The following is a 111,719-nucleotide window of genomic DNA, read 5'->3' as shown; positions in this document are numbered from 1 at the left end:
TGTTCAATGGCGTCTTCCATGCCATAGAACTCGGCAAATGCGGGGTAGCGCTTGATGACCTTGTTGGCAAACAGGCGCGATAGCCGAGGGTCGTTGCGTGTATCCACCAACTCCGGCTCGCCGATGGCGGTGAGCATGCGCTCGGAGGCTGTGGCATAGGCCAGCGGATTGCGTTTGCACTCCGCCAGGTATTCGTCAATCGAGAGTTCTTCCTCGCGGCTACGCGCATAGCGGGCGACGAAGTTGCCAATTGCATCCATAGGGCCTCCTGTTTCAGTCAGCCCAAACTGGAAGGAGCATGGGCTTGAACGTTAGGTACAGACAACAAGCTATTAGTTCACATCTTCGATAGTTTCATTTGAGCACTACCACGCAAAAAACACCAGCAAATTTGATGCCTAAGCACCGTGCATTTATCCGCACTGCAACAACCGTGGGGGTAGGCGCTTGCCCTGCAAGTAGCCGAGCCCCGCACCTTCATCTCAACGCGCGAAGGGCTGCACCCGGCTACTACTGTAGAGCCAAACCCAAAGCCGCGCTGCCCTTACGCGAACCAGGGTTGTGTTAGCAGCGGCGTTGCACCGCTGCCAAAGTTTCACATGGCGTTTTGAAACTGGTTCAAATAGGCTTGCAAACTGGCATGTTGTGCGTCGCGGTAGTGCGCGCAGATGCGCATTGACTCCAAAGACTGCGCCAAGGTCTTGGTCATGCCGGTGTAGGTCTTGGTCAGTGGCGTAAAGAAGGCCTCCACCTGGTCTGCCTCTTTGGCACTGCAGGCACCGTCAAACATTTGCGGGAAGCGGGCCGCAGCATCTTTGGACAACTTGGCGGTGATGGCCTCGAAGCGGCTGGTCACGAAGCTCAGCATACCTTCGCGCAGCGCCTCGGTGCGGCCGCGCACACGGGCGGCGGCCATCAGCTCGCGGATGTCATGCTGGGGAGACAGCCACAGGTCGCGCGCGGCCTGGGCCAGTTCGGGCGCGCGGAAAGCGGCCAACGCGGCGTAGATGTCGGCACGCTCCCTGCGGTCGGGGTTGCCGACCACGGCCGCCACCAGGGCATCGAAGTAGGCGCGGTCACCATGGTAGGCCGCAGCACGCAAGACCAGCGCACGGTTGGTGGGCGGCAAACTGGTCTTGTCTTTGAGCCACTGCTGCGCCAGCGTGTTGGCCTGCACGGTCAGCTCACGGTCGGCACTCAAGGCAACATAGCGCGACACCCATTTAGCCCGCATCGCACGGTCATCAGCACTGTCTTGCACTTGGTCCAGCAAGCCCAATTGGCGGGCCCGTTTGCCAAAGGCGGATTGCCACAGCTGCGCATAGGCTTCACGCTGCGAGGGCTCCAGCACCAGTTCCACGCTGCTGATCACGCTCAATGCGGATTCCGCAACTTCATGCTGCGCATGACCGGCGTACTGCGCGGCGATGGCCAGCGATTCGGCAATCGCCAGGTCACCGGACTCGGCCAGGGCCTTCACGTCGTTCAGATTGGCCAACAATTCGGGCGTCGTCAAATCGCCCTTGGCCATCAGCTCGCTCATCTTGCCAGGGGCGTAGACGGCGCGGTAGTAACCCGATCCCTGCGCATTGGCCTGCACCCAGGCGGGGCAGCTGGTGTCGGCCAGCTTCAACTCGCCAACCTTGTCCTTCAGCAGCATCTGCGCCGTGCCAGCGGGGGTGCGCACCGTCACAGGCACCCACCACTGCGAGTCCTTGGGCGCCTTCACACCAGCGGGCAAGAAACGCGACTGGGTCAGCTCCAGCCGGGGCTGGCCATCGCACTTCAAGGCCACCGCCACGCGTGGGATGCCGGGCTGGTGGGTGAAGGTGCGGAATGCGGCCGTCAACTGCTTGTCGCCCTGCGCCATGGCGGCCACAAAGTCTTCACCGGTGGCATTGCGCCAAGCGTGCTTGGCCATGTAGCGGCGCACACCGGCTTGGAATTTGTCTTCCCCCATCCAGGTTTCAAACATGGCCAGAGTGGCTTGGCCCTTGCCGTACACAATGGCCGCGCTTTGACCACCCAAGGGGTCGCTCTGCGAGAAGGTCTTGGTGACGGGTTGGTAGATCTGCGAGGTCGACAACAGACGGTCGGTCTGCATGGCCCATGCGCGTGCGCTTTGGGTGGCGTTCTCGCCGTGCAACTCGGGGCCCATTTGCACGGTGATCTTCTCGGCCATCCACGAGGCAAAGGATTCGTTGAGCCAGAGGTCGTCCCACCAGGCCATGGTGACCAGGTCGCCGAACCACATATGGGCCAGTTCGTGGGCCTGGGTTTCGACAAACATGCGTTTGAAGTCCACCGTCTCTTCGCCCGGCTTGGACAGCATGCGCAGCGAGTTGAACGTGACCAGGCCCGGGTTCTCCATGGCGCCGAAGTTCAGCGTCAGTGGCAGCACCATGACGTCGAGCTTTTCATAGGGGTAGGCCATGCCGAAGTAGGCCTCCAGCTTGGCCAGGATGCGGGGCGTGACGCTGGCGGCAAACGTGGCCTCCTTGGCGCGACCGCGTGGCGTGATGAAGCGCACAGGCGTCTTGCCGGCCATGCCGCCGTCCAGGATGTCGAATGGGCCCACGCCAAAAGCCAGCAGGTAGCTGGGCAGGGGTTTGGTGGTCTGGAACTCGACGCGCTTCTGGCCGCCTTCCATCGGCACTTCGCGCGCCATGGGCGAGCTGGCCACCGCGGTCATGGCTTGCGGGATGGTCAGCGACAGCGTCCATGGCACTTTCCAGCCCGGCTCGTCAAAGGCGGGGAAGGCCTGGCGGGCGCTGATGGATTCGAACTGGGTGAAGGCATACCACTCGCCGCCCTCCTTCTGGCGGAACAGGCCTTGGCTGTCCTTGTCTTCAATATGGCCGGTGAAGGCGATGCGCAACTGGCCCTTGCCCTTGGGGAAGGCCTTGGCAAAGTTCAGGTCCAGCACCTCCGTCGTGCGCTGTTTGGCACTGGCGGTGTAGTTTTTGCCATTGACCGTCAACACGGCAGAGGCCACCGCAATGTCGACCGCATGCATGCGCACGAGCTTGCCGGGCTGTTTGACGTCGACCGCGATGGTGACCTCACCGCTGTGCTTGGGCTGGTTGGGGTCCACCTGCAGGGCCAGGCGGTAGGCCGTGGGTGCGATGGTGGTGGGCAGGCGCAGCGGTATCTCGTCGCCAGCGGCCCAGCTGGTCAGCGCATGTGCCGCCAGCAGTACAAATCCAAATACGCTCTTCATCCGCATATCTCCCTTCATGCAACCCGGGTCGGGTTGGTGCTTGTTACTATTTTTATAGCAACACGTTGAGTATTTACGAGGGCTTGTGGCCTTTTTTACTAACACATTGGCCGAAACAGCGCTGAAAACCCCATAACGGGTAGGTTGCTACCCACGGGTGGACGCCGCTCACGCAAAGCGAAAGCGGTCTACCGCATAGGGCTTCAGGTCAATGGGACTGGTGTTGGTCTGCATGAACTCCGCCATCACAGCGGCGGTCACACCGGCCAAGGTCAGCCCCAAGTGCTGGTGGCCAAACGCGAAGAATACATGCTTATGGCGGGGTGCGCTGCCCAGCACCGGCAAATGGTCGGGTAAAGACGGCCTGAAGCCCATCCAGGTGCGCATATCGGCAGTGTCCGCCCCCGGTAGCAGGGCCTGCAATTGGCGCTTGAGCAAGTCGAAGCGGCGCGGGTCGGGCGGCAGGCGCAGGCCGCCCAACTCCACGGTGCCGGTCATGCGCAAGCCCGTGGACATGGAGGTCATGATGACCTTGCGCTCGCACGATGCCACAGGCCGCTGCAGCGTCTGCGGCCCCGCCTGTGCGCCGCCGGCCATACCCCTGATGGCGATGTGGTAACCCCGCTCAGTATCCAGCGGCACGCGGTAGCCCATACTGGCGGCCAGCGGCTTGGACCAGGCCCCGGCGCACACCAGCACCTGGTCGGCGTGCAGCGTGCGTCCATCCTCCAACACCACGGATGCACCCGCTTCTGAGCCGCCCTCCAGCCGCAGCGCCCTGCCGTGGCGGATCTGGCCACCGCTGCGCAGCAAGGCCTCGCGCAGCCCCAGGCACACGGCCCAGGGGTCGTCCACATGGCCGCTACCCAGGTATTGCACCCCACCCTGCACCCCGGTATTGAGCCCCGGCACCTGGGCCCGTACTTCGGCCACCGATAGCGGCACCGACTCCACACCGTAGGCCATCAAACGCTGCGCGTGGGCCTGCGCCGTCTGCCCAGCGGCCTGGGTCTCAAACACCTCCAGGTGACCATTGCGGTGCAGCAGATGGCCCACGCCAGCGTCGGCCAGCAGATCTGTCATATCGGCCAGCGCGCTGTGTTGCAGGGCCACCAATGCGGCCACGCCGCGCACATAGGCATGGTCGCGCGCGGCCCACGCAAAGCGGGCCAGCCAGGGCATCAGCGGCAACAGGTAACAGGCGCGCAGGCGCAGCGGGCTTTCGGCGTCCACCAGGTAGCGCCATGCGTCGCGCAGCACCGCCTTGCTGGCCAGCGGGAACAGCTGCTCGGTGGCAATATGGCCGGCGTTGCCGTAGCTAGCCGCGGATTCGGGGGCACCGGGCGCGTCGGCGTGCAGCAGCAATACGTCTTGCCCGGCCAGCGCCAGGCGAAAGGCGCAGGCCGAGCCTATGACCCCGCCGCCGATGACGATGACCTGGGCATCGCGCGTGCGCGTGGCAACGGACATATCAGACTGCGGGCAGCGTGGGCTTGGTGATCAGGGCCTGCTTGATGACGGCATTGGCCTGGGCCAGCTCTTCGCCCTCCAGCACCAGGCGCGGTGCGCGCACGGCCTGGCTGCCCATCTCCACATGGGACTGCACCAGCTTGATCAGTTGCACGAACTTGGGCACCACGTCCATGCGCAGCAGCGGCAGGAACCAGTGGTACAGCGGCTCGGCCTCGGCCCAGCGGCCGGCGCGCGCCAGCTTGAACAGTGCGATCGATTCCTTGGGAAAGGCGTTGACCAACCCCGCCACCCAGCCAGTGGCTCCTGCGGCAATGCCTTCGACGATCAGATCGTCCACGCCCACCAGGATATGCAGGCGCGTGCCCAGCGCGGCCTTGATGGCCGCAATGCGGCGCACATCGGCGCTGGACTCCTTGACCGCCTCCAGATTGGGGTGGGCGGCGGCCAGCTCTTGCATCTGCGTGGCGCTGAAGTCGGTGCGGTAGGCGATGGGGTTGTTGTACAGCATGCAGGGCAATGCTGTGGCGGCAATGACGGCGCTCACGTGGGCCTTCATCTCGCGCCAGTCGGTGGAGTACACATAGGGCGGCAGCACCATCAGGCCACTGCAACGCTCCTCTGCCGCCATCTGTGCAAAGCGCACTGCATCGCCCGTGGCCAGGGCCGCCACGCCCGGCACCACGGCGCCGCGGCCGGCCACGGCATTGACCACGGTGCGCAGGATGGCACGCTTTTCGTCAAAGCTCAACGTAGCGGTTTCGCCCAATGAGCCCAAGGGCACGATGCCGGTGCTGCCGGCTTGCATCATCAGGTCCACATGGTGGGCCAGGAAGGCATGGTCGACCTCGCCATTGGGCAGGAAAGGGGTGGTGATGGCGGGCAAAACGCCTTGCCAGAATGTGTTCATGGTTGTGTCTCCTAGGGTTGTTGTAAAGAAATCGTGGAAGCGCTGGCAGCTATTCAAGGCCCCAGCAGAAGGGGTCGCGGCGGTCCAGCAGCAAGGTGGTCTCTGCGACGACGTGGGCTTGGCCGCGGATGCTGGGCAGCAGTTGCTCGCCCACCAGGCGGTAGCGGCCTTCAAACACGCTGCCCACCACACTCTCTTGCAGCCAGCGGTCGCCCTCAGCCAGCTTGCCGTCGGCCGCCAGGCAGGCGATCTTGGCGCTGGTGCCGGTGCCGCAGGGTGAGCGGTCGTAGGCGCCACCCGGGCACAGCACGAAATTGCGGCCGCTGTTGCCGTGGGTCAGGGCCGGGCCCATCAGTTCGATGTGGTCAATCTCGGCACCACCGCTGCCGGTGATGCGGTGCTTGCGTAGCGCGCGGCGCACGGCCAGCGCAAAGGCGGTCAGGTCTTGCACGCCACCAAGGGTCAGCGGCAGTTCGCGCGCATCGGTCAGGAAGAACCAGTTGCCGCCCCAGGCCACGTCGCCCACCACCTGACCGTAGCCGGGCACATCCAGCACCACGCCGGCCAAATGCCGGTGGGCCGGCACGTTGTCCACCTCCACCCAACCCTTGCCGTGCAAATGGGCTTGCACCGTGCCCACCGGCGTGTCGATAGCATAGGTTCCCGGTGTAACGCGGCCCATATGCTGCAACGTGGCCAGCAGACCAATCGTGCCGTGGCCGCACATACCCAGGTAGCCCACGTTGTTGAAGAAGATGACCGAGGCCAAGGAGCCTGCGTTGACGGCGGGCAATAGCAGCGCGCCCACCACCACGTCATTGCCGCGCGGCTCGCAGACCGTGGCTTTTCGGTAGGCGTCGTGCTCGCTGCGCAGCCGCTCCACGGCCTCGGGCAGCGGCAGCCCTGCCAGTTCGGGAAAGCCGGATACCACGACCCGGGTGGGTTCACCCCCGGTGTGGGAATCGATGCAGATGATTTTTTCCATGCCCAGATTGTTGCCAGCCGGACCGCGCCGGTCTAGATCAAAGTCCGGCACCGGCATGCAGAATTCGGCACAATGCGGCCATGGATATCCTCAGCGCCCACCACGCCCTGTTTGACCGCTTGCCCGATGTCGTCTACTTCAGCAAAGACGCCGAAGGCCGCTACACCCATGCCAACCAGACGCTGCTGCAGCGCCTGGGTCTGCCCGATTTGAAAGCGCTCAAGGGCAAGACAGCAGCGGAGGTGTTTCCGGCACAACTGGGCGAGCACTACTGGCAACAGGATCTGCAGGTCATCCGCAGTGGCGTCAGCATGGGCGACATGCTGGAGCGCCATCTGTTTCCCAACGGTGAATCCGGTTGGTGCCTGTCGGTCAAACACGCGATCCGCGAGGACGGCCAGGTACGCGGCATCGTCGGCATCTCGCGTGACCTCCGGGGCCCGTCCACGCAGAACCCGGTCTACCAGCGCCTGGCCAGCAGCCTGGCCTGGGCGCGCCAGCATTGCACCGACCCCATCACCGTGGCGGATTGGGCACAGCATGCCAAGCTGTCGGTAGCGCAACTGGAGCGCCATGTGCTGGCCCTGCTGCAGCTCACGCCCAGCCGCTGGTTGCTGTCTCTGCGGCTGGAGTTTGCGCTGGGCCAACTGGCCACGGACCGCACCGTGGCGCAGATTGGCCTGGACAGCGGCTTCACCGACCACAGCGCGTTCTCGCGTGCGTTTCGCCGCCATGTCGGCATTTCGCCCAGCGACTACCGTTTGCTGAAAGCCAACTCAGGCTAGCTGTCGCCCATTCGCCTGCGGATGTGAAGATGCACCGCATTTGGCTGCCATTTGCGGGCACTGTGCCCCAGGTCTTCTCGCTATGCTGCGAATGAAAAGAGCAATTGGGGAGAGGTACAGACCATGGCCATCCGATCCATCACCGACGGCAGCGCATCCGCCAACGGCCTAACCGGTAACAACAACAGCAGCAATTCGTCCAGCACGGCATCTGCGCGGGCCCTGTCCAGCGCCAACCCGGTGGTGCGCGCCATGGGCCAAGCCGTGGCACGCCTGCAGTCGCAGTTGGACACGACCAGTGCCCAACTGTCCTCCTTCGGCAAGCTGAAATCGTCGCTATCCGACGTACAACTTGCGGCCAAATCCCTGGGTGGGCTCACCACGGCCAGCAGCGCGGCAGATACCAAGACCGCATTGAGCCGCTTCATGGCTGGGTTGAACACCGCCATCACAACCGCCAAGACGACAGCAGCCGTGCCCGGCAGCTCGCCGACGGAGGTAGGTAGCGCCAACCGCACCAGCCGCGACCTGAGCCGCGCCATCACCGGCAACACAGCCATGCTGGACGCGCTGAAGAAGCTGGGCATCAAGCCTCAAACGGACGGCAGCTTCACCTGGGACAGTGCCAAGTTGGACGCAGCCCTGCAGACCGACCCCGCCACGGCACGCGCCACGCTGGCCAAGCTAGGCCACATCGTAGATACCGTGGCTAACCAGGAACTGGCCACCGACGCCAGCGTCAGCGGCTCCATGGCCAGCCTGAACCAGCGCGCCACCGCACTGAAAGCCCAGCAGACCTCCATGCTGGCCGTGGTGCAAAAACTCAATGCGGCCCAAAACAACAATCACAGCAACAGCGGCAACACCGGCTACGTAAACTATGGGATCTCGGCCTACCAATCGTCGTAGGCTTTTTTACTCCCTTGTTCGCGCCGCCGCCCATGCCCTTGCACGCCCGCATCGCTCTTGTCTTCGCCCTCCTCCTATTGCAGCCCTACCTGCCCTCGGTGGCCCACGCAGAGCCCGGCCGGGCGCTGACCGCAGCCGCCTGGCTGCGGCCAGTGACCGTCTACAGCTTTGCGCTGTACTTCGACAGCAAGCGCGGTGATGCGCCCGAAAAGCTGGCGCGCAAGCTGGCGGCCGATCCGCAATTTGGCTTTCAGATTGTCAACAAGCCCGATCTGATGGCCAAGGACAAGCGCACGCTGACACTGACCTCCATCATTGGCAATGTGGAAACGGCCTACAAGCCGCCGTCGCTGGAGTCGCTGAAATACTACGGCCGGGGCTTGAGCCAGGCGCAGGCCCAGGCGCTGCAGACCTCGCCCCAGGTGCTGACCATGGTGTTTGCCTACCCCACGCGTGACGCCCTGCCCAATTTGCTGAAGGCCAACACCTATGCCCTGCGCCTGGCCACCGAGATGCAGGCTCTGCTGTGGGACGAGGAAACCCGCGAGGTATTCACCCCCGATGCGTGGAAGCAGGCCCGTATTGCCACATGGGATGGCACGCTGCCCGACGCCAGCCGCCATATTACGATCCATGCCTACAACGACAAGGGCCGGGTGCGATCCATCACGCTGGGCATGAGCAAGTTTGCGCTGCCCGATCTGGTCATCAACGACACCGTCTGGACGCTGAACGAATCGCTGGGTAACACGCTGAGCGCAGTGGCGCAGCGGCTGGTAGAGGGCGACCGCCCCAACAACGCCGGCCTCTATGCACTGAACATCACCGCCATCCAGCACCCGGCCCTGCGCCAACGTATCAACAACACAGTAGTCGGCAAGACCAACAGAATTGGTCGCGTGCTGCTGATAGAGTCCAAGCTGGAGGACGGCGATGCGGACAACACGCTACTGGAGCTGCGCTTCAACCCCGACAGTGGCAGCGATGCCACCAGCCGCCAGACGGCCTTTATCACGGAGGTGTTTGGTGCCCAGCCGGACGACGTGGTGCGCGTCAAGCACGATGCGGCCTTGCGCGCGGCCAGCGAGCGGGCGCGCAGCAAGCTGCCCGTGCTGAAGGCCGCCTTCGTAGCGGGCCTGCGGCCCGGCGAGTCCATCTCTTTCAAAGCCCCCTTTGCCACCAGCGCTGGCGGCAAAGAGTGGATGTGGGTGGAAGTGACCCAGTGGTCCGGCAAGCAGATCAACGGCATGCTGCACAACCAGCCACGCGACGTGCCGTCGCTGAAGGCGGGGCAGATGGTCACCATCCAGCAAGACGAAATCTTTGACTACATACGCCGCACGCCGGACGGCAAGCAAGAAGGAAATGAGACGGGCGAGATATTGCGCAAGACTCCAAAAGGCTAGAGCAAACAGCATCCTCCCGCTGGGGCAACCGGCGTAAAAAAACGGGCTCAGGGCCCGTTTTTTTTAATGACGTGGTGCGAAGACTTATTTCTTCTTTTCTTCCATCATCTTCTTGCACTCTTCCTTCATCTTGTCGTCGGCTTTGGCTGCATCCATCTTCTTGCATGCCTCCATTTTTTCAGCTTTCTCTTTGTCAGACATGGCGCCACCATGGGCAGCGGCAAATGCCCCCACAGAAGCGGTAGCAAAGACTGCAGCAACTAAGGCGGAAAGTAACTTGCTCATAAATTGTCTCCTGGAGTTTAATGAAAGGGCTGGTTGGCGGTAAGGGCCAAAGAACAATGTACTTTAAATATGAATTTCCCACAATTGGGCGACTGCCCCCACCCACTGGGGCGCTGGGGGGCGCTGCTTCTGCTTGTGAGCGCTTTGCTTGGCACCGCCGTGCAGGCCGCACCCCATACTCCGACAAACGACAACGAAGTCATAGAACGCCTGCCCTTCAGGCCGGGCGATACCGTGGCCCGCGAGCTATCGGCATTGCGCGCCACTGTAGCCAAGGCCCCCACGAACCCCGAACTCGCCCTGGCACTGGCACAGCGCTACTTCGACCTGGCCGCTGCCCGTGGCGACCCGCGCTATGTGGGCTATGCCGATGCCCTGGTGGGCCAGTTTGCAAACCATATGTCCGCCCCGCTGCTGGTGATGCGGGGCATGGTGCGCCAGTACCGCCACGACTTTACCGATGCGCTCAGTGACTTCGCGGCCGCGCTGAAGCAAGACCCCGATCTGGCCGGTGCCCACGCCTGGCGCGGCGCCATCTACCTGGTGCAAGCCAACTATGCCGCGGCCGCCCAGGAGTGCGAGGCCCTGCAGCGCCTGCAGCGCCCGGTGCTGCGCGGCGGCTGTGCCGGCCTGACACAGGCCTACACCGGCCAATTGGCCACCGCCTACAAGACACTGCAACAGGCCCTGGCCCTGACCCACGACGACGACCAACGCCTGTGGCTGAACACGCGGCTGGCAGAGGTGGCTGCCTGGCAGGGCCAGCCAGCCATGGCCGAGCAGCACTTCCGCCGCGCCCTGGACCTTGGTATAGACGACGGCTACTTGCTGGCGGCCTGGAGCGACTTTCTGCTGGACCAGGGCCATGCCGACCAGTTAGTGCAACAACTGGCCAAATGGGATGCGGTCGACGGCCTATTGCTGCGCCTGACCGAGGCCGAAACCCTGCTCAAACTGCCGGCCGCCAAGGGCCATGTGCTGACGCTGGGCGACCGCTTTGCGGCCGCCAGGCTGCGCGGTGACACCACCCACCAGGCCGAGGAAGCGCGCTTCTACCTGCATCTGCGCCATGATGCCAAAGAGGCCTTGCGCCTGGCCACGGAAAACTTCCTAGTGCAAAAGGAGCCACGGGATGCCCGCATCGTGCTCGAATCGGCACTGGCCAGCCGCGACCCCACCGCGGCGCGCCCGGTGCTGGACTGGTTGCACAGCAGCGGATTTGAAGGCCAGCCCCTGCGCGCACTCGCCCAACAGGTGCAGGCCTTGCCAGGCGCCGCCGCCGGAGGTGCCAAATGATGCAGCGCTATCTGCTGCTCTTGCCCCTGCTGCTGTGCATGCACCTGAGCGCGTGGGCCCACAAAGCCAGTGACAGCTACCTGGTCGTCACCGCCCAGGGCACTGCCATCACCGCGCAGTGGGACATTGCCGTGCGGGACATCGATTTCGCCCTTGGACTGGACAACGATGGCAATGGTGACATCACCTGGGGTGAGTTGCGCACGCGCCAAGCCGACATTGCGGCCTGGGCGCTGAGCCGCCTGGAGATCAAACGCGGCGGCCTGTGCCCGTTGCAACTGGACGCCCTGCAGGTCGATGAACACACCGATGGTGCCTACGCCGTGCTGAAACTCAACGCCACCTGCCCCGAAAGCACCGGCGCCTTGGGTCTGCGCTACAGGCTGCTGTTTGACTTGGACAGCCTGCACCGCGGCTTGCTGCGCGCGTCCGTAGACGGCACCACACACACCACCGTGCTATCGCCCACCAGCGGCGAAATGCAGTTTGGTGCTGAGGCCGTGTCGCGCCTGCAGCAGTTCAAGCAATATCTGGTGGAGGGCATCTGGCATATCTGGATTGGGTTCGACCACATCCTGTTTCTGCTGTCCCTGCTATTGCCGGCCGTTCTGGTGCTCGACGGAAAAACCTGGCGCGGCGCCGAGCGGTTTGGCCAAGCGTGGAAAGAAGTGCTTTGGGTGGTGACGTCGTTCACGGTGGCCCACTCCATCACGCTGTCGCTGGCTGCGCTGGGCCTGGTGTCCCTGCCCTCGCGCCTGGTGGAATCCGCCATAGCGCTGTCCGTGGTGCTGGCCGCCGCCAACAATGTATGGCCCATGGTGGCGCACAAGCGCTGGGTGGTGGCGTTCTGCTTCGGCCTGATCCACGGCTTTGGCTTCGCCAGTGTGCTGGCCGAACTGGGTCTGCCAGCGGACGCCTTGGCGCTGTCGCTGTTGGGCTTCAACCTGGGCGTGGAGACCGGCCAATTGGCCATCGTGGCCGGCTTCTTGCCAGCGGCTTTTTTGCTGCGCCACACGGTGTTTTATCGCCGGGGCGTGTTTATTGGGGGCTCGCTGCTGACCATGCTGGTGGCCGGGTTGTGGTTGGTAGAGCGGGTATTTGACCTTCGACTGATCACCACCGCCGGAACCTAAGGGGAGCACGGCCCCTCGGAGGGTGGTGAGCGACCGTGGAAGCCACATTGGCCGCATAAGCCACAATGGGGGCATGACCGATGACGCCACCCCCCACCAACGACGGGTGCGCTATGCGGGCACCCACCCCAAACGCTTCGAAGAAAAATACAAAGAGCTGGACCCCACCCGTAACGCCGACGCGATTCAGAAGGTGCTGGATCGGGGCCAAACGCCAGCGGGCATGCACCGTTCGATCTGCGTCAATGAAATCCTGGACATTCTGAAACCCCAGCCCGGCGAGACAGGCCTGGATGCCACGCTGGGCTTTGGCGGCCACACGCAGGAGATCATGCCCATGCTGCTGCCCGGCGGCCGCCTGTTCAGTGTGGACGTGGACCCCATCGAACTGCCCCGCACCGAGGCCCGCTTGCGCAAGCTGGGCTTCACGCCCGCCGAGCTGGTCATACGCCGCATCAACTTCTCTGAGCTGGCCACGCTGTTGCCCGAAGCCGGTGGCGGCTTTGATGTGGTGCTGGCCGACCTGGGTGTGTCGTCCATGCAGATCGACAACCCGGCACGGGGCTTCAGCTTCAAGGCCGACGGCCCACTGGACCTGCGGCTGGACCCCAGCAGTGGCCAGTCGGCGTCCGAACTCTTGCAGTCCGTGACGCGCCAACGCCTGCGCGACCTGCTGATCGAAAACTCCGACGAGCCCTTTGCCATCCCGCTGGCCGCCGCCTTGCAAGGCCAATACCTGGAGACCACGACGCAGCTAGCCGACCTGGTGCGCCTGACGCTGGCAGTGGCCTTCAAGCGCAGCATGCCCGAGGAAGAACGCCTGGCCGAGACCAAGAAGGCGCTGCAACGCACCTTCCAGGCGCTGCGCATCGAGGTCAACGACGAGTTTGGCGTGCTGGACCGGTTCCTGGCGCTACTGCCAGCCTGCATGAACCCCGGCGGCCGGGTGGCGATCCTGAGCTTCCACTCGGGCGAAGACAGGCGGGTCAAGAAGGCGTTCCAGACCGGCGAACGCAGCGGTGTGTACGCCAGCGTGGCCAGCGACCCGATTCGCGCCTCGTTTGACGAACGCCGGGCCAACCCACGTTCCACCTCGGCCAAGTTGCGATGGGCGGTCATGGCTTGATCAGGCCACATTTGCTATATTTTCAATAGCTACATACTATTATTTGACGAGGGCTACAGCCTACTTTCACCTGCAGACAAGGGAGATTGGCTTCAATAAACCCTATTTGGGTTATTTGGAGGCTTTTCGGGTACCCGGCCAGTGGGCGGTCAGCAGGTGGTGGGATATGGACACATTGGGCGGGGCCTCGGGCTGCACGTCCTGCGGGCCGAACCAGCGGGCCTCGGCAATCTCGCTTGGGTCGGCCACAATCTCGCCACCAGCATATTCGGCGGTGAAGGCAATCATCAGCGAATGCGGGAAGGGCCAGGACTGGCTGCCGAAGTACTGCAGGTTCTTCACCTTCAGGCCCACCTCTTCCATGACTTCGCGGTGAATTGCCTCTTCAATGGACTCGCCAGCCTCCAGAAAGCCCGCCAGCGCGCTGAAGCGGCCGGTGGGCGACTGCACGTGGCGGGCCAGCAAAATCTCTTCGCCCTTCTTGATCAGCACCATCATGGCCGGTGAGATGCGGGGGTAGGCAATCATGCCGCAGGCCGGGCACTTGAAGGCCCGCTCTCCCGTGGCCAACTGCATAGGGCTGGCGCAGTGGCCGCAGAAGCGGTGCGTGCGGGCCCATTCGGCCAATTGCGCGGCGCGGCTGGCCAGGCCCAAGAGCGGCTCGTCCATGCTGCCAAACAGCGAGCGCAGCGGCATGAAGGCAAAGCCCGGTTGGGCCTCTGTGCTGGCATCCACCCAGGTGGTGCAGCAGTAGCGGTCTTGCCACAGGCCAATAGGGTGGAATTGCTCGGCCTGCAGGCCATGCAGCGGCAAACCCAGGCGCGCGTCGGGCAGCGTCAGGTCGTCTTCACGGACCAGCAGCCGGCCGTTCTGGAAGACAAACGCCAATGGATCGGGATGCGCTTGCGCGGTCATCAGCAAGACGAATTCAGCAGGTGTCTGGAGCATGGTTTTGAGAGTGAAAACGACGTTGGCTTGCAGTATCGCAGCTTATGACATCGCTGACTTCCTGCGTTGTAGCTTATGCAGTACCGCCAATGGCGAACAAAGGGTTACATTTCAAACTACACGTGTTTTGGAAGGGTTGTGGGCATGAAAGTCATCGTCTTGGGCAGTGGTGTGATCGGTACGTCCGTGGCCTATTACCTGGCCAAATCCGGGCACCAGGTCGAGGTGATTGACCGCCAGGCCGGCCCTGCGCTGGAGACCAGTTTTGCCAATGCGGGCGAAGTGTCGCCCGGCTACTCTTCCCCCTGGGCCGGACCCGGTGTGCCGGTCAAGGCCATCAAGTGGCTGCTGATGCGCCACAGCCCGCTGGTGATCTGGCCGGTGCTGGATCCGAACATGTGGCGCTGGGGCCTGTCCATGCTGGCCAACTGCACCGAGAAGGCCTACGCCATCAACAAGAGCCGCATGGTGCCTATTGCCGAGTACAGCCGCGATTGCCTCAAGGAGCTGCGCGCCGAGACCGGCATCGCCTACGACGACCGCGCGCAGGGCACGCTGCAGTTGTTCCGCACCCAGGCGCAACTGGACGGCATCGCCAAGGACGTGGAAGTGCTCAAGGACTACAAGGTGCCGTTCGAGGTGCTGGATCGCGAAGGCTTTGTCAAAGTGGAGCCTGCACTCAAGCTCACACAAGACAAGTTTGTTGGCGCGCTGCGCCTGCCCGGTGACGAGACCGGCGACTGCTTCAAGTTCACCAACCGACTGGCCGAGATGGCTCAGGCCTTGGGCGTCAAGTTCCACTACAACACCAGCATCGATGGCATTGAGGCGGCCGGCGGCAAGATCACCGGTGTGCGCACCAGTGCTGGCACACTGACGGCCGACCACTATGTCACCGCGCTGGGCAGCTACACGCCCAAGCTGGTGAAACCACTGGGCATCCACATCCCGGTCTACCCGGTCAAGGGCTACTCCATCACCGTACCCATCACCGATGCCAATTGCGCGCCCGAATCCACCATCATGGATGAGACGCACAAGGTGGCCGTCACCCGCCTGGGTGACCGCATCCGCGTGGGTGGCACGGCCGAGCTGGCCGGCTTTGACATGACGCTGCGCGAATCGCGCCGCGACACGCTGAACCATGTGCTGACCGATCTGTTCCCCAAGGGCGGCGATTTGTCCAAGGCCACCTTCTGGTGCGGCCTGCGCCCCATGACGCCGGATGGCACACCCATCGTCGGCCGCACGCCCTACGCCAACATGCTGCTGGCCACTGGCCATGGCACGCTGGGCTGGACGATGGCGGCCGGTACGGCCCGGGTCATTGACGATTTGGTATCGGGGCGCACTCCGCAGATCCCGCTGGATGGTTTGGGGATGGACCGGTATCCGCGGGCTTGGCGCGGCTAGCGCGGGCAACCGCGTCCGGGCCACAAAGGCCCCGGAGCCAGCGTTGATATGTAAATGTTTTTATTGACATATCGGGCGCCAAAGCGATATATTTGTAAGCATAAAAGTTTACAAAATAGTCCATGCAATCCGCCCTGCTCATAGCCGCCGCCTGCCTGGTGGCCTTCCTCTCCACAGTGGGCGCCGCCCTACCCTACCCCATCTTGCCGCCGCTGTTTGCCGCGGACGCCGCCAACAGCCTGAACCATTTTCTGGGGCTGCCTCCCAAGCTACTGTTTGGCATAGCGCTGGCCATCAACCCGGTGGGCCTGCTGATTGGGTCTTCACTGCTAGGGCCGCTGTCTGACCGCTATGGCCGGCGGCCCATGCTGCTGATCACCGCGCTGGGTGCCGCTGCAGGCCATGCTGTCACGGCCATCAGCCTGCTGAACCAGTCATACCCGCTGTTCATCGTGGCCCGGTTTGCCACCGGGCTGATGGAGGGCAATGCCAGCGTGGCTCGCGCGCTGCTGGCCGATGAGCTAGAAGGCCCGCTGCGGGTGCGGGCCTTTTCGTGGCTCAATGGCGCGCTCTATATGGGTTGGCTCGCCGGCCCCCTGCTGGCTGGTTTGACATTGCACTGGGGCGTGACCGTGCCTTTTTGGGTGGCGGTGGTGGCCTTGGTGGTAACGGCTGCCGTCAGTTGGGTGGCCATACCACGCAAGCACACCAGCAACGCCAGCACCAGCTGGTGGCAGGTGGTGCAGCATGAGCATGCGCTGAAGCTGCTGAAGCATACCGAGCTGCGCACTCTGTTGGCCGTGCAACTGGCACTGACCTGTGGCGTGACGGCCTTCTACGAGTTCTACCCCCTATGGCTGGTGGAGGTGACCCACTTCGATGCGCAGGGCATTGCCTGGGCCACGGCCGCGCTGTGCGCGACGATGACGACTGCGTCCATCTTTGCCGGCCGCGTAGTACGCAGCCAGCCGCTACAACAGGCCAGCCGCTTCGCGCTGATGATTGCGCTGTGTATTGCGGCCGTGGGCCTGGGCGGCCCCACGCTGGGTCTGCTGGCCATTGTGGTATTTGGCGTGCCCAATGCCTATTACAACGCGGTGATGCCGGCCTGGTGCGCCGAGCGTTATGGCCACCTGGGCCAGGGCGCCGTCATGGGCCTGCTGTCAACTATCTTCTGCCTGGCCAATATCCTGATGGCCGTGCTGGGATCGGTGCTGACACTGATCGACACACGGCTGATTCTGCTGTTGGGTGCGGGCCTGACAGCTTGGGCCGCATGGCGCATCAGCCAGTGGAGCCAGGCACCGGACTTGGCCCCACCAGCAGCCGAGGGTGCGCGTCCATGAACACCGGTGACCACATTCTCTTCCTGCTGAAGACCCGCGGCCCCAGCACGGCGCAGCAACTGGCCGAGCAATTGGAGCTGACTTCCATGGGTGTGCGCCGCCATCTGGAACAAGGTCAGGAGAAGGGCCTGCTGCTCACCGAAGACCGCGCCGACAAGGTGGGCCGCCCGGCTCGCTATTGGCTGCTCAGCGATGCAGGCCACGCCCGCTTTCCAGATCGGCACAGCGAACTTACCGTCCAACTCATCGATCAGGTACGCATGCTGTTCGGTGAGGCCGGCCTGGACAAGCTGATCACCGCGCGCGAACAGCAAAGCGAAGCCAGTTACCAGGCCCGCATGGCCGACAGCAAAACCCTGTCGCAAAAGGTCGCCAAGCTGGTGGCTGCACGGGATGCCGAGGGCTATATGGCGGAAATGGAAAGACGAACCGACGGGAGTTTTCTATTGATTGAAAACCATTGCCCGATTTGCGCTGCCGCCACGACCTGCCAGGGCTTTTGCCGCTCAGAGCTGGATGTGTTTCGCCGCACGCTGGGGGCTGGCAGCCAGGTGGAGCGTGTGGAGCACGCGCTGGCCGGCGCACGCCGCTGCGTCTACCGCATCACACCTGTGTAGACACTGCTGCGGGCTGTATATCGGGGGCCAAGGGTGCCGTCACGGGCAGCAGCAGCGTGAAGCAGGTACCCTTCCCCTGGGTGCTCATCACCTGCACGTTGCCGCCCAGGCGGTCATGCACCAGGTTGTAGGTAATGTTGAGCCCCAGGCCACTACCGCCCTGGCCCAGCTTGGTGGTGAAGAACGGGTCGAATACCCGCCCCAGGTGGGCCGGTGGAATGCCAACACCATCGTCGGCCACCGTCATTTGCACGCGGTCTTTATCCAGGCGCTGGGCGGTGATGGTCACGGTGCCGTTTTCGCGGCCCTCAAAGCCATGGAACAGGGCGTTGTTGATCATATTGGTCAACACCTGGCCCAGGGGCCCGGGATAGCTTTCCATCATGAGGCCATCGGGTATGTCGGTCAGCACCCGGTGCGTGGTCTTGCGGATGCTCGGACCTACCGTCAGCATGATTTCGTCCACGGTATGGCGCAGGTCAAACCGGCGGCGGTTGGTGCTGGTCTGGTCCACCGCCACCTGCTTGAAGCTGGTCACCAACTCTGCGGCGCGGCGCAGGCTGCGCATCAGGATGTCGGTACCCTCGCGTGCGCTGGTGACAAAGGTCTCCAGTGCGCTGCGTGTCAGGCCCTTGGCGACATCGGTCTCAAACCCTTTCACATAGTTTTCCATCGTGCTGGCCACGGTCAGGCTATTGCCAATCGGTGTGTTGAGCTCGTGGGCCACACCAGCCACCAAGGCGCCTAGCGATGCCAGCTTGTCCGCCTGCACTAGGCTGGCCTGGGTTTGCTTGAGGCGGTCTATCGTGGCCACCAGTTCCGCGGTGCGCTCGGTCACGCGGGTTTCCAAGGTTTCGTTCATCTGGCGCAATTGTTCTTCCTGTTCGCGCCTTGCCGTGATGTCGGCGTGCGTGCAGACCATGCGCACCGGTTTGCCGGTAGCGTCACGGCTGACCACGCGGCCGCGGTCCACCACCCACATCCAGCTACCGTCTTTACACAGGGCCCGGTGTTCCGTGGTGAAAACGTCAGTCTTGCCCGCGAAGTAATCTAATAGTTGCGCCTTGACCAAGGGCACATCGTCGGGGTGCACGCGCTGCTCCCAGCCATCCACTCGGTCCGGCACGTCTTCACGGCTGAAGCCGTGCATGGCCCGCCAACGCTCGGAGTACAACACGGTGCCGCTGGGAATGTCCCAGTCCCAGACGCCGTATCCCGCGCCCTCCAGTGCGAACTTCAGTCGTTCTTCGCTCGCCTGTATGCGGGCCTGCGCCAACCCGCGCTCCCTGGCCAGGCGCTGCAAGTGCACCCACCACGCCGCTGCAACCAAGACCGCAACCGCCGCCAACCCCCAGTACAGCCAGCGCAGATCGGGCCGCGGATCGGGGTCGTATATGAATCCCTGCAAGGAGACATTCTTGGGCAGCATGCCCAGATCCGAGTAGACGCTGCCAATATGCTGCCAGCGACCGGGGTTCATGTAGCCGATCTCCACCAGCACCGGCTGCACCAGCGCATTCATCTGCCGCGCCTCGTACAACAAGTGCTCACGGGTGTTGCGCTTGGAATACTTGGAGAGGATCAGGTCGACAATCTCCTCCTGGTGCGACATCGCATACTGCCAGCCGCGCAGACTGGCCTGCCGGAAGGCCTTGACGCGCTCGGGGTGGGCAGCGATCTCCCGTTCGCTGGTGAACAGGTTGTCGCCATAAAAGTCAATGCCGGCCGAACGCGGTGTGTAGGCCTGGTAGGCAAAACCTTTCTTGTCCAGGTAATCCGTCTCATTGGTTGCATAGGCCGAAAAGCCGTAAACCTTGCCGTTGATCAGGTCATCGGGGTTGAAGCTGTGTTCGACCTTGGTGAAATCGCTAACCGAGATGCCTTCTTTCTTCAGGTAGGCCACCAAGTCTTCGGACTGTGCGGCGAGCATCACGCGCTTGCCCTTGATGTCGTGTATGCCCTGGGTAGGACCGGTTTGCGGGGCCAGCAACACGTAAGGAGAATGCTGGAAGATAACGCCCAAAACCACCACCGGCTTGCCGGCTTGGCGGGCCAGTAACAGGCCGCTACTGCCTACCCCAAACTGGCTGGCGCCGGAGAGCACGTTGTCCAGCGGCTCATCTCCAGTATGGCCTTCGGCAATGCTGACGGCCAGACCCGCATCACGGTAGTAGCCCTTTTCCAGCGCAGCGTAGTAGCCTGCAAATTGGAACTGGTGCAGGTACTTCAGTTGCAGATTGATAGAGTCCAGCGCATAGGCGACGGGACTACCCAAGCCGGCAAGCACCAAACCCAGGATCGCAATGGCCCGGCAAGCAATGCGCGCAAGCCGTGGAGTAAATAGGTCCAATTGAACGCCTCCCGCACAAGGACAAATTACCTACGTTTCCGGCCGCAGTATGCGCCAATTGGCAGCACAGAGATAGCCCCCGCCCCACCCACTCCGTCGGCTGTTACATCTTGCGGGGCAAGCCTTCCGCCGTGATGGACTCCCCCAAGAAGTCCAGAAAGGCTCGCACCGCCGGCACCATACCGCGCCGCGTGGGATACACCGCATGGAAGATGCCGGGTGTGGGGCTCCAACCGGGCAAGACTTCCACCATGCGGCCCGTTCGCAGGTCTTCCTCGCACATGTATTCGGGCATGAAGCACATACCGACGCCCCCTGCGACGGCAAAGTGCAATGTGGCCAGATCGTCTGCGCAGTAGCGCGGCTGGTGCACCAGGGTGTGGGTCTGGCCTGCGGGACCTCGCAGCACCATCGTGGCTTTGCCGTCTACGGCCGACATGGCCACGGTGTCCAGGCCAGCCAGTTGCTCCGGGTTGGTTGGCCGCCATTGGCGTTGCAGTTGCAGGGGGCTGGCGACCAGCAGTGTGCGGCTTCGGCCAAAATTCTTGATAACCAGGCTAGCGCTGTCTTCCAAACTGGTGCGCACGCGCAGCGCCACGTCGAAGCCCTCTTCGACCAGATCCACCACACGGTTGCTGACGCGCATGTCGATGCGCACCTGGGGGTAGCGTGCCATGAATGGGGCAATCAAGGGCCCTATGGTGCCCAACGCCAACGTCAGCGGACAGGCCACGCGGATGGTGCCGCGCGGCTCGGTCTGCACGTAGTCCACTGCCTCTTGCGCCGCCTGCGCTTCGTCGCGCATGGCGCTGCAATGGCGCAGGTACAGATTGCCCACCTCGGTCACCGACAACTTGCGCGTGGTGCGCTGCAGCAGCCGCACCCCCAGGCGGCTTTCGAGCTGGGCCACACGGCGCGAGAGCTTGGATTTGGGCAAACCAAGGCGGCGTGCGGCGGCGGCGAAGCCCCCGCAATCCACCACTTCGGCGAAGTACAGCATGTCGTTCAGGTCTTGCATATTGGCTCAATTGTTCTATTGATAGAACAATTTAATGCATTTATGCCGACTTATCAAACACTGGCGCAAATATGACAATTATCCCCACAGCACAACCCTTTAAGGACAGACCATGAAACTCTTGCACATTGACTCCAGCATCACCGGCGCCCAATCCGTATCCCGCCAATTGACGCGCGATATCGTGAACACCTGGACGACCGGCCACCCCAACACCACCGTGGAGTACCTGGACCTGGTTGAAAACACGCCCAACCACCTATCGGCAGAGTCCCTGGGCTTTCGCCTGCCCGCAACCAGCGCCGATTTGACCGAAGGCCAGCGCCGTGAGAACGCCGTATCGGAAGCTCTGGTATCGCAGTTTCTGGCGGCAGATGTGGTCGTCATAGGTGCCCCGCTGTACAACTTCAGCGTGCCCAGCCAGCTGAAGTCGTGGATCGACCGTGTGGCGCAAGCCGGTCGCACCTTCACTTACACGGCCAACGGTCCCAAGGGCCTGGCCGGTGGCAAAACGGTCATCGTGGCGTCCACCCGCGGTGGTGTGTATTCCACCAGCGAAGGTGGCCGAGCCATGGAACACCAAGAGAGCTATCTGCAAACCGTGTTTGGCTTCCTCGGTATCACCGATGTGCGCTTTGTGCGCGCAGAGGGTGTAGCCATGGGCGAGGCCAAGAAGGCCGAAGCCCTGACGCTGGCCGCCGCACACATCAAGGCGACTACACAAGGCGCCGCCAACGAAGACCTGCGGGTGCAGGCAGCCTGAAGCAGCAGCCCTAGCCGAAGCGGGCGCGGTACTCGGTAGGCACCACGCCCAATTTGCTGGCAAAGGCACGGCGCAGGTTGTACTCGGACCCGAAGCCAGTTTGCCGCACCACCTGCTTGATAGACAGGTCGGCGCGCTCCAGCAAGGCGCAAGCCGTGTCCAGGCGCATGCGGGTCAAAAACTGAGCGGGAGTCGTGCCAGTTTCCTCCAGTAGTTTGCGGTGCAGCGTACGCACCGACAGGGCCATACCGTCGGCCATTTGCTCCACACCCAAACTTTGCTTCAGGCGGGGTTTGAGCCACTGGGTTAACTCGGCGGCAATGCCTTGCTCCGGCGCTTGCGCCAGCAGTTCCGAACTGAACTGGCGCTGTCCACCGGGGCGCTTCAGGAACACGACCAGGCGCTTCGCTACCCGCTGCGCGGCTTGGCGGCCCAGGTCTTCCTCGATGAGACTCAATGACAGATCGATCCCAGCCGTGATACCAGCCGAGGTGTAGACGCTGCCGTCTTTGACATAGATAGCGTCGTCCTGCACCTGCACGGTAGGGTAACGTTGCTGAAGCAGCTCGGCATCCTGCCAGTGCGTCACTGCACGTCTGTGCTCCAGCAAACCCGCTTGGGCCAGCACGAAGGCTCCGGTACACACAGCGCAGCAACGGGCAAGGCTTTGGTAGGCCTTGTCCACCCAGCGGATGCTCTGCGCATCCAGTAGCACTTGCTCACAACCGCGCCCCCCTGCAACCAGCAGTGTGGCACCGGGCATGGCGCCACGCGGCAGTCTTTGGGTCAGCACGCTCACGCCAGAGCAGGACCGGACCGCCCCTCCGCCCCTGGAAATCAGTGCAATGCGGTAAGGCTCGGGCAAGCCCGCGTCGCGCGCATCGTCGTTGGCGGTCGAAAAAACCTGCACGGGGCCGGTGGCATCCAGTAACAGGAAGTCGGGGTAGACCAATACCCAGATGTTGATGGGCTTGTGTTGGAGCATATTGGCAGATATTCAACCATGAATGTCATAACTGTCAATTGCACTGAATACATCATGGTGACTTCTACAGCCACTTTTTGCTTTTTTTTAAGGAGTCTGCATGACTACAACCCGCACGATTGGTATTTTTGGTTTTGACGACGTCGAACTGCTGGACCTGGCAGGTCCTTACGAGGTCTTTACCTGCGCATCCCGCGTCAGCGCTCGCATGCATCCCGGCACACCGACGCCATTCAAGGTTGTGACGATCGGCCAATCGATGGCGCCTATGCGCGCGCGCGCCAGGCTGGGCTTGCTGCCAGACACAGACTTCGCCAACCATCCCGCTTTGGATGTGCTGATCGTCCCCGGCGGCGTGGTCACTGCGGAGCTGGCCAAACCCGCCGTCATTGCCTGGATTGCCCAGACGGCCGCACACTGCGAGCTAACGGCATCCGTTTGCACTGGAGCCTTTCTGCTGGCGCAGGCTGGCCTATTAACGGACAAGCGCGCCACCACGCATTGGGAAGACATGGGGGATCTCAATGCCATGTTTCCGCAGGTTCAGGTTCAACCCCAGCGCCGCTGGGTGCGAGATGGCAATACGGTCACATCCGGTGGCATATCGGCCGGCATCGATATGTCACTGCACTTGGTGGAGAGCCTAGTGAGCCGAGAACTGGCCGTGCAGACTGCACGGCAGATGGAGTACACATGGAACGAAAGCGCCTAGCGCTGAGACTGTGGTCTTTGGCCGTTACGGCGCGTCGATCACAATGGCCCGGAAGTCGTTGACATTGGTCAATGTGGGTCCTGTGACCACGGCATCACCCAGCTTGCCAAAGAAGCCATGGCCGTCGTTGTCATTGAGGCTGTCGTTGGGTTTGAGACCCAGGGCGCGGGCACGCGTCAGGGTGTCGGGGCTGATGCAGGCGCCGGCGATTTCGGCTACCCCATCGACACCATCGGTATCGCCCGCCAGCGCATGAATGCGGGGATGCCCGCCCAATGCGATGCCCATGGACAGCAGGCACTCGACATTGCGGCCACCACTGCCCTGGCCGCGCAGTGTGACTGTGGTCTCGCCGCCCGACAACAGCACGCAAGGCGCTTGCACCGGCTGGCCGCGCGCAGCCACCTGCAGCGCAATGCCGGCCAGCACCTTGCCGACATCGCGCGCCTCGCCTTCCAGAGCATCACCCAGGATGTAGGCGCTATAGCCCGCATCGCGCGCAACTTTGGCGGCGGCTTCCAAGGCCATTTGCGGGGCAGCCACCATGTGGACTTCGTTGCGTGCCAGCCGTGGGTCGCCAGGCTTGATGGACTCGCCGCGGCTCGACTCCAACACAGCCCGCACTTCGGCCGGCAGTTCAATGCCGTAGCGTTTGACAATGGCGAGCGCATCCGCGCAATGGGTGGGATCGGCGACGGTGGGGCCGGAGGCGATGTTGATCGGGTCGTCGCCCGGCACATCGGATATCAGCAGCGTGATGACGCGGGCCGGATGGCAAGCCGCTGCCAGACGGCCACCCTTGATACCCGAGAGATGCCGTCGCACACAGTTCATCTCGCTTATGGTGGCGCCGGATTTCAGCAGAGCGCGGTTGACGGCCTGCTTGTACTCCAGCGTCAGCCCGGGCAGCGGCAAGGGCAACAAGGAAGATCCACCGCCCGAGATCAAACACAGGACCACATCGTCCGCTTTGAGGCCTTTCACCACACCCAAGATACGTTGGGCAGCAGCCAAGCCCGCCGCATCCGGAACCGGATGCGCGGCCTCCACAATCTCAATGCGTTGGCACGGTACGCTATATCCATAACGAGTGACCACCAGACCCGAAAGCGGCCCAGTCCAATGGTCCTCCACCGCACGCGCCATCGCAGCTGAGGCCTTGCCGGCACCAATGACAATCAGACGGCCAGTACCCAGGGATTCGGGTGATGGCAAATGGGGCGGCACACACAGGGCCGGCTGGGCACTGGCGATGGCGGCGTCAAACATGCGGCGCAGCAGCTCCCGCGCGGGTGATCCAGTTTGGGAAGAGTCAGCGGGCATGCGTGAAGGTTTCGGTTGGTTTGAACGGCTTCAGGCCACGGCTTGGCCTACCTCGAAGTTTGCCATCTTCTCCAAAGCCCGCACCATGGCCGAATGGTCCCAGGCCTTGCCGCCATGCGCAACGCAGGAGTTGAACAATTCCTGTGCCGTGGCCGTGTTGGGCAATGACACGCCCAGTGCCCGTGCACTGCTCAAGGCCAGGTTCAAATCCTTCTGGTGCAGCTCAATGCGAAAGCCCGGATCAAACGTGCGCTTGACCATGCGCTCTCCATGCACTTCCAGAATCTTGGAGGACGCAAAGCCCCCCATCAACGCCTGGCGCACGCGCGCGGGATCGGCCCCGGCGCGGGACGCAAACAACAGCGCTTCGGCCACGGCTTCGATATTCAATGCCACAATGATTTGGTTGGCCACTTTGGCGGTTTGGCCGTCACCATTGCCGCCCACCAAAGTGATGTTCTTGCCCATCAATTGGAACAAGGGTTTGATCCGCTCGAACACGGCTTCGGGCCCACCGACCATGATGGACAACGTGGCGTTCTTGGCGCCGACTTCGCCGCCGGACACCGGCGCGTCCAGGTAGTCGCAGCCCAAGGCGTTGATCTTTTGCGCAAAGGTCTTGGTGGCGATCGGTGAGATAGAGCTCATATCAACCACGACCTTGCCCACGCGCCCATCGGGGCCGGCGGCGGAATTTTTCAGGCCCGCGGCAATGCAGTTCTCGGCAAACAGCGCTGCCTCCACGTCGGGTGTATCCGGCACCATGATGAAGATGATGTCTGCCCGTTCGGCCACGCCACGCGAAGTCACGCACTGTGTTGCGTTGCTGTTGGCAATAGCTTCCGGCATCTTGCCGTGGGTGGACACAAAGAGTTGGTGCCCGGCGTTGATCAAGTGGCCGGCCATGGGCGCGCCCATGATGCCCAGGCCTACGAAGCCGATATTGAGAGGTTTGAATGTCATAACAGTGGATTTGCAATGCAGGTTTATTGGAGGAAGTGCTTGGCCCAGCCCAGGCCGGCCGCGGTTGTGGTCGCGGGCTTGTATTCGCAACCGATCCAGCCGGTGTAGCCCACGCGGTCCAGATGCTGGAAGAGAAACGGATAGTTGATCTCACCGGTGCCCGGCTCATGCCGGCCCGGGTTGTCGGCCAGTTGGATATGGCCGATGCGCGGCAGGTGCTGGGTGATGGTGGCCGCCAGCTCGCCCTCCATCCGCTGGGCATGGTAGATGTCGTATTGCACGAAGGCGTTGTCCGCACCCACCTCGTCCAGCAGGGACAAGGCCTGCGCTGTGCGGCTCACGTAAAAGCCCGGAATATCAAACGTGTTGATGGGCTCCACCAGCAGCCGCAGGCCCGCCTCCTGGAAGGCCTGCGCGGCGAACTTCAGATTGGCAACCAGCGTTTGGCGCAGCACATCGCCGTACACGCCTGCCGGCGCCTTGCCCGCCAGGCAATTGAGCTGCCCCACCCCCAGCACCTTGGCATAGCGAATGCCGGTGGCAACGCCCGTGCGAAACTCTTCGATGCGGTCAGGGTGGCAGGCAATGCCGCGTTCACCGGCATCCCAATCGCCGGCCGGCAGGTTGTGCAGGACCAAGGTCAGGCCATTGGCGTCCAGCCGCTGGCGAATGTCTTCCGCTGCAAAGGCATACGGGAACATGAACTCCACCGCCTGGAAGCCGGCCCGGGCGGCCAGCTCAAAACGGTCAAGAAAAGGCACCTCGTTGAATAGCATCGAGAGGTTGGCGGCAAAGCGTGGCATAGGTTTCTCCGGTGTCCAGTTATTTGTGCGTGAGGGCTTCAGTCGAACAAGCCGATGGCAGTGGGCGCATCTGCGGCGGTCAAGGCCAGTTCTTCGAATTCATTGATGGCGTCGATTTCAACACCCATTGCGATATTAGTCACCCGCTCCAGCATGACTTCAACCACCACAGGCACCTGGAACTCCGCCATCCAGTTGTTGGCTTGGCGGATTGCGGGGCCTATCTCTTCCTGCCGGTACACCCGCACAAACTTGCAGCCCAGCCCTTCGACCACGGCCTTGTGGTCCACACCATAGCCCTCCATCTGCGGGGCATTGATGTTGTCAAAGCCCAGTTGCACGCAGTAGTCCATGCTGAAGCCGCGCTGCGCCTGGCGGATCAGTCCCAGGTAGCTGTTGTTGACCACCATGTGCACGTAGGGCAGCTTGAATTGGGCGCCCACGGCCAGCTCCTCAATCATGAACTGGAAGTCGTAGTCGCCTGACAAGGCCACAATGGTGCGGCTGGGGTCGGCGGCGCGCACGCCAAGGGCCGCCGGTATGGTCCAGCCCAAGGGGCCGGCCTGGCCACAGTTGATCCACCGACGCGGGCCAAACACATGCAGGAACTGGGCTCCGGCAATTTGCGACAGGCCGATGGTGCTGACATAGGTGGTGTCGCGCGGAAAGTGGTTGTTCATGCACTGGTAGACGCGCTGCGGCTTCATGGGCATGGACTCGTAGTTGGTCTTGCGCAGCATCGTGCGCTTGCGCTCGCGGCACTCTTGCGCCCAGGCGCTGCGATCCCTGAGCTGACCATTGGCCTGCAGCTCTTTCGCAACCGCAATGAATTGCTGCAAGGCCGCCTTGGCATCGCTGACGATACCCAGGTCTGGGTTGAAGACGCGCCCGATCTGTGTGGGTTCGATGTCCACATGCACAAAGCAGCGGCCCTTGCAATACACCTCGGGCGAGCCCGTATGGCGGTTGGCCCAACGGTTGCCTATGCCCAATACGAAGTCACTGGCCAGCATCGTCGCATTGCCGTAGCGGTGGCTGGTTTGCAGGCCGCACATACCGGCCATCAGCGGATGGTCATCGGGGATGCCGCCCCAGCCCATCAGTGTGGGTATCACTGGCACCCCCACCAATTCGGCAAACTCCACCAGCAGATCCGAAGCGTCGGCATTGATGATGCCGCCACCCGCCACGATCAGTGGCCGCTCGGCGGCCTGCAGCATGGTGATTGCTTTGACGGCCTGTTGACGCGTAGCCGCCGGTTTGCTAACTACCATTGGTTCATACGAATCAATGTCAAACTCGATCTCGGCCATTTGCACGTCGAACGGCAAGTCGATCAGCACGGGGCCTGGCCGGCCTGAACGCATCAGGTAGAAAGCCTGCTGAAAGGCCCGCGGCACCTGTCCAGGCTCGCGCACGGTCACACTCCATTTGGTGACCGGCTTGGAGATCGATTCAATATCCACCGCCTGAAAGTCCTCCTTGTACAAGCGGGCGCGCGGCGCCTGGCCGGTTATGCACAGGATGGGAATGCTGTCGGCGATGGCCGAATACAGGCCGGTGATCATGTCCGTGCCAGCCGGGCCACTGGTGCCAATGCAGACTCCGATGTTGCCGGCCTTGGCCCGCGTATAACCCTCAGCCATGTGGGATGCGCCCTCGACGTGGCGCGCCAGGATGTGGGCAATGGACTGGCGCTCGCGCAGCGCCGCGTACAGCGGGTTGATGGCCGCGCCCGGCACACCAAAGGCCTGCGTGACCCCTTCCTTTTCCATGACCAACACCGCGGCCAATGCGGCCTTCATCTTTGCCATTACGTGCTCCTGTATTGCTTGCGACTGACACGCATGTTCGGTGCTGGCGGCTTTTGGCGGAAGCCATTGCCGGCGCATTATGTTTATTCCAAATTGGAATAGCACAGTGGTAAGGCTGTGGTTTACTCACCCATATGGACCGTATTCAAGCTCTGCAACTCTTTGTTCGCGTCGTGGATCTGGGCTCGTTCAGCAAGGCCGCAGCGGATCTGGGTATTGGCCAGCCGTCTGCAACCAAGATGGTGGCCTCGCTGGAAAAGCAGCTGGGTTCGCGCCTGCTGCACCGCACAACCCGTGGCGTGACACCCACGGAGATTGGCGCGCTGTATTACGACAAATGCAAACTGATTGCCCACCATCTGGAGGAAGCCGACTCAGTGGCCACCCTGTTGCAATCGCAGGTGCAGGGCGGCCTGCGCATCAGCACCTCGGTGGCATTTGGTCGGCGCGTGCTGGTGCCCCTGGTGATGCGCTTCATGCAGATGCACCCCAAACTGCAGATCGAGCTCAATTTTGAAGACCGCGTGGTCAACCTGGTCGAGCAGGGAATCGACGTGGCCGTACGCATGGGGCCGCTGGTGGACTCCACGCTGGGCGCGCGCTATCTGGGCGTCAACCCCTGGGTGATAGTCGCATCGCAGGCCTATCTCGACCGACGCGGGGTTCCTGCACAACCCACAGACCTGCTGCAGCACGATGCCCTGGTGTACAGCACGGTCCAGGGCGATGCGCGTTGGCACTTGGCGGGGCAACATGGCAAGCCAGTCACGGTGCCAGTGCATGGTCCGCTGCGCTCCAACAATCTGTCGGCGCTGCTGATGGCTACGCGCAATGGCATGGGCATCGCAGCCCTGCCCCGCTACGTAGCGCAAGAATCGTTGGACAGCGGTGCATTGACCGAAATCCTGGCCGACTGGAATCTGCCCTCGCAAGAGATCCATGCGGTCTATCCCTCACCCCTCTTGGTCCCCGCCAAGGTCAGCGGCTTTGTGGGCTGGTTGCAGAGTCAAATTGGTGACGCCTGGTGGGGATACCGGTGGTAGCATTTCTAGGCCCTACCCCACACACCCTGCCTACACCGTGACCAAGCCCCCATGAAGCGCCGCTACCCGCTTCACATCCACATCTCTACACTGTTCCTGGCCCTGATCGTCTTGGTCGGCGGCCTGATTGGAGGTTTGGGCTACCAACACAGCCGCGAGATATTGGAGACATCGGCCACCGAGCTGACCACCCGCATCAGCCGCGAGACGGCCAACAACCTCAAGGCCCTGCTGGCACCGGCCGAAATGGCCACCAACATGCTGAGCGTGCACCGGCTGACCCTGGCCACCACGCTGGAAGAGCGCATGCAAAGCCTGGGCTTTTTGCGCCAGGCCCACGCCGGGTCCAGTGCGCTGTCCTCGTTGTATGTGGGTTACCCCAATGGCGATTTCTTCTTTCTGCGCAAAATCCGCAGCGCGAGCGAACTCACAAGCTTCAATGCACCGCCCTCCACCCAATTCATTGTGCAAAGCATAGAGCGCGATGCCCAGGGCATGCGCGGAGAGTACCAATACCTGGACGCCGATCTCAAGTTGTTGCGGTTGGACACAAAGCCCGACTACGGCATGGGTTTCGACCCCCGTACACGCGGCTGGTTCAAAGACGCGCTGCAGTCTTCCGCACAGATCAAGACCACGCCCTATCTGTTTTTCTCCAACCAGAAGATTGGAACAACCCTGGCCAAACGCGCGGAACAGGGTGGTGGCGTGGTCGGTGCCGACATCCTGCTGGAGACGCTGAGCGAAACCATGGCACAGCAAAAGATCACGCCCGGCATGCAGGTTGTGCTGGCCGACGCCAAGGGATTTGCGCTGGCCTACGAGGATTTTGGAAAGCTGGTGCATGCAGCCCAGGCCCCCGGTGACAAGCCATCCCTGGTTCGCATGGACGGGCTGGGCGCGCCCGTGCTGGCAGCCCTGTTGCCCAGCGTGTACAACCTGCAGGGCACGCAGCCGCAGCACGCAAGGCTGACCGTTGACGATGCGCAGTGGCGCACATCGGTCACGCCGATTCTGCTGGAAGGTGCGGCACCGCTCTACCTGGTAACGGCCATCCCCGAGCGCGAACTGCTGGCAGTTGCGCTCACGTTGATTCGGCAGTCGATTGTGCTGACCGCGGTCATTATTGTGCTGGCCATTCCCATTACCTGGTACATGGCGCGCGGGATTTCGCATTCGCTGCGCGCCCTGGTGAGCGAGGCGGAGTCCATCCGCCACTTTGAATTCACCAAGCCCGTCACGGTATCCTCGCTGATTGTGGAGGTCGACGATTTGGCGACGACCATGCACAGCATGAAGCGCACCATACGCCGCTTTCTGGACATCAGTCTCGCGGTGGCCCGTGAAGAGAGCTTCGAACACCTGCTGCCGCGCCTGCTCGATGAAATGGTATCGGCGGTAGAGGCCAGCGTCGGCGTGTTGTATCTGTGCGATGCCGGCCAGTTGGCACCGGTCGTAGCCCGCAAGGCCGATGGCACAGATCTGGCTGCCGACTTCGCACGCATTGCAGAGGCTGCTCCGGGCACACTACTGGGCCAGGCCATTGCCGCCGGTCAGGCCCGCGCGGGCAGTTTCTCTGAATCGGAGGTGGCTCTGCTCAAACTGCAGGCCGCGTTGGCAACCCATACAGGGCGCCAAGCCCATGGTATCGCCGTACCCCTGTTGAATCGACAGCACCAATTGGTGGGCGCCATGCTGCTGGTGCGCGATCCCATACAAGATGAAGCCCTGATCAGCTTCGCGCAAGCGCTGTCCGTGCCGGCTGCCATTTCGTTGGAAAACAAGGAGCTGATCCAAGCCCAAAAGGATTTGTTCGAGGCCTTCATCCAACTCATCGCCAGCGCCATTGATGCCAAGAGCCCGTACACGGGCGGCCACTGCGCGCGCGTGCCGGAGTTGACCAAGTTGCTGGCACGGGCCGCCTGCGACAGCACTGAAGGTCCGTACGCGGACTTCTCGCTGAACACCCAGGAGTGGGAAACCGTCCACATTGCCGCATGGCTGCATGACTGCGGCAAGATCACTACGCCCGATTTCGTAGTCGACAAGGCCACCAAGCTAGAGACGTTGTACGACCGCATCCACGAAATCCGCATGCGCTTCGAAGTGCTCAAGCGCGATGCTGAAATCGCCATGTTGAAAGATGTGGCAAGCGGTGCGGATGCCGCCACCGCACACCAAGTGCTGCAAGATAAGCTGCAAGCATTGGACGACGACTTCGCACTGGTGGCCGCCAGCAATGTGGGCGGTGAATTCATGGATGCGCAAAAAATTGAGCGCTTGCGACACATAGGCCAACAAACCTGGCTGCGCACGCTGGATGATCGCCTGGGCGTCTCCCACGAAGAAGCGCAGCGCAAGGCGCAGACACCGGCGCAAACCCTTCCGGTACGCGAGTTGTTGCTGGCCGACAAGCCCGAGCATCTCTTTCCGCGGCGGGCCCAAGACATGATTCCGGAGGACAACCGCTGGGGCTTTCGTATGGCTGTGCCCGAGCTGCTGTACAACCGCGGCGAACTGCACAACCTGTGCGTGGCGCGTGGAACCTTGAGTACCGAGGAGCGCTACAAAATCAACGAACACATTGTGCAGACGCTGATCATGCTGTCGCAACTGCCTTTCCCCAAGCACTTGCGCCAGGTGCCGGAAATCGCCGGAGGCCACCACGAGAAAATGGATGGCAGCGGCTACCCCAAGCGACTCAAGCGCGAAGACATGAGCCCCGTGGCCCGCATGATGGCAATCGCGGACATCTTTGAGGCCCTGACCGCCGTGGACCGCCCCTACAAAAAAGGCAAGACGCTGTCGGAGGCTATTGCCATCATGGCGAAAATGCGGCGTGAAGCCCACATAGACCCCGACTTGTTCGCGCTGTTTTTGCGGTCCGGTATCTACCTGGAGTACGCGCACAAATACATGCGGTCCGAACAAATAGATGCCGTAGACATAGAGGCCGCGCTGCAAACCTGATATCCGCCCCCCATAGACGCCGAAAGATCCACTTCATGAACCAGGCATTTATCTGCGACGCCGTGCGCACCCCCTTTGGCCGCTACGGCGGCGCCCTGAGCGGTGTACGCACCGACGATCTGGCGGCCGTGCCGCTTACCGCCTTGATGGCACGCAACCCCGGTGTGGACTGGCAATCTGTAACCGATGTCATCTATGGCTGCGTCAACCAGGCCGGTGAAGACAACCGCAATGTGGCCCACATGGCCAGCTTGCTGGCAGGGCTGCCGCTGGAGCTGCCTGGCACCACCATCAACCGCCTCTGTGGCTCGGGCATGGATGCTGTTGGCACGGCAGCCCGCGCCATCAAATCGGGAGAAGCTACATTTATGATAGCAGGCGGAGTGGAGAGCATGAGCCGCTCGCCGTTCGTCATGGGCAAGGCCGAGACTGCGTTCAGCCGTTCCGCCCAGATGTACGACACCACGATAGGCTGGCGCTTTGTCAACCCCGTGATGAAGGACCGCTACGGCATAGACGCCATGCCCGAAACCGCCGAGAACGTGGCAACCGAATTCAAGATCAGCCGTGAAGACCAGGACAAGATGGCGCTGGCCAGCCAGCTCAAGGCCGTGGCGGCGCAGAAATCCGGCTTCTTTGATGCGGAGCTTACGCCAGTGCGCATCGCGCAGAAGAAGGATGACGCCGTGGTGGTGAGCAAGGACGAGCACCCCCGCGAAACCTCGTTGGAAGCACTGGCCAAACTCAAGGGCGCCGTTCGGCCAGATGGCAGTGTTACGGCGGGCAATGCCAGCGGCATCAACGATGGCGCCTGCGCGTTGCTATTGGCCAACGAAGTCGCCGCCCGGCAGAACGGTCTGACGCCACGCGCACGCATTGTGGGCATGGCCACCGCAGGCGTGCCGCCGCGCATCATGGGCATAGGCCCGGCCCCCGCCACGCAAAAGGTACTGGCGCTCACCGGCCTGAGCTTGGCGCAAATGGACGTCATCGAACTCAACGAGGCGTTTGCCGCCCAGGGGCTGGCCGTGCTGCGCCTGCTCGGTCTCCAGGACGACGACCCGCGCGTCAACCCCAACGGTGGCGCCATTGCGCTAGGCCATCCGCTGGGTGCGTCTGGCGCGCGCCTGGTCACAACAGCTGTCAACCAGTTGCATAGGACCGGGGGGCGCTACGCGCTGTGCACCATGTGCATTGGCGTGGGCCAGGGGATTGCAGTGGTGATTGAGCGGGTCTGATGCAGGTCATGCCACCCAAAATGCAGTCCGTCACGTGCGGGCTGCTTCCGGACCTAAGGTTCTCTACAGTGCGCAGCTTGCTTCTTTTGCGCAAACTGCATCACCCTACCCGGAGCTCCCCACCATGCATTTCACCATCCGCCCGAGCCAATGGCTGGTCCGCGCGAGCTGTTGGCTCGGCGCCTTGGCCGTGGCCACGACTGCTTACGCACAAACACCTGCTGCCAAACTCAATAACACCCCATCGCGCCAACTGCGCATACTGCTGGCGCAATACCAAGCCATCGGGCAACTGAACGGCGTGGTGCTGGTCGCCGACCATGGCAAGGTCGTCTACCAGGGTGCGTTCGGATTGGCCAACCGCGAATGGAAGGTTCCGAACAGTACAGACACGGCTTTCCGCATCGCGTCACTGACCAAGCAATTCACCGCCACACTGGTGATGCAACTGGTGGAACAAGGCAAACTCAAGCTGGAGGACACCATTGGCATGTATGTGCCGGACCTGCGGCCAGAAATTGGCAACACGGTGACCATCCACCAACTGCTGAACCACACATCAGGCATCGTCGACTATGCCAATTTCCCTGGCTTTTGGGAGAACCGCCTGGGTGCCAAAGTGTCCCGTGCGGAATACATGGAGATCATGAACCGTGATCTGGAGTTCGTGCCCGGCTCCACGGGCAAGTACAACAGTTCGGGTTATTACCTGCTGGGCTATGTGATTGAAAAGGTCACGGGCAAGTCCTATCAGCAAGCACTGGACGACATGATCCTGCAGCCGCTTCACATGGCGCGCTCTGGCTACGAATCTCCTGATCGCGTGGTGGACCGCAAGGCCACGGGCTACGTCAAAACGCCCGACGGCGGATACGAAAGCGCCGCACCGGTGCACACGGCCAATGGCTACTCGGCCGGAGGCATGTACAGCACCGCAGGGGACCTGCTGCTGTGGGACCGGGCACTGTACGGCACCACGTTGTTGTCCGCATCGGCCAAGCAGCGCATGTTTACCCCTTACGCCAAGGACGACGTGCGCCGCGACCTGGGCTTTGGCTACGGTTGGCTGGTAGGCACCCGCAAGATTGGTGGGCGTGACATCACGGTGCACGAGCACGGCGGCAACACGAATGGCTTTCGCAGCCTGATCACGCGGTTTGTCGATGACCAGCGGCTCATTGTCATCCTGCTCAACGACGGTGGCGGCACGATCACCCCTGCCATCTACAACATGTCCACAGCCATTACGAATGCCTTGTATGGCTTGCCAGTGACTGCACCCCAGCGCAGCCTGGCGGACTCACTCGCGCAGGCGATTGCTGCACAGGGCGTTGGCACTGCGCTGAAGCACTACCAGCAGCAACCCAAGGCCTTTCCGGCGGTCGAAGGTCCCAACGAACTAAACCTCCTGGGCTACCACTATCTGCTGAAAGGCCGCTTGCCAGAGGCGGTGGAAGTGTTCAAGCTCAATGTGGCCCTCTTCCCCGCCGACGGCAACGGCTACGACAGCTTGGGCGAAGCCTACGTAGCGCAAGGTGACACGGCACGCGCCACACTCAACTACCGCCGTGCGGTGGAACTGGACAGCTCCAACACCAATGCCGTGGATATGCTGCGCAAGCTGGAGCAAAAGAAGTAGAAAGAAACCGGACGCGGTCGGCAAGGAGCTATTGCTGCCGCACAGCAAACCCCTGCGCCAATGTCAACAAACTACTGCGAACCAAGTACCGGTTGACCACATCCTGCCAAGTGAGCTTGCTAACATTTTCCCCAGTCGCAGCGGTCAAAGTCAGGTCCGGCGTGAGCACATAACTCTGCACACCGCCAATGGGCGTAAACAGCGCCGTTCCATCCGTTTGTATGCTTATGGGCCCCTTTTGCGACAGGGCCAGTGGCACCAATGTGCCAAGGTCTTCCGTGTCCACAAAGGCTGGGCGCAGGATTTGTATATTGCCAGAGCTATCAGTAAAGCGGTACAGGCCATCGGAGCCCTGCGTCAGGCTGGCTTTGCCGGACATGCCACTGGTCGCCAGATAGTCGGGGCGAAATACAAATACGGTGCTGCCAGCCGTCACCGTGATGACGCCCTGGGCACTGATGTTGGCTTGCAGGCCCATGCTGCTCAAGAGAGAACCAAACTCCGCGAGATTTGACAAGGCCGGCGCGATGGAAAAGGTGCCGCAGCTGGTGCCTACGGTCAGCACATTGGAAGTTGTCAACACGATGCCAGTGCCAAGCGCGGTCGAGGTGCTGGCTTGCAGTGGGTAGAAAGCAATCGTGCGCCCGCCCTGAGAGAATTTGGCTACGCCGTTCGCGTTTTGTCCCGCATACTGCACGTCGCCGCCAAACTGGCTCTGCACCGCAGCCAACAAGCAACTGGTCATGCTCGGGCCTTGGCTCGCACTGAGATCCAGCACCGCGGGTTGGGTGCCGAAGCCAGCCGCAGAGGGCATGCTGACCAGTGTGGGGATTGGCGCTACAACCGGATCGGACCAGGTGACGACGATGGAGCCGTTACCACCGGTGCCTCGTCCAGCAGCACCGCCATTCGTTGACACCGTGATCGTTCCGCCGGTGCTGCCCCCACCGCCACCACCGGCACCGCCATTGCCCCCACCGCCGCCGCCGTAGCCACCGCCCCCACCACCACCGCTGACGCTACTACCGCCGCCGCCGCTACCTGATCCGACGCCGCCGACACTGCCACCGCTCCCGTTGCCACCACTCCCGCCGTTGCCACTACCGCCTGCTACGCCTGCACCACCGCCGCCGGCTCCGCCGACGCCGCCGGCTCCGCCCGAGCCTGGCAAACCAAGGCCGCCGTATCCGCCCGGACTGCCGTTGCCGTCGCCACCAAAGGTACCCGCTACGATCGACGAGCCACCGCCACCGCCCGCAATGATCTGCGAGGCAGTTCCAGCGTTGACCGTGCTAGCCCCGCCTCCCGCGCCGCTGGTACTGCCAGTGCCACCGCCACCAACATACAAGCTTAGCGTCGTGCCACCTACTCCGGTTAGGGTTTGCGTAACGACCCCGCCATTGCCACCGGCTGCCACTGAACTACCGCCACCGCCGCCGCCGCCCGTGGCCACAACGGTGACCGACGTCACGCCCGCGGGAATCGCGCAGGTCGCAGCACCCGGGGTGGTAACACTGCAGGAGCCAGCATGGACCGCTACGCCAGAGAATGCAACGACTGCAGCAAGCCCCCAGGATTTGAGTGCGCGCCATCCGGCGCCATAGCCATCGTCCAATGGCGGCATGCATTCACGCTTGGCAAACCAGGCGACAGAGATATTGGTGTTTCTCAAGACTGGGACTTCTGAACAAAGTGGTCTCATTGCTAAGTTTTTTAAGTGTTGCGACTAATGGATTGGTACAGGCGGCGTACCGTCTGAATGCGCTCTTGGCTTTTTGCCAATCCGCGTCATTTTGGTTAGCAAATGTGGAGGAAATGTGGAGACGGCATGCGAAGGCCCGCTGACCGCTAGCGTGGATGGGGCCGAGCCAGCATGGCTCCGTGTGCGAGGCAGCGCCGAAATGGAGCGCGCTAACTTTCGCGACCCGCGCCAGTCCTGCGTGATTACGCAGAAAAAATACATAGCGCTGCAGCACAAAATAAAAAAGGACTTGCAATTTCTCGCAAGTCCTTTCTCTCAACACCGGAATTTGGTGGGCAGTACAAGTTTCGAACTTGTGACCCCTGCAGTGTGAATGCTGGTGAACGCCAAGTGCTGGCTGAGCTTCAGAGGGGAAAAGCGATCAGGGCCGCCACGAAACGCCCCTGAATTGCACCAAATTACACCAAAAATTACACAGGCCCAGCGCTAACCCGGCTTCAACTTCTTCTTGGCCCTGTAACCAGCGTCAATCTCAGAACGCAGCCTGCTCGCATTGGCCTGCCAAGGGTTGTCATCCCACGAGTAGGCAAGAACATACGACTTGGGACCGTAGGGCATATTGGCGCATGCAGCGTCCAACGCAACTTTGCCGGCGATGGCCCAGAAGTCAGCCAAAAAATGGGCTTCTGAGCTCAGCTCGTCATCGTCTTCGGAATGATCTCGTGCATCACAGGCGGTGTAGGCAGCAAAGGGGTTTGTACCTGTTTGGCCCAGGTACGCCTTTGCAGCGTCAAGGCCGCGTTTGATGTCATCGGGGGTCGCGCCGTCCACCTCCAGGTGCAGCTGCAGGCCCTTGGGCTCGTAGTTTGGGTCGATATACATTTGGTAGTTTGAAAGTGCTAGATGGCTAAGCGGTGCTTGTAGTACGGACGCACCCGGTCGTTCAGGATGTCCCATTGCGAGTCGAGGTCGTTTGGGTCAGGGTCAAGCCAAAATTCTAGGTTCCCCCGCTTGATTGGAACGATGCAGCGGTCGTGACCGGCCGCCAATACCTCCGCAGGGGGATCATCGGTGATGAAGGCGAAGGAATAGAGGTCTTGCTTCCCCGGTGATGTCCAGTGTGACCATAAGCAGGCCACATACAGGCTCTCACCAGTGCTGGGGGTGAACTCCAAAACTACCCGTTTCCCGCTGGGGGTCACCACGTGCTCAAAGAAGGCCGTAACGATGGCGACGCCGTGGGTGTAGCCGAACTGCTTTCGCCAGAAGCCGTCCAAATTGTCCATCCGTGCGTTGTAAGTCCCCGGAAACTTGGTGTCGATGTCCTCCGGGGCACCAGCGATCCGGCACTGGTAACGCATGGGCCTCACGATCTTGCGGCCGTTCTCCACGATCAGGATCGGGACGAAGTACCCAGGGTACATCCGCGAGTCGCCCGCCCAAATGTCGGTCCTCTGAAGTTCGGCCAGCTTCTCTTGCGCTCGGGCAATCTTGCTGGTGGCGATTCGCTGATCTTCGGTCGCCTTTTTGGTGATCCGCTTCTGCAGGGCCAGCTCCGCCGTGGCCAGGCGGTCGCGCTGCTCAACGATTTCCTGCCCCAGCTTGGCCACCAGCTGGGCCTTGTGCTGCAAGACAACCTCGCGAATCCCCTTCATTTCAGCGCGCGTGTCTCGCTCAATAGCTATATCCAATGCCGAAGGGGTCTTGATCCGGTTGTCGTAGAGCTTCATGCCATACAGGTCGGCGAAGGTCTCTATGTCGATGTCCGCGCCAAACATGTCGCAGTACTCGTCGTAGGCATTCAGGACTTGGGCGGAATAGCACATCCGTCCATATTATCGCCACAACTACTGTATGCTTAAACAGTATTTTTAAGTGACGCCTTATGTTGATCCGCCGTTTAGACCAGCCATGCTGCACGTGCAGGTTCTATGGCGGCCTTCTGACGAAGACTTACACTCATGGGCCAGGCACCTACAAGCTAAGTCTCTGCAACCACTTTGGGAGCCCCCCTACCAACGCGCAGCCTCAATTCGGGTGCTGCCATTGGATGGACGTTACCAAGCCATGGATCAGGGAACGCACGCCGGTGAGGTGCGAGACCTGCGCTAACTGCGTCGGCTGGGATGGAAACGACATGATTGTTTGCCGCACATGGCGCGATCCCAATATCAATCCAAACCCGGAGCATGGCTGCGTATCATGGGTCGAGGCGCCAGAGATTGCTCTGGGCCTTTGGGACTGATCAATTGGAAATGGGCCCTTGAAAATGCTCGAGATGCCTCAAAGTAAGGCTTCTATGGGTCTTTAGCTCAACGGGAGAGCGGCGGTCTCCAAAACCGACGGTTACGGGTTCGACTCCCGTAAGATATTCAGAAGCCCTGTCCTCTCGACAGGGCTTCGCCATTTCTGGGGGTGTGATGGCCACTTCCTCAATTTGAGGCAGTTGACCGTATGAGATCGCACCAATACTCCCCAATTTATGGGATAGACACGCTGCCGTACCGCGATGAGAATTTCAAGTGCATGCGCAACCCACTATTGTCAGGAGACAGCCATGATTCGACCGATCCTCGGCCTAGCTGCAGCCCTCGCACTGGGATATTCCTCAATGCTTGCCGCAGCGACTATGGAGAAGCCTCGAGATCCCAAATGCTTGGCAGAGGCCGACAAGGAATACCACGCATGCATATCGCGCGCAGGTCAGTCCTATTCGGCGTCCGAAGCCTGCGACAAGGCATGGAGTGCTGCGAGGGCACGCTGCCCGCGTAAATAGCTGGTTCAAACGATGCCGTGTGGGGCGTGCATGAACTTCTGGGTGACCGGTCACCAGAGTAGTTAGATACATACTCTTCGGCACATCCCGACAAGGCCGCCTGAGTTTTCAGGGCATGCCTTGTCAGCGAGCTTCGGATACCTAGTAGCGGCAAAGCTGCTGACGTATCTTGTTGCTGCCTCGTTCCGCGGGCGCAACCCATCGTCGCAGACTTAGGTCTCATTGTTTCGTCCGTCGCTTTTGACCACAGCGGGGGCATGCCGCAATTCCGGCACCAAAAAAAACTTCAGTTTCAGCTACGTTTTGGGGGGGTTTTACGTTCAGAAAGCGCCCTAGTGCCAGCTATTCTCAAGCTCTCAACAACTCACTGGAGCTTCTTATGAGCAAAAAAATTTTCATTGTGGTTGGCGTGCTGCTACTGCTGGCCATTGGCTATCAAGTGGCGACCCATGGGGCCGCCGGAGTGCTGGTACCAGACTTCTCAAAGTTGAAGTAGATTCTTGGATTACTTTGCCCGCCGGCCAATGCTCGTAACCGGGCATTCGGCCGGCCATCCAAGGAGTTGCTAACCATGAAATTCACTGAAAGCCTTGATGCCTTCAATCAGCGAATGGCTGATGCTCTTAGCGGGTGCTTTGCTGCAGACGTGAAGCCATTTGAATCACTCGCTGGGATGCTGTGCTTTCGAGGTCCCATTGAAGGGCATCCAGATCCCTGTCACATAGGCACCCACGTCGCGATCACTTTGGAGAAGGATGTTCAGGCCGCGCTCAAGGATGCCTCGCCTGAGCAACGCGAGGAATACATTGAAGTACTCCTCTGCAGTCTTGACTCATCAGTTAGAGCGCAATACGACCCCAGAAACATTGGTCCATTTGCTCTCGAAGCGGTAGGAACCATGCATATTTTGCGCGGGCACAAATAACGCACTCTTTTGCTGCAAAAGTGACCCCGGCTCAATTTTCAATGGGGTAGTTTTCGTTGGTCCAGGCTATGCCCAAATGCATGCCCGCGGTTACTGCTTCACCTCGGGTCTCAAAGTACAAGCCACCGCCGTCAAGGAGGTGCTCCAAGGTGCGGCCGTCTAAATGCTCGGTGACACAGCACTTGGCGGCCCACCGTCCGTCCTGCATTGCCTGCGCGTTTCCTGATACAACAATTTGTCCGAGTTGGAGTAGCTTCTTTCCGCCTGACATTTCAACCTCTCCGTCAATCGTTCAATCCGATGTTAAGGGCGCCAATGCATGCTGCATTAAATAATGTAAGGAGCCCTATTTTTTTTGGGGGCCAAGGGTCTTGGGTGGCTTCGGGGTCTTTGGCTGCCGCGATGGCTTCGCTGAGATGCGTGGTTGCGGCAGGGTCGGCGCCGGCGGCAAGTAGCTGATGTCTGGGTCGCGGCCGAGGTTTCCCACCAGGATCAACTTGTTTGGCTTCTTAACCTCCACCGCACTGACGATCTTCCCTTTTTCATCGTGCATTACCAAGTCGGCATGAGGAACCACGATCTCAGTCTGTTTGCCGCGAACGGTGGCTGGCACTCTAGTGGCGGTGATCTCTGCGTCTTCAATGCCGTGACTCTGATCATTCAAGATCTGCTTCCTGGTGGCTCGGCTGATCGCTTGGGAAATTCCAGTGCCCCTTAAGCTCTTCGCGAGAACCATCACCTGCTTGGTGCGGTTGGAATTGGCCTCCATATCTGGTGTGATGATGCTGATTTCCAGGTTTTCGGGCTGTAGGCCAGATTCATCTTTAAGGGCTGCCAGATACACCTGAATTTCACTCCAGGAAATTGGGTAACCATGCGAGTCGAGCAGAATGTACAGCACATCGCCTGCACTTTTTGCCTGCACGTCTCGGTCTCCCGGCGTCACCTCGGTCATGTCCACGGAGTCAAGGAAAAGCCGCTGCTTCAATATTCGAATCTCAGCATCCTTTGCGGCCAACTGCCCCTGCAACTCGCCCTTTTCGCGCATCAGGGATGTATTCACGGATTGGTCGTAGGCGTGGGCGGCTGACAGCATCGCGAGTTCGTCGGCTGTCTCAAAGCTGCCTTGCAGGCGGGCCACGATCTCGGAGTTCATGGTCCTAGCATTGCGTTTTGCAGACTGCTCTATCCGGTCTTTCAAATCAACCGGGAATCGGATCTTCATCTGTGGGTCTTCGCGTGCCATCCCGACATGATAGATCACTGTGATCTAAAAAATTTCATGAAATCTCTTGCAATGTGGATCACGGTGGTTTACATTTAAATTGATGGATCACGGTGATCCAGAAAACAGGAGTGCAAATTGAAAGATGCAAGAACAACAGCGGGGTTTATGCTGCGGCTCCCAGATGACCTGAAGAAGTGGCTACAGCACCAAGCGGTTGACAACCGTCGTAGCCTCAACGGCGAAGTCCTGGTGCGGCTGGAGCAAAGCCAAGCGCAACAACTCAGCAAGCCTCAAGGAGCCGCCCAGTGAGCGCCCTCGTCACGTTGGCGGGCGACCAGGCCATCACGACGACCATGGCAATTGCCTCTGGTACCGACACCCAGCACAAGAATGTCCTCGAGCTGGTGCGCACCTACCGGGCCGATCTGGAGGAATTCGGAGGGGTCGCGTTTGAAACGCTACCCTTTGAAACCGCTGGCGGCACCCAGAAACGCGAGGTCGCTCTGCTCAATGAGCAGCAGTCCACGCTGATCCTGACCTACATGCGCAACAGCGACATCGTGCGTGCGTTCAAGAAACGCCTGGTCAAGGAATTCTGGGAAATGCGCCAGAAGGGCAACAACTTGCCAGTGCCACAGACCTTCCCAGAAGCTTTGCGCTTGGCGGCCGACCTGGCTGAACAGAAGGCCGAGACTGAACGTCAGTTGGCCCTGGCCGCTCCCAAGGTGGAATTCGCCAACACGATGCTGAACGCGGACGGCACCACCCTGGTACGCGATGTCGCCAAAACGATTGGTGTCGGCGTGCGCAAGCTGGAAAAGGCCTTGCGAGTCAAAGGCGTCATCTTGCCAAACAACGCTCCGGCCGCTGTGTATGTCGCGAAGGGCTACTTCAAGGAAGCCACTCACACTTTCGAGACGAACACAAAAGGCACCCAACTTTCGCATACAGCTCGGGTGACAGGCCTGGGCATTGAGTTCCTGCGTCGCTTTGCAGCCAGGCACTCCGACCTCCTCGGGGGTGCGAGTTGAACCCCACAAAAGGCGATGCCCCAGTGATTGGACCCACTGGGGCATCTGTATCGAAACCCACCACGCAAATGATCGGAGTCAACATGCTGAATTCTATGGCACATGAAACTGCCACACAAGAGACCGGGGTACGTGCCAACTCCACCCCTTCGGAGCACCCGCTCAAACTCAATTGGGAAATTGAAGCACTGTGTACTGCCGGTATCAAGGCAGCTGTCGAACTCGAAGGTTGGGACTGCAACGGCTTGGAGTTTGTTGTGAAGGCGTTGCTGTTGCGCATAGCCGAGCTGAACGGGGAATTGATGACCCGCGGGGAAAAGAAGCCGCAAAGCACATCCGCCGTAACCACGGTGATTCACCAATCGCAGTCTACAGAGGTGCTGCAATGACGACCGCTACAGCTACAAAGCCCGAAGTCAAAGCCACTTCTCTCTCCGCGCTCCCCTTCGTTTACCGCCCCAAGCGCGGCTTCAAGAACGCCAGCAACTGGCGCGTTCCGCCGACTGATGACTATGGTCGGGCGTGCGAGATTGGCCGGGAATACGCCGCACACTTCGTCCAGTTCCTGAAAGACAACCAGTTCTGGGTTGACTCGAACATGCTGGGCGTCATCGTGGCGGACATCGACTTCAAGGACGAGTCCGGCGCAAAGGGTTACTGGGTTGGCTTCTTCTCGCACCTGGAACGCCTGATCTACGCCACCGCGCAGAGTATCGACGTGTTCGCCGACGTGGACAAGATCAATGCCTACTACGCCGAGATCGCGGCCAAGAGAGCCCTCGAAGCCGAAACCGAGGAGTAGTGAGCCATGAACGAACTCATCCAAGTGGCAGAGCGCCAGATCGGTGACGGCAGGAAACAGACCGTCAACGCCCGCGACCTGCACGCCTTCCTTGAGGTGTTGCCATGACGACCGCTGAAGCTCCACTGCCTGATGCCGCCGTAATCGCCGCTCGACAATCCCCAGAAGCCGCGAGGACATCCTTTCTTCAGATTGAATGCGATCTGGTCCACGCACGCGCATACGTAGAGCTGGCCTACGACTTGTTGGACGGAATTGATTCGCACGACAAGGATAGCGTGATCGAGAAGACCGGCAAGGTATACAGCCTGCTGCACGCAATTGACACCCAGCTAGACAGAAGCGAAAAGATCATCGCCGCGCAGTGCTGGGAGTAGTCCAATGCCGCTAACATTGCCCCACTAGTGGATGGCCACTGTAGAAAGCAATGTTTGATGAACGTGAAGGTGGCTGGCAAGGCAAACCAAGTATTGAAGCCAGCGGTGATGGATCTACCAACACTGCGCGCGTACACAACGTTGAGCGAGTCGACTATTCAAAAGTTGGTTCGCGAAACTGAGTTCCCACCACCGCGCCAGCTGTCGGATCGACGAGTCGGCTGGCTAACCAGGGAAGTAGACGAATGGCTCGATAGCCGACCGATTGCAGATCTGTTGCCGCCCGTCAATTGCGGGTTTGGCCAGAATGGCCGAGGTGCAGATTGAATCTTCTGACGATTGACGACATCTGCGAGATGATCAAGATGAGTCGGACGTACACGCTCAATGTGATCGTAAAACGGCCAGACTTCCCGACGCCGGCAATTGGCAAGAGGAAGCCGCGGTGGGATCAGGAAGCGGTGGAGCGTTACTTTCAATCGCGACACCAGGTCGAAACGAAAGCTCAGGGCTAGGGCCTCAAGATTCGACACCTCTAGGCGTGCCGGTTCGATTCCGGCCCCGGGAATCTGCCCATTGAGAGTTCTCAGGCCTCCCTACGCAAACGAAGTCAAAAGTTATTTGCAAGCCTTCACACCCCAAAGTAAAATAGGCTATGCGCTCGTGGTGAAATTGGTAGACACGCACGCCTCGGCAAGCACCTTCGTTCGAACATGAGGATGCTTGCCAAGCGTGTGACTTGTTCATGGGGGTTCGATTCCCCCCGAGCGCACCAAACGATTTTTCCTGGCCCGCCTTCGCGGCTGAGGCCCAGGTAGCTAGTTTCTGTGCCGTGTCGAAGCCGGCACTAGGGGGAAACAGCAGTCAGACGCCGCCTCGCGATCGGCTTACAGCAGGTCCAGCACCACTTTGTTTTGCATCATTGACAGTTCTAGGTAGTCGGGGCCAACAAACAGTGCAGGACGTTTCCTATTCGCTTGCTTCACTTACTTTGATGGCGTAGGCTCGGCAGGATTGGTAGGCGTTGTTGACCTCGTCGGCTTCGCGGGTGAGCCTTGTGAATAGTTCAGTAGCTGGCTCTGAAAATAGCCCACCGGCTTCGGTTCGGTCGTCTGCACCAGCACTGGGGGCGGCGGAACTTTGGGCCGCGGCGCCACCACTACTGCCCCCACATCCTGGAGTTGCGTTTGGGTCGCGCAGCCGGTTTGTAGGGCCAGCAGCACGGCGAAGCTGGCCAGCCAGATCAGAAACAGTTTTTTGGTGGTCGGCATCTTTTAGCTCCTGGTTGCGGGTGAATTCGTTCAGCTTCTGCTCGGCGGCATTGGCGCGCGCTGTTTCCTTGGCCAGGACTGCGGCGGCATCGATCTTTTGCTGGGCAATCGTGGCGTTTGCCTTTGTCATGGCTGCGTCCCAGCCTTTGGTGTACTGGCGGTCCAACAAACCCAGCACTGCGGCTGCAATGGCGAGGCACGTCAGCAGGCCGCCCAGCAGCTTGTAGGGCAGCGGGATCATTCGTCCACCTGGTTGAATAGCGCCTGCTCGGCTTTGCGGCGCCGGGTTAGGCCGGCCACGACCTGGCCGTTGTCCTTGTTCCAGCGCGCAAGTTCGGCACACGCGCCGGCATAGTCTCCAGTGTTCAACTTCTTCAGCAACGTGCTGGTGCGAAAGGCGCTCGGGCCGCAGTTGAATGTGAAATCCACCAAAGCATCGAACTGGTTCTGCGTCAGCGGCACCGTCACATGGTCGTTCACCGTGTCCACGGCGTCGGCCACGTTCATGACTAGATCCTTGTCGGCCTTGTCCTGGGTGATCAGCACGCCAGGCACCACGCGGTGGGTATTGCCCCAGCCATCGGTCCAGACGCCGCCGCCGTCCTTGTAGGGCATCAGGCGGCATTGTTCAAAGGACTTGGTCAGGGCTAGGCCATTGGGTCCATAGGTCATGTTCATGGTTTTGGCCTCGAATCAAAATAGAACTTGATTGCTGCGGCTTGCAGCGCCATGTAGGGGCCAGTCACTGCGGCGATGATGGCGGCCACCTCGACGCCAGAACGCGCAGCGTTTGTCACGGCATAGACCATGGCCCAATCGGTCAGAACCTTGGTGCCCCACAGGATGTAGATCGTGACGACATGCTTGTCGATGTCGCGGCTGTCGATCCAGTCCCACCAACGGGCCAGCCATTTCATTTGCGCCGCCCTTTGATCTTCTTGTAGATCCACTCGCCAATCAGGATCAGTGTGTAGAGAGCGGCGAACGCAGAGGCCACATCGCCCCAGGACTTGACGCCGAGCGCAATCGCCCAGGTCGAAATGATCTTGAGGACTGGCGCAGCTATGGTGTTGTCGTCTGGAATGTTGTTCATTTGCTCTCCGGGTTTCTGACAAAAGTTAAATCGCTGCCCAGCTCCAGCGCGCACGGACGTGCGAGATTCCGGACATGCATTGCCCTCACTGGTGTTTTGCTGGAACTGTTTTTAGAATCGGGGGATGACCGAAGACCAAGTGCTCCGCGGCGCCATTACTGGCATGGCCATCCCTGTATGGGCTTGGCTAATCCAAAAGACCAAGGCCCACTTGAGCGCCCGCCGGGATCAGGAAGGGCGAGGTCTTGCGGAGCGCGTCGGCCGCCGACTGGGCCGCCTGTGGGCGCGCGCTTACAAGGCCACGAAGCAAAGACTGAACTGACGGCGAATAGAGTGCAGCCCCGCCGATCAATCCGGCCGGAATAGCCGGGTTCAACATGCCGCTGGCCAACGCCCCACCGCCCAGCCATAGCCGCCCAGCAGTTCCGCTATCGGGCACTTTGTTGGACAACATAGATTTGCCAGCCCCGCTCAGGTCTTGCATGAATGCGTTGCCTTCGGCAAACCGGGCCTTGTCCTTCGAAAAGTCTGCAGCCTTTACCGCGCTTTGAAGTTGCGCTGGTGTGAATACACCTTCGTCTGCGCCCAGATACCCAGCGGCCTTTTGCACGCGTTTGAAGTTTGCGTACCCGGTATTGATCGCCTTCAGTTCTTCGGCGTATTTTGGATTTGCACGTGTCACCAGCGCATTCAATTGGCTCCCGACTTCTTTCAACGCGTCACCCAGCAATCGAGCGTCTGGATCCTGAGACTGACCAAACCGTTTGATTTCCTTGCCCAGGTGTTCTTGGGTTGCCTTCAAGGTTTCGCCCGTCATGGACGATTGGCCTTGAAACTTGTTCAGAACACGGTCGCCCAAAATTTGCTCAAACTTGGCTGCGTATTTAGGGTCTAACGCACTCTCGGCCACCATGGCCTTAAGGCTGTTGACACCATTTACAAAGGTCTCATCCGCCTGGGTCGTCAGTTTTGGCAGAAGGTTGTCGTATGCCTTGCCAAGCGTATTTCTTGTGTACTCAACCGCATCGCCGCCAAGCTTGACGGTCATGGGCAGCTTTTCGCCAACAGGTTCAAGTGCACGGTTGAAAGCTGCTCGGTTCAAGTCTTCACCAGCTCGGTTGCGAGCTGCGGCAATTGCATCGCCAAGAATCGGCACGCTCTGGGCTTTCTCTTCCATCTTATTGGCCCAACCGCCCAAAGTCTGGCCGATGGTAGGCTTAACACCCTCCGAGGCCAACAACTCGACATTCGCGTTCTTGGAAGCATTGGGGCTGATGACGCGCGCCATGCCGCCGGTTATGGCTGGCACCGCGCCGCCGAACGCTGCGCCCAGCGCAACCTGCTTGGCTTTTTCTGTGGCGTAGTCGTCGCCCTGGGTAACGGGGTTCAGCAGACCACTCAGACCGCCGCCGGCCACACCAACCCCAACCCGTCCGGCCAGGGTGGCAGCCGCTGGCAGTTTCGAGGCCACTGCGAGATTCATTGGACTCGCGATATTGCCGATCGTGCGATAGCCGTCAAAGCCAGATTCCCCAGATGCAGCACGCCGAGCCTGATACTCGTCTTCCTGCTGCTTGAGCAGACCGTCAAGGCCGGTCTTTTGACCCAACACCAGATTTGTCAAGTTGCGCTCGGGGACCTTGGCAAAAACGCTGGGCAGTCGTTCGGCAAGCCAGTTGTTCACCGCGTGATTGGCGTCGTTGAAACCCTGTGGCATGGCGTGCTCAAAGAGCTGCGCTGCGCCGTCCAGCGGGTCCCTCATGCCGCGCAGAACCTTTTCCGTGCGTGAGATTGGCGCTGCCGCTGGTTGTCGAGCAAGGTCTGCGAACATACCGGAACCAGCGCTGTTTGGGTTCGGTGGGTTGTTCAGATCGTCGAATGCACCCATTACCAGCTCCCAGTTGCACCTGGGCCACCCGGAAGGCTGAGGCCCATTGCTTTCAAGCGGCGCTCTACCTCAGGCTTGGCAGCAGGATTGCGAAAAATGGTGTTTTGCGCATCTTTGATCACCTCGGAGGCGTTGTTGTAGCCGTAGTCCTTGATGGTCTTTTGCGACTGCGCGGGCGATGCGCCGCCAGTATTGCCGGGATCAACAGGCGTACCAGCACGGTCAGCGGATGCACGCATGCGCGACAGACCGCTTTGCACCACGTCACGGAAGTCGTGCAAAGCCTGCTGAAATTCTTTCGTGCTTTGAGCTGTATCCAACCGGGCGATGGCGTCGGTTGCCTTCTTTCCCTCCACCTCCGTGATTTGGCCGCCGCCCTTGAGCCCCTCGAAGGCCTGCATGAATGCATCGCCCTTGATTTGGTCCATTAGGACTGAGAAATTCTTGGAGTCCGTTCCAGGAACAAATTTCACTGGGTTCCATGCGCCAAGGCCGGTGCTCGATCCAAGGCCTGGGTGCTCCAGTACTTGGTCAATTTTGCGTGACAGGTAATTCGCTGAGGCGATGGCATTTTGGCGCGCATCTGTCGGCTTGACATCGGCTTCAACTTGCTTGATTGCCTTGGTTTTGTTTGCCTCGTTTTGGGCGAGTTCTGCGGCAGACGGCCCAGCTGCAAAAGCGCCGCCAGTACCGGACTGGGCTTGCAAGCGTTGAATCTCGCGCATGACGGCCGATTTATCTTGCGGCGACAAATTCGGGTTGCGCAGTTCGGCCTGCATGATCTGGATGGATTCAGCATTAGCGCCGTCTCGGCTTCCGCCGTTGTAACCAGCCCCCATAACGCCCGGTTGCGCTTGTCCGTTGATGACCCGGCCCTCGGTAGTGAACACCTCCCGCTGGGTTTGTGGGTCGAATACCTTCATCGGCTTTTGGTCTGCTGCAACTTGGCCATAGGCCCGCGCAGTATCCAGAGCGCCAGTCGGCGCACCGACCACAAGACCGCCCCTGCCATCAGGTTGCCACGCCGTTACCTGACCATTGGCAGAGGCATTCATGCCAGCTTGCAGCCCGCCACTGAAGCCTTGCGCATTGGTATTGACCAGGTTGCCGTTGACGTTCTGCCACTTCGGCTCCGACCGGCTGGCCAGCATCTCGCTGATTTTCTTGCCGCCGTTGAAGATCATGTCTGACTGGATCGCCTCGGGTGGAAGGCCAAACTGCTTTGCAAGGCCAATGATCCCGCCACCGGCGCTGGCGTTGGTGGCGCTACCGCCGATCCCGCCTCCAGCAGATGGCAGCGCTCCAGACAACGGATTACCTTGCATGGCCTCGGCTCCGGCGCTTGGATTCGCACCTTGGCCGCCACCGCCCATCATTTGCTCGATCATGGTCTGCATGCGGGCGTCCTTGATGGTCGCTAGCTTGCGGTTCTCAATCTCCGAGGCGTAGTTGTCCATCTGCATCTTCTGCAGCGCCAATGCCTGTTGCTTGGCCTTCCAGTCGTCGCTACCCTGCATCGCCCCCTGAAGGATCTGGCCGAAGTTTGCAGACTGTCCGCTACCGCCCAGAAGACCTAGCCCGATTCGAAAGGTCGGGCTTTCCATTGCGCTGTCGAGTAGACCCATGGTTATTCCCCCATTCCGCCGCCACCAAAGGCGCCGCCGGTGCCGTCGTTACCGCTGTTGCCGGCATCGCCCGGACCGAGGCCACCGCCGCGGTAGTTCATTTGGTCGTTGAGTTTCTTTTGAGCCATCAGCTCTTTGATATAGGCCAGTGTTTCGGCGTCAATCCCGGCAAATGGGTCGGCGGCCAGCTGTACTGGAGCGGCCGGCATGTTCCCAGCGGCGAAGGGGTTTTGTGCTCCATTCAGGTCCAGCAACCCGTTGGGATGGCCGACCTGGCCGTTATTCACAACAGGCGCAGCAAACGCCCCTCTGCCGCTCTGCATCATGCCGCCAGGGCGCACTGCACCGCCATATCCACCAACGGATCCGGGCGCGCCGCCCGTCTGCCGCTGGTAGGTGCTGGTCATGCCGCGGTTCGCAAAGTCCAGCAAACCCGGCATGGTGTTGTTGCGGAAATTCTGCGTGTCGTTGAACAGATTGGAGTAGCCCTCGATCTGCTGCGGGTTGAACGGTGTCCGCTCGTAGTACCGCTGCAGGTCAGCGCCCTTTTTCAGGTTGTCCAGCATGTAGGGCTGGGCCGCCGCCCACGGGTCATGGCTTTGCGTTGACGAGGCTTGCTGGCCACCACTCCCATTGATGGCTTTGCCGATTACCGCGCCGCCAACTGATGCTACTGCTGCCCAAGACATATCAGTCTCCAATCTTCAAGAGGTTCTCGCAAAACAGGGCGTACTCAGCCGGTGTTTGCGCAACGAATGTTTGCTCTATCTCGTCTAGGTCCGTGCTGTCGGTGCCATGGATGGTGGTCCACACGGTGTCTTCGTGCGCATATGCAGCCCGGCGGGTGCCTGGCGGAGAGACGATCGTGAAAGGAGCCTGCACACGCTTGACGGTGCCGTCTTCCAGCATCACGGACATGTCGCCCTTGGACATGATGTTGAGGTTCTCGTACTTGTGTATCTTTCCAGTGAGAGTCGTACCCTTTGGGATAAACAACTCTCGGGCGTACACACCTTTGGAAAAGTGATTTTTGACGGGCAATTCAACCGTGCCAGCCTCTCTTATTGCAGCCTCCAGGGCGTCTACTTTCTCAAATGGCGTCAGCGCAGGATCCGCGACGACTTCAAAGCCCTTGCCATAGGCCACGTTCATGTGCCGTATCCGTAGTTGCTATAGAGTGCTGCGCGATCAGCATTCCCTGCCTGTGGCTGATTGGCCTGCCACTGTCGGTACATGTCGTATCCCATCAGCCCGCCGCCAATGGCCGCCGCGTAGGGATTGCTGGCATTGGATTGTGTTCCGGTCGATGTGCCGCCCTGGCCGCCCGCGGCATTCGCCTGGTTGGCAAAGTACTGCTGGTAGGTCATGGGCGTGTTTTGAACGGTCGTGCCCGCCTGAATGCCGGCGCCGGTTTGCCCGTTCATGACGTTGGTGGCGTTCAGTCCGAAATTGGCCGATGCGAGCTGGTTGTTGAAATTGCTATTCGCAATATTTGCATCAAGGCCAGCAAACCCAAGGTCACTCGAGCGCAGGCCCAGGTCGTAGCTGTTGTTGATGGACTGCTGCTGCAGGTTGCGGTTCTGCTGGTTGGTCCAGTCGGTGCCGTAGAGGTTGGTCAGGCTTTGGCCCATGCTGCGGTTCAGGTCGTTCAGGCCATTCGCCTCCACAACACCCTGTCGCGAGCCGCCGAACCCGCCGGCGGCCATCGCCCCGGAGCGCACCAGGGGCGCCTGGTTGCGGGAGTAGTTCTCCTGCATCTGGTCGATCATGACCTTGCCCATGTCCTGCAGGTACGGGTTTTGTCCGCTGCTACCAGGCTGTGTGCTGCTCTGCATGCCGCCATAGCTGTTACCGCCACCGAAGCCCAGATTGCTACTGCCGTTGCCGCCGGCGGCGAGATCGCCACCACCCCAGCCGTCGCCCACACCGTGCAGACCTTTGCCGGACTGGCCGTAGCCAAACTGCACGCCCTCGTACACACCGCCGGGCGCCCAGTCTGTGGCGGCATTGGGTGCACCGGTGTAGGTGCCGGCCTGCATGGCGCTGTAGGCGCCCGGGCTGCCGTTCTTCATGTCATTGAGCCAGCCGCTGTAGTTGTTCGCCCACGCGCCGTTCGGGTTGGCTTGTTGGTACTGCTGGAAGTTCTGCTGCATGGTTGGCGCATAGCCAGACTCGCCGCGGATCTGCGTAATCAGGTCGTGCTGTTGCCATGGATCTGTTACGCCGTTTTGCTCAAGAAATTGACGCTCATTGCCACCACCGGCCATGAAGTTCCGGTAGTCGTCCCCTGTGTAACTTTTGCCGCCGATGTTGATGGGCATGCTGCTCTCCTATCCTAAAAATCGCCACGCGCCGCCGCGATACATGTATGCACCGGCCCCAGAACCAGGATTCCAGGTCGTGCCATCTGCCTTGACGATCATTCCGTCGTTGATCTTTTTCGGGGCCGCATAGAGCGTGTCCAAAATGATGAATTGGTGCGCTGTTTCGATGGCCTGCGCCACCTTGGCCAGCTCCTGGCGCACGAATTCCGCCGTGACCTGCTCGGGCACGGTTCCAGGTGTGTAGCGGCCCATCAGAAGGCCCCTGCCTTCACATAGTCGATGTCAAAGGACTTCATACGCCAGGCTGGGTAGTCGGAGTTCGAGAACCGCACCGAAATGAAGCGACCAGACACGAAGGTGTCAACCTTGATAGATGACCCCACTGTGAAAGTCTGCGCAGCGCCCCACATGGGCGCCGTGTCTGGGTACATGGACGCGCCCACCTGGACTGTGATCTGCGCTCCTGCAATGCTGTCAATGCGCGGGCGGATGGCGCGCACGGTCTTGACCGAGTACGGATCGCCGAGCGTCAAACCGGTGCGTTCCAGCTTGGCCGAAATCAGGCTGCCAAAGTCGGTTGTTCCCGTGTCGACCAGGCTGACCAGGGGCGTCGTGTGCGTTGTCAGCATGCGAGCCTCGGCTGGCGAGTATTCGTTTTCATTCCAGCTGGTGGCGTCGGTCTCCCAGACGTCATCATCGGCCCAGGTAGAGTTCGTCCCGGCGTAGTTGATCTGCCCGAATGCGCCATAGGTCACGTTCGACAGCTCCTTGATGGCCCAGGTCTTGTCGATCCAGTTCCAGACGCATGCGCGGTTGCAAGACGTCACCTCGCCATACGGGAAGCAAATCCACACCTCGCTCTTTTGCGGGTTCGCCGTGACGAACGCACGGGCGTAATAGGTGCTGCTGATGTTGTTGAAAATGTAGTTTCGCACCAAGCCATTGGCGATGGATGGAACACTGCTGCCGTTGTTCAACACTACATCGCCAGCCGCCAGCACCACATGGCCCAGGGGGGTATTGACCGCGCAGCCGCGTGCCAACATGCCAACCTCGCACGGCAGGCGCTGGAAACGGAAGATGTACGGCGCGCCCACCAGTGTCATGGCGTACATGGACCGCTCTTTGTAAATAATATTTACGTCGCCGAGCGGAAGGCAGTCCACCAGCAGGTCTGGCGTTTCGGCCAAGTCCTGCTCGCCGGCGTCCTTGGCCGGGTCCGTGGCATCCCAATCTCCAGCGCCGGATATGGCGCCCGGGTTCAGGGTTGTGCACCACTTCACCATGTGCGGATACTTGTTCGCTCCTTTTGTGACATTTAGGGCCACGATGTAGTTCTTGAACGGGCGCAGCGTCATGGCGCGCCAGGTTGCATCCCAGCCGCCGATGGTGGCCAGCGTCCCAGTGCCAGCCCAAAACATAGGAGCATCAATTCCGTTGTTCAGGATCAGCACGCCGTTGATGGAGCCACCTGTCCACCGATCATCAATGGCGCCGGTAGGCGCGGCCCCTGTGATGTTTGTCCTGGTTGTGCCGTCGTCAACATAAACCGCGGCGATTCCCGCATGCACCCAGTAGCGGTTCGCGGTCGTGGCATATGGCGTGATGAAGTATGGCGTGACCGCAGGCACGGCGAACACAGCCGACGTGCCCTTGAAGCGCTCGGCGTAGCCGTTGTTGAACCGCATGTTCAGCGTGTCGCCGGACCAGACGCCGTTACCGAGTTCCTCCGGCGACAGATCGGCGTCTACCCCGATACCGCAGTTTTCTACAGTGACCAGCATCTTGACTCGCTCAGGCCAGAATCTCTGCCAGACGCCCAGGCGCCAAAATGCCAGCATCCGTCAATGCTCGCAGGCCTGCAATGGTGTCGGCAGCGTCCAGGTGCACAACATCTGTGACAGCGTTCAGCAACTCGATGTAATCGTTCACCAGGGCGTTAACGGCGCCGGCGGCCCGGATGGCAATGCGCTCGGCTTGAGTGAAGCGCTGAAGGTACTGCAGCTTGGTGAGGGTGCGTGTCGGCGCTGGTGGCGGCGGAGCGACTGGTGTCCAGTACTGCTTTTCTTCGGTCGCTCCGTTCTCATGGGTGACACGGATCAAGTCGCCATCGACCGGGTATACGCCAGGGTTCGTCAAATTTTCCGTGATCATGGCAGCATCCTGTAGATAGCACCGCCGATCTTGTCGCCTGCGGCAGAAGCCAGCAATGAGGTTTTGAACTCGATGACGCACGAAGAATCGAACTGCAAAAATGGCAGGTTGTAGCTCTCTACCATCTCTGGAGTTGGTACGCCCAAAGTGGACCCGGTTGTGTAGAACCCTCCTACCATGGCTGAGTTAAAGCCGATGTCGATACCACCATTGGGTAGCAATATGTCGCCGCCAACAGCAGCCCCCGCATTCAACGAAGGAAGTTGCGTAACCGCACCGATAACCATTCGATTCGTTGCCGCCAATGTGGTGGTTGGAGCAATTGTGTAGACCGTGCCGTCGATTGTGAGCCGAACAGTCGGCGTATAAACAGCCCCAGTATTCGTCGGTGGAACAACGCAATACAACCGACCGCGGCCACTCAACGTAGCTAAGGTGACATAGGTATCAGCAGTCACCATTGGCGCCTGCGCACCGCGCAACGCCATAGCGGTAAAGAACGCCGCAGCATTTACTGCGGAACAATTTGTGCTTGCCGCAACAGCGGTCTTGAGATACAGACTTGCCTCTGCAACCTGAAACACTGGCAGTTGCCGCGGGTCAGCAATCCAACGTCCACCACCGCCGGCATAAGTACTCAGGTTCCCGCTCATACGAGCCTCCACGAATTGTTCAGGTATTGGATGTAGAGGCAGGTCCGCTTGCTGTCCAAGATCAGCGTTCCGATGCTGTCGTCCTCAAAGGTCTTGCCGTTCAGATCCAGCACCGCATCTGCGCGGCCGTTGGCGATCTTGATTGCCAGGATGTCGTTTGCGGCCGGCGAGGCGGGGGCCTGAAGCGTGCAAACACCGGCGTATGTCACCAGGTATGGCACGCCGGCCGTCATGGCTTGCGTCGAAGTGCTGACCGTGGTCCACGGCTTGCTGTGCAATGCCACCCAGGACGCAGCGGATCCGTTGGTTCCCAGGATCTTGCCGCCGTTGCTCGACTGACCCGGCAGCACGGCGGTGATGCCGCTCGAATTGAGGATGGCCTGCTGGACCGCGTACATGGTGGCCAGCAGCAATTGCGAGGCGCTGGTGGCGTCTGTTGTGCTGCCAGTGACACCTGGGAAGCTGGCTTGCAGCACAGCCTTGAGCAAGCGCAAATGATTGTCGCCCTCGCTCTTCTTGTCGGAGGCAAGTGGCAGCGTGGGGTCAAGCTGCGCGATGTTGGTTGCGGTTTCTACAGTCATTGGCCTTCACCCGGTAAAGATGCGCGAGCGCGTGCTGCGGCCACGCCCCATGGCGTCTACGCGCAGCGGGACGATTGAACGACTGCGGTTGTCTGCGGCCTTGGCGCCCGCCAGGGCGGACTGGTATTTACCCTCCCAGCTTGCGAACAGGTCAGGATCGCGTGTGTAGCGAGCAATCTCCACCATGCCGGCGGCCAGGTACACGTCAGGTCGCGTGGTCAAAAGCTGGTTGGTGGTGTTGGTGTCCGAGAGATTTGAGCGTTTGACATAGCGAAACGGCACCTGATAGGCCGCGTTGCACGGGCAGTCAAATCGGACATTGCTGCCATCGATAGCCCAGTAGCGCGGGATGGACGAATAAACGCTGTACTGCAATTCATCGGGCAGCGCGGGATCGACAGGCGTACGTATTCCGTTCGAAATGATGAGCCAGAGCGCGATTGGGCTGACGAAACCAGACGGAAGCGCGATGGTGGCAACCCCTGATGTGGCTGCCAGGGTGGTTTCGGTCTCCATCGTCTTGAGGATGAGCGCGTCATTCAGACGCGCCTCTGCCAAGGCGATGAAATCCCCGAGCATTGCGGTCAAGTCAGATCGATTTGACCAAGTTACCAGCGCGGTTTTCAGTTCCGCGTAGGTGCCAATGCTCACGCAGCATCCCCGGAAGAAGATGCTTCACCGCCGCCGGTTTCGGGCGCTGGTGGCTCCTGCGCCTTGCTGCCCTTCTTGCGGGCTTTTGGCGCCGCGGGCTCGGTTTCGGGCGCTGGTGGCTCTTCAACGGCCCACCCAAGCGGCTTGAGTCGATCGATTTCACCGGTGGAATGGACCACGGTCGCCCCATGCTGGGCATGTGTCATGCGCACTTCCATGCTGTTCTCCTTGTGCGGCCAACCAGCTACCGCTGGCGGGCCTGCTGTTTGGTTTAGGAAGTGGCGATCGGCGTGGCCGCCGTGCCGGTGTTGCTGTACACACCCTCCAGTACCCACTGCGTGGAGCTGATGGCTGTGACCTTGAAACGGTCACCGGTGAACCCGCCTGTGGTCGTTCCGGCCATGGAAACGGATCGGTGTGTAGTGCCATTGGCCAAGAAGGCTTCGGCAGTAGTTGCTGCGGAATTCAGCGAGCTGACGGAGCCAACCAGGAACTCGGTGGCCGCAGAGGTGATGAACTTGAATACGCCGGACGACCAGGCGATCGTCGCGATGAATTCGAATTGCATCCCGATGACCGGTGTCGGCAGCGTGTAAGTAGTGCCCGCGGCTCGGTCAAACAGGCAGAGCGCACCAGACTCCTTGGCCAGCAACGTGCGCGTTGCAACTGCATCACCAATGATCTGGCGCGCGGCGCCACGTTGCTGAGAGAGCCCGGCACCGTAGGTGACTTGCTCGTAGTTTTGTGCTGTTGTGGAACTCATGATGTTTTCCTTGAAAAATTGAGGACGTGAAAAAGGGGCCGAAGCCCCTTAAGTCAGTTCTGGATGCGGCAGGCCCATGCAGGACGCAGGGTCTTGAAGCCGTACAGCATGTCGATACGCATCAGCAACTCGTCGTTGCGGATGTCGGATGCCATCCATACGCGCACGCTCAGGCCGTCCATCGTCTTGCGCACGCACTTGGCTGCGTCGTCCATGAGCGGCAAGTCAGCCGACACGAAGGTGAACGCATCCTGGTGATACATCAGGTTGGACCGGTAGCTGGTGCTGGCGGCACCGTAGAAGGTCAGCGTCTGGCTGTTGAAGTCGGTGGTCAGCAACGTGGAACTGGTGCTGGAGACGACGTTCTTCTTCGGCCCTGTCAGGTAGATCGTCGGAGACACTGTGGTGGTGCTGGCACCAATGGCTGTGATAACGAACTGCTGCAGCACGCCGTAAGACTGTTTGGTCTCAGGGTGGCAGGCATAGACACCAGCGATGGTGAATGTCTGGCCAACACGCTGATCTGCCACAGCAACTGTGGTGTGCATGTCCACGGTATTACCGCCATCTGTCACCAAGGCCGCGGCGTCGGTCGTACCAGTCACGTCAGCACCATTGGTCACCGCCCAGGTGCGCTCGTTCTCGTAGAAGTCCGCCATCGCGCTACGACCGTAGTAGCCTTCAGTGAAAGCCTTTTTGATCTGGTTGTCGGGGGCAAACAGAGCCTTGTTGGCATTCACAATCGACGCCATGGTGACGGAATCGAGCTGCAGCGCGCGATTCATGTCCTTGGGCGCCAGGCCTTGATTTAGCTTGGCACGTGCGTTGAACAGCGCGGTGATGTCGCTGGACGATGAGCCAACCACCGTGCCGGCCGTACCGACAAAGTTGTAGGTGTCCTTGGTGGCCTGGGTCAAGCAGTCGCCGTCGATGCCGGAAATCATCACGGACATGGCGGGCTCGATGTAGCGCTTGCTGAACGCATCCACAGCGCTGGGGTTGTCCACTTCCAGTGTCAGTTCCGCGCTGTTGAAGCGCATGTCCACACCGTCCTGCGTAGCGACCGTGATGGTCTGCGTGGTTTCGTTCTGGTCCTGAACGTCCATGACCCGCGAGCCCTGGCGGCGCGTGTATTGGTTCGGATCCCGCACGCGCAGGTTGGAACCGATCTTCGCCCCGTTCTTGGCGAACGAGTCGTCATAGTCGCGGTTGATAGTTGCGATGAAGGTGGCCTTTTCGTGCGCGATGCGCAAGGCCTCCTTGGCCACCATGTCGATGACCTTGTTGGTATTTGCCATGTTTCACTCCAGCGTCTCTCGACGGATAGATGCCCCTTTGGGCGGTTAACGGTGTTTTGCGATGTAGTCGCGCCGAGCCTTCGCGTATTCCGCATCAGACATCTGGCTCAACCTTTTGGCGGTCTGCGCGGCACCTCCAGTCACACGCGTCACCGGTGCCGGTGCGGCTGTGGGCTGGTTTTGTGTACGCTTGACTTGCAGTTGGGAGTACTTGTGCGCCATATCCAACAGCTTGATGAATTCAGGTCGCCGGATTCCGCTGAGAACTTCAGCGGGGTAACCCATACTCATTGCAAACTTGTGGAGTTCCTGTTGCTTCTGTGGTCCCCAACCCTTGATCTCTCTCGCAACAACCGCTTGAGCCTCTTGCAGTTGCTTGGCACTTTCGTGCTGCGCCTGCAAAGCCGCCTGCTCTTGTTTCTGAGTGAGTGAGCTCACCAGCTGGCTCCTGGCCTGTTGCAATTGCTGGTACTCAAACCAGGCACTCTGTGCCTTGACCGGGGCCTCTTGGTTGAAGGCTTGCCAGTCCACTTTCGAGAACTGTTCAAGCCGCTCATCAGCGGCCACGATCTGCGCCATTTCACGCAGGTGGTTCTGCATGGTTTGGGCGTGTTGGGCTGAAGTCGCCTCAAAAGTCTTGCGCTGTTCAGCCAACTCCTGCGTTTTGCGCGTGTAGTCGGCCTGCATCAGCCGCTCGGCTTTGAGTCTTTCGACAACCTCTTTTTTGCCGCGCAGCTTGACGCCATCTACCTCGTCTTCGGCTTCCTCATCTTCGGTTGTCTGCCCATCTTGGTGCAGGTCCGCGTTTGAATCGCCATCAGAGTCAGGGGCATCAAATGCCGACACCATTTCAGACTGTTCGCCTGATCCAGAGACCGGCGCATCCATCTCCACCACGGAATCCACTACGGGTTGTTCCATTCACTTGCTCCTGGCAGCGTCTCGCGACGGATGCCTGCCCCAATAAAGGCCTTTCGGCTATTGCGTGGGGGGCTGCTCCACGTCAAATACAGGTGAGGCTCCATGCGCCTGGCCGGCCATGATGGTCGCCTGCGCTTGATTGGCCTCGCTCACCACCTTGGCTTGTCGGTCCAGGTGGTGGTTATTCAGTTCACCAATGGTCTTGATGCGATCCGTCTCCGCTTGTGCCGACTTGATCTGCAATTCCTTGTCTTTCAATGCCAGCTCAGCCTGCTTGTCCGAAAGCTGCTGCTGCAGCGCTTGCATTTGCTGGTTCATCTGGCCTAATTGCTGCTGCAACGTGCCCACGGCCTGCTTTGCCATCTGGTCCTGGTGCTGCAGTTGCCCCTGCAACTGCTGTACGGCCGGGGGCGGTGCGCCCTTGTTTTGGATCTGGGGTGGAAGCATGGCTTTCAGCCTCGATGCAACTTCTTCCGCCCCGGGCCAATCCAAATTCTTGGCCAACAGATCACCAATCAATGGTGCAGACTGCGGGAATGAGTGGATGAAATCCATCATCTGCGCCGCGGCCTCTTCGCGCTTGGTGGTGTAACCTGGGCCACTGCTGACGGTCACGTCATACTTACCAGTGGTCAGGTCAAACACCTTGGTGATGCCTTCGAGGTGTTGCTCTGCCGGTTCGTATCGGTCATCGTCTCCGTCGCCATCCTGATCAACAAACCCCGCACCAGGCTGCGCAGGAGTACCCTGCTGAGCGCCCGGCGGCATCACCGGCTGATTCACAGGAACCTCGTAGCTGCTGCCATCTTCCTTGAGGCAACGCAGAATGCGAGGCACGTTGTAGACCTTCGGGATCAGGTCGACAATGATGCGGCCGGTGTGTGCGATTGCCCGATTGCGGTTGTCAATGAAGTTGAACGTGCTGACATCACCCTCGCGCTGGCGGGCATGAATAGCAACACCGCTCGTCTCGTTACTGCGTGCACCAAGGCTTGCATCGTGCAGGCCCATGATGTTTTTCATGTCGTCGCTGGCTGTCAACGCTTCTTGCATCGCGCCCGCTGGAACACCGGCAAAGGCCTGGCGCTGTGGTGGAGCCTCGCCTGGAACAGGGTCGTACTCCATGAACGCATGGCTGGTGGTGTTCGCGCTTTGCCATTTCTGCGCATCAGTCGTGAACGCGCCAGTAGCGCCAATAAACGGAGCCTTCGGAGCCAGTGCAACCAGTTCGGTCGTCGCCGTGCGCCAGTAGTTGAACATGCGCTGCGGGTCTTTGGCGAAGCGCACCAGCGACTGAAAATAGCGCTTGCCGTTGACATTGATCTCATCGCCATAGACCGGCACGATTGGGATGTACTTGCCCTGCCAGTCATTGGTTTCGAGAACCTGCTTGCCGTTGATGATGCGCTGCGTCACCTTCCATGTGCGACTCATCCGGTCGCCTGCGACCACGATTCCCTCCACGTCGCACAAATCCTTGATCTTGAGGTATTCAGCTTCCTGCATAACGCTGTCGTCAGACAGGCGCAGCAGTTTTACTGGGACCTCTTTGCGTGTCCACCATTCGGCCACGCGCAGTTGCTTGTCGGCGAACCACAGAGCCTCCAGCTCGCTGCTCTGGTATGCGTCAAAGCTGATGGGTTCTGCGTCCGGCCACTTGAGTTTGAACGCCTCCTCGGTGTACATGTCCGTGATGAACGACCGCTTCCAGTCGTCACTGGTGGCGCTGGTGGACTCGTAGCAGCGATACACGCTGAACGGGTTTGCCACGCGCTCCAGCAGAATGTCCTGGTCAAAAGCATCGTCGTGCGCATAGTCCGTGCGCACCACCCAGTAGCCGAATCCCATCGTGACCGCAAAGTCCAGCCCCGTATCGTAGGCAATATCCGCACTGCTCACGGTCTCAATGTTTCGGATGATGTCGTTCAGAATCTTGGATGTCTGGACATCTGCGCCGCTACCAACTGGCTTGGTGATGATGGACGGCCGCGACTGACGCGCATCGTTGGTCACCTGTTTGATGAACGCCGGCAGCCGGTTAATGGTCAGGCATGGGCGGCCTTCATTCTGGCGCTGCGTTTTCACATCATCGGGCCACTGCTTGCCCAGGCGGGAGAACTCCAGATCGTCCTGGGATTCCTCGCGCTGCTCCCTCTCGGCGTCAACGCAGGCTTTGAACTCCTCCTGCGCTTCCTCCAAAAGGTCTTTTTCTGTAGCCATCAGCCCATCCAAGATTTGGCCGCCACAACTGCTGGGCGGGGTTTGTTCACTCCGGCACGCCGCGCGCCCTCACAGGCGTATCGCAGCGCGTCGATCACGTGGTTGTTTTTGTCCTGCAGCACCGGCAGCACTCTGCTTGTCAGCGGGTCCAGCTTGTAGCTGTACAGGGTCAGTTCGTCGATGGTGTGTTTGCACCGTGGATGCACCACGATGTCAAAGCTGCGCAAGAATTCCACGCCCTCCTCAAGACTCCTGGCACCCTTCACCGCCGGGTAAATCTTGGGGAAGCCGTTCTTGCGCATGTGGCTGATCGTCTCGGGCCTGGCGCTGTCGGCCGTCATAGCCCACTTCTCAGCCTCCGGCACCGTCATGAACAGCGCCGGCAGGTCCACAATCTCGCAGCCAACCCGGTAGGCTTCATAGTCGACAAACAGCTTGTTGCCAACGATGTGGCAGCGCACCAGCACACTGGGGTCGACGCTGAACCCCCAGTCAGCGCCAAGCCGATGGAGCGCATCAGTGGGCGCTTCAAACTCGCGCACTTCCCAATTGCGAAATACACGGGCCTCGCTGTTTCGCTGGTACTCTCCCAACCAAACGTGCGCATACTTGTCAGGATCGCGCCGGCGGTCGTATTCCATTTCGACTCGCAACACCTCGGGCAACCATGGGTTGTCCATGTAGTTGGCCTGCACCACAACAGAGTCTGGCGGCGGATCAGCCCCACGCAACAACTGGTCCACAGGATCCGTGTCCAGCGCCGGGTTCCATGAAAACCACAGCTGACTGTTCGGCTTGCGGATCGTCGGCCGCAACATCGTCAGACTCTTCTCGCTGGCCGTCTGCGCTTCCTCAAACCACGCCCTATCGAACCCCTCCAGCGACTTGATGCTGTCCGCCGTGTGGTTCTGCATCCCTTCAAAAATCGTTGTGCCGCCGAGCCGGGAAAGGATGCGCCGGTCTTGCACATCAAAGTAGGCGCCGGCATTGAAGCGCTCGATCTTCGACTCCAGCAGCTTCTTGACCGAGAACTCCAGGCTCTTCAGGGTCTCGCGCAGACACACGAAGTCGTGCTTGCCGCTCACGCTTTCATCAAGCCACAGGTCCGCGAAGAAGTTGGACTTCGCACTGCCGCGGCCCCCATGGGCACCGAGGTACCGGGCCCCTTTGTTCAACAGGGGGACGAATACCTCGGCAACATCAATTGCGAGGACGGACAATTCGTCGCTCGATAGCCGTGAACACGAAGGCCCCGCCTTCGCCTGGACCTTGCACCGTCATTGGCAGGACTTTGCCGACCAACGCCAGGAATGCAGCAGCCGTTTTCGGATCGTTGGCTCGCTCCACTAAGTAATCAACACCCCCCGACTTGTCCAGTGCGCCCAGGATCATGTCCTTCAGGGCCGCTGTGTTCTTGTTCGGCACGCCCTTGCGGTTGCCGCGCTTCTCAGGTGGTTTACGGCCACTTTTCGCCACTTTTGCGGTCGGGGTTGTCATGGTTTGGGTTCCTTGCGGATTGTCCAGATGTAAAAAAGCCCGCCACTGCTGCCAGTGCGGGCGAAGATCAGATAGGGAACTGATCAGGGAGTTCAGATTAGGTGCGCCACCGGCCAGAACCGAGGCTGGCAGTGTTCAGATTTTCAGTCCTAGACTTGCCGTATATCCAAAGATAGACATCGGTGGCGCAGCCATTATTTATCACGTGACACTGCAAAAGTCCACTGAATCACCTAACTTTTGGGACGAACCTGCAATGAATGCAGTGATCCCATGTGCTAACCTAAATTTCCACTATTCGTCAGGGGGACTACCACAATGAGCCACAAGAAGATTCTGGTCCTAACGCTACTAGGCGTTCTCATAGTCTGGGCGGGGTCATCATTCCTAATCACCCAACTCATACCAGGCTGGCCAGAGCGCGGTCAGTTCGGAGATCTCTTTGGCTCGGTCAACGCGCTCTTCAGCGGACTCGCTTTTGTCGGACTGACGTACGCGATTGTTCTTCAGCAGTCGCAAATAGCAATGCAACGGGAAGAGCTAGCACTCCAGCGTGACGAGCTAAAGCTGCAGCGAGATGAAATGAAGGCCTCTCGCGGAGAACTGGAAAACCAAACCCGTGCCCAGAACGCCATGTTCAAAGCGACCGTCGCACAGTTGCAAATGACCGCCAGCGCTTCACTTATCGATTACTACAAAATCCAGTTGACAGACCACATGAACGACATGAGCAAGAATCTCATTCGCGCCCAGATTCTTAATCGAGCAAACAATATGGAATTGCTTGCCAAGAGCCTTGAACAGTTCTCCCCTGACCTGCCAGGCCCTAACGAGTACTCCGAAACCCATGCAGACGCTGAAGCACCAACGTCTGCGCCGTCTTGATAAGAACGTCAACGTTCTCGGCGCTCTGCATATCCACCAAACAAAAAAGCCCTCGTATTGGAGGGCTTTACGTCTAAGCTACCGGCACCGCCGCCTCCAACATGGATGGGCGACTCCTATGCCATTGCTCAGTCGTTAGGTGGCACGATACCAGAAGTTTTGGGAAAGTGCAAGCGGCCGGGCAACTTGAGTTCTACCATTTTGATTGCTCGAAGTCGCCATGATCTTGTCGGATTTGGTTCAATTCGATTTGGTCAGTAGCAGGCAACTGCAGCCCGCATGTCACGCATTTCAAGCTGCGCTCCTTCCCGTCGTAGTCTTCCAGTTCGGCCGTACAGTTGGGGCACCAAAGGTACGGAGCCATTTCAGGATTACGCGGCGGTGAAGTGGGAGCATCAACGCCATAGACCGCCCGGCGGATTGAGTATCCAAGCCCTGGCGAGTATCCGCCGCCGGCCGTCGCGGCGGTGCAGCTAAATCGCCCTCCTCGCTCCTCAATTGCTCCGGCACAAATTGGGCAGTGCAAAGTTCTCATGATGTCTACCTATACATCCCGATTGATCAGCATCTGGCGGCCGTCACGAAGGAGCTGGGCCAAGCCGCCCATGGTGGTCCCCAGTTGCTTGCAGGCTTTGTTTGGACTCACCGGCTTGACGTACGCCCAGTTGACCGCCGCGCGGTGGGGCGCCGGCAGTGCGGACACCCCTTTGGCAATCTTACAGGCGTCGGCAGAGTCCAACGAGCTTGGCTTGGCATCGCCACGCACCCGCGGCGGCGGTGGGCATAGCCTGAACATTGGCGATACCGATGGTGCGCTGCTGCCGTTGCACCACCTACCCCAGTTGAGGAGGCGCCGGTCAATTTCGCGTTGGTGCGGCTCCACCTGGTTGAAATCAATTTGTTGGGTCATGGAGCGTGCGTTCCCGCTTCAAGCTTTACCAACCACAGAGGAATGTGGCGCGATCGCTTCACGTCGCACGGTACCGCGATGGCTGTCCCAATCGCATGTCAACAGGCGCGTGCCCTCGCGCAGCCTGTCATAGCTGCGGTCACCCATGGCGGCCTTGAGCTCTGAAGTCGTGAGGTTTGACAGTACTACCGTGGGCCGCTCCAACTGATAGCGGCGATCAACGATCTGGAACAGTGTCTCCATATCGTTGTCGGTACCGCGGCTGACCCCAATTTCATCAATCACCAAAAGGTACCGCGTGCCCAGGTGCTCCAGGAATTGATCCGTGGTGGCCAGTCCATCGCTCTGTGCCCAAAAATCAAGCGGCTCCTTGTTGCTGGCCCAGCGCGCACGCAACGCCGTTTGAATTTCGTTGAAGCTGAGCATGCATGCGGACATGCCGCGTTCTCGAATGACGTGCGAGACCAGGGCGGCGCCCAGATGGGTTTTCCCGGTACCAGTTGGCCCCAGTAGCCACAGGCCGCCCCCGGAAGTTCTGGTGAATGTCGCAGCGAACTGCTTCACCGCCTCCAGAACATTGCGCTGCTTGGCACTGGTGACCACGAAGTTGTCAAAGGTTGCGCGCAGGTTTCTCCCGACCAGGCCGCTATTGCGCAAGTTGTATTCCAGCATTTGCTTGGCCTGGGCTTCTTCCTCTCTGCGCTTGAGCTCAGCCTTGGCCGCTTCGCGCTGGTCCTCCAGTTCCTGTTCGCAAGCTGGGCAGCGAGTGTAGTGGCGGCCGAACAGCTGGCGCGCTTCAAACGTGCCGTGCCTTTCGCAGCAGTCCGTACGGCTTTCGAGCACTGGCAACAAAGCGGATGATTTTTCAGGTGATGGTTCCATCTTCAGTCACTCCTTCGTGGTAGTTCTTTTGGGCAAAGCCGGTGTGTTTGCCACTGGATTTGACTTGTTGCTTGCCGGCGCCCTGCCCAGTCCGATTGGCGTACCAACCAGCGTTGAATCCTTGCCATCCGGCTTCGCAACAAAAAGTGATGACCTCTACGATGGAGAGCCCGACTTTGGCCCCTTCACGTTGAAGGCCAGAAATAGCCGTAGCTGTCAGGGGCCCCGCTCGTTTGGCCTTTCGGACCGCCATGAAGTCGTTCAGCAAGGATTCCGAAACGCCGTCAATGTGCGTAACACTTACTGGTTCCTTCTTGGTTCCATTACTGGTTCCATTACTGGTTCCGCCCCCCGTTTTTGGGGGTCTTTTGCGGGAAATTTGGGGGTCTTTGACCGGAAAAACGGGGGTCTTTACTGGAAAAACGGGGGTCTTTCCGTCAGTTTCAACCGCCCCAAATTTGGGGGTGTTTCCGGGAAATTCGGGGGTCTTGGCCGCGCCATCAATATCCCCGAAAACGGGGGGATTTGGCTCCTGGACTTCAATTCTTGGGTAGGGTGCAACAGCCCCAAAATTGGGGGTGTTGAGCCGATACACGATGACTTGGCCTGTGCCACCTTTTCGCTCACCGGTGTCGACAATGAATCCACCCTCTCGCAACCGGCGCAGGCCTGCTTCCACGGTTTTGACGTCTTGGCCAGTGCGGTCGGTCAAATGACGATAGGAGGGCCAACACTGCATCTCAGCGCTCCCATCCGCATTCACACAGTCCGCCATCGCGACCAAGACAAACTTGGCCGACGATTTTTGGACGGACTGCGCCAGCGCCCAGCGAATGGCTTCGAAGCTCACTCAGCATCGCCTCCACCCAAAATGGCTGAACAAGCGCTACTGGCCATCAGATGGTCCCCTTCTTGATGTCGCGGTCGTACTGCGCGAATGCGGCTGCCAGCACTGCCGCCTTCAAGTGCTCGAGATCCATGGGGTAGCCATGAAAGCTGGTGTCACCGTCTTTCAGGAATGGGAAGCTGCTGGCCAATGTGTCCAACAGGTCTGCCACCTCTCCGTGCTCTAGCGCGGCCGCACGCAGCCGTTCGATCGTACGCACGTCGGGACTTCCGGGCCTTTCGGGTGAGCTCTTACCTGTGGTTGGTGGCGTAGGTGAATCGAGAGTTATAGGCATGCGGCCTCCTCAGTTGGTGGTGCTGCCCACCGCAGCGTTTCGTCCTGGCCGGCCGCGCCACGCAACGGACGCAGGCACATGTCAGGGATCGTCGAGACAAAAAAGATCTCGCCCAAGAGAGAAACAGCGCGAAGGGGACGGTCGATCTCCCACACTGGCCCAAGAGATTCCAAAGTGTTGTTGTGCCCGGCCGGACGCAGCCGAACGCATGTAACGATCTTCCCTTCGTTGCCGGCCCAACTGCGGACGACAATGGCCAAGTCTCCTGGTTCGCAATTCATGCCGCGGCCCTCACATGAAAGGTCTCCATGAGGACCTTGACCTTCATCTCGGCTTCTGCGGCACGGCGCTCGGCAGCCTCTGCCCTGCGCTCGGCCTCGGTTTTGATCTGCACCAGCGTGCAACCCACTTGATAGGCCATCCATTCCAGATAGATGGTGTTGCCAACAACTTGGCAGAACTGGGCAAGGAGGTCCGCCTGCAGAGTGGCGCTGCCAGCTTTGATGCGGCTGAAGTAGCCCGCATCCAGCCCCAGTGAGAGATAGACCTCTTTGTCTTCGAGGCCTGATGACTGAACCGCCAGCGCAAAGGCGGCGGCGGCCGTGCGTTGGCGGTGAATCATTTCTATCGGCACGTCATTGGGGGCAGCACGGCTGACCAAGGCGAGTTCGCCCTGGTTGTCATCCCGGCTCAATTTGTTTGACGGCACTTGACTACCCCCTGTGAGCAAAAAAAACGGACAGTTGATGCATGTCAGACCTCAACCGCCTCACGCTCGCGAATGCACTCCCAGAAGTCATGCTCGAAGTGCATGTGCGCCGCTGTCCCGGCTGGGTATGGATTGGCGATGTGGACGTGCTGGCCGCTATTGACTGCGGCGCGGGCCAGGTCGCGGATGGTGTCGCGCAGGACGATGGGTTCGATGGCCATGGCTCAAGCCCCGCCTGCTACGGTATTTGTAGCTGCTTGCGCAATGTTTGCGGAGGCTAGAGCGTGGTTTTGCTCAGGCGCCAGGTGCTTCAAATCGGGCCAGATGAGCCAAAAGTCATCTGGGCGCAACTCCTGGCGGGAAACGGCACCGTTGGTCAATTCCTCGATGGCAACCGCAGCCCTCACTGGCACAGGGCGGTTTTTGTTTGCCCAGTCAGATACGTCAGGGCCGTGAGCACCGATCGCCTTAGCAAGGCGAGTCACCGCTCCATGCCCCTCCTGCTTTAGATATTTCGCAAGTTCCATAGCCGTCACTTTAGCCTAAAGCTTAATCTTATTCAAGCTTTTGGCTACTTTATTTTTTTAGCTTTTTGCTTGAACATACCGAACCCTATGAAATCTATTGACCAGATCAGACGAGACAACCTAGCGCTGCTTCGCACCCAATTCGGAAGCCTGCGGGCCTTGGCGGCAAAACTGGAGCGGGATGAGTCCCAAGTTAGCCAGTGGATGCAGGGCGCCTTGAACTCGGGTACCGGCAAGCCCAGGGGTATGCGTAGCGACACAGCTCGGTACATCGAAACGTGCGTGGGGAAGCCGACTGGGTGGATGGATGCAGCTCACGACAGCTCCATTGGCGGGGTGGACACTGGTGTGCAAATTGCGCCCGGCAACCAGTCTTATCCCTCAATCAGAACCCTAGTCTTTTCACACTCAGGAACATTTACAGGGCAAGCTGGCGGTGCAGGTCTACCGTTGTTTGACACCAGTTGGTACCAAGCCCGCGGTCTCGTACCAGGAGCGCTCATGGCCGTTACCGTGCACGGCGACAGCATGGCGCCAAAGATGCAAGATGGTGACCTGGTGCTTGTGAACACCGAACAGACAACGCCCAAGGACGCGAGGATTTATCTGGTGGCCTACGAAGGGGAATTCGTCTTTAAGCGAATGGTGCGTGATGCTCCTACCTGGTGGCTCACGAGTGACAATGCGGATCAGAACCGCTTTCCGAAGAAGGTCTTCAACGAAGAGCACACCAAAATCATTGGCGAGGTGGTGTACCTGCAAACGGAGAAGGTTCATTGAGTGCCAGACCTCCGTGCGCACCGGGCCTATGAAGGCTTTGCTGCCCCACTGTATGAAGATTGCTCTCATATTCATAGCTGCAAGCCTAGTTTGTACTGGGGCTAGCGCAAGAATTCACCGTAGCCACGCGGTGCTACACGCCTTCGTCAAACAGCAAGCGTGCCCCTCCACTGGCCGCCACCGACTGCCCTGCCCAGGCTGGCAGATCGACCACAAGATACCGCTGAAGTGCCATGGGCCGGATGCGATAGACAACTTACAGTGGTTGACCATCCAAGAACACAAAGAGAAGACCAGGCTGGAGGCAAAATCGTGCCGCCCTGCAAAGCCTCAAAAAGAGGGGATATTCCGGTGATGCTCTTGAAAATGTTAACTCATAGGTTAATATTGTGAAGGTAAGAGTACTTGCAAGCGGCGTCCATTCGGTCGTTGCAACGATGGAAGGGGATGAATGTCCGGCCCAGTCGTTTTTGATCAATGGGCAAAAGACGACTGCAGCTTCTAGGCGTGCACTTGCTGAATTGCTCGACAAGGTCGCCAAAGAAGGGCTGCAAGGACTACCGCACTCGCTATCACATGAGGTCGACAAGAAGGATGGCATTTATGAGTTCATCAAAGGGGATCTCCGCTTGTTTTATTTCAAGGGAATCAACGGTCAGATCGCAGTTTGCGTCTGTGGCGGTATGAAGAAGACCCAGAAGGTCGACCAAAAATCGGTAGCCAAAGCCGCTCGAATGAAGGATCAGTACTTCAATGCGGTAAAGAATCAAACTCTGGAGGTAGAAGACGATGGCACTCAATAAAGCACTACAGGCTTTTGTTGACGAGGGAAAAAATGACGACGCCTATTGGGTTGAACAGGCGAAGATGAACTTCGCGTTCGCCCTGGAAAAGCAGCGCAGTGCGGCGCGCATGACCCTCACTGCGCTATCCCAAAAGCTCGGTACCAGTCTCGCCTATGTTTCAAAGATCTTCAGAGGCGACACAAACGTGACCATCGAATCTATGGTCAAACTCGCGCGTGCGACTGGGGGTCAGCTCGACATCCAGATTGTTGACGCGCGGGTCACGTCTCACAATTGGGACCTCGATAAATTGGTCGGAATGAAAGTCATTGGAGCCACCCCGCAAGCTCCTGTCACTGTGTCTGCGCACAATTCGGCCAATAGCTCAAAGTTTGATATCTTGGAAGTGGCATGACGGCTCCCATGCAACACCCCATCACGCTGCACGAACTAGTCTTTATCCGCAGCGTCGTGATTGCAATTCCTGGCCATGAGCCTAAAGACAAAACCATCACGCTCAACCCAACAAACGACTTGGGTGTAGCACCAGTGGAGGGGCGTCCGGGCTGGTACAACGCGTCTTTCCGAAGTGTCGTCAATCAAGAATCTGACGTAAATCTGCCCTACCACATCGATATGGAATGCATTTGCGTACTTAGGGCTGATGACAGCCTTACGCCAGAAGAGGCACTGCGTGGAGCTACGATTACAGCAAACTCGGTACTGTTTGGTGCGATTCGAGAGGCGGTAGCTTGGATCACTGCACGCCAGCCATTTGGCCGAGTCTTGTTCGGACTGTCAGTTCTGCCAACAGCTCCTCCGCCTGAAGGCGCTAAAGCGCCGGCGGCCGCAGCCAATTGAGACAGCCTAACCGCTGCACTACTTAAACCGCCCCCGAGGCGGTTTTTTTACGCCCGAATGGCGCCCTTACCCACCCACCGCGATCCAACGGTCCACAGCATCTTTCAACCGCTGCACCGCCTTGGAGTGCTTCGCGCTCCTGGGCCCATGCCGACGCCAAGCCTTGGCCGCGTCAGCCACGGCCAGCAGCAGAACCGCTCCATGATCCACATCGCGCTCCTGGGCTTCAGTGGGTTGCTGCACTGTCTTATCCACAATATCCCTTTCAACCGCCCCGGAGCGGCTTTTTGCTCCCGGGATGGGATGCGTCGAACTATTGTAGCTTCAATTTAGCCTTTAGCTTGACTTTAAGTAGCCTATGGCTACAATATGGCGGCTGGGGTATATAGCCTCCGCCCTCCCCTCAACGCACACGAAGGACGCCATATGCAAACGAACCATCATGCAGTCGCACCCACAGCAGGAATGATTGTTGATCCCCGCTTCTTTGTCGGGGACCAGACCCAATTCGCCTCACCCTACCAAATGGGTCAGGTCACCAATGCGCGCCCACGAAGCGTCGGCTATCGCATCGAAAGCGATGACGAAGACCTGGACTTGGTATTTCACGCCTCGTGGTACGCGGAGCATGGCCTCAATCCATCCAAGCTGTTCGCCATGCGCGCCCACGACCAGGAGATGTCACCCCGCATCAATGAAGGCGATACGCTGATCGTCAACACTGAATCGACGATGCCACTTGATGGGTGTTGCTTTTTGTTCAGCCGCGGCTCGGACGCATTCATCCGCCGCGTGCATCGCAACAATGGCACTTGGTGGATCAGTGCTGACAATACCAACAGCATCCACCACCAACTGCAGCGCCTGACCGACGACATCATGATCATCGGCCAGATCGTGCACAAGCAGAGCCATCAAATCTGAACGCGATGAAAAAGCTTTGGAACTCCATCCCACCCTTGATCCAGCGTGCCATAGGCGGCGTGGCTATCGTATTTGCCGTCGTACCGGTTGTGAAGCTGCTGGCGCTATGGGTCAACTTCTGGAACTACTTGCTGCCATGAAGCAACTATTTAGCCTAGTGGCTCGCAGGCCTGCACACCAACCTGCCGGTATTTCCAAGGCGCGAGAACGTAATGAATCGAAACAGTATTGAGGTGCGCGCGTGAGCGAGTTGAACCGCCAGCAACTCTGTGCAGCGCTGAACGTCAGCGAATCAACAATCCGGCGCCTGGAGGCCGATGGTCTACCATTTACGCCAGTGGGGGTCAGGTCCAAGCGCTACGACCTGGCCGAGTGCAAAGCGTGGCTCAAGGTAAATCAATGTCAATCTGGGAAGACAAAAACGGCCGTAAACACGTCGGCATTATGGTCGGCGGGCAAAGGGTTCACCGAATCCTGCCGGAAGGTACAACTGCGAGTGATGCCAAGCGCATAGACGCCGAGTTGCGCGGGGCGATGATCAAGTCGCCCAAGGAAGTGAACATCCCAGGCGACCCTCCCATGACGGGAGTGCTCGCGCTCTACATTGAGCACGCCAAGGGCCTACGCAGCTCCGACACGTCCGAATACCACGCCCTGCGCTTGGGCCGCTGGGCCGAGAAGTACAAGGCCAGCGAAGCCCGACAGTTCGCCGCCCACGTCATCAAGGACATGAGCAAGAAGGTCAAGGACGAGAAGACCGGCGAAATGAAACCGGCGTACGCGCCGGCAACCATCAATCGCAGCCTGGCCACTGCGAAGAAGGGTCTGGCCCTGGCGTGGGAAAAGAACCTGACGCCAGAGAACTACGGTCTGCGCATCAAAGGCGTGGCCGTCAACAACAAGCGCGAGGTGTTTCTGGAGGTGCCGCAGGTCCAGCAAATTGCACAGCATTGCACAGAGCAGGTCCAAGCGGCCATCTGGGCTGCCCTGCTGACTGGAGCACGGCGTGGCGAGATTCTGCAGATCCGTCGTGAGCACATCGGCCGCGACACTATCACCCTACCCAGCAGCCACACCAAGACGCTGAAGACGCGCGTGATTCCCATCGTGCCGGCGCTGCGGCCCTGGCTCAAACACTTTCCCCTCGAAATCACGTTTGAAGGCGTGAAATCGGCTTGGCAGCGTGCGCGTGTTGAAGCGGGCCTCGAGCATGTCAACTTCCATGACCTGCGCCACAGCTGCGCCAGCATCATGCTCGGGCTAGGCGTGGACCTGTACACCATCGGGGAGATTCTTGGTCACAGCAACGTGCAGACCACGAAGCGGTATGCGCACCTGCAGATTGACCGTCAGCGCGCAGCCCTTGGCAAGCTGGGTGACCTGGTGATGCCACCAATGAAAAAAGCCCGTAGCGGCCAAAAGACGCTACGGGCTTAAATTACACCATCCGTTTACACAGGCTTCCGATTTGCTATTGCTTTTGTAGCTGGAAACCCTCGTATTCATTGGTGGGCAGTACAAGTTTCGAACTTGTGACCCCTGCAGTGTGAATGCAGTGCTCTACCCCTGAGCTAACCGCCCTGATTATTCATCAGAATAGCCTTAAATTATACAACAACTTTCAGGCCAACTTTTTCCAGACAGTTTTGCCGCCGCTGGATTTGTCAATTTGTGTCAGTACCTCATCGTGCGCTGTCAACTCTTGGGCGTTGGCGGCGAGTACCGGCAGCTCAAATCCGCGCAGGTCGATCTGTATCACTTTGGCCCCTGTTTCGCTGGGTGAGCCCACTTCCATCAATAGCGCGTCCTGGCCCCGCGTCATATTGATGTACACATCGGCCAGCAATTCGGCGTCGAGCAAAGCGCCGTGCAAGGTACGCCCGGAGTTGTCCACCTCCAGGCGGTCGCACAGGGCGTCCAGACTATTGCGTTTACCGGGGAACATCTCCTTGGCCATGACCAAGGTGTCGATGACCGAGCCTATGTGTTTCTTGAAGGGCGGGTAGCCGGCGCGCACCAGTTCAGCATCCAAGAAGCTGATGTCGAACGGCGCATTGTGGATGATGACTTCGGCACCGGCCACATAGTCCAGCAATTCCTGGGCGATGGCATGGAACTTGGGCTTGTCGCTCAAAAACTCGGTGGTCAAGCCGTGCACGCGCAAAGCGCCCTCGTCGCTGTCCCGCTCGGGGTTCAGGTAGAAATGCAGGTTGTTGCCGGTGAGCTTGCGGTTGACCAGCTCTACGCAGCCGATTTCGACCATGCGGTCTGGGTTGTGCTCCAGGTTGGCGTTGAAACCGGTGGTTTCCGTGTCCAGAATGATTTGGCGCATCAGTGGTTCTCTTTGGCGTGGTTGATGGAGTACTTGGGTATCTCCACCACGACGTCCTGCTGCGCCAAAAAGGCCTGGCAACTCAGCCGGGAGGTCGGCGCCAGCCCCCACGCACGGTCCAGCAGGTCTTCCTCAGACTCATCCAGCTCATTGAGCGATGCAAAACCCTCGCGCACGATGACGTGGCAGGTCGTACAGGCGCAGCTCATGTCGCAGGCATGTTCGATGTTGATGTGGTTTTCCAGCAAAGCTTCGCAGATGGAGGTGCCGGCTGGGGCGCTCACTTCGGCGCCTTGCGGGCAGTACTCGGGGTGCGGCAGGATTCGGATGGTGGGCATAAGTCAGATGGATTCAATATTCTTGCCTTCGAGCGCCTGGGCAATGCCCTTGTTCATGCGCAGGGCGGCGAAATTTTCAGTGGCCAGGGCGAGGGCCTTGCTCAGGGCTTCGATACCGGCCGCATCAGCCCCCGTGCGGCCCTGCGCCAGCGCAGCCATTGCCGTATCGATGTCGGCACGCTCTTGGGTGTTCAGCAGGTCGGCGTCGGCCTCCAGCGCACTCTGGATGGCCAGCAGCAAGCGGTCGGCATCGACCTGCGCCTCGACAACAGCACGGGTGCGGATGTCCTGCTCGGCCGTCGAAAAACTGTCCTGCAGCATTTGCGCAATCTGCGAATCGCTCAAACCATACGATGGCTTGACGTTGATGTCGGCCTGGACCCCACTCACCTGCTCGTGTGCGGACACGTTGAGCAAGCCGTCGGCATCGACGGTAAAGGTCACGCGAATGCGCGCTGCACCGGCAGCCATGGGCGGGATGCCACGCAGTTCAAACCGCGCCAAGCTGCGGCAGTCGCTGACCAGGTCGCGCTCACCCTGCACCACGTGCAAGGCCAGGGCGGTCTGCCCGTCCTTGTAGGTTGTGAAATCCTGCGCCATGGCAGTGGGAATGGTCTGGTTGCGCGGCACGATGCGCTCCACCAGGCCGCCCATGGTTTCGACGCCCAGCGACAAGGGAATCACGTCCAACAGCAACAAATCGCCCGCCGTGTCGTTGCCCGCCAGCTGATTGGCCTGGATGGAGGCACCCAGTGCCACCACCTCATCGGGATTCAGGTTGTTCAGGGGCGCGCGGCCAAAGAACTGGGCGACGGCGGTTTGCACCTGGGGCATGCGGGTGGAGCCACCCACCATGACGACGCCTTGCACGTCCTGCACCGACAGGCGGGCATCGCGCAGTGCCTTGCGGGCGGCGGCAATGGTACGGGCCGTCAAATGGGCGGTTGCCGCCTCGAACTGGGATTGGCTTACGTCAAAATGCACGCTAGCCCTCGTCAAATCGGCATGGAATGCTACTATTTTTGTAGTAGATAGTGCTTCCTTGCAGGCACGGGCCGCAACTTTCAAGGTGGCTTTGTCCGCAGCATTGGCGGCTTGAGCGCCGGTTTGGGACAGCACCCAGTCGGCCAACGCATGGTCGTAGTCGTCGCCGCCCAAGGCCGAGTCACCGCCGGTGGCGACCACTTCGAATACGCCCTGGGTCAGCCGCAGGATGGAAATGTCAAAGGTGCCGCCACCCAGGTCGTAGATCGCGTAGACGCCTTCGCTGGCATTGTCCAGGCCGTAGGCAATGGCTGCCGCGGTAGGCTCGTTGATCAGGCGCAAGACCTTGATGCCGGCCAATTGCGCGGCGTCCTTGGTGGCTTGGCGCTGGGCTTCGTCAAAGTAGGCGGGCACAGTGATGACGGCGCCATACAGGTCGTCGTTGAAGGTGTCTTCGGCGCGGTAGCGCAGCGTGGCCAGGATGTCGGCGCTGACCTCGACCGGAGATTTTTCTCCAGCCACGGTCAGCACACCCAGCATGCCGGTGTGGTCGGCAAATTGGTAGGGCAACTTCTCCGCCCCGGCTACGTCCGCCAGGCTTCGGCCCATGAAACGCTTGGCTGATGCAATCGTGTTTTCCGGGTCGCTGGCCAAAGCTGCCTGTGCCGCATGGCCAATCTCGCGTTTGCCCCCCTCCAGGTAGCGCACAACGGATGGCAAGATGACGCGCCCCGCGTCGTCGGGCAAGCATTCGGCTACACCATTGCGCACGGCTGCCACTAGGGAATGGGTGGTGCCCAAGTCTATGCCGACCGCGATGCGACGTTCATGCGGATTCGGCGCCTGGCCTGGCTCGGAAATTTGTAGAAGCGCCATTTTTGTTTGTATCCATTCGGGGCAGCGCAGCAAGCCTATCGCGCGGCTGCGTCCCCTACCCCAGGTTTCAGGTTTCCAACTTGTCAAACGCCAGATCGAGATCGTGCGCAAACTTTGCAATGAACATCAGCGCACGCACCGACTGCACAGCAGCCGGGTAGTCGTGCGCAACGTCCAGATACTGCGCGCACTCGCCAATGAGGGCACGCTGCGCAGCCTCTACATTGTCGCGCAAGGCATTGAGCGTTTCGTCGTCATGGGCTTCATCCAGCTCCTCACGCCACTGCATTTGCTGCACCAGAAACGCGGCCGGCATGGCCGTGTTGCTGTGCGCGTTGATGGGGGCACCGGCCAACTCACACAGGTAGGCGGCGCGCTTGAGGGGGTCTTTGAGGCGTTGGTAGGCCTCATTGATGCGTACTGACCACTGCATGGCGACACGCTGAGCGGCCTCGCCCTGGGCCGTGAACTTGTCGGGGTGGGCCTCGCGCTGCAGGTCTTTCCAGCGCGCGTCCAGCGCCGCGCGGTCCTGGGCGAACTGCTGCTTTACGCCGAACAGTTCAAAGTCGTTGGATTGCAGGTTCACACGCGGAAGGACTCACCGCAGCCGCATTTGTCGCGCTCCCGCGGATTGTTGAAGCGAAAGCCTTCGTTCAATCCTTCGCGCACAAAATCCAGCTCGGTCCCGTCCAGGTAGGCCAGGCTCTTGGGGTCAACCAGCACCTTGACGCCATGGCCTTCAAAAACCAGATCCTCGGGTGCCAACTCGTCCACATACTCCAGCTGGTAGGCTAGACCGGAGCAACCGGTGGTCTTGACACCCAGGCGCACGCCCAAGCCCTTGCCGCGCTTGGTCAGGTAACGCGTAACGTGGCGAGCGGCGGCTTCAGTCAGTGTGACGGCCATTTCAGTTCAAATGCTTTTTCTTGTAGTCATCCACGGCCGCCTTGATGGCGTCTTCGGCCAGGATGGAGCAGTGAATCTTGACGGGGGGCAGTGCCAGTTCTTCGGCGATCTGGCTGTTCTTCAGCGCCGCCGCTTCGTCCAGCGTCTTGCCCTTGACCCATTCGGTCACCAGCGAGCTGGACGCGATGGCCGAACCGCAGCCATAGGTCTTGAAACGTGCGTCTTCGATGACGCCGGTTTGGGCATTGACCTTGATCTGCAGCTTCATTACATCGCCGCAGGCGGGGGCACCCACCATGCCGGTACCTACACTGTCGTCGCCCTTTTCAAAGCTGCCGACATTGCGGGGGTTTTCATAGTGGTCAACGACTTTTTCTGAATATGCCATTTTGATTTCTCCTTAATGCGCAGCCCACTGGATCGTGGAAATATCGATACCGTCCTGGTACATCTCCCACAGCGGGCTCAGGTCACGTAGCTTGGCCACGTTCTTCTTGATGGTGTCTACGGCGTAGTCAATGTCGGCCTCGGTGGTCCAGCGGCCGATCGTCATGCGCAGGCTGCTGTGGGCCAGTTCGTCACTGCGGCCCAGGGCGCGCAACACATAGCTGGGCTCCAGCGAGGCAGAGGTGCACGCGGAGCCGGACGACACCGCCAAGCCCTTGATGCCCATGATCAGCGATTCGCCTTCCACATAGTTGAAGCTCATGTTCAGGTTGTGCGGCACGCGCTTGTCTTTGTGGCCGTTGATGAAGACCTGCTCAATGCCTTCCAAGCCCGCCAACATGCGGTCGTGCAGGGCCTGGATGCGGATGTTTTCGGCATGCATCTCTTCCTTGGCAATGCGGTAGGCCTCGCCCATGCCGACGATCTGGTGCGTGGGCAGCGTGCCGCTACGCATGCCGCGCTCGTGTCCACCACCGTGCATCTGCGCTTCCAGGCGGATGCGGGGCTTGCGGCGCACAAACAGCGCACCAATGCCCTTGGGGCCATAGGTCTTGTGCGAGGTCAGGCTCATCAGGTCGACCGGCATCTTGGACAGGTCAAACTCCACACGGCCGGTGGCCTGCGCAGCGTCCACATGGAAGATCACGCCCTTTTCACGGCAGATAGCACCAATGGCGGCGATGTCCTGGATGACGCCGATCTCGTTGTTGACGAACATGACGCTGGCCAGGATGGTGTCGGGGCGGATGGCTGCCTTGAACACATCCAGATTGACCAGACCGTCTTCCTGCACGTCCAGGTAGGTGACTTCAAAGCCCTGGCGCTCCAGTTCGCGGCAGGTGTCCAGCACGGCCTTGTGCTCGGTCTTGACGGTGATCAGGTGCTTGCCCTTGGACTGGTAGAAGTGCGCCGCACCCTTCAAGGCCAGGTTATTGGATTCGGTTGCGCCGGACGTCCACACAATCTCGCGCGGATCGGCGCCAATAAGGGCCGCAACTTGTCCGCGGGCCTTCTCCACGGCCGCTTCGGCCTCCCAGCCCCAGGCGTGGCTGCGCGAGGCCGGATTGCCAAAGTGGGAGCGCAGCCAGGGCACCATGGCGTCCACCACCCGCTCGTCGCAGGGATTGGTGGCGCTGTAGTCCATGTAGATGGGGAAGTGGGGTGTGGAATCCATATCTGGCTCTTAATTAGTTGAGGACAGAGCTGGCCCGCTGCGCAGGCTGCGGTCTGTCCCGCAAAGTTTCACGACTTCGAAAACGCGTTGCCCAGGGCAAACACGGAATTGGGGGCGTTGATGCGGATGGGCTTGGTAATGGGCATGGCCGAAATGGCGCGCTTGACGCTTGGCTTGTCTTCCACCAGCAGGCCTTTGGCAACCTGGTCATCCACCAGCTTTTGCAGCGTGACGGAATCCAGAAACTCCACCATGCGCACATTCAGCGCGGTCCACAGGTCGTGGGTCATGCAGCGCGTGCCCTCGCCCTGGCAGTTTTCCTTGCCGCCGCAATGGGTGGCGTCAATGGGCTCGTCCACGGAGACGATAATGTCGGCAACGGTGATATCGGAAGCCTTGCGTGCCAAGGTATAGCCGCCGCCCGGGCCACGGGTGGACTCCACCAGTTCGTGGCGGCGCAGCTTGCCAAACAACTGCTCCAAATACGACAGCGAAATCTGCTGGCGCTGGCTGATAGCAGCCAAAGTCACCGGCCCGCTGCTTTGTCGCAAGCCGAGATCAATCATCGCGGTGACCGCAAACCGGCCTTTGGTAGTGAGACGCATGGAAAACTCCTTCAGTCCTACTTGGTTGACTATTCCACTCAAGTATACCAAAAAACCTAGGGTTTTCCTCAGGTATTCAAATTAAGCGCCAAACACCCCTACTTGCCGGCGCCAGAAAGGCTCACGACGTTGTCGCTGCCTGGCGCACCAAAGGCCTGTTCTTTCAGGATGTGCAATTGGTCCCGCACCTGGGCCGCTTTTTCGAACTCCAAGTTGCGGGCGTGCTCCATCATCAGCTTCTCCAAGCGCTTGATTTCGCGGGAAATGTCCTTCTCGCTCATATCCTCGACCTGGGCGCGCTGCAGGGCGTCCCGCTCCAGGCGTTCGGCCTCCTTGCCGGCCTTTTCGCTGTAGACGCCGTCGATGAGGTCGCGCACCTTTTTGACGATGGCCTTGGGCGTGATGCCACGCTCCAGGTTGTGGGCAATCTGCTTCTTGCGACGCCGCTCGGTCTCGCCGATGGCGCGCTGCATGGAGTCGGTAATCTTGTCGGCATACAGGATGGCGCGGCCATTCAGGTTACGGGCCGCCCGGCCAATGGTCTGTATCAGTGAGCGCTCGGAGCGCAAGAAGCCTTCCTTGTCAGCATCCAGAATCGCCACCAGCGACACCTCAGGAATGTCCAGCCCCTCGCGCAGCAGGTTGATACCCACCAGCACGTCAAAGGCGCCCAGGCGCAGGTCGCGCAGGATCTCCACCCGCTCCACGGTGTCCACATCGCTGTGCAGGTAGCGCACCTTGACGCCGTTATCCGTCAGGTAGTCGGTCAGCTGCTCGGCCATGCGCTTGGTCAGCGTGGTGATCAGCACGCGCTCATTCTGCTCGACCCGCGTGCGGATTTCCTGCAGCACGTCGTCCACCTGGTGGGTGGCGGGGCGCACCTCCACCTCAGGATCCACCAGGCCCGTGGGGCGCACCACCTGCTCCACGACCTGGCCCGCATGTTCCTGCTCGTAGGTGGACGGCGTGGCCGACACAAAAATCGCCTGCCGCATGCGCGACTCGAATTCGGCAAACTTCAGCGGCCGGTTGTCCAGCGCGCTGGGCAGGCGGAAGCCGTATTCCACCAACGTGGTCTTGCGCGAGCGGTCGCCCAGGTACATGGCCCCAAACTGCCCGATGGTGACGTGGCTTTCGTCCACAAACATCACCGCGTCCTTGGGCAGGTAATCCACCAGCGTGGAAGGCGGGTCGCCCGGTGCGCTGCCCGCCAGATGGCGGCTGTAGTTCTCAATCCCCTTGCAGTGGCCGACTTCACTCAGCATTTCCAGGTCAAAGCGCGTGCGCTGCTCCAGGCGCTGGGCCTCCACCAGCTTGCCTTCGGCCACAAAGAACTGCAGCCGCTCGGCCAGTTCGGTCTTGATAGTCTCCACCGCCATCAGCACCTGGTCCCTTGGGGTGACGTAGTGGCTTCCGGGATAAACCGTAAAGCGCGGAATCTTCTGGCGGATGCGGCCAGTCAGCGGGTCAAAAAGCTGCAGCGATTCGATCTCATCGTCAAACATTTCCAGGCGCAACGCCATCTCGGAGTGCTCGGCCGGAAAGATGTCGATGGTGTCGCCCCGCACGCGGAAGGTACCGCGCCCAAAGTCCATGTCGTTGCGCTGGTACTGCATGCGCACCAGTTGGGCAATGGCATCGCGCTGGTTCAGCTTGTCACCGGTGCGCAACGTCATGACCATCTTGTGATACGCCTCAGGCTGGCCGATACCGTAGATGGCGGACACGGTGGCGACGATCACCACATCGCGCCGCTCCAAGATCGACTTGGTGCACGACAGGCGCATCTGCTCGATGTGCTCGTTGATGGCGCTGTCTTTTTCAATGAACAGGTCGCGCTGCGGCACATAAGCCTCGGGCTGGTAGTAATCGTAGTAGCTGACGAAATACTCCACCGCATTGTTGGGGAAAAACTCGCGGAACTCGCTGTACAGCTGGGCTGCCAGCGTCTTGTTGTGCGCAAACACAATGGCTGGGCGGCCCAGGCGGGCGATCACGTTGGCCATGGTGTAAGTCTTGCCCGAGCCGGTCACGCCGAGCAGGGTCTGGAACACCTCGCCATCGGATACACCTTCCACCAGCAGGTCAATGGCCTCGGGCTGGTCGCCTGCCGGCGGATAGGGCTGGTGCAGCTCAAACGGTGAGCCGGGGTAGCGAATGAATTGGCCTGCGGGTGCTGGCGCGGCATCTAGGTCGGCGATAGGGGTCGGGGCAGACATGTGATGGTTCGGCTAATGGGCAAAGATGGGACTGTAGACCATGCCGTGGGTTTTCGTTGCTGGGGGGCATTGTTGTTCGGATTGTTGTGGTGCGCGCACGCCGGGCCAGCGGTGCGGGCCGATCGCCCCTGGTGCGTGGGCCCTGCGGGCTGCCTTGCGGTGCTCGGGCCGGGCGGGGTCTGGCTAAACTCGCCCTGCAGGCTCAAACAACGCCAGCCCTGATCCGCCCGCCCCAGCGCTCCTCAGCCACGCACAAGGGATCGCCCCGCCCGCATCGCTGGCCCGGCTTGGGGAGTTGGTTACAGCGGCCAAGAGTCAACAGCCCAATTTCGCAGCGGCTAGGTTGGCGCTATCTTTATGGGAGCAGACTATGTATATTTGGCGATGGCTAGGGAGCCACTTCATTGGGTATCTTTCGAGAGTCTTCCGCAAAATTGTGAGGCCTACATCACGCAGGCCTTCCACGAGCCGTTCGCTCGCACTTTTCGCCTCTACCCTAATTTTTTCCGTCGCGGCCCTTGCCGCTGAAACGGGTGGGATTCTCTCCGCAAAAGGCCCAATGACGCTAAATGATGAGGAAGCACCTAGGCTATTCAAACAATGCTCGCGGGCGGCACCAAATCCCGAAGGCCCACTTTGGACACCCACTTCCGCCGAGGTGAACGCTATGGAAGTTCAGCTCGAAAAGCATATCAGCGCCCCCAGTTCTGGCACTGCGTGGATTGGCAAAGGAGGCCGTCGATATCGGGGGCAGCACGTTGGGTTTGTCCGCGGTGGTGTTAAGTTCATCTATGCCTCATATGCGCCGGAAGACATCGATACATTCTTCCGCAATGGGCGAGCGGCCGTCATGTGCGATGGAGGGGTGAGTTTCTGGGGCATTGTCTATAACACCGCCACTGCTGAGTTCAGCGAGCTCGAAACAAATGGTCGTTGATGATCGCTCGCTTTGTGCTAAACGGCGCTCCAAAACATCACCCACAAGCATGAGGCATCGCTCCGTGCCACCCTTGGGCGGTGCCGAGCAGCGCAGGGGAGTCGCGCCAGCGACCAGCGCCCCAGGGTGGCACGGAGCGATGCCTCATGCGCACCACCACCGTCTGCAACAATGTTGCACATGACTGTAACCACCCTCCCCTCTGCCGAAAACGTCTTCACCTGGCCCGTCCGTGTGTACTGGGAAGACACCGACGCAGGCGGCATCGTTTTCTACGCCAACTACCTGAAGTTTTTCGAACGCGCCCGCACCGAGTGGCTGCGCGCAAAGGGTGTCGAGCAGCGTCAGTTGCAACAAGACCTGGGCTGCATCTTTGTGGTGAGCGACGTGCAAATCAAATACCTGCGCTCTGCCCGGCTGGACGACCAATTGCTGGTGACGGCGCACTTGAGCGAACTGGGCCGCTCGTCCTTCACCATCCAGCAAGAGGTGCGACTGGTATCCCCAGATGCAGAACCGGTGGTGCTGTGCACAGGCTCCGTGCGCGTCGGCTGGATCCATGGCCAGACGTCCAAACCCGCACGCATACCGCCCGAACTGCAACAGGCGCTCCAGGGCTGAAAACCCCGGTGATGTGGCGGGCTGCAGAAACCATGCAGTATCCGCATCACCTGCGCGGCCTCGGGTAAACCCACCCCGGTAGAATGGGGGCCGACACCAGCCCAGTGCTGCTGCTTCGCACCCCTCCCGAATCTTTCCCACAGGACCCGCTATGTCTCTCTTCTCTTCCGTCGAAATGGCCCCCCGCGACCCTATCCTGGGTCTGAACGAGCAATTCAACGCCGACACCAACCCCAATAAAGTGAACCTGGGCGTGGGCGTGTATTTCGATGACAACGGCAAGCTGCCCCTGCTGCAGTGCGTGCAAGCCGCCGAGAAGACCATGATGGACAAGCCCACCGCCCGCGGCTACCTGCCTATCGACGGCATCGTGGCGTATGACAACGCCGTCAAGGGCCTGGTCTTTGGCGCTGACAGCGAACCCGTCACCTCCGGCCGTGTGGCCACCGTGCAGGCCATTGGCGGCACCGGCGGCCTGAAGATTGGCGCTGACTTTTTGAAGAAGCTCAACCCCAACGCCAAGGTGCTGATCTCCGACCCCAGCTGGGAAAACCACCGCGCGCTGTTCAACAACGCCGGTTTCGAGGTCGACACCTACGCCTACTACGACGCAGCCAAGCGCGGCGTCAATGTGGAAGGTTTCCTGGCCAGCCTGAACGCGGCCGCGCCCGGCACCATCGTCGTGCTGCACGCCTGCTGCCACAACCCGACCGGCTACGACATCAGCCCCGCCGACTGGGACCAAGTGATTGCGGTGGTCAAGGCCAAGGGCCTGACACCCTTCCTGGACATGGCCTACCAGGGCTTTGGCTATGGCATTGCCGAAGACGGCGCCGTGATCAACAAGTTTGTCGCCGCTGGCCTGAACTTCTTTGTTTCCACCTCCTTCTCCAAGAGCTTTAGCCTGTACGGCGAGCGCGTAGGCGGCCTGTCCGTGCTGTGCAAGGACAAGGAAGAAGCCGGTCGCGTGCTGTCGCAATTGAAAATCGTCATCCGCACCAACTACTCCAACCCGCCCACCCACGGTGGCGCTGTCGTGGCTGCCGTGCTGAACAACCCCGAGCTGCGTGCCCTGTGGGAAAAAGAGCTGGGCGAAATGCGCGTGCGCATCAAGGCCATGCGCCAGAAGCTGGTGGACGGCCTGAAAGCCGCCGGCGTCAAGCAGGACATGTCATTCATCACCAGCCAGATCGGCATGTTCAGCTACTCCGGCCTGACCAAGGACCAGATGGTGCGCTTGCGCTCAGAGTTCGGCGTCTACGGCACCGACACCGGTCGCATGTGCGTGGCCGCGCTGAACAGCAAGAACATTGACTACGTCTGCGCCGCCATCGCCAAGGTGGTCTAAGCGATTTGGGGCGATAGCCCTCGTGCACACTGCATAGGCCGCTATGGAATGCATAGCGGCCTATGCACATATGCACCACACCACCGGGATACCGAGGTGGCCTGCAGCTACCCGGCGCAAGCTTTCAACAAGCTGACAAAACCCGCAAAACTACGGGCTATCCTAGGGCCAAAAGCCAACCCCTGGATCGCGCAAAACTGGTATATTGCATTGCAACATTTTCACTCCTGAAACGTTCCCCCGAAAGCGAGTCCCCCATGCTGTACCAGTTCTACGAAACCCAGCGGTCTTTGATGGAGCCTTTCGCAGACTTGGCCCAGACCGCCGCCAAGGTATTCGCCAATCCCCTGACCCTGGCCGGGCAAAACCCGTTTGCGCAGCGCATCTCCGCGGGCTACGACCTGCTGCACCGCCTGGGCAAGGACTACGAGAAGCCTGAGTTCGGTTTGCGCACCGTGGACGTCGATGGCGTGGAAGTTGCCATCCACGAGCGCGTGGAGATCAATAAGCCGTTTTGCGAACTGCGCCGCTTCAAGCGCTTTTGCGACGACGAGGCGACGCTGAGCAAGATCAAGGGCCAACCCGCGGTGCTGATCGTGGCCCCGCTATCTGGCCACTACGCCACACTCTTGCGCGACACCGTCAAGGCCATGCTCAAGGACCATAAGGTCTACATCACCGACTGGAAGAATGCGCGCCTGGTGCCCATGAGCGAAGGCGAATTCCACCTGAACGACTATGTCAACTACGTTCAGGAATTCATCCGCTACGTGCAGGGCAAATACGGCAACTGCCATGTGATGAGCGTCTGCCAGCCCACCGTGCCGGTGCTCGCTGCGGTGGCACTGATGGCCAGCCGTGGCGAGACCACACCGTTGAGCATGACCATGATGGGCGGCCCCATCGACGCACGCAAGTCGCCCACCGCTGTCAACAATCTGGCGATGAACAAGAGCTACAGCTGGTTCGAGAACAACGTCATCTTCCGCGTACCGTCCAACTTCCCCGGCGCCGGCCGCCGCGTCTACCCCGGCTTCTTGCAGTACACCGGCTTTGTGGCCATGAACCCCAGCAACCACGCCAACAGCCATTACGACTATTTCAAGGACCTGATCAAGGGCGACGATGCCAGCACCGAGGCCCACCGCAAGTTCTACGACGAGTACAACGCCGTGCTGGACATGGATGCCAACTACTACCTGGACACCATCAAGGTTGTGTTCCAGGACTTCTGCCTGGTCAACGGCACCTGGGATGTGAAAAATGCGCAGGGCAAGATCGAGCGCGTGCGCCCGGGCGACATCAAGACCACAGCCCTGCTGTCGGTGGAAGGCGAGTTGGACGACATCTCCGGCTCTGGCCAGACCCAAGCTGTGCACGACATTTGCACCGGCGTGCCGCGCAGCATGCAAAGGCACTACGAGGCCAAGGGCGCGGGCCACTATGGCATCTTCTCCGGCCGCCGCTGGCGCGAGATGGTCTACCCCCAGGTCAAGTCCTTCATCCTGGCCCACCATACCGTCGCCCCTGTGGTTGTTGCCAAACCGGCGCCAGCCCCCAAGGCCAAGACCACCATTGCGGCCAAGGCACCTGCGAAGAAATCGGCTCCAGCCCTCGCCAAACCTGCGCAAGTAGCTACCAAAAAAGTAGCAACCAAGCGCACCACCCCCAAGAAGTGAACACCACGGCGCAGACACCCGGGCCCCTGGCGGCCCGCATATTGGATGCGCTGCCGCAGACCCAGTGCACGCGCTGCGGCTACCCGGATTGCGCCGGCTATGCCCAGGCAATCGCCGCTGGTAAAGCCGATATCAACCAGTGCCCCCCGGGCGGGCAAGAGGGCGTTGTCCGCTTGGCGCAGATCACCAACCGTCCGGCGCCGCTTCTCAATCCTGAGTTTGGCCTCGAAGCGCCACGTCAACTGGTCTTCATCGACGAAGACTGGTGCATAGGCTGCACGCTGTGCCTGGACGCCTGCCCCACCGACGCCATCATGGGCAGCAACAAGCGCATGCACACCGTCATCGAGGCCTATTGCACCGGCTGTGAGCTGTGCCTGCCGGTCTGCCCCGTGGATTGCATCAAGCTGGAGAACGCCAGTGGCGACTCCACCGGCTGGGCTGCCTGGCCCCAACCCCAGGCCGACCTGGCCCGCGGCCGCTATGCGGCCAAGACCGAACGCGTGGCCCGGTCCAAGGCCGAGCATGCACAGCAGCAACAGGCAAAAGTAACGGCCAAACTGGCGGACCTGTCTGCCCATTCACGCATCACCGATACCGCCGTGCTGGACAAGAAGCGCGCCATCATCGAGGCGGCCATGGCCCGCGCCCGGGCCAAACGCACTGGCGAACCCTCCAAAGATTAAGGGCAAATCCGCGCCGGGCCGCCCCAAGCGGATTTAGCCCCCTCGGGGGGCAGCGACCCGCGCAGCGGTGGAGCGTGGGGGCCTACTGAACCAGGTTTTTGTAGACCCCGCAGCCCACATAGAGCCCGTCCACCTTCTGCACGAAGGACATCTTGGACTGCACCTTGCCCGTGGTCGGGTTGGCAATGTCGTATTCCACCCAGCCTGGCTCATAGTCGGCCTGGCCGATGATGGAATCGAGCAGGCCCTGGCCATCGATACCGGCAATGTCCTGCACCCGCGTGCCGACCTTGGCCGGGTTGCCGCCAAAGGCGACATAGCGGCCATTGGCGTCCAGCACAAACACATACATGTCGCGGTCCAAAAAGCCCTTGGTGGCGTCAGTCAGGTCTCGCAGGTAAGCGTCCTTGGACGTATGCTGGCGGTAGGCCGCCGCACGCTGCACCAGGGCCATGGCCTCTTCGGCCGTTCCCTGCTGCAGCTTGAACCGTGCCACCGACTCCACCAGCGTGCTGGCCCGCCCCTCCATGGCCATAGCCTGGCCCACAGCCTGTTCCACCATCTGGGCATTGCGCTGCGTGATCTCGTCCAACTGGCGCACAGCCTGGGTAATCTCGCTCAGGCCAGAACTCTGCTCGGCGCTGGATGTGGAGATTTGCGACATGCTGGCCGCCACATCGCGGATGCCGCCGACCACCTGGTTGATGGTGGTGCCGGCAGCCCGTATCTTTTCCACACTGGTGGCCACCTGGCCCGACGAGTTGCCAATCAGTTGGCGGATTTCCTTGGCCGATTCGGCCGAACGCTGGGCCAGTGAACGCACTTCGCTGGCAACCACCGCAAAGCCTCGGCCCGACTCGCCAGCCCGCGCGGCCTCCACCGCCGCATTCAGCGCCAGGATATTGGTCTGGAAAGCCAGGCCATCGATGACACCCACGATCTCGTCCATGCGCTTGGCACCGGCCTGAATCACCTCGACCGACTCAACAGCCTGGGCCATCAAGGCGGCACCACGGTCGGCCACATCACGCACCTCTCCTGCCTTGCCGTTGGCCTGGCTGGCCGTGTTGGCGTTTTCTTGCACGGTGGACGACAGCTCCTCTACGCTGGCGGCCGTCTGCTCCAGGTTGGCTGCCTGCTGCTCGGTGCGGTCCGACAAATCGCTGCTGCCCCTGGCCAGGCTCTTGCCGGCGTGGTTCACAAAGGCGGCATTGCTACGCACATTGGCCACCATGGCAGAGACCGTCTGGCTCAACTGGCCCACGGTGCCGATCAAACGACCCAACTCGTCTTGCCCGCGCGGCCGCAGGGTCTGGCGCAAGTCGCCCGCGACCATGCTGTCTATGGCGGACACGACGACGCCTAAATCCGCAGTCATGCTTTGGTACAGGGCGATCAAGCAATAAACCAGCAGAGCCGCCAGAATGGCAAGGAATAGCAAGGTGTAGGTGCCTGGCCTGGAACCATCGCCCAGCAGAAGCTGCACCAGCACAAGCAGCAATGGCAAGGCCGACAGCAGCGCAACCAGAGCGAACTTGCCGGCAAACGGCAGGTGGCGCATCAGACTGAGCCCGGGACCCCACAACTTGGAAAAACCCATATCGAACACTCCGCTTTAGCAACCCAACCCATAGGCCTGGACCATCCAGGCCATCCGGCACGCTAACCCCGAAAACTGACGGCGGCCCTACAGCCCTACGCCGCCTCAGCCCAGCGCATCGTTGACCTGTTCATTGAATTCGGCCATGCTGACCGCACTGCCAATCTCACGCGGCAGCGCATCGCGCACCGAGAAGACGCCCAAGATCTTGGTCCCCTCGCCCACAATGGGCAGGTGGCGAAACCCCCGCTCGATCATGATCAACACGGCGTCGGCCACCAGAGTCTCGGGCGCTACACAGATGGGGTGGCGCGTCATCACGTCGGTTACCAGCGTGGTCTGCGGATTCAGGGCCTTGGCCAGTACGCGTGTCATCAGGTCGCGCTCGGTCACAATACCCAGCAGGTTGCCCGGCGTGTCCACGATCAACACGCTGCCGCAGTTGGCGCGGGTCATGACGCAAGCAGCGTCCCAGACACTGGCATGGGGCCCCAGACTGACCACATGGCGATGGGACATGGAGTGGAAGACGGTGCGTTCCGGCATGTTTCCCCCTTTGCGTCAACGCATGGACGCATTGATTTTTTCCAGCGCCTTGGCACCAGGACACAGATGCTCAGGCCCCAGCGCGTGCAAAGGCCGGTGCGAGGTATTGAGCGCAATGTGCAAATCGGTGGCCAAGGGGTCCACATACAACAGCCCGGTCACGACCTCGCCACGCGCCTGGTGCTCTTGCATATAGCGCTGAGCGGCATTGAGATCGGTGGGGTCGTAATCGGGGTGCAGCTTGCGCAGGTGCAAGAGCGAGCCATCGTGCTGCTGTACTTCCACCACATCGCCCGCGGCGTATTCGGTCGTGATCTCGCTGCGCGGCGTGATGAAGTCGATACGGCTCACCGCCTCGTTGTGCTGACGCACGTAGTCATAGCTCTTGGTGCTGCCGCCATGGTTGTTGAAGGTCACACAGGGGCTGATGACATCGATGAAGGCCGCGCCACCGTGGGCAATCGCGCCCTTGATCAGGGGCACCAGTTGCGCCTTGTCACCCGAGAAACTGCGCGCCACATACGTGGCGCCCAGTTGCAGGGCCAAGGCCACCAGGTCTACCGGGCTGTCACTGTTGACGACGCCCTTCTTGCTCTTGGAACCGCGGTCGGCAGTGGCGGAGAACTGGCCCTTGGTCAGGCCATAGACGCCGTTGTTCTCGACAATATAGGCCATATTGACGCCACGGCGCATCGCATTGGCAAACTGCCCCAGGCCGATAGACGCCGAATCCCCATCACCTGAGATGCCCAGGTACAACAACTCGCGATTCGCCAGATTGGCACCGGTCAGCACCGAGGGCATGCGGCCGTGCACGGTGTTGAAACCGTGGGAAGCTCCCAGAAAGTAGTCTGGCGTCTTGGAGCTGCAGCCTATGCCCGAGAGTTTGGCGACGCGGTGGGGCTCGATATCCAGCTCCCAGCAGGCCTGTATCAGCGCAGCCGAAATGGAATCGTGCCCACAGCCGGCGCACAGTGTGCTGATGCGGCCCTCGTAGTCGCGCCGCGTGAAACCCACCTTGTTCTTGGTCAGCGTGGGGTGGTGCAGCTTGGGTTTGGCGATGTAGGTCATGCTATCTCCTTCACCGGTGCGGTGGCGACCGTTGCCTGCACCTGGATGCGGATGGCGTGGGCAATGAAGCGCGCCGTGATCGGTGTGCCGTCATAGTGCAGCACCCGCAGCAGCCGCGCGGGGTCGATGTCCAGTTCGTTGACCAACAGTGAGCGCATCTGCGCATCACGATTCTGCTCCACGACAAACACCTTGTCATGCTCGGCCACAAAGCGACTGACAGCATCTGGAAACGGAAAGGCCAAGAGCCGCATCGCATCCACATGGATGCCTTCTTCCTCCAGCGCGTCCAGCGCCTCGCGTAGCGCAGGGCTGGTGGAGCCGAAATACAGCACGCCCCAGGGGGTTTTCTGCTGGGCCTTGCGCACCACCGGCTGGGGCACCATGCCGGCTGCCGTCTTGAACTTGCGCACCAGGCGTTCCATGTTGTAGGTGTAGTCCGGGCCGCGCTCGGAATACTGGGCATAGGGGTTGCGCGTGGTGCCACGGGTGAAGAAACTGCCCTTGCTGGGGTGGGTGCCGGGCAGCGTGCGCCAGGGAATGCCGTCGCCATCCACGTCCTTGTAACGGCCAAAGTCCTTGCCGGCCTCCAGCTCGGCCGCCGTCATGACCTTGCCGCGGTCGTAGGCCCTGGCGTCGTCCCACACAAAGGGCTTGGACAGGCGCTGGTTCATGCCGATATCCAGGTCGGTCATCACAAAGATGGGCGTTTGCAAGCGGTCCGCCAGATCGAGCGCCGCCGCGCAATGCACAAAGCATTCGTGCGGGTCTTCGGGGAACAGCAGCACATGCTTGGTATCGCCATGCGAGGCATAGGCGCAGGCCAGCAGATCGGCCTGTTGGGTACGGGTGGGCATGCCGGTGGATGGCCCGCCGCGCTGCACATTGATGATGGTGACCGGTATCTCGGCGAAATAGGCCAGGCCAATAAACTCCTGCATCAGGGACACACCAGGCCCCGAGGTGGCGGTAAAGGCCCGCGCCCCATTCCAACCCGCCCCCACCACCATGCCGATGGAGGCCAGCTCGTCTTCGGCCTGCACGATGGCGTAGTAGTGCTGCCCGGTGGCCGGGTCCACACGGAACTTGTCGCAGTATTTCTGGAAGGCCTCGGGCACCGAGGATGATGGCGTGATCGGGTACCAGGCCGCCACGGTAGCACCGCCATAGAGGCAGCCCAGAGCGGCAGCCGTATTGCCGTCGGTCAGTATCTGGTCGCCCACTTGGTCAGACTTGCGCACGCGCAGGCCCAGCGGTGCCAGGTGCTGCTTGACATAGTCGCGCCCCAAATGCAGTGCGCGGATATTGGAATCCAGCAAACGCTCCTTGCCCTTGTACTGCTCGGCAAACAGGGTCTCGAACACGCTGGCATCCATGTCCAGCAGCACCGACAGCGCGCCCACGTAGATGATGTTCTTGAACAACTGGCGCTGCCGCGGGTCGGTATAGGCAGCGTTGGCAATTTCGGTCAATGGCACAGCAATGGTATTGACGTCTTCGCGGAATTTGTCGGGCGGCAGAGGCCGGGTGCTGTCGTAAAACAGATAGCCACCACTCTCAATCTCGGCCACATCGGCATCCCAGGTCTGGGGGTTCATGGCCACCATCATGTCCACACCGCCGCGCCGGCCGGAGTAGCCCTTTTCGCAGACACGGGCCTCGTACCAGGTGGGCAGGCCCTGGATGTTGCTGGGGAAGATGTTGCGCGGGCTCACTGGCACACCCATGCGCACAATGGCCTTGGCAAACAGCTCGTTGGCCGATGCCGAGCCGGATCCGTTCACATTGGCGAACTTGATGACGAAGTCGTTGATGGCTTCAATGCGCTTGGTCATGCGTGTACCCCCATGCTTTTGTCTCTGCAGGCAGGCCCGGCCTGCGTCGTATTGAGCAAAAACTTCTGCATATCCCAGGCCCCGGTAGGGCAACGCTCGGCACACAGGCCGCAGTGCAGGCACACATCCTCGTCCTTGACCATGATGTGGCCGGTCTTGAGCTCCTGCGACACATACAGATCCTGCGTCAGATTGCTGGCAGGGGCCTGCAGACGGCCCCGTAGATCGGACTCTTCGCCGTTCGTGGTGAACGTGATGCAATCCATCGGGCAGATGTCCACGCAGGCGTCGCATTCGATGCAGGTGTCGCGGTTGAATACCGTCTGCACATCGCAGTTCAGGCAGCGGCTGGCCTCCTTGAACGCAGTGGCAGCGTCAAAGCCCAGCTCCACCTCCACGCGGATATTGGCCAGGGCCTTCTGCGCCTCGGCCCAGGGTACTTTGAAGCGGTTGTCGTTGGAGATGTCATTGGCATAGCTCCACTCGTGGATGCCCATCTTCTGCGACATCAGATTGGTCATAGGCGCGGGGCGCTGCGCCACGGCCTCGTTGTGCAGAAAACGGTCTATGGACACCGCCGCCTCGTGCCCGTGGGCCACGGCGCTGATGATGTTCTTGGGGCCAAAGGCCGCGTCTCCACCAAAGAACACCTTGGGCAGCGAGGTCTGGAAGGTGTCCTTGCCCAGCACCGGCAGGCCCCAGCGGTCAAAGTCTATGCCGCAATCCCGCTCAATCCACGGGAAGGCGTTCTCCTGCCCCACGGCCAGCAGCACCGTGTCGCAGGCGAAGAACACATCCGCCTCGCCAGTGGGTACCAGGCTGCGTGCGCCTTTGTCGTCGTAGACGGCACGCACCACCTCGAAGCTCATGCCGGTCAGCTTGCCGTTGTCATGCACAAAGCTCTTGGGCACGTGGTAGTTGATGATGGGAATGCCCTCGTGCTGGGCGTCCTCTTTCTCCCAGGGTGAGGCCTTCATTTCGTCAAAGCCGCTGCGCACGATGACCTTCACGTCCGTGCCGCCCAGGCGGCGGGCCGAGCGGCAGCAGTCCATGGCGGTGTTGCCACCACCCAGCACGATGACGCGTGGCGCCACACTGGTGACATGGCCGAAGGAAACCGATGCCAGCCAGTCGATGCCGATGTGGATGTGTTTGGCCGCCTCCTTGCGGCCTGGGATGTCGATCTCACGGCCGCGCGGTGCGCCACAGCCCACAAACACGGCGTCATAGCCTTGCGCCAACAGGCCTTTCATGGAATCGACCCGCTGGCCGCTGACGAAGTTGACGCCCAGGTCCAGCACGTAGCCCGTTTCTTCGTCAATGACCGACTCGGGCAGGCGAAACCGTGGAATCTGCGAGCGGATGAAGCCGCCGGCCTTGGCCTCACTGTCAAACACCGTGACCTCGTAGCCAAGCGGCGCCAGGTCCCGCGCCACGGTCAGCGAGGCCGGGCCCGCCCCCACACAGGCGATGCGCTTGCCATTGCGCGGCGCCACCGTGGGCATGCGGGCACGCACGCTATCGTCCTTGTGGTCGGCCGCCACACGCTTGAGCCGGCAGATGGCCACCGGCTCGGGCTTGTCGCCATTGTTTTCTTCAACCCGGCCCCGCCTGCAAGCGGGCTCGCAGGGCCGGTCGCAGGTGCGGCCCAGAATGCCGGGGAACACGTTGGACACCCAATTGACCATATAGGCATCGGTGTAGCGCCCCTGGCCGATCAGGCGTATGTATTCGGGAACGGGGGTGTGGGCCGGGCAGGCCCATTGGCAATCGACGACTTTGTGGAAGTACGCCGGGTTGGAGATATTGACGGGTTGCAAATCTGCCTCCTTGCCCCACGCATGTCCTGGGAGGACAGTCGCACAGGGTTGGTGCAGTCTACGGCGACCGGCAGGCTTGCGGCTTAGTGAAAGCCCTCGGGTGGACGGTTGCGTGTGTATTTTTTTGTGACGGCGTGCTATGCAAAAAACCGGCGGATGCGACCCAGCAGGTCATCACCATTGCTCACCGCGGTCTGACCACCGGCCTTGGCCAGCATGGTATTGCGCTGGGCATTGCGGGCCTGCACGATGGCGGTCACTTCCGTGGCAATCTCGGGGCGCTGCTCCAAGACCTTGGCAAAGCCGGCCTTGTCCAGGCGGTAGCAATCTACCGCCGTAACCGCCACCACCGAAGCGCTGCGGGCCTCGCCGGTCAGCATACCCATCTCGCCAAAAATGGCACCGTCGCGCAAGGTCGCCACCTCCAGCCGCCCCTTGGGACCATCGACCATCACCCGCGCCTCGCCATGGATGATGAGGTAGAGCCAATGTGCAACCGCGCCCTGGCGGGTCAGCACATCCCCTGCCGCAAACGGTGCGTGCACCAGATGCCCGGCCAGCATCTGCTGTTCAGACTCCGGCAATTGGGCAAACAATTCGGTGCGCCGAATGGCATCCAGCCGTTTGTCAGCCTCTCGCTGGCTCGCCGCGGCGCGCCAGCTATCACTTTCCTTGACGATGAGCCGTTCTTCCTGTGGCACACCCAATTGCACACCGGCACGCGCCAATGCCGCCAGCGCATGCACGCGCACCGCGGAGTCGCTGGGATCGTCAAATTGCGGGTGCCCCAACCAGTAGCGCAGCGTATAGCGGCAATACCCCGAATCCACTTCACTGAGGATGGCACTGGGCGGCGGATCGGTCAGCACATAGGGCACCTCCGCATCCAGCACCGAGCGCTCCAGGGCGCGCAACACCGTCTCCGGGTTGGCCCCGGCCGCGACATTGAAGTGCACCGCCCGGCGCCACGCAAACGGCGCGCCTTCTGCCGCCCGCAGCACCGTAAAGCGGTTCTTCATCAACCAGCTATTGGGCAATATGACCAGTTCGCGGTTGCGTGTCTCGATAGCGGTGAAGCGCCAGTGCACATCGGTCACACGCCCGCTGACATCGTCCACCTTGACCCAGTCGCCCACCCGTAGCGAGTTGTCCAACTGCAGCGTCACGCCACCCAGCACATTGCCCAAGGTGTCCTGCATGGAGAAGGCCAGCACGGCCGTGATGACGGCCGAAGTGGCAAAAAGTTGGGTAGGGTCCACCCCCGACAGGCGCAAGCACAACAGGCCCCAGGCCAGAGAGAGGCCGGTAAAGGTCAAGTCATGGGCGATGCGGGGCACGCTGAGCCCCAGGCGCGGCAGTACCGCGCGAAAGGCAATCGTGGCCAGCAGATGGATGGCCGACAAACCGGCCAATACCAGGGACAATTCGAATGCTGTGCTGGCCAGCAATGGGTAGCCCCGCAGGCCTGTGACTGCGAGCAGTGCCAACAGTGACAGCCCCCACAAGCCCCAGGTCACCCGCACGGCCCGATACTCACCGGGGCGCACTGCACGGAATACGGCAGAGACGATGGCAACCGCCAGTAGCGCCAGCCACAACTCCTGCTGGCGGGCCAGCGCCATCTCCAAAACGCTCATCGTGTGCAGACTAAAGCTCTACCGGCTCTGCCCAGGGTGCGCCATTTGCGAAAAAGCCTTGACCACATCGGGCGGTGCCTGCACCAGCTCGATCAAAACGCCCTCCCCGGCAATCGGGAATTCATCATTGCTCTTGGGGTGCAAAAAGCACACATCAAAGCCGGAAGCCCCTTTGCGGATACCGCCCGGTGCAAAGCGCACACCCTGGGCCGTGAGCCACTCCACGGCGGTGGGCAGGTCGTCGATCCACAGGCCCACATGGTTGAGCGGCGTGTTCTGTACCGCAGGCTTTTTCTCCGGGTCCAGCGGCTGCATCAGGTCGACCTCGACCTTGAAGGCACCTGCGCCTATGGCACAGATGTCCTCGTCCACGTTCTCGGACTCACTGCGGTAGGTGCCGGTGACCTCCAGGCCCAGCATGTCCACCCACAGCTTGTGCAGGCGTTTTTTGTCACTGGCGCCAATGGCGATTTGCTGGATGCCCAGCACATGAAAAGGACGCAACATGTCTAGAACCTCCCCTTTAGACAAGCTTTACTGTCGCATAGTTTTGCGAAATGGAACTGCGCGTTTACGCGAACCCCACCTTCGCGTTTATGCGAACTCCACAATCGGCTGGTCCACCGTCAGCGACTCACCCTTGGCCGCCAGCACCTTGCCCACCACGCCATCGGCAGCGGCAAAGAGCACGTTTTCCATCTTCATGGCTTCGATCACGGCCACGCGCTCGCCCGCCTGCACCTTCTGCCCTGGCACCACCGCCACGTCCACCAGCAGGCCGGGCATGGGCGACAGCACATAGCGGCTCATATCGGGCGCCGCCTTGTGCGGCATCAGCGCATGCAACTGGGCCATGCGCGGCGAGATGATCAGTGCGTCGATGCGCGTGCCGTTGTGCTGGAGCCGCAGCGCCAGCGGGTTCTTGGGTGTTCCGCGCTCCACTTGGGCCGTGAATGGCACACCATTGACAGTACCGTTGATGGCGATGTCATTGATGCGCGAGCCGCTGCGGATGTCATAGCCGTTGGCACCCACCCGCACACGGGCCGAGCCGGTCTCGCCAACAAACTCGTCCACATGCACGGGCGTGTAGGTGTGTTTGCCATCCTGCGCCAGCGTGACCACTACGTAATCCTTGCCGACCTTCACACCATAGCCTGGCAACTGCCCGCTGATACCGGCCGCACGCTCGCGCGATTTGCGGCGCACAAAGGCAGCCAGCGCGACCAGGAAGGATGGATCGGGGTGCGGCACATCTTCCGCCGCAAAGCCCTTGCCATAGTTCTCGGCAATAAAGCCGGTGTTGAAGTCACCCGCCACAAACTTGGGGTGCGCCAGCAAAGCCGCCTGAAACGGAATATTGCTGCTGATGCCGCGGATCACAAACCCGTTCAGCGCCTCGCGCATCTTGGCAATTGCATCGTTGCGGTCCGTGCCGTGCACGATCAGCTTGGCGATCATGGAGTCATAAAACATGGGTATCTCGCCACCGTCCTGCACGCCGGTGTCCACCCGCACACCCATCAGCGCGTCGGTGTTGCCCTGCCACATGGTCTGCGCGGGTGGCGCAAAGCGCACCAGGCGACCGGTGCTGGGCAGGAAGTTGCGGAACGGGTCTTCGGCATTGATACGGCACTCAATCGCCCAGCCATTGCGTTTGACATCGGCCTGCGTCAACGGAAGCTTCTCACCGGCCGCCACGCGAATCATCAATTCCACCAGGTCCAGCCCGGTGATGCACTCAGTAACCGGGTGCTCCACCTGCAGACGGGTGTTCATTTCCAGGAAATAGAAGCTCTGGTCCTTACCAACCACAAACTCCACCGTGCCCGCGCTCTGGTATTTGACCGCCTTGGCCAGCGCCACGGCCTGCTCCCCCATGGCCTTGCGCGTGGCGTCGCTGATGAAGGGCGATGGCGCCTCCTCAATCACCTTCTGGTGACGGCGCTGGATGGAGCACTCCCGCTCGTTCAGGTACAGCACATTGCCATGCGAATCACCGATCAACTGGATCTCGATATGGCGGGGTTCTTCGACAAACTTTTCGATGAACACACGGTCATCACCAAAGCTGTTGCGCGCCTCGTTGCGGCAAGACGTGAAGCCTTCAAACGCCTCCTTGTCATTGAAGGCCACGCGCAAGCCCTTGCCACCACCACCGGCCGATGCCTTAATCATGACGGGATAACCAATGCCCTTGGCAATCTCCACCGCCTTCTCGGCGGTTTCAATCGCGTCATTGACACCGGGAATGCAGTTCACACCGGCTTGGCCCGCCAATTTTTTGGACTCAATCTTGTCGCCCATGGCACCAATCGAATAGTGCTTGGGGCCGATGAAGACAATGCCCTCTTCTTCCACGCGCTTGGAGAACTCGGCGTTTTCGCTCAGGAAGCCGTAGCCCGGGTGCACGGCTTGCGCGCCGGTCTGTTTGCAGGCGGCAATGATCTTGTCGGCCAGCAAATAACTCTCGCGGCTGGGCGCCGGGCCGATGTTGACGGCCTCGTCGGCCAGCTCCACATGGCGCGCCTCCTTGTCCGCATCCGAGTACACGGCCACGGTCTTGATGCCCATCTTGCGGGCGGTGGCGATGACACGGCAGGCGATCTCGCCGCGGTTGGCAATGAGAATTTTTGTGAACATGGGAAAGTCTCCTATTCGGGAATCAATTTGTTGGCTTTGCGTATCGGTGTGAAATGCCACCACGGCAAAGCAGGGCCGCCATTCATGAAATCTTTGGCGGCCAGAAAGGTATCGAGCACACAGGGATCGTGGCGCTGCCCCATGGGTGTGCGCAGCGCGTCATACATCGCAATCGGGTCCATGGCCGCAACATCCGCAGGTGTAGAAACGCCAAGCCCCCGCAAGTCCCCAGCAATGGACTTCCCAATATTCGGAATGTCCGTCAACACCCGCGCCTCAGAAGCATGCGCAGCCTTAGGCATACCAGCCCTCCAAGAGCGGTCTGCCTGCGGGCTTTGCGCAGGTAAAGGAGGAGGCCGAAGGCCGGGGGACACGGAGCAAAGTCCGTGGGCAGGCCGCTCGCACGCGCTGGAAGATGGAACGCATGAAGTGCATTCTTAAAGTGGAATATTCCCATGCTTGCGCCAGGGGTTCTCCAGCTTCTTGTCTTTCAACATCACCAGCGAGCGGCAGATGCGCTTGCGGGTCTCGCTAGGCAAGATCACATCGTCAATAAAGCCCCGCGCCCCCGCCACAAACGGGTTCGCAAACCGCGCCTTGTACTCCGCCTCTTTAGCCGCCAGCTTGGCTGGATCACCCTTGTCCTCGCGGAAAATGATCTCCACCGCGCCCTTGGCGCCCATCACCGCGATCTCGGCATTGGGCCAGGCCAGGTTCACGTCGCCGCGCAGGTGCTTGGACGCCATCACGTCATACGCGCCACCGTAAGCCTTGCGCGTGATGACCGTGATCTTGGGCACGGTGCACTCGGCATACGCGTACAGCAGCTTGGCGCCGTGCTTGATGATGCCCCCGTACTCTTGGCTGGTGCCGGGCATGAAACCGGGCACATCCACAAAGGTAATGACCGGGATGTTGAACGCGTCGCAGAAGCGCACAAACCGTGCGGCCTTGATCGAACTCTTGATGTCCAGACACCCCGCCAGCACCAGCGGCTGATTGGCCACAATGCCAATCGTCTGCCCGTCCATGCGCGCAAAACCGATGATGATGTTCTTGGCGTACTCGGGCTGGATCTCGAAAAAGTCGCCATCGTCGACCGTCTTGACGATCAGCTCCTTCATGTCATAGGCCTTGTTGGGGTTGTCCGGCACCAGCGTGTCCAGGCTTTTTTCCATGCGGTCAATCGGGTCACCGCTCTTGCGCACCGGCGCCTTCTCGCGGTTACTCAAAGGCAGATAGTTGTACAGGCGGCGCAGCATCAACAGCGCCTCCACATCGTTCTCAAACGCCAGATCGGCCACACCGCTCTTGGTGGTATGGGTGATGGCGCCGCCCAGCTCTTCGGCAGTGACCTCTTCATGCGTCACGGTCTTGACCACTTCGGGGCCGGTGACGAACATGTAGGACGAATCCTTGACCATGAAGATGAAGTCCGTCATGGCGGGCGAATACACGGCACCGCCGGCTGAGGGCCCCATGATGAGGCTGATCTGCGGAATCACGCCGCTGGCCATCACGTTGCGCTGGAACACGTCGGCATAGCCACCCAATGACGCCACACCTTCCTGGATGCGCGCGCCGCCCGAATCGTTGAGGCCAATGACCGGTGCGCCCACCTTCATCGCCTGGTCCATGACCTTGCAGATTTTCTCGGCATGGGCCTCAGACAACGCGCCGCCAAACACCGTGAAGTCTTGCGAGAACACAAACACCAGGCGGCCATTGATCATGCCGTAGCCGGTGACCACGCCGTCGCCCGGAATTTTCTGGTCCTGCATGCCAAAGTCCACACAGCGGTGTTCGACAAACATGTCCCACTCTTCAAACGTGCCCTCGTCCAGCAGCAGCTCCAGCCGCTCGCGGGCCGTCAGTTTGCCTTTCTTGTGCTGGGCATCGATGCGTTTTTGGCCACCGCCCAGACGGGCAAGTTCGCGTTTGGCTTCCAACTGTTCGAGGATGTCGTGCATGGATGGTGTCCTTCTTTTTTCGATCTGGGAAAAGGGGTTGTTTGAGGTTGCTATAAATTCAGTAGTGGCCTACGCAGTAGTGGCGAGGGCTGCAAGCAAGTTTCGCGCAGCGGTCGAGGCCGCCAGTTGCCCTGCGGCCACGGCGCGTGTCATCTCCGGCAGGCTGGCCTGCACGGCGGGGTTCTGGCGGAAGGCCTGCTTGAGCCCGGCGTCGATACGCTCCCACATCCAGGCCAGGGCCTGGTTTTGGCGGCGCTGGGCCAGCTTGCCATTGGCCTGGTTCAGGGTCTGGAATTCGGTGACCGACTCCCAGAAGGTATCGACGCCTGTGCCTTTCAAGGCGCTGAGCTGGACCACTTTGGGGTGCCAATTGGTCCTGATGTGCGGATCGTGGTCCGGACTGCCGTGCGCGCCCAGCAGGCGCAGGCCCGAGCTGATCTGTGCCCGTGCGCGCGTGGCGGCGTCCGGGTCCAGATCGGCCTTGTTGATGACCACCAGGTCCGCCAGCTCCATGACGCCTTTTTTGATGGCCTGCAGGTCGTCGCCGGCGTTGGGCAGCTGCATCAGCACAAACATGTCCGTCATGCCCTGCACCGCCGTCTCGCTCTGGCCCACGCCCACGGTTTCGACGATGACAATGTCGTAGCCCGCGGCCTCGCAGACCAGCATGGCCTCGCGCGTCTTCTCGGCCACGCCGCCCAGCGTGCCGCTGCTGGGGCTGGGTCGGATATAGGCCTCGTCGCGCATCGACAACTGCTCCATGCGGGTCTTGTCACCCAGGATAGAGCCGCCCGACACGGTGCTGGACGGGTCGATGGTCAGCACCGCCACGCGGTGGCCCTTGGCTATCAGGTACAGGCCCAGAGCTTCGATGAAGGTGGACTTGCCCACGCCGGGCACACCGCTTATCCCTAAGCGGAACGACTTGCCGGTGTGGGGCAACAACGCTGTAAGCAGCGCATCGGCCTGCGTGCGGTGGTCGGCGCGGGTGCTCTCCAGCAGCGTGATGGCCTTGGCGATGGCGCGGCGTTGCTGCGGGCCTGCACTGCCTGTGATCGTGGCGGCGGAAACGGGGGTCAGAGCCCCATTTCGTTGCGCGTTATTGGTCGCCGTTGGCATCGTTGTCCTGAATGGGGATCTGACCCCGGTTTCCTTCAGGCGATGGCCTTGGTGATCTGGTCCAGCACATCCCGTGCGCTGACCGGGATCGGCGTGCCAGGCCCGTAGATGCCCTTGACGCCAGACTGGTACAAGAAGTCATAGTCCTGCCGCGGGATCACGCCGCCGACAAACACGACGATGTCGTCCGCGCCCTGCTTCTTGAGCTCGGCCACGATGGCGGGCACCAGAGTCTTGTGCCCTGCCGCCAGCGTGGACAGGCCCACGGCATGCACGTCGTTCTCGATCGCCTGGCGGGCGCATTCTTCGGGGGTCTGGAACAGCGGCCCCATGTCCACGTCAAAACCCAGATCAGCAAAGGCGGTAGCCACCACCTTGGCGCCGCGGTCGTGGCCGTCCTGGCCCAGCTTGCCTATCATCACGCGGGGGCGGCGGCCCTGGGCTTCGGCGAAGGCGGCGATGTCCTTCTTGAGCTGTTCCCAGTATTCCATCGTGTCGCCCGTGGCGGAGTCGTAGGCGGCGGCATACACGCCGCTGACCTTGTTGGTGTCGGCGCGGTGGCGGCCAAAGGCTTTTTCCATGGCGTCGCTGACCTCGCCCACCGTGGCGCGCAGGCGGATCGCCTTGATGGACAGGTCCAGCAGATTGCCTGTGCCACTCTCTGCTGCAGAAGTGATAGCAGCCAACGCAGCATCCACGAGGGCCACATCGCGTTTTTGCTTGATGCTCTTGAGCCGGGCGATCTGCGAATCGCGCACCGCCACGTTGTCGATGTCACGCGCTTCGATGGTGTCTTCGGTCTTCAACTTGTACTTGTTGACGCCAACGATGACGTCCTGTCCGCTGTCGATACGGGCCTGCTTATCAGCCGCCGCGGCTTCGATCTTCAGCTTGGCCCAGCCGCTGTCCACGGCCTTGGTCATGCCGCCCATGGCTTCCACCTCTTCGATGATGGCCCAGGCGGCGTCCGCCATATCCTGCGTCAGCTTTTCCATCATGTAGCTGCCAGCCCAGGGGTCGATCACGTTGGTGATGTGGGTCTCTTCCTGGATGATGAGCTGGGTGTTGCGGGCGATGCGGGCGCTGAACTCGGTGGGTAGCGCGATGGCCTCGTCAAACGAATTGGTGTGCAGCGACTGCGTTCCGCCAAACACTGCGGCCATGGCCTCGATGGTGGTGCGCACCACGTTGTTGTACGGGTCCTGCTCGGTGAGCGACCAGCCGCTGGTCTGGCAATGGGTGCGCAGCATCAGCGATTTGGGGTTCTTGGCGTCAAAGCCCTTCATGATGCGGCACCACAGCAGGCGCGCGGCGCGCATCTTGGCTACCTCCAGGTAGAAGTTCATGCCAATGGCCCAGAAGAACGACAGGCGCCCGGCAAAGGCGTCCACATCCATGCCCTTGGCGATAGCAGTCTTCACATACTCCTTGCCGTCCGCCAGCGTAAAGGCCAGTTCCAGCGCCTGGTTGGCGCCGGCCTCTTGCATGTGGTAGCCGCTGATGGAGATCGAGTTGAACTTGGGCATGTGCTGCGCCGTGTACTCGATGATGTCGCCGATGATGCGCATGGACGGCTGCGGCGGGTAGATGTAGGTGTTGCGCACCATGAACTCTTTGAGGATGTCGTTCTGGATCGTGCCGCTGAGCAGATCCTGCGCCACGCCCTGCTCTTCGGCGGCCACCACGTAGCCGGCCAGCACCGGCAGCACGGCGCCGTTCATGGTCATGGAGACGGAGACCTTGTCCAGCGGGATCTGGTCGAACAGGATCTTCATGTCCTCCACCGAATCGATTGCCACGCCGGCCTTGCCCACATCGCCCGTCACACGGGGGTGGTCGGAGTCATAGCCACGGTGGGTGGCCAGGTCGAAAGCTACGCTCACGCCCTGACCACCTGCCGCCAGTGCCTTTCTGTAGAAGGCATTGCTCTCCTCGGCCGTCGAAAAACCTGCATATTGGCGAATCGTCCAGGGGCGCACCGCGTACATCGTCGCCTGCGGGCCACGCAGGTAGGGCTCAAAACCGGGCAACGTATTGGTGTGGGCCAGGTTGGCGGTGTCTTCGGCGGTGTACAGGGGTTTGACGGCGATGCCGTCGGGCGTGATCCAGTTCAGGGCGTCCACATTGCCGCCGGGGGCGGACTTGGCAGCGGACTTGGCCCAGGCCTCCAGCGTGGCGGCTTTGAATTCGGGGTTCTTGTTCTGGTCAGTCATATCGTGGTCCTGTTGCCGCAATGGTGATCGTTTTCGGCACAACGGTCTAGGTTGGGCGAGTTTTGGCTTGCCTTTTAGTTTACATTATTCATAATTATTGATTCAGAATATTCCATCCAGCTGACAAAACACCCTTTTCCAACACCGCGCGCCATGCCAGCACAAACCTCTGCCAGCCCATCCAGCCCCTCGCTTTCGCCCAAAGCCCTGTATGTAGAGGTGGCCGAACTGCTGCGCCAGCGCATCTTCAAACGCGAGCTGGAGCCCGGTAGCTGGATCGACGAGCTGCGCATTGCCGAGGAATACGGCATCAGCCGCACCCCCCTGCGCGAGGCGCTGAAGGTGCTGGCCGCCGAGGGCCTGGTGACGATGAAGGTGCGCCGCGGCGCCTATGTGACCGAGGTATCCGCCAGCGACCTGGCCGACGTGTACCACCTGCTGAGCCTGCTGGAGAGCGACGCCGCGGGTGTGGTCGCCACCCGGGCTACCGATGCCGAACTGGCCGAGCTGCAAGCCCTGCACGCCGAACTGGAAGCTGCAGCCCTGCCTGGCACGGCCAACACGGACGCCTTCTTTGCGGTCAACGAGCGCTTCCACATGCGCCTGCTGGAGATCGCCAACAACCGCTGGCGCGACCAGATGGTGGCCGACCTGCGCAAGGTCATGAAGCTCAACCGCCACAACTCGCTGCTAAAGACCGGGCGCATTGGCGAATCGCTGGCCGAGCACCGGGCGATTCTGCAGGCATTGCTGGCGCGCGATGCTGAGGCGACCGTGCAGCGCATGCGCGAGCACTTCACCAACGGGCTGCAGGCTGCGGCGTGAGGCTTTTGGGGTCTGAACTTACCCGTTTTGGGTTTATTTCAAGCCCACAATAGCGATTCAGAGGAAAAATCGCCTGTAGCCCTCGTGGAATATAGGTCTACCGCTACAGATTATGTAGCTACCGCCTGCTCACCAGGTAAACCCCCGGCAAGATCAGCGCCGCGCCCGCTACGTGGTGCCAGCCCAGTGGCTCACCCAGCACACCCCAGGCAGCTACCGCCGCGTAGAGCGGCCCCAGGTACAGCGTGACCGCCACGCGGCTGGCACCCAGAATCTTTTGCGCCCAGCCGTAGATCCAGTACGCCGCCAACCCCGGCGCCAGCGCCGCTGTCACGACCAGGCCGGTGGCAGTCCAAGTCCACGCCGGGCTACCGGGCTGCAACATCTCCCACACCGCACAAGGCAGCAACACGGCCACGCCGCCCGCGCAGATGGCCGCCAACCGGGCAGTCGATCCCAGTGGGCTGGGCCACAGCTTTTGCAGCAGCGCATACGCCGCCCAGGAAATCATGGCCGCCACGATCCACGCGTCGCCCGCCACCCATTGCACAGTACCCAGCGCCGCCCACTGCCCCTTGACGATGACGTGCACCACGCCGGTCAGCGCCACCGCCACGCCCAACGCCTGCAGCCAGCGAAAGCGCTCACCGAGGAAGAGCACGGCGCCCAAGGCAATCAGCACGGGGCTGGCAGAGTAAATCAGCGCAATATTCATCGCCGCCGTCGTCTTGGCGCCCAGATAGACCCAGGCGCCGCAGACCAGCATGCCGCAAAAGCCCAGCACCACATACTGGTACCAGACGGTGGCAATGGCGCGGCGCTGGGTCCACAGCTCCTGGCGCGCCACCACGGCCAGCAAAATGCCCGCCAGCGCCCAGCGGCCCAGGGCCAGTGCATAAGGTTCAATGACACCGGGGGCGCGCCGAGCCACGATGTAGTTGACGGCCCACAGCGCCGGCACCAGCCACAGGGCAAGACGCGCCAGGCGTTCCAGCCGCTGCTGGTGATGGTGTGCAGTCGCGTCAGGCTGCGACAAAGGTGTTGTTCCTGTGGGCTATCGCCATCACCTCATGCGGCGGCGTGGTCTTCAGGTGGTGGTCGCTCCACACCTGGCGCCACAGCCGCGCGCCGGGCATGCCGTGGCGCAGGCCCAGCATGTGGCGTGCGATATGGCTCCACGGCGTGCCGTGCTCGGCGGCCTCGCGCGCCATGTAGTCCACCATCTGCTGCTCCACCCATTCACGGGTCAACAAGTCTTCGGACGGCGCTGCGCCATAGAAGGCAGCGTCCCACTCGCTCAGGATCCAGGGGTTGTGGTAGGCCTCGCGTCCTATCATGACGCCGTCCACGCGCTGCAGTTGTTCGGCGGCTTGCTGGTTGTCCAGAATACCGCCATTGATGGCAATGGTCAGGTGCGGGAACTCTTCTTTCAGTTGGTGCACCAGCGCATAGCGCAGCGGCGGCACCTCGCGGTTGGCCTTGGGGCTCAAGCCCTTGAGCCAGGCATTGCGGGCATGCACGATGAAGACCTTGCAACCCGCCTCGCTGACCGTGCCGACAAAATCGCGCACAAAGTCATAGCTCTCAGTCTTGTCGATGCCGATACGGTGCTTGACCGTGACCGGCACATCCACCACATCCACCATGGCCTTCACACAGTCGGCCACCAACTGCGGCTCGGCCATCAGGCAGGCGCCAAACGATCCGCGCTGCACGCGTTCGCTGGGGCAGCCGCAGTTGAGGTTGATCTCGTCGTAACCCCAGTCCTCACCCAGCTTGGCGCAATGCGCCAGATCGGCCGGCTCGCTGCCGCCCAGTTGCAGGGCTACCGGGTGTTCTTGGTCATTGAAGCGCAGGTGCCGCGCCACATCGCCATGGATCAGCGCACCGGTGGTCACCATCTCGGTGTACAGCAGCGCGTTCTTGCTCAGCAGGCGGTGGAAATAGCGGCAATGCTTGTCGGTCCAGTCCAACATGGGGGCGACGGACATGCGCCAGGGGTTAGCTTCAGACATCTTCTTTGAAATCAAATAGTTAGGCGATTTTCGCAGATCACCGCCCGCTGCATGAATGGTGCGCCTTTGTGATCTACATCAACGACACCAGCCGCCAGTTGCAACTACCATGTTGGGCACTTGCAGCACAGTGGCGGCCTGCGATTCCGACCGGGCAGCACAACACCCCCGCCCATGGACTACCCCACCCTCAAATCCATCCACCAAGCCGCCGTAGCCCTGTCATTTGCCGGCTTTGCCGCGCGTGGCATGGCAAGCCTGGCGGGCGCGGCCTGGGTGCGCAACCGCCTGGCCAAGACATTGCCCCATCTCGTCGACTCCGTGTTGCTGTTGTCGGCGGTCGCGCTGGCTTGGCAATTGCAAGCCAACCCCGCCACTACGCCATGGCTGCTGGCAAAACTCGTCGCCCTGCTGGTGTATATCGTCCTGGGCATGGTCGCGCTGCGCGCTGGCCTTGCGTGGCGGGTGCGAGCAGTTGCCTGGCTGGGTGCTCTCACGACCTTTGGCTACATCGCCTCGGTCGCCATCCTCAAGACACCCGCCGGCTTTCTTACCTGGCTGATCTGAAACGCTGTTGATCCGTTTGGGGCCACTGTGCGTTCGCGCACAGTGATGCGGCGGGCGTTTGCCTAGAGTCCGCCTCAATGGTTCAACTGAGGTCATTCCGGTGTAACGCGTTGGCGTGGTGGCTCATAGACGCAGCCACCCCCGTTTCAGCAGCAGCTCGCTCTGCGGCGATCTGTACGACGACGCCCCTCCCCCGCAGTATTTGGCAGTCCGACGGCGACTGCGCCCCCATTGCGGTCCGGCACACGCCAGGCCGCAATTCCTGTCGCTTCACGAAGCGGCCCTTCTTTTCAACTTATGGAGAATTTACATGACCAAGAGCAGCAACCCCTTTGGTTCCCAATCCGGCGACAAACAACAGCAGCAAGGCGGACGCGACGACGCATCCCACAAGGACGGAGGACGCTCTTCCACACGCAAGGAAAGCCAGCAAGACCAAAGCTCCTCCGGCAGCGGCCATGCGCCCGGCAGCACACGTGGTAGCTCCCAGGATCAACATGGGAAATCCGGACAACAAGGCCACAAGAACAGCTAGCCGTCTTCGCTAAGCCGCAGCGGGAGGCTCCGTCACGGTGGGGCCTCCTGTTTCTCTCATCGTTGTTCAACCACCGCAAGGGGCCAAGGCAAGGCTTTGGCCTGCGCCTGCTTGCGGCTTCCTACCGGTACGAGTTCTCGTTTTGAAAGTGCAGAAAAGCCGTGCGGTGCAATTCGGCGCTGGACGACAAACCCAGCTTCTGCTTGATGTGCAGGCGGTAGGTTTCTATGGTGTTGGGTGACAGGTTCAGGCGCGTGGCCATCTCGGCCTTCTTCAAACCCAGGCCTACCATTCTGAAGACCTCCAGCTCGCGGTTGGACAGCGTATTCAGGCGCGTCAAATCCCCCGAATCCGGCTTGTCCAGCAGGCGCTTGACCATGCCGTTGCGCAGCTCTTCCGACAGCCAGATACGTCCCTCGCAAACCGTCTGTATGGCCTGGATGATGGATTTTGCCGCCGTCTGCTTCATCACATAGCCCAGCGCACCGGCGCGCACTGCCCGCTCGGCGTAGATGCGTTCATCGTGCATGGAGACCACCAGTACCGCCATGCTGGGCGCCACGGCGTGCAACTGCCCAATCAAATCCAAGCCCAGCATGCCAGCCAATGACAAATCCAGCAGTGCCACCGTGGGTTGGTGTTCGGTTGCCGCAGCAACAGCTTCGGTGGCGTTCCCCGCCTCGTGCACGCGAATGGGCTGGGAGAGCCGGCTCAGCAAGGCAACAAAACCAAGCCGCACGATGGGATGGTCGTCAATCAGCAAAATGTCCATATCAGTCGGCATGGTTGAACTCAGCACTCGGTAACGCGGACAGTTGTACCCTGCCCTAAACGGGATTCAATTGCCAGCGTGTAGTGGATGACCGAAGCACGGTAGCGCATGATACTGAGGCCTGCACCACGCTCATGGCCGATGTGTTTGGCAGCAAATTCGGTGGCATCAAAGCCAATGCCATTGTCGGCAATGCTGAGTGAAACCTTGCCATCCACATAGTCCAGCTGCAGCAGCACCTGCGTGGCCCGCGCATGGCGTATCGCGTTGCTGAGGGACTCTTGCGAGATACGGAAAAGGTTCGTCGCCACGCTCTCGTCCTCCACATCCACCGGGTCATGGTAGTCAAAGCTGCAGGCCACGCTCGACAGCGTGGACACACTGGCGGCCAACTCCGCCAGCGCATCGCTGAGACCCTGCGCGCCCGACTCCACCGGCATCAGACCATGCGAGATGTCCCGCACTTTGGCAATGGCAGCACTGGCGGCGCGCTCGATGCCATCGGCCTGCACCGACAGGCTGGGCGCCACATCGTGCAAGGCTAGGGCCAGGGCTTCGGCGGACAAGCTGATGCCGGTCATTTTCTGGCCCAGGTCGTCGTGCAGCTCCCTCCCAATGCGGCGGCGCTCGTTCTCTGCAATGCTTTCGTTGATGCGCTCCAGCTCTTTGGCGCGCCGGATTTCCAGTTGCAAGTCGGCCGTGCGCTTGACGACCGCCTCCTCCAGCACCCGGTTGTTGTCCAGCAAAATGCTGCGCAACTTTTCGTTGGCCAGCAGCATGAAACCAAAGGTCGTCGCCAGAAAGGTCAATGGATACGCCGCCAGATAGACCTTTTGCATCAACGAAACGTCATACAAGTGGGTTGGTGTGTCGATATAGGCCAGCACCGTGACAAAGCGCAAGCCAAGCACCCCCGTGGCCAGACCAAAAGCCGCAAAGGTAAAGCGCTTGGCAACGGACTGCTGCGCAATCTGGGCTGTGGCCATGGCACAGGCGCCAAACAAACACATATTGGCGAAGCTGCCCAGCAAAATCCCCCATCGCGGGTAGTTGGGGCTGAACGCCACCCAGGACCACAGTGACGCCACGACGAGCACCACCAGAGCCATGCTTCGAATACTGGTGGCTCGTCCATTGAAGCGCCTGAGGCTGTCATACATCAGCAGGATGAACACGGCAACCAGTGCATTGCCCAGCACCACGGACAGAAATCGAGGGATGAAGTCTCGCGCGGACAACAGCGTGGTCGCGATGACCGTCACCCCGCAGGCCCAGGACCATTGCGCCAGACCCCGAATGGTCTTGGGAAAGCTGTGGCGCAGGATGATAAGGATCAGCAGGCAAAAGATGGCTGCAAAGTCCGCCAGCAGCAGGATGGAGCGGGAGTCAATGGGCGGCATGCGGTGGCAATCTAAGAGAACCGACTATGGTGACCGAGAACCGGGCGGATTGCCATCACTTTTCGAGTGATGCAATTACCTTGTCTTAGGTGATTTTCAGCAGCGGGCCTGCGGCCTACAGTTCTTATACCGGGCAGCACACACTGCCAAGAACACGTCGATTGGGCCGCGCGATGGAACTGACTGAAGACACGATTTTCTCCTATGAGCCAAACTTCCCGCTGCGGGAGTTATGCGCACACCCGCCCGCACTGGTTGAGGCGACCGGGCAGATTTCCAGCGAGCAGAAGTACAAGTTTCGCATGGTGAGTTCGCAGGGCCGGCGCAAGGCCGCCAACCTGCTGGTACAGGAGCGCTACGCCTGGCGCGGCTACTCCGTGGAGGGTGCGCCGGGTGAGGGGCCAACCATGGTCACGGTGGCAGCCGATTGCGGGGGCGACACCGTCGCCACCATCACGCTGTGCTTTGACAGCCAGGTGGGCCTGCCAGCGGACCAAAACTTCTGTGCCGAACTGGATGGCCTGCGCGCAGGCGGGGCCAAGCTGGTGGAGCCATCCCGATTGGCTATTGGGGGCGATGTTCCCAAGCGGGTGTTTGCATCCATGATGCATATTGCCTACATTTGCGGCCACCGGCTGCATGGCGCCACCGACATGGTGATTGAGGTCAACCCTCGGCACGTATTGTTCTACCGCAAGATGCTGGGCTTTCGCACGCTGGCGGGCGAACGCACCTGCTCCCGTGTCAACGCGCCTGCCGTGCTACTGCAATTGGAGTGCCAGTACATGGAGGAAAAAATCCGCCGCTTTGGTGGGCATATGGAGCGTGGGGGCTCGGAGAAGTCCTTTTACCCCTACTTCTTCTCTCCGCAGGACGAAACCGGCATTGCCAAGCGCCTGGCCAGTGGACGGGCCTGATTGATGGTGCAAGCGTTTGAGTATTCAGAGGCTTTTTCCCGCAACATCGGCTGGGTCACGCAGGCGGAGCAACAGACCCTGCGTGGCAAGCGCATTGCCATTGCCGGCATGGGCGGCGTGGGCGGCGTGCACCTGCTGACCCTGGCGCGGCTGGGTGTTGGCGCCTTTCATCTGGCAGACTTTGACCAGTTTGATGTGGCCAATTTCAACCGGCAGGCCGGCGCCATGGTGTCCACGCTGGGTCAACCCAAAGTCGATGTGCTCACCAACATGGCCCGGGACATCAACCCCGATCTGGACATCCGCGTCTTTCCCCAAGGGGTGACCCCGGAGAACCTGCAGGCGTTTCTGGATGGCGTGGACCTGTACGTAGACAGCCTGGACTTCTTTGCTTTTGCGGCACGCCAGCAGACCTTTGCCGCGTGCCACCAGCGCGGCATCCCCGCCATCACCGCAGCCCCGCTGGGCATGGGCAGCGCGGTGCTGAATTTTTTACCCGGCCAGATGAGCTTTGAAGACTACTTTGGCTGGGGCAACCTGCCGGACGAAGAGAAGGCGCTGCGCTTCCTGTTGGGCCTGGCCCCCAGGGGCCTGCATGGCACCTACCTGGCCGACCCGTCCGCCGTCAACCTGAAAGAACGGCGCGGCCCGTCCACCATCATGGGGTGCCAGTTGTGCGCGGGCTTGGCCGCTACAGAGGCACTCAAGATACTGCTGCGGCGTGGCCCCGTATTGGCGGCTCCGCATGGCATGCAGTTCGATGCCTACCGCAACAAGCTGGTGCGCACCTGGCGCCCGGGTGGCTACAAGAACCCTCTGCAGCGCCTCACCCTGTGGGTATTGAAGCAGCGCCTGGGGATACGGCCCTGACCCTCACCACCATCGAGCAGATCCTGGACCGGGCCCGCTGGGCCCCCAGCGGAGACAACACCCAGCCCTGGCGCTTCAAGATCACCGGCACCCACCAGGTGGAAGTCCACGGCTTCGATACACGCGACCACTGCGTCTATGACCTGGACGGCCGCCCCAGCCAAATGTCGCTGGGCGCGCTGCTGGAGAACATCCGCATCGCGGCCAGCGGGCATGGTCTGCGCGCAACGTGCACACCCCGCCCGGACTGCCCGGAGACAGCGCCGGTCTTCGATATCACACTGGTTCCCGATACGACGCAAGACACCGACCCGCTGGGCGCCCACATCACCAGCCGTTGCGTGCAGCGCCGCCCCATGGGCACGCGTCCGCTGACACCTGCCGAAAAGGCGGCACTGGAAGCCGCGGTAGGGGCTGACTACCGCATCGTGTGGCTGGAAGGCTTTGGGCGCAAACTACAAGCAGCCTTGCTGATGTTCGCCAATGCCAAACTCAGGCTAACCTTGCCCGAGGCCTAC

General features: G+C 60.7%; 115 protein-coding genes and 3 tRNA genes (2 of these 118 only partly in view). 43 read left to right on the top strand and 75 right to left on the bottom strand.

All coding sequences use genetic code 11. The features are described 5' to 3' along the window. The 5 genes from AC07OO_RS22235 to AC07OO_RS22215 all read right to left on the bottom strand — a co-directional run. Window positions 1-260 carry the beginning of a PrkA family serine protein kinase gene (locus tag AC07OO_RS22235; RefSeq protein WP_495084333.1) on the bottom strand. It extends 1,663 nt beyond the left edge of the window, so 260 of the gene's 1,923 nt are visible here — the first part of the coding sequence; it begins with the start codon at window positions 258-260; its stop codon lies beyond the left edge, outside the window. Between the two features lie 335 nt (window positions 261-595). Continuing rightward, window positions 596-3,220: a M1 family metallopeptidase gene (locus AC07OO_RS22230; protein ID WP_495084332.1), complete on the bottom strand. Its 2,625-nt coding sequence runs from the start codon at window positions 3,218-3,220 to the stop codon at window positions 596-598. A gap of 168 nt (window positions 3,221-3,388) precedes the next feature. Next, window positions 3,389-4,690, bottom strand: a complete 1,302-nt coding sequence (locus AC07OO_RS22225; protein WP_495084331.1) for an NAD(P)/FAD-dependent oxidoreductase — start codon at window positions 4,688-4,690, stop codon at window positions 3,389-3,391. Between the two features lies 1 nt (window position 4,691). After that, entirely contained in the window at window positions 4,692-5,600 is a 909-nt protein-coding gene (locus tag AC07OO_RS22220) for a dihydrodipicolinate synthase family protein (protein WP_495084330.1), read from the bottom strand. A 49-nt stretch (window positions 5,601-5,649) separates the two neighbouring features. Continuing rightward, window positions 5,650-6,585 (bottom strand): proline racemase family protein, encoded by a 936-nt coding sequence (locus AC07OO_RS22215; RefSeq protein WP_495084329.1) that lies wholly within the window; start codon window positions 6,583-6,585, stop codon window positions 5,650-5,652. Between the two features lie 80 nt (window positions 6,586-6,665). Between AC07OO_RS22215 and AC07OO_RS22210 the strand changes: the two genes are divergently transcribed. From AC07OO_RS22210 to AC07OO_RS22200, 3 genes are all read left to right on the top strand, one after another. Next, a complete protein-coding gene (locus tag AC07OO_RS22210) occupies window positions 6,666-7,370 on the top strand; it encodes a helix-turn-helix domain-containing protein (RefSeq protein ID WP_495084328.1) in 705 nt (234 codons plus the stop codon). A 123-nt stretch (window positions 7,371-7,493) separates the two neighbouring features. Then, window positions 7,494-8,279 carry a hypothetical protein gene (locus tag AC07OO_RS22205; protein WP_495084327.1) on the top strand — a complete coding sequence of 262 codons (786 nt, stop codon included), beginning with the start codon at window positions 7,494-7,496 and terminating at the stop codon, window positions 8,277-8,279. Window positions 8,280-8,311: 32 nt separating this feature from the next. Then, window positions 8,312-9,685 (top strand): DUF2314 domain-containing protein, encoded by a 1,374-nt coding sequence (locus AC07OO_RS22200; protein ID WP_495084326.1) that lies wholly within the window; start codon window positions 8,312-8,314, stop codon window positions 9,683-9,685. 84 nt (window positions 9,686-9,769) lie between these two features. Here the strand turns inward: AC07OO_RS22200 and AC07OO_RS22195 are convergent, their stop codons facing one another. Next, a complete protein-coding gene (locus tag AC07OO_RS22195) occupies window positions 9,770-9,970 on the bottom strand; it encodes a hypothetical protein (RefSeq protein ID WP_495084325.1) in 201 nt (66 codons plus the stop codon). Window positions 9,971-10,105: 135 nt separating this feature from the next. Here AC07OO_RS22195 and AC07OO_RS22190 point away from each other — a divergent pair, with 135 nt between their 5' ends. From AC07OO_RS22190 to rsmH, 3 genes are all read left to right on the top strand, one after another. Next, window positions 10,106-11,266, top strand: a complete 1,161-nt coding sequence (locus AC07OO_RS22190) for a tetratricopeptide repeat protein (RefSeq protein WP_495084324.1) — start codon at window positions 10,106-10,108, stop codon at window positions 11,264-11,266. Continuing rightward, window positions 11,263-12,399 carry a HupE/UreJ family protein gene (locus AC07OO_RS22185; RefSeq protein ID WP_495084323.1) on the top strand — a complete coding sequence of 379 codons (1,137 nt, stop codon included), beginning with the start codon at window positions 11,263-11,265 and terminating at the stop codon, window positions 12,397-12,399. Before AC07OO_RS22190 ends, AC07OO_RS22185 begins: the two co-directional genes overlap by 4 nt. A 73-nt stretch (window positions 12,400-12,472) precedes the next feature. Further along, a complete protein-coding gene (gene rsmH / locus AC07OO_RS22180) occupies window positions 12,473-13,525 on the top strand; it encodes a 16S rRNA (cytosine(1402)-N(4))-methyltransferase RsmH (protein WP_495084322.1) in 1,053 nt (350 codons plus the stop codon). 111 nt (window positions 13,526-13,636) lie between these two features. Here the strand turns inward: rsmH and nudC are convergent, their stop codons facing one another. Next, window positions 13,637-14,473 (bottom strand): NAD(+) diphosphatase, encoded by an 837-nt coding sequence (gene nudC / locus AC07OO_RS22175; protein WP_495084321.1) that lies wholly within the window; start codon window positions 14,471-14,473, stop codon window positions 13,637-13,639. Between the two features lie 144 nt (window positions 14,474-14,617). Between nudC and AC07OO_RS22170 the strand changes: the two genes are divergently transcribed. The 3 genes from AC07OO_RS22170 (at window position 14,618) to AC07OO_RS22160 (ending at window position 17,849) form a co-directional block, all read left to right on the top strand. After that, window positions 14,618-15,886, top strand: coding sequence for a D-amino acid dehydrogenase (locus AC07OO_RS22170; protein ID WP_495084320.1), 1,269 nt, complete (start codon window positions 14,618-14,620; stop codon window positions 15,884-15,886). A 122-nt stretch (window positions 15,887-16,008) separates the two neighbouring features. Next, window positions 16,009-17,232 carry an MFS transporter gene (locus AC07OO_RS22165; RefSeq protein ID WP_495084319.1) on the top strand — a complete coding sequence of 408 codons (1,224 nt, stop codon included), beginning with the start codon at window positions 16,009-16,011 and terminating at the stop codon, window positions 17,230-17,232. Further along, window positions 17,229-17,849: a helix-turn-helix transcriptional regulator gene (locus tag AC07OO_RS22160; RefSeq protein WP_495084318.1), complete on the top strand. Its 621-nt coding sequence runs from the start codon at window positions 17,229-17,231 to the stop codon at window positions 17,847-17,849. Before AC07OO_RS22165 ends, AC07OO_RS22160 begins: the two co-directional genes overlap by 4 nt. On the opposite strand, the gene AC07OO_RS22155 is transcribed toward AC07OO_RS22160, so the two are convergent. Together AC07OO_RS22155 and AC07OO_RS22150 are read right to left on the bottom strand one after the other, a co-directional pair. Next, a complete protein-coding gene (locus AC07OO_RS22155; protein WP_495084317.1) occupies window positions 17,836-20,124 on the bottom strand; it encodes an ABC transporter substrate-binding protein in 2,289 nt (762 codons plus the stop codon). The genes AC07OO_RS22160 and AC07OO_RS22155 overlap by 14 nt on opposite strands. 178 nt (window positions 20,125-20,302) lie before the next feature. Beyond that, a complete protein-coding gene (locus AC07OO_RS22150; protein ID WP_495084316.1) occupies window positions 20,303-21,217 on the bottom strand; it encodes a LysR family transcriptional regulator in 915 nt (304 codons plus the stop codon). 112 nt (window positions 21,218-21,329) lie between these two features. On the opposite strand from AC07OO_RS22150, the gene AC07OO_RS22145 reads away from it, so the two are divergent. Then, a complete protein-coding gene (locus tag AC07OO_RS22145; RefSeq protein ID WP_495084315.1) occupies window positions 21,330-21,980 on the top strand; it encodes an FMN-dependent NADH-azoreductase in 651 nt (216 codons plus the stop codon). A gap of 10 nt (window positions 21,981-21,990) precedes the next feature. On the opposite strand, the gene AC07OO_RS22140 is transcribed toward AC07OO_RS22145, so the two are convergent. Next, on the bottom strand, window positions 21,991-22,965 hold the full coding sequence (locus AC07OO_RS22140) for a GlxA family transcriptional regulator (RefSeq protein ID WP_495084314.1): 975 nt from the start codon (window positions 22,963-22,965) through the stop codon (window positions 21,991-21,993). A 100-nt stretch (window positions 22,966-23,065) separates the two neighbouring features. On the opposite strand from AC07OO_RS22140, the gene AC07OO_RS22135 reads away from it, so the two are divergent. Next, on the top strand, window positions 23,066-23,677 hold the full coding sequence (locus AC07OO_RS22135; protein WP_495084313.1) for a DJ-1/PfpI family protein: 612 nt from the start codon (window positions 23,066-23,068) through the stop codon (window positions 23,675-23,677). Between the two features lie 24 nt (window positions 23,678-23,701). Here the strand turns inward: AC07OO_RS22135 and AC07OO_RS22130 are convergent, their stop codons facing one another. Genes AC07OO_RS22130 through gcl form a run of 4 tightly spaced genes read right to left on the bottom strand, consistent with a single transcriptional unit; the run spans window position 23,702 to window position 28,580 of the window. Further along, entirely contained in the window at window positions 23,702-25,000 is a 1,299-nt protein-coding gene (locus tag AC07OO_RS22130; protein ID WP_495084312.1) for a glycerate kinase type-2 family protein, read from the bottom strand. 30 nt (window positions 25,001-25,030) lie between these two features. Beyond that, window positions 25,031-25,963 (bottom strand): 2-hydroxy-3-oxopropionate reductase, encoded by a 933-nt coding sequence (gene glxR / locus AC07OO_RS22125; RefSeq protein ID WP_495084311.1) that lies wholly within the window; start codon window positions 25,961-25,963, stop codon window positions 25,031-25,033. 23 nt (window positions 25,964-25,986) lie between these two features. Further along, entirely contained in the window at window positions 25,987-26,766 is a 780-nt protein-coding gene (gene hyi / locus AC07OO_RS22120; RefSeq protein WP_495084310.1) for a hydroxypyruvate isomerase, read from the bottom strand. A 38-nt stretch (window positions 26,767-26,804) separates the two neighbouring features. Beyond that, entirely contained in the window at window positions 26,805-28,580 is a 1,776-nt protein-coding gene (gene gcl / locus AC07OO_RS22115; RefSeq protein WP_495084309.1) for a glyoxylate carboligase, read from the bottom strand. A gap of 134 nt (window positions 28,581-28,714) precedes the next feature. Between gcl and AC07OO_RS22110 the strand changes: the two genes are divergently transcribed. The 4 genes from AC07OO_RS22110 to AC07OO_RS22095 all read left to right on the top strand — a co-directional run bounded on the left by AC07OO_RS22110 (window position 28,715) and on the right by AC07OO_RS22095 (window position 35,470). After that, entirely contained in the window at window positions 28,715-29,623 is a 909-nt protein-coding gene (locus AC07OO_RS22110; RefSeq protein WP_495084308.1) for a LysR family transcriptional regulator, read from the top strand. 51 nt (window positions 29,624-29,674) lie between these two features. After that, complete coding sequence (locus AC07OO_RS22105; RefSeq protein ID WP_495084307.1) at window positions 29,675-32,593, top strand: HD domain-containing phosphohydrolase; 2,919 nt, start codon at window positions 29,675-29,677, stop codon at window positions 32,591-32,593. Window positions 32,594-32,628: 35 nt separating this feature from the next. Next, window positions 32,629-33,831: a 3-oxoadipyl-CoA thiolase gene (gene pcaF / locus AC07OO_RS22100; protein WP_495084306.1), complete on the top strand. Its 1,203-nt coding sequence runs from the start codon at window positions 32,629-32,631 to the stop codon at window positions 33,829-33,831. 124 nt (window positions 33,832-33,955) lie between these two features. After that, on the top strand, window positions 33,956-35,470 hold the full coding sequence (locus AC07OO_RS22095; RefSeq protein WP_495084305.1) for a serine hydrolase: 1,515 nt from the start codon (window positions 33,956-33,958) through the stop codon (window positions 35,468-35,470). Between the two features lie 28 nt (window positions 35,471-35,498). Here the strand turns inward: AC07OO_RS22095 and AC07OO_RS22090 are convergent, their stop codons facing one another. The 3 genes from AC07OO_RS22090 to AC07OO_RS22080 form a co-directional block, all read right to left on the bottom strand. Beyond that, entirely contained in the window at window positions 35,499-37,142 is a 1,644-nt protein-coding gene (locus tag AC07OO_RS22090; protein WP_495084304.1) for a hypothetical protein, read from the bottom strand. Between the two features lie 516 nt (window positions 37,143-37,658). Next, window positions 37,659-38,054, bottom strand: coding sequence for a hypothetical protein (locus tag AC07OO_RS22085; protein WP_495084303.1), 396 nt, complete (start codon window positions 38,052-38,054; stop codon window positions 37,659-37,661). A gap of 17 nt (window positions 38,055-38,071) precedes the next feature. After that, entirely contained in the window at window positions 38,072-38,950 is an 879-nt protein-coding gene (locus AC07OO_RS22080; RefSeq protein WP_495084302.1) for an SOS response-associated peptidase family protein, read from the bottom strand. A 523-nt stretch (window positions 38,951-39,473) separates the two neighbouring features. Here AC07OO_RS22080 and AC07OO_RS22075 point away from each other — a divergent pair. Together AC07OO_RS22075 and AC07OO_RS22070 are read left to right on the top strand one after the other, a co-directional pair. After that, window positions 39,474-39,545 (top strand) — tRNA-Trp (locus AC07OO_RS22075). A gap of 974 nt (window positions 39,546-40,519) precedes the next feature. Further along, complete coding sequence (locus AC07OO_RS22070) at window positions 40,520-40,873, top strand: hypothetical protein (protein WP_495084301.1); 354 nt, start codon at window positions 40,520-40,522, stop codon at window positions 40,871-40,873. A gap of 31 nt (window positions 40,874-40,904) precedes the next feature. On the opposite strand, the gene AC07OO_RS22065 is transcribed toward AC07OO_RS22070, so the two are convergent. Together AC07OO_RS22065 and AC07OO_RS22060 are read right to left on the bottom strand one after the other, a co-directional pair. Then, window positions 40,905-41,144: a hypothetical protein gene (locus AC07OO_RS22065; RefSeq protein WP_495084300.1), complete on the bottom strand. Its 240-nt coding sequence runs from the start codon at window positions 41,142-41,144 to the stop codon at window positions 40,905-40,907. Between the two features lie 75 nt (window positions 41,145-41,219). Continuing rightward, window positions 41,220-42,119, bottom strand: a complete 900-nt coding sequence (locus AC07OO_RS22060; protein ID WP_495084299.1) for an Arc family DNA-binding protein — start codon at window positions 42,117-42,119, stop codon at window positions 41,220-41,222. Between the two features lie 117 nt (window positions 42,120-42,236). On the opposite strand from AC07OO_RS22060, the gene AC07OO_RS22055 reads away from it, so the two are divergent. The 7 genes from AC07OO_RS22055 to AC07OO_RS22025 all read left to right on the top strand — a co-directional run bounded on the left by AC07OO_RS22055 (window position 42,237) and on the right by AC07OO_RS22025 (window position 45,086). Continuing rightward, a complete protein-coding gene (locus AC07OO_RS22055) occupies window positions 42,237-42,410 on the top strand; it encodes an Arc family DNA-binding protein (protein ID WP_495084298.1) in 174 nt (57 codons plus the stop codon). Beyond that, a complete protein-coding gene (locus tag AC07OO_RS22050; RefSeq protein ID WP_495084297.1) occupies window positions 42,407-43,132 on the top strand; it encodes a Rha family transcriptional regulator in 726 nt (241 codons plus the stop codon). The genes AC07OO_RS22055 and AC07OO_RS22050 overlap by 4 nt, the downstream gene beginning before the upstream one ends. 68 nt (window positions 43,133-43,200) lie before the next feature. After that, window positions 43,201-43,521: a hypothetical protein gene (locus tag AC07OO_RS22045; RefSeq protein ID WP_495084296.1), complete on the top strand. Its 321-nt coding sequence runs from the start codon at window positions 43,201-43,203 to the stop codon at window positions 43,519-43,521. Next, entirely contained in the window at window positions 43,518-43,934 is a 417-nt protein-coding gene (locus AC07OO_RS22040) for a hypothetical protein (protein WP_495084295.1), read from the top strand. Before AC07OO_RS22045 ends, AC07OO_RS22040 begins: the two co-directional genes overlap by 4 nt. A 104-nt stretch (window positions 43,935-44,038) precedes the next feature. Then, entirely contained in the window at window positions 44,039-44,311 is a 273-nt protein-coding gene (locus AC07OO_RS22035; protein WP_495084294.1) for a hypothetical protein, read from the top strand. 57 nt (window positions 44,312-44,368) lie between these two features. Continuing rightward, complete coding sequence (locus AC07OO_RS22030; RefSeq protein ID WP_495084293.1) at window positions 44,369-44,638, top strand: helix-turn-helix transcriptional regulator; 270 nt, start codon at window positions 44,369-44,371, stop codon at window positions 44,636-44,638. A 330-nt stretch (window positions 44,639-44,968) separates the two neighbouring features. Beyond that, window positions 44,969-45,086 (top strand) — tRNA-OTHER (locus AC07OO_RS22025). A gap of 194 nt (window positions 45,087-45,280) precedes the next feature. Here AC07OO_RS22025 and AC07OO_RS22020 read toward each other — a convergent pair. The 22 genes from AC07OO_RS22020 to AC07OO_RS21915 form a co-directional block, all read right to left on the bottom strand. Further along, complete coding sequence (locus AC07OO_RS22020) at window positions 45,281-45,823, bottom strand: hypothetical protein (protein WP_495084292.1); 543 nt, start codon at window positions 45,821-45,823, stop codon at window positions 45,281-45,283. Then, window positions 45,820-46,260 carry a lysozyme gene (locus tag AC07OO_RS22015; protein ID WP_495084291.1) on the bottom strand — a complete coding sequence of 147 codons (441 nt, stop codon included), beginning with the start codon at window positions 46,258-46,260 and terminating at the stop codon, window positions 45,820-45,822. Before AC07OO_RS22015 ends, AC07OO_RS22020 begins: the two co-directional genes overlap by 4 nt. Continuing rightward, window positions 46,257-46,499, bottom strand: coding sequence for a hypothetical protein (locus AC07OO_RS22010; protein ID WP_495084290.1), 243 nt, complete (start codon window positions 46,497-46,499; stop codon window positions 46,257-46,259). Before AC07OO_RS22010 ends, AC07OO_RS22015 begins: the two co-directional genes overlap by 4 nt. Further along, window positions 46,496-46,675, bottom strand: a complete 180-nt coding sequence (locus tag AC07OO_RS22005; protein WP_495084289.1) for a hypothetical protein — start codon at window positions 46,673-46,675, stop codon at window positions 46,496-46,498. The genes AC07OO_RS22010 and AC07OO_RS22005 overlap by 4 nt, the downstream gene beginning before the upstream one ends. 187 nt (window positions 46,676-46,862) lie before the next feature. Next, window positions 46,863-48,563: a hypothetical protein gene (locus AC07OO_RS22000; RefSeq protein ID WP_495084288.1), complete on the bottom strand. Its 1,701-nt coding sequence runs from the start codon at window positions 48,561-48,563 to the stop codon at window positions 46,863-46,865. Further along, window positions 48,563-50,188, bottom strand: coding sequence for a hypothetical protein (locus AC07OO_RS21995; protein WP_495084287.1), 1,626 nt, complete (start codon window positions 50,186-50,188; stop codon window positions 48,563-48,565). Before AC07OO_RS21995 ends, AC07OO_RS22000 begins: the two co-directional genes overlap by 1 nt. A 2-nt stretch (window positions 50,189-50,190) precedes the next feature. Then, entirely contained in the window at window positions 50,191-50,877 is a 687-nt protein-coding gene (locus AC07OO_RS21990; RefSeq protein WP_495084286.1) for a hypothetical protein, read from the bottom strand. Window position 50,878: 1 nt separating this feature from the next. Then, window positions 50,879-51,340 carry a hypothetical protein gene (locus AC07OO_RS21985; protein WP_495084285.1) on the bottom strand — a complete coding sequence of 154 codons (462 nt, stop codon included), beginning with the start codon at window positions 51,338-51,340 and terminating at the stop codon, window positions 50,879-50,881. Beyond that, entirely contained in the window at window positions 51,337-52,509 is a 1,173-nt protein-coding gene (locus tag AC07OO_RS21980; protein ID WP_495084284.1) for a hypothetical protein, read from the bottom strand. Before AC07OO_RS21980 ends, AC07OO_RS21985 begins: the two co-directional genes overlap by 4 nt. A 9-nt stretch (window positions 52,510-52,518) precedes the next feature. After that, window positions 52,519-52,764: a hypothetical protein gene (locus AC07OO_RS21975; RefSeq protein WP_495084283.1), complete on the bottom strand. Its 246-nt coding sequence runs from the start codon at window positions 52,762-52,764 to the stop codon at window positions 52,519-52,521. Next, window positions 52,764-54,296, bottom strand: a complete 1,533-nt coding sequence (locus AC07OO_RS21970) for a hypothetical protein (RefSeq protein WP_495084282.1) — start codon at window positions 54,294-54,296, stop codon at window positions 52,764-52,766. Before AC07OO_RS21970 ends, AC07OO_RS21975 begins: the two co-directional genes overlap by 1 nt. A 10-nt stretch (window positions 54,297-54,306) precedes the next feature. After that, complete coding sequence (locus AC07OO_RS21965; protein ID WP_495084281.1) at window positions 54,307-54,666, bottom strand: hypothetical protein; 360 nt, start codon at window positions 54,664-54,666, stop codon at window positions 54,307-54,309. After that, window positions 54,663-55,319 (bottom strand): hypothetical protein, encoded by a 657-nt coding sequence (locus AC07OO_RS21960; protein ID WP_495084280.1) that lies wholly within the window; start codon window positions 55,317-55,319, stop codon window positions 54,663-54,665. Before AC07OO_RS21960 ends, AC07OO_RS21965 begins: the two co-directional genes overlap by 4 nt. Next, window positions 55,316-55,900: a hypothetical protein gene (locus AC07OO_RS21955; RefSeq protein ID WP_495084279.1), complete on the bottom strand. Its 585-nt coding sequence runs from the start codon at window positions 55,898-55,900 to the stop codon at window positions 55,316-55,318. The genes AC07OO_RS21960 and AC07OO_RS21955 overlap by 4 nt, the downstream gene beginning before the upstream one ends. A gap of 6 nt (window positions 55,901-55,906) precedes the next feature. Continuing rightward, window positions 55,907-56,551 (bottom strand): phage adaptor protein, encoded by a 645-nt coding sequence (locus AC07OO_RS21950; protein ID WP_495084278.1) that lies wholly within the window; start codon window positions 56,549-56,551, stop codon window positions 55,907-55,909. Then, window positions 56,548-56,769, bottom strand: coding sequence for a hypothetical protein (locus tag AC07OO_RS21945; RefSeq protein WP_495084277.1), 222 nt, complete (start codon window positions 56,767-56,769; stop codon window positions 56,548-56,550). Before AC07OO_RS21945 ends, AC07OO_RS21950 begins: the two co-directional genes overlap by 4 nt. Before the next feature lie 53 nt (window positions 56,770-56,822). Next, on the bottom strand, window positions 56,823-57,314 hold the full coding sequence (locus AC07OO_RS21940) for a hypothetical protein (RefSeq protein WP_495084276.1): 492 nt from the start codon (window positions 57,312-57,314) through the stop codon (window positions 56,823-56,825). Between the two features lie 53 nt (window positions 57,315-57,367). Further along, window positions 57,368-58,612, bottom strand: coding sequence for a P22 phage major capsid protein family protein (locus AC07OO_RS21935; RefSeq protein ID WP_495084275.1), 1,245 nt, complete (start codon window positions 58,610-58,612; stop codon window positions 57,368-57,370). Between the two features lie 45 nt (window positions 58,613-58,657). Then, window positions 58,658-59,533 (bottom strand): hypothetical protein, encoded by an 876-nt coding sequence (locus tag AC07OO_RS21930; protein ID WP_495084274.1) that lies wholly within the window; start codon window positions 59,531-59,533, stop codon window positions 58,658-58,660. Window positions 59,534-59,590: 57 nt separating this feature from the next. Beyond that, window positions 59,591-61,753, bottom strand: coding sequence for a portal protein (locus AC07OO_RS21925; protein WP_495084273.1), 2,163 nt, complete (start codon window positions 61,751-61,753; stop codon window positions 59,591-59,593). Then, the gene (locus AC07OO_RS21920) at window positions 61,753-62,973 is read right to left on the bottom strand and encodes a PBSX family phage terminase large subunit (protein WP_495084272.1); all 1,221 of its coding nucleotides are present in this window, start codon (window positions 62,971-62,973) and stop codon (window positions 61,753-61,755) included. Before AC07OO_RS21920 ends, AC07OO_RS21925 begins: the two co-directional genes overlap by 1 nt. Then, window positions 62,954-63,250, bottom strand: a complete 297-nt coding sequence (locus AC07OO_RS21915) for a hypothetical protein (protein ID WP_495084271.1) — start codon at window positions 63,248-63,250, stop codon at window positions 62,954-62,956. The genes AC07OO_RS21920 and AC07OO_RS21915 overlap by 20 nt, the downstream gene beginning before the upstream one ends. Before the next feature lie 318 nt (window positions 63,251-63,568). On the opposite strand from AC07OO_RS21915, the gene AC07OO_RS21910 reads away from it, so the two are divergent. Continuing rightward, complete coding sequence (locus AC07OO_RS21910) at window positions 63,569-64,135, top strand: hypothetical protein (RefSeq protein ID WP_495084270.1); 567 nt, start codon at window positions 63,569-63,571, stop codon at window positions 64,133-64,135. A gap of 544 nt (window positions 64,136-64,679) precedes the next feature. Here AC07OO_RS21910 and AC07OO_RS21905 read toward each other — a convergent pair. The 7 genes from AC07OO_RS21905 to AC07OO_RS21875 form a co-directional block, all read right to left on the bottom strand. Beyond that, window positions 64,680-65,045 (bottom strand): hypothetical protein, encoded by a 366-nt coding sequence (locus tag AC07OO_RS21905; protein WP_495084269.1) that lies wholly within the window; start codon window positions 65,043-65,045, stop codon window positions 64,680-64,682. 18 nt (window positions 65,046-65,063) lie between these two features. Beyond that, on the bottom strand, window positions 65,064-65,927 hold the full coding sequence (locus AC07OO_RS21900) for an ATP-binding protein (RefSeq protein ID WP_495084268.1): 864 nt from the start codon (window positions 65,925-65,927) through the stop codon (window positions 65,064-65,066). Further along, entirely contained in the window at window positions 65,911-66,777 is an 867-nt protein-coding gene (locus AC07OO_RS21895) for a helix-turn-helix domain-containing protein (protein ID WP_495084267.1), read from the bottom strand. The genes AC07OO_RS21900 and AC07OO_RS21895 overlap by 17 nt, the downstream gene beginning before the upstream one ends. Window positions 66,778-66,823: 46 nt before the next feature. Further along, window positions 66,824-67,033, bottom strand: a complete 210-nt coding sequence (locus AC07OO_RS21890) for a hypothetical protein (protein WP_495084266.1) — start codon at window positions 67,031-67,033, stop codon at window positions 66,824-66,826. A 352-nt stretch (window positions 67,034-67,385) separates the two neighbouring features. Continuing rightward, window positions 67,386-67,817 carry a transcriptional regulator gene (locus AC07OO_RS21885; protein WP_495084265.1) on the bottom strand — a complete coding sequence of 144 codons (432 nt, stop codon included), beginning with the start codon at window positions 67,815-67,817 and terminating at the stop codon, window positions 67,386-67,388. Window positions 67,818-67,861: 44 nt separating this feature from the next. Next, window positions 67,862-68,038 carry a hypothetical protein gene (locus AC07OO_RS21880; protein WP_495084264.1) on the bottom strand — a complete coding sequence of 59 codons (177 nt, stop codon included), beginning with the start codon at window positions 68,036-68,038 and terminating at the stop codon, window positions 67,862-67,864. Between the two features lie 3 nt (window positions 68,039-68,041). Further along, on the bottom strand, window positions 68,042-68,344 hold the full coding sequence (locus AC07OO_RS21875; protein WP_495084263.1) for a transcriptional regulator: 303 nt from the start codon (window positions 68,342-68,344) through the stop codon (window positions 68,042-68,044). 87 nt (window positions 68,345-68,431) lie between these two features. Here AC07OO_RS21875 and AC07OO_RS21870 point away from each other — a divergent pair, with 87 nt between their 5' ends. The 4 genes from AC07OO_RS21870 to AC07OO_RS21855 all read left to right on the top strand — a co-directional run bounded on the left by AC07OO_RS21870 (window position 68,432) and on the right by AC07OO_RS21855 (window position 70,770). Further along, the gene (locus AC07OO_RS21870) at window positions 68,432-69,124 is read left to right on the top strand and encodes a S24 family peptidase (protein WP_495084262.1); all 693 of its coding nucleotides are present in this window, start codon (window positions 68,432-68,434) and stop codon (window positions 69,122-69,124) included. Between the two features lie 389 nt (window positions 69,125-69,513). Beyond that, the gene (locus AC07OO_RS21865) at window positions 69,514-69,927 is read left to right on the top strand and encodes a type II toxin-antitoxin system RelE/ParE family toxin (RefSeq protein WP_495084261.1); all 414 of its coding nucleotides are present in this window, start codon (window positions 69,514-69,516) and stop codon (window positions 69,925-69,927) included. Next, window positions 69,914-70,324, top strand: a complete 411-nt coding sequence (locus AC07OO_RS21860) for a helix-turn-helix domain-containing protein (RefSeq protein WP_495084260.1) — start codon at window positions 69,914-69,916, stop codon at window positions 70,322-70,324. Before AC07OO_RS21865 ends, AC07OO_RS21860 begins: the two co-directional genes overlap by 14 nt. A gap of 8 nt (window positions 70,325-70,332) precedes the next feature. Continuing rightward, window positions 70,333-70,770, top strand: coding sequence for a hypothetical protein (locus AC07OO_RS21855; RefSeq protein ID WP_495084259.1), 438 nt, complete (start codon window positions 70,333-70,335; stop codon window positions 70,768-70,770). Between the two features lie 66 nt (window positions 70,771-70,836). On the opposite strand, the gene AC07OO_RS21850 is transcribed toward AC07OO_RS21855, so the two are convergent. Beyond that, a complete protein-coding gene (locus tag AC07OO_RS21850) occupies window positions 70,837-71,013 on the bottom strand; it encodes a hypothetical protein (protein WP_495084258.1) in 177 nt (58 codons plus the stop codon). Window positions 71,014-71,196: 183 nt separating this feature from the next. On the opposite strand from AC07OO_RS21850, the gene AC07OO_RS21845 reads away from it, so the two are divergent. The 3 genes from AC07OO_RS21845 to AC07OO_RS21835 all read left to right on the top strand — a co-directional run bounded on the left by AC07OO_RS21845 (window position 71,197) and on the right by AC07OO_RS21835 (window position 73,131). Then, window positions 71,197-71,694 carry a S24 family peptidase gene (locus tag AC07OO_RS21845; protein ID WP_495084257.1) on the top strand — a complete coding sequence of 166 codons (498 nt, stop codon included), beginning with the start codon at window positions 71,197-71,199 and terminating at the stop codon, window positions 71,692-71,694. Between the two features lie 5 nt (window positions 71,695-71,699). Next, window positions 71,700-71,834 (top strand): hypothetical protein, encoded by a 135-nt coding sequence (locus AC07OO_RS21840; RefSeq protein ID WP_495084256.1) that lies wholly within the window; start codon window positions 71,700-71,702, stop codon window positions 71,832-71,834. Window positions 71,835-72,273: 439 nt separating this feature from the next. Continuing rightward, a complete protein-coding gene (locus tag AC07OO_RS21835) occupies window positions 72,274-73,131 on the top strand; it encodes a tyrosine-type recombinase/integrase (protein ID WP_495084255.1) in 858 nt (285 codons plus the stop codon). Between the two features lie 69 nt (window positions 73,132-73,200). On the opposite strand, the gene AC07OO_RS21830 is transcribed toward AC07OO_RS21835, so the two are convergent. The 10 genes from AC07OO_RS21830 to uvrB all read right to left on the bottom strand — a co-directional run bounded on the left by AC07OO_RS21830 (window position 73,201) and on the right by uvrB (window position 81,575). Beyond that, window positions 73,201-73,275 (bottom strand) — tRNA-Val (locus AC07OO_RS21830). A 40-nt stretch (window positions 73,276-73,315) separates the two neighbouring features. Continuing rightward, complete coding sequence (gene dnaQ, locus AC07OO_RS21825) at window positions 73,316-74,026, bottom strand: DNA polymerase III subunit epsilon (protein WP_495084254.1); 711 nt, start codon at window positions 74,024-74,026, stop codon at window positions 73,316-73,318. Further along, the gene (gene fdx / locus AC07OO_RS21820; RefSeq protein WP_495084253.1) at window positions 74,026-74,364 is read right to left on the bottom strand and encodes an ISC system 2Fe-2S type ferredoxin; all 339 of its coding nucleotides are present in this window, start codon (window positions 74,362-74,364) and stop codon (window positions 74,026-74,028) included. Before fdx ends, dnaQ begins: the two co-directional genes overlap by 1 nt. Before the next feature lie 3 nt (window positions 74,365-74,367). After that, window positions 74,368-76,224: a Fe-S protein assembly chaperone HscA gene (gene hscA, locus AC07OO_RS21815; RefSeq protein ID WP_495084252.1), complete on the bottom strand. Its 1,857-nt coding sequence runs from the start codon at window positions 76,222-76,224 to the stop codon at window positions 74,368-74,370. Between the two features lie 67 nt (window positions 76,225-76,291). Continuing rightward, window positions 76,292-76,810 carry a Fe-S protein assembly co-chaperone HscB gene (gene hscB / locus AC07OO_RS21810; protein WP_495084251.1) on the bottom strand — a complete coding sequence of 173 codons (519 nt, stop codon included), beginning with the start codon at window positions 76,808-76,810 and terminating at the stop codon, window positions 76,292-76,294. Further along, the gene (gene iscA / locus AC07OO_RS21805; RefSeq protein WP_315488199.1) at window positions 76,807-77,130 is read right to left on the bottom strand and encodes an iron-sulfur cluster assembly protein IscA; all 324 of its coding nucleotides are present in this window, start codon (window positions 77,128-77,130) and stop codon (window positions 76,807-76,809) included. Before iscA ends, hscB begins: the two co-directional genes overlap by 4 nt. Window position 77,131: 1 nt before the next feature. Beyond that, window positions 77,132-77,518 (bottom strand): Fe-S cluster assembly scaffold IscU, encoded by a 387-nt coding sequence (gene iscU / locus AC07OO_RS21800; protein WP_326531599.1) that lies wholly within the window; start codon window positions 77,516-77,518, stop codon window positions 77,132-77,134. A gap of 12 nt (window positions 77,519-77,530) precedes the next feature. Beyond that, window positions 77,531-78,751, bottom strand: coding sequence for an IscS subfamily cysteine desulfurase (locus tag AC07OO_RS21795; protein WP_495084250.1), 1,221 nt, complete (start codon window positions 78,749-78,751; stop codon window positions 77,531-77,533). Between the two features lie 68 nt (window positions 78,752-78,819). Further along, the gene (iscR, locus tag AC07OO_RS21790) at window positions 78,820-79,356 is read right to left on the bottom strand and encodes a Fe-S cluster assembly transcriptional regulator IscR (RefSeq protein ID WP_495084249.1); all 537 of its coding nucleotides are present in this window, start codon (window positions 79,354-79,356) and stop codon (window positions 78,820-78,822) included. Window positions 79,357-79,454: 98 nt separating this feature from the next. After that, window positions 79,455-81,575: an excinuclease ABC subunit UvrB gene (uvrB, locus tag AC07OO_RS21785; RefSeq protein WP_495084248.1), complete on the bottom strand. Its 2,121-nt coding sequence runs from the start codon at window positions 81,573-81,575 to the stop codon at window positions 79,455-79,457. Window positions 81,576-82,242: 667 nt separating this feature from the next. On the opposite strand from uvrB, the gene AC07OO_RS21780 reads away from it, so the two are divergent. From AC07OO_RS21780 to rsxB, 5 genes are all read left to right on the top strand, one after another. Then, entirely contained in the window at window positions 82,243-82,512 is a 270-nt protein-coding gene (locus AC07OO_RS21780; protein ID WP_495084247.1) for a hypothetical protein, read from the top strand. 180 nt (window positions 82,513-82,692) lie between these two features. Next, window positions 82,693-83,133, top strand: a complete 441-nt coding sequence (ybgC, locus tag AC07OO_RS21775; RefSeq protein WP_495084246.1) for a tol-pal system-associated acyl-CoA thioesterase — start codon at window positions 82,693-82,695, stop codon at window positions 83,131-83,133. Between the two features lie 151 nt (window positions 83,134-83,284). Then, a complete protein-coding gene (locus AC07OO_RS21770) occupies window positions 83,285-84,481 on the top strand; it encodes an amino acid aminotransferase (protein WP_495084245.1) in 1,197 nt (398 codons plus the stop codon). 257 nt (window positions 84,482-84,738) lie between these two features. Then, on the top strand, window positions 84,739-86,160 hold the full coding sequence (locus tag AC07OO_RS21765; protein ID WP_495084244.1) for a polyhydroxyalkanoate depolymerase: 1,422 nt from the start codon (window positions 84,739-84,741) through the stop codon (window positions 86,158-86,160). Then, window positions 86,157-86,846: an electron transport complex subunit RsxB gene (rsxB, locus tag AC07OO_RS21760; RefSeq protein ID WP_495084243.1), complete on the top strand. Its 690-nt coding sequence runs from the start codon at window positions 86,157-86,159 to the stop codon at window positions 86,844-86,846. The genes AC07OO_RS21765 and rsxB overlap by 4 nt, the downstream gene beginning before the upstream one ends. Window positions 86,847-86,928: 82 nt before the next feature. On the opposite strand, the gene AC07OO_RS21755 is transcribed toward rsxB, so the two are convergent. The 12 genes from AC07OO_RS21755 to scpA form a co-directional block, all read right to left on the bottom strand. Then, on the bottom strand, window positions 86,929-88,446 hold the full coding sequence (locus AC07OO_RS21755) for a methyl-accepting chemotaxis protein (protein ID WP_495084242.1): 1,518 nt from the start codon (window positions 88,444-88,446) through the stop codon (window positions 86,929-86,931). A 105-nt stretch (window positions 88,447-88,551) separates the two neighbouring features. Beyond that, window positions 88,552-88,965 carry a CBS domain-containing protein gene (locus tag AC07OO_RS21750; protein WP_495084241.1) on the bottom strand — a complete coding sequence of 138 codons (414 nt, stop codon included), beginning with the start codon at window positions 88,963-88,965 and terminating at the stop codon, window positions 88,552-88,554. Window positions 88,966-89,007: 42 nt separating this feature from the next. After that, window positions 89,008-90,063, bottom strand: a complete 1,056-nt coding sequence (locus tag AC07OO_RS21745) for a 2-oxoacid:ferredoxin oxidoreductase subunit beta (RefSeq protein WP_495084240.1) — start codon at window positions 90,061-90,063, stop codon at window positions 89,008-89,010. Then, complete coding sequence (locus AC07OO_RS21740) at window positions 90,060-91,898, bottom strand: 2-oxoacid:acceptor oxidoreductase subunit alpha (RefSeq protein ID WP_495084239.1); 1,839 nt, start codon at window positions 91,896-91,898, stop codon at window positions 90,060-90,062. Before AC07OO_RS21740 ends, AC07OO_RS21745 begins: the two co-directional genes overlap by 4 nt. Beyond that, window positions 91,895-93,718 (bottom strand): FAD-dependent oxidoreductase, encoded by a 1,824-nt coding sequence (locus tag AC07OO_RS21735; RefSeq protein WP_495084238.1) that lies wholly within the window; start codon window positions 93,716-93,718, stop codon window positions 91,895-91,897. The genes AC07OO_RS21740 and AC07OO_RS21735 overlap by 4 nt, the downstream gene beginning before the upstream one ends. A 137-nt stretch (window positions 93,719-93,855) precedes the next feature. Continuing rightward, a complete protein-coding gene (locus tag AC07OO_RS21730) occupies window positions 93,856-95,355 on the bottom strand; it encodes a cyclic nucleotide-binding domain-containing protein (protein ID WP_495084237.1) in 1,500 nt (499 codons plus the stop codon). An 18-nt stretch (window positions 95,356-95,373) separates the two neighbouring features. Next, window positions 95,374-95,862, bottom strand: a complete 489-nt coding sequence (locus AC07OO_RS21725; protein ID WP_495084236.1) for a VOC family protein — start codon at window positions 95,860-95,862, stop codon at window positions 95,374-95,376. An 87-nt stretch (window positions 95,863-95,949) separates the two neighbouring features. Beyond that, window positions 95,950-97,998 carry an acetyl-CoA carboxylase biotin carboxylase subunit gene (locus AC07OO_RS21720; RefSeq protein ID WP_495084235.1) on the bottom strand — a complete coding sequence of 683 codons (2,049 nt, stop codon included), beginning with the start codon at window positions 97,996-97,998 and terminating at the stop codon, window positions 95,950-95,952. A gap of 11 nt (window positions 97,999-98,009) precedes the next feature. Then, on the bottom strand, window positions 98,010-98,300 hold the full coding sequence (locus tag AC07OO_RS21715; RefSeq protein ID WP_495084234.1) for a helix-hairpin-helix domain-containing protein: 291 nt from the start codon (window positions 98,298-98,300) through the stop codon (window positions 98,010-98,012). A 135-nt stretch (window positions 98,301-98,435) separates the two neighbouring features. Further along, window positions 98,436-99,968: an acyl-CoA carboxylase subunit beta gene (locus AC07OO_RS21710; RefSeq protein ID WP_495084233.1), complete on the bottom strand. Its 1,533-nt coding sequence runs from the start codon at window positions 99,966-99,968 to the stop codon at window positions 98,436-98,438. Window positions 99,969-100,037: 69 nt separating this feature from the next. Beyond that, complete coding sequence (gene meaB / locus AC07OO_RS21705) at window positions 100,038-101,087, bottom strand: methylmalonyl Co-A mutase-associated GTPase MeaB (RefSeq protein ID WP_495084232.1); 1,050 nt, start codon at window positions 101,085-101,087, stop codon at window positions 100,038-100,040. 35 nt (window positions 101,088-101,122) lie between these two features. Then, window positions 101,123-103,300: a methylmalonyl-CoA mutase gene (gene scpA / locus AC07OO_RS21700; RefSeq protein WP_495084231.1), complete on the bottom strand. Its 2,178-nt coding sequence runs from the start codon at window positions 103,298-103,300 to the stop codon at window positions 101,123-101,125. Between the two features lie 153 nt (window positions 103,301-103,453). Here scpA and AC07OO_RS21695 point away from each other — a divergent pair, with 153 nt between their 5' ends. Continuing rightward, complete coding sequence (locus AC07OO_RS21695) at window positions 103,454-104,125, top strand: GntR family transcriptional regulator (RefSeq protein ID WP_495084230.1); 672 nt, start codon at window positions 103,454-103,456, stop codon at window positions 104,123-104,125. 118 nt (window positions 104,126-104,243) lie between these two features. On the opposite strand, the gene AC07OO_RS21690 is transcribed toward AC07OO_RS21695, so the two are convergent. Both AC07OO_RS21690 and dusA read right to left on the bottom strand, forming a co-directional pair. Further along, window positions 104,244-105,161, bottom strand: coding sequence for a DMT family transporter (locus AC07OO_RS21690; RefSeq protein ID WP_495084229.1), 918 nt, complete (start codon window positions 105,159-105,161; stop codon window positions 104,244-104,246). Next, on the bottom strand, window positions 105,148-106,140 hold the full coding sequence (gene dusA, locus AC07OO_RS21685) for a tRNA dihydrouridine(20/20a) synthase DusA (RefSeq protein ID WP_495084228.1): 993 nt from the start codon (window positions 106,138-106,140) through the stop codon (window positions 105,148-105,150). Before dusA ends, AC07OO_RS21690 begins: the two co-directional genes overlap by 14 nt. 174 nt (window positions 106,141-106,314) lie before the next feature. On the opposite strand from dusA, the gene AC07OO_RS21680 reads away from it, so the two are divergent. Next, window positions 106,315-106,707 (top strand): SirB2 family protein, encoded by a 393-nt coding sequence (locus AC07OO_RS21680; RefSeq protein WP_495084227.1) that lies wholly within the window; start codon window positions 106,315-106,317, stop codon window positions 106,705-106,707. A gap of 310 nt (window positions 106,708-107,017) precedes the next feature. Continuing rightward, window positions 107,018-107,242: a hypothetical protein gene (locus AC07OO_RS21675; protein WP_495084226.1), complete on the top strand. Its 225-nt coding sequence runs from the start codon at window positions 107,018-107,020 to the stop codon at window positions 107,240-107,242. 121 nt (window positions 107,243-107,363) lie between these two features. Here AC07OO_RS21675 and AC07OO_RS21670 read toward each other — a convergent pair whose 3' ends face one another. Together AC07OO_RS21670 and AC07OO_RS21665 are read right to left on the bottom strand one after the other, a co-directional pair. Next, window positions 107,364-108,014, bottom strand: a complete 651-nt coding sequence (locus AC07OO_RS21670) for a response regulator (protein ID WP_495084225.1) — start codon at window positions 108,012-108,014, stop codon at window positions 107,364-107,366. A 20-nt stretch (window positions 108,015-108,034) separates the two neighbouring features. Continuing rightward, window positions 108,035-109,414 carry a sensor histidine kinase gene (locus AC07OO_RS21665; protein ID WP_495084224.1) on the bottom strand — a complete coding sequence of 460 codons (1,380 nt, stop codon included), beginning with the start codon at window positions 109,412-109,414 and terminating at the stop codon, window positions 108,035-108,037. A 173-nt stretch (window positions 109,415-109,587) separates the two neighbouring features. Here AC07OO_RS21665 and AC07OO_RS21660 point away from each other — a divergent pair, with 173 nt between their 5' ends. The 3 genes in view from AC07OO_RS21660 to AC07OO_RS21650 are tightly spaced (at most 3 nt apart) and all read left to right on the top strand, a layout consistent with a single transcriptional unit that may run on beyond the window. Next, complete coding sequence (locus tag AC07OO_RS21660; protein WP_495084223.1) at window positions 109,588-110,331, top strand: N-acyl amino acid synthase FeeM domain-containing protein; 744 nt, start codon at window positions 109,588-109,590, stop codon at window positions 110,329-110,331. A 3-nt stretch (window positions 110,332-110,334) separates the two neighbouring features. Beyond that, window positions 110,335-111,201, top strand: a complete 867-nt coding sequence (locus AC07OO_RS21655; protein ID WP_495084222.1) for a ThiF family adenylyltransferase — start codon at window positions 110,335-110,337, stop codon at window positions 111,199-111,201. Then, on the top strand, window positions 111,165-111,719 hold the 5' portion of the coding sequence (locus AC07OO_RS21650) for a nitroreductase family protein (RefSeq protein WP_495084221.1). The gene runs 549 nt beyond the window's last position; the window shows 555 of its 1,104 coding nt (coding positions 1-555); its start codon is at window positions 111,165-111,167; its stop codon lies beyond the right edge, outside the window. Before AC07OO_RS21655 ends, AC07OO_RS21650 begins: the two co-directional genes overlap by 37 nt.

Source organism: Rhodoferax sp. GW821-FHT07G04 (genome assembly GCF_059418585.1).
This window is presented reverse-complemented; position numbering and strand designations above follow the sequence as displayed.

Excerpts from the sequence above, each read along its gene's own strand:
- AC07OO_RS22045 (WP_495084296.1), top strand. The coding sequence starts at position 43,201 with ATGATCGGAGTCAACATGCTGAATTCTATGGCACATGAAACTGCCACA.
- scpA (WP_495084231.1), bottom strand. The coding sequence starts at position 103,300 with ATGACTGACCAGAACAAGAACCCCGAATTCAAAGCCGCCACGCTGGAG.
- AC07OO_RS22220 (WP_495084330.1), bottom strand. The coding sequence starts at position 5,600 with ATGAACACATTCTGGCAAGGCGTTTTGCCCGCCATCACCACCCCTTTC.
- AC07OO_RS22210 (WP_495084328.1), top strand. The coding sequence starts at position 6,666 with ATGGATATCCTCAGCGCCCACCACGCCCTGTTTGACCGCTTGCCCGAT.
- AC07OO_RS22185 (WP_495084323.1), top strand. The coding sequence starts at position 11,263 with ATGATGCAGCGCTATCTGCTGCTCTTGCCCCTGCTGCTGTGCATGCAC.
- pcaF (WP_495084306.1), top strand. The coding sequence starts at position 32,629 with ATGAACCAGGCATTTATCTGCGACGCCGTGCGCACCCCCTTTGGCCGC.
- AC07OO_RS22225 (WP_495084331.1), bottom strand. The coding sequence starts at position 4,690 with ATGTCCGTTGCCACGCGCACGCGCGATGCCCAGGTCATCGTCATCGGC.
- AC07OO_RS21740 (WP_495084239.1), bottom strand. The coding sequence starts at position 91,898 with ATGACCAAGCGCATTGAAGCCATCAACGACTTCGTCATCAAGTTCGCC.
- AC07OO_RS22060 (WP_495084299.1), bottom strand. The coding sequence starts at position 42,119 with ATGGCACGCGAAGACCCACAGATGAAGATCCGATTCCCGGTTGATTTG.
- AC07OO_RS21660 (WP_495084223.1), top strand. The coding sequence starts at position 109,588 with ATGGAACTGACTGAAGACACGATTTTCTCCTATGAGCCAAACTTCCCG.
- dusA (WP_495084228.1), bottom strand. The coding sequence starts at position 106,140 with ATGTCTGAAGCTAACCCCTGGCGCATGTCCGTCGCCCCCATGTTGGAC.
- AC07OO_RS22040 (WP_495084295.1), top strand. The coding sequence starts at position 43,518 with ATGACGACCGCTACAGCTACAAAGCCCGAAGTCAAAGCCACTTCTCTC.
- AC07OO_RS21995 (WP_495084287.1), bottom strand. The coding sequence starts at position 50,188 with ATGGGTCTACTCGACAGCGCAATGGAAAGCCCGACCTTTCGAATCGGG.
- AC07OO_RS21905 (WP_495084269.1), bottom strand. The coding sequence starts at position 65,045 with ATGACCCAACAAATTGATTTCAACCAGGTGGAGCCGCACCAACGCGAA.
- AC07OO_RS22205 (WP_495084327.1), top strand. The coding sequence starts at position 7,494 with ATGGCCATCCGATCCATCACCGACGGCAGCGCATCCGCCAACGGCCTA.
- AC07OO_RS22165 (WP_495084319.1), top strand. The coding sequence starts at position 16,009 with ATGCAATCCGCCCTGCTCATAGCCGCCGCCTGCCTGGTGGCCTTCCTC.
- meaB (WP_495084232.1), bottom strand. The coding sequence starts at position 101,087 with ATGCCAACGGCGACCAATAACGCGCAACGAAATGGGGCTCTGACCCCC.
- AC07OO_RS21925 (WP_495084273.1), bottom strand. The coding sequence starts at position 61,753 with ATGGCTACAGAAAAAGACCTTTTGGAGGAAGCGCAGGAGGAGTTCAAA.
- fdx (WP_495084253.1), bottom strand. The coding sequence starts at position 74,364 with ATGCCCACCATCCGAATCCTGCCGCACCCCGAGTACTGCCCGCAAGGC.
- AC07OO_RS21970 (WP_495084282.1), bottom strand. The coding sequence starts at position 54,296 with ATGCTGGTCACTGTAGAAAACTGCGGTATCGGGGTAGACGCCGATCTG.
- AC07OO_RS22095 (WP_495084305.1), top strand. The coding sequence starts at position 33,956 with ATGCATTTCACCATCCGCCCGAGCCAATGGCTGGTCCGCGCGAGCTGT.
- AC07OO_RS21655 (WP_495084222.1), top strand. The coding sequence starts at position 110,335 with ATGGTGCAAGCGTTTGAGTATTCAGAGGCTTTTTCCCGCAACATCGGC.
- AC07OO_RS22145 (WP_495084315.1), top strand. The coding sequence starts at position 21,330 with ATGAAACTCTTGCACATTGACTCCAGCATCACCGGCGCCCAATCCGTA.
- glxR (WP_495084311.1), bottom strand. The coding sequence starts at position 25,963 with ATGACATTCAAACCTCTCAATATCGGCTTCGTAGGCCTGGGCATCATG.
- AC07OO_RS21670 (WP_495084225.1), bottom strand. The coding sequence starts at position 108,014 with ATGGACATTTTGCTGATTGACGACCATCCCATCGTGCGGCTTGGTTTT.
- iscA (WP_315488199.1), bottom strand. The coding sequence starts at position 77,130 with ATGGCCGTCACACTGACTGAAGCCGCCGCTCGCCACGTTACGCGTTAC.
- AC07OO_RS22135 (WP_495084313.1), top strand. The coding sequence starts at position 23,066 with ATGACTACAACCCGCACGATTGGTATTTTTGGTTTTGACGACGTCGAA.
- AC07OO_RS22195 (WP_495084325.1), bottom strand. The coding sequence starts at position 9,970 with ATGAGCAAGTTACTTTCCGCCTTAGTTGCTGCAGTCTTTGCTACCGCT.
- AC07OO_RS22065 (WP_495084300.1), bottom strand. The coding sequence starts at position 41,144 with ATGTCAGGCGGAAAGAAGCTACTCCAACTCGGACAAATTGTTGTATCA.
- AC07OO_RS22160 (WP_495084318.1), top strand. The coding sequence starts at position 17,229 with ATGAACACCGGTGACCACATTCTCTTCCTGCTGAAGACCCGCGGCCCC.
- AC07OO_RS22140 (WP_495084314.1), bottom strand. The coding sequence starts at position 22,965 with ATGCTCCAACACAAGCCCATCAACATCTGGGTATTGGTCTACCCCGAC.
- AC07OO_RS21980 (WP_495084284.1), bottom strand. The coding sequence starts at position 52,509 with ATGCCCATCAACATCGGCGGCAAAAGTTACACAGGGGACGACTACCGG.
- AC07OO_RS21710 (WP_495084233.1), bottom strand. The coding sequence starts at position 99,968 with ATGCACGACATCCTCGAACAGTTGGAAGCCAAACGCGAACTTGCCCGT.
- AC07OO_RS22020 (WP_495084292.1), bottom strand. The coding sequence starts at position 45,823 with ATGATCCCGCTGCCCTACAAGCTGCTGGGCGGCCTGCTGACGTGCCTC.
- AC07OO_RS21765 (WP_495084244.1), top strand. The coding sequence starts at position 84,739 with ATGCTGTACCAGTTCTACGAAACCCAGCGGTCTTTGATGGAGCCTTTC.
- AC07OO_RS22005 (WP_495084289.1), bottom strand. The coding sequence starts at position 46,675 with ATGAACAACATTCCAGACGACAACACCATAGCTGCGCCAGTCCTCAAG.
- ybgC (WP_495084246.1), top strand. The coding sequence starts at position 82,693 with ATGACTGTAACCACCCTCCCCTCTGCCGAAAACGTCTTCACCTGGCCC.
- AC07OO_RS21855 (WP_495084259.1), top strand. The coding sequence starts at position 70,333 with ATGCAACACCCCATCACGCTGCACGAACTAGTCTTTATCCGCAGCGTC.
- AC07OO_RS21730 (WP_495084237.1), bottom strand. The coding sequence starts at position 95,355 with ATGAGCGTTTTGGAGATGGCGCTGGCCCGCCAGCAGGAGTTGTGGCTG.
- AC07OO_RS21960 (WP_495084280.1), bottom strand. The coding sequence starts at position 55,319 with ATGAGCGGGAACCTGAGTACTTATGCCGGCGGTGGTGGACGTTGGATT.
- AC07OO_RS22200 (WP_495084326.1), top strand. The coding sequence starts at position 8,312 with ATGCCCTTGCACGCCCGCATCGCTCTTGTCTTCGCCCTCCTCCTATTG.
- AC07OO_RS21880 (WP_495084264.1), bottom strand. The coding sequence starts at position 68,038 with ATGGCCATCGAACCCATCGTCCTGCGCGACACCATCCGCGACCTGGCC.
- AC07OO_RS21835 (WP_495084255.1), top strand. The coding sequence starts at position 72,274 with ATGACGGGAGTGCTCGCGCTCTACATTGAGCACGCCAAGGGCCTACGC.
- AC07OO_RS22150 (WP_495084316.1), bottom strand. The coding sequence starts at position 21,217 with ATGCAAGACCTGAACGACATGCTGTACTTCGCCGAAGTGGTGGATTGC.
- AC07OO_RS22230 (WP_495084332.1), bottom strand. The coding sequence starts at position 3,220 with ATGAAGAGCGTATTTGGATTTGTACTGCTGGCGGCACATGCGCTGACC.
- AC07OO_RS22215 (WP_495084329.1), bottom strand. The coding sequence starts at position 6,585 with ATGGAAAAAATCATCTGCATCGATTCCCACACCGGGGGTGAACCCACC.
- AC07OO_RS22030 (WP_495084293.1), top strand. The coding sequence starts at position 44,369 with ATGAACGTGAAGGTGGCTGGCAAGGCAAACCAAGTATTGAAGCCAGCG.
- AC07OO_RS22035 (WP_495084294.1), top strand. The coding sequence starts at position 44,039 with ATGACGACCGCTGAAGCTCCACTGCCTGATGCCGCCGTAATCGCCGCT.
- AC07OO_RS21680 (WP_495084227.1), top strand. The coding sequence starts at position 106,315 with ATGGACTACCCCACCCTCAAATCCATCCACCAAGCCGCCGTAGCCCTG.
- AC07OO_RS22170 (WP_495084320.1), top strand. The coding sequence starts at position 14,618 with ATGAAAGTCATCGTCTTGGGCAGTGGTGTGATCGGTACGTCCGTGGCC.
- AC07OO_RS21945 (WP_495084277.1), bottom strand. The coding sequence starts at position 56,769 with ATGGAAGTGCGCATGACACATGCCCAGCATGGGGCGACCGTGGTCCAT.
- AC07OO_RS21715 (WP_495084234.1), bottom strand. The coding sequence starts at position 98,300 with ATGCCTAAGGCTGCGCATGCTTCTGAGGCGCGGGTGTTGACGGACATT.
- AC07OO_RS21725 (WP_495084236.1), bottom strand. The coding sequence starts at position 95,862 with ATGTTGCGTCCTTTTCATGTGCTGGGCATCCAGCAAATCGCCATTGGC.
- AC07OO_RS21955 (WP_495084279.1), bottom strand. The coding sequence starts at position 55,900 with ATGACTGTAGAAACCGCAACCAACATCGCGCAGCTTGACCCCACGCTG.
- AC07OO_RS21795 (WP_495084250.1), bottom strand. The coding sequence starts at position 78,751 with ATGGATTCCACACCCCACTTCCCCATCTACATGGACTACAGCGCCACC.
- AC07OO_RS22105 (WP_495084307.1), top strand. The coding sequence starts at position 29,675 with ATGAAGCGCCGCTACCCGCTTCACATCCACATCTCTACACTGTTCCTG.
- AC07OO_RS21750 (WP_495084241.1), bottom strand. The coding sequence starts at position 88,965 with ATGTCCCATCGCCATGTGGTCAGTCTGGGGCCCCATGCCAGTGTCTGG.
- iscU (WP_326531599.1), bottom strand. The coding sequence starts at position 77,518 with ATGGCATATTCAGAAAAAGTCGTTGACCACTATGAAAACCCCCGCAAT.
- AC07OO_RS21910 (WP_495084270.1), top strand. The coding sequence starts at position 63,569 with ATGAGCCACAAGAAGATTCTGGTCCTAACGCTACTAGGCGTTCTCATA.
- AC07OO_RS21975 (WP_495084283.1), bottom strand. The coding sequence starts at position 52,764 with ATGGGCCGCTACACACCTGGAACCGTGCCCGAGCAGGTCACGGCGGAA.
- AC07OO_RS22080 (WP_495084302.1), bottom strand. The coding sequence starts at position 38,950 with ATGTTTGGCGCGGACATCGACATAGAGACCTTCGCCGACCTGTATGGC.
- AC07OO_RS21990 (WP_495084286.1), bottom strand. The coding sequence starts at position 50,877 with ATGTCTTGGGCAGCAGTAGCATCAGTTGGCGGCGCGGTAATCGGCAAA.
- AC07OO_RS21745 (WP_495084240.1), bottom strand. The coding sequence starts at position 90,063 with ATGACCTACATCGCCAAACCCAAGCTGCACCACCCCACGCTGACCAAG.
- AC07OO_RS21915 (WP_495084271.1), bottom strand. The coding sequence starts at position 63,250 with ATGACAACCCCGACCGCAAAAGTGGCGAAAAGTGGCCGTAAACCACCT.
- hscA (WP_495084252.1), bottom strand. The coding sequence starts at position 76,224 with ATGGCGCTTCTACAAATTTCCGAGCCAGGCCAGGCGCCGAATCCGCAT.
- AC07OO_RS22070 (WP_495084301.1), top strand. The coding sequence starts at position 40,520 with ATGAAATTCACTGAAAGCCTTGATGCCTTCAATCAGCGAATGGCTGAT.
- AC07OO_RS21870 (WP_495084262.1), top strand. The coding sequence starts at position 68,432 with ATGAAATCTATTGACCAGATCAGACGAGACAACCTAGCGCTGCTTCGC.
- AC07OO_RS22010 (WP_495084290.1), bottom strand. The coding sequence starts at position 46,499 with ATGAAATGGCTGGCCCGTTGGTGGGACTGGATCGACAGCCGCGACATC.
- AC07OO_RS21940 (WP_495084276.1), bottom strand. The coding sequence starts at position 57,314 with ATGAGTTCCACAACAGCACAAAACTACGAGCAAGTCACCTACGGTGCC.
- AC07OO_RS21860 (WP_495084260.1), top strand. The coding sequence starts at position 69,914 with ATGGCACTCAATAAAGCACTACAGGCTTTTGTTGACGAGGGAAAAAAT.
- AC07OO_RS21845 (WP_495084257.1), top strand. The coding sequence starts at position 71,197 with ATGCAAACGAACCATCATGCAGTCGCACCCACAGCAGGAATGATTGTT.
- AC07OO_RS21935 (WP_495084275.1), bottom strand. The coding sequence starts at position 58,612 with ATGGCAAATACCAACAAGGTCATCGACATGGTGGCCAAGGAGGCCTTG.
- AC07OO_RS22000 (WP_495084288.1), bottom strand. The coding sequence starts at position 48,563 with ATGGGTGCATTCGACGATCTGAACAACCCACCGAACCCAAACAGCGCT.
- AC07OO_RS22130 (WP_495084312.1), bottom strand. The coding sequence starts at position 25,000 with ATGCCCGCTGACTCTTCCCAAACTGGATCACCCGCGCGGGAGCTGCTG.
- AC07OO_RS21965 (WP_495084281.1), bottom strand. The coding sequence starts at position 54,666 with ATGATCACGGAAAATTTGACGAACCCTGGCGTATACCCGGTCGATGGC.
- AC07OO_RS22015 (WP_495084291.1), bottom strand. The coding sequence starts at position 46,260 with ATGAACATGACCTATGGACCCAATGGCCTAGCCCTGACCAAGTCCTTT.
- gcl (WP_495084309.1), bottom strand. The coding sequence starts at position 28,580 with ATGGCAAAGATGAAGGCCGCATTGGCCGCGGTGTTGGTCATGGAAAAG.
- AC07OO_RS21755 (WP_495084242.1), bottom strand. The coding sequence starts at position 88,446 with ATGGGTTTTTCCAAGTTGTGGGGTCCCGGGCTCAGTCTGATGCGCCAC.
- rsmH (WP_495084322.1), top strand. The coding sequence starts at position 12,473 with ATGACCGATGACGCCACCCCCCACCAACGACGGGTGCGCTATGCGGGC.
- AC07OO_RS21985 (WP_495084285.1), bottom strand. The coding sequence starts at position 51,340 with ATGAACGTGGCCTATGGCAAGGGCTTTGAAGTCGTCGCGGATCCTGCG.
- AC07OO_RS21780 (WP_495084247.1), top strand. The coding sequence starts at position 82,243 with ATGGAAGTTCAGCTCGAAAAGCATATCAGCGCCCCCAGTTCTGGCACT.
- dnaQ (WP_495084254.1), bottom strand. The coding sequence starts at position 74,026 with ATGCGCCAAATCATTCTGGACACGGAAACCACCGGTTTCAACGCCAAC.
- AC07OO_RS22085 (WP_495084303.1), bottom strand. The coding sequence starts at position 38,054 with ATGTATATCGACCCAAACTACGAGCCCAAGGGCCTGCAGCTGCACCTG.
- AC07OO_RS21770 (WP_495084245.1), top strand. The coding sequence starts at position 83,285 with ATGTCTCTCTTCTCTTCCGTCGAAATGGCCCCCCGCGACCCTATCCTG.
- AC07OO_RS21675 (WP_495084226.1), top strand. The coding sequence starts at position 107,018 with ATGACCAAGAGCAGCAACCCCTTTGGTTCCCAATCCGGCGACAAACAA.
- AC07OO_RS21900 (WP_495084268.1), bottom strand. The coding sequence starts at position 65,927 with ATGGAACCATCACCTGAAAAATCATCCGCTTTGTTGCCAGTGCTCGAA.
- AC07OO_RS21695 (WP_495084230.1), top strand. The coding sequence starts at position 103,454 with ATGCCAGCACAAACCTCTGCCAGCCCATCCAGCCCCTCGCTTTCGCCC.
- AC07OO_RS21665 (WP_495084224.1), bottom strand. The coding sequence starts at position 109,414 with ATGCCGCCCATTGACTCCCGCTCCATCCTGCTGCTGGCGGACTTTGCA.
- AC07OO_RS21720 (WP_495084235.1), bottom strand. The coding sequence starts at position 97,998 with ATGTTCACAAAAATTCTCATTGCCAACCGCGGCGAGATCGCCTGCCGT.
- uvrB (WP_495084248.1), bottom strand. The coding sequence starts at position 81,575 with ATGTCTGCCCCGACCCCTATCGCCGACCTAGATGCCGCGCCAGCACCC.
- AC07OO_RS21840 (WP_495084256.1), top strand. The coding sequence starts at position 71,700 with ATGAAAAAGCTTTGGAACTCCATCCCACCCTTGATCCAGCGTGCCATA.
- AC07OO_RS21875 (WP_495084263.1), bottom strand. The coding sequence starts at position 68,344 with ATGGAACTTGCGAAATATCTAAAGCAGGAGGGGCATGGAGCGGTGACT.
- hyi (WP_495084310.1), bottom strand. The coding sequence starts at position 26,766 with ATGCCACGCTTTGCCGCCAACCTCTCGATGCTATTCAACGAGGTGCCT.
- nudC (WP_495084321.1), bottom strand. The coding sequence starts at position 14,473 with ATGCTCCAGACACCTGCTGAATTCGTCTTGCTGATGACCGCGCAAGCG.
- AC07OO_RS21930 (WP_495084274.1), bottom strand. The coding sequence starts at position 59,533 with ATGGAACAACCCGTAGTGGATTCCGTGGTGGAGATGGATGCGCCGGTC.
- AC07OO_RS22110 (WP_495084308.1), top strand. The coding sequence starts at position 28,715 with ATGGACCGTATTCAAGCTCTGCAACTCTTTGTTCGCGTCGTGGATCTG.
- iscR (WP_495084249.1), bottom strand. The coding sequence starts at position 79,356 with ATGCGTCTCACTACCAAAGGCCGGTTTGCGGTCACCGCGATGATTGAT.